General features: G+C 50.1%; 101 protein-coding genes, 1 rRNA gene and 2 pseudogenes (1 of these 104 running past the window's edge). 19 read left to right on the top strand and 85 right to left on the bottom strand.

Features of this window, described 5'->3' with window-relative positions; translation table 11 throughout:
- Together FB479_RS20745 and FB479_RS20740 are read left to right on the top strand one after the other, a co-directional pair.
- Nucleotides 1-635, top strand: partial view of a BMP family ABC transporter substrate-binding protein gene (locus FB479_RS20745; RefSeq protein ID WP_142066558.1) — the 3' portion only. The gene continues 376 nt to the left of window position 1, outside the view; only the last 635 of its 1011 coding nucleotides appear in the window; its start codon lies off the left edge, out of view; the stop codon is at nt 633-635.
- 5 nt (nt 636-640) lie between these two features.
- Nucleotides 641-2461: a sensor histidine kinase gene (locus FB479_RS20740; protein ID WP_142066557.1), complete on the top strand. Its 1821-nt coding sequence runs from the start codon at nt 641-643 to the stop codon at nt 2459-2461.
- Here FB479_RS20740 and FB479_RS20735 read toward each other — a convergent pair.
- Nucleotides 2458-3258 (bottom strand): alpha/beta hydrolase family protein, encoded by an 801-nt coding sequence (locus FB479_RS20735; RefSeq protein WP_142066668.1) that lies wholly within the window; start codon nt 3256-3258, stop codon nt 2458-2460. The two genes, FB479_RS20740 and FB479_RS20735, sit on opposite strands and share 4 nt — an antisense overlap.
- A 5-nt stretch (nt 3259-3263) precedes the next feature.
- Nucleotides 3264-4151: a LysR family transcriptional regulator gene (locus FB479_RS20730; RefSeq protein ID WP_142066556.1), complete on the bottom strand. Its 888-nt coding sequence runs from the start codon at nt 4149-4151 to the stop codon at nt 3264-3266.
- 118 nt (nt 4152-4269) lie between these two features.
- Between FB479_RS20730 and FB479_RS20725 the strand changes: the two genes are divergently transcribed.
- The gene (locus tag FB479_RS20725; protein WP_106656204.1) at nt 4270-4656 is read left to right on the top strand and encodes a rhodanese-like domain-containing protein; all 387 of its coding nucleotides are present in this window, start codon (nt 4270-4272) and stop codon (nt 4654-4656) included.
- Between the two features lie 53 nt (nt 4657-4709).
- Here the strand turns inward: FB479_RS20725 and FB479_RS20720 are convergent, their stop codons facing one another.
- From FB479_RS20720 to FB479_RS20700, 5 genes are all read right to left on the bottom strand, one after another.
- The gene (locus FB479_RS20720) at nt 4710-5123 is read right to left on the bottom strand and encodes a S1 RNA-binding domain-containing protein (protein ID WP_047073233.1); all 414 of its coding nucleotides are present in this window, start codon (nt 5121-5123) and stop codon (nt 4710-4712) included.
- 127 nt (nt 5124-5250) lie between these two features.
- A complete protein-coding gene (locus tag FB479_RS20715; RefSeq protein ID WP_106656301.1) occupies nt 5251-6369 on the bottom strand; it encodes an acetate/propionate family kinase in 1119 nt (372 codons plus the stop codon).
- Nucleotides 6370-6433: 64 nt separating this feature from the next.
- Entirely contained in the window at nt 6434-6937 is a 504-nt protein-coding gene (locus FB479_RS20710; protein ID WP_106656203.1) for a VanZ family protein, read from the bottom strand.
- A gap of 109 nt (nt 6938-7046) precedes the next feature.
- Nucleotides 7047-10295, bottom strand: coding sequence for an efflux RND transporter permease subunit (locus tag FB479_RS20705; protein ID WP_142066555.1), 3249 nt, complete (start codon nt 10293-10295; stop codon nt 7047-7049).
- Complete coding sequence (locus FB479_RS20700) at nt 10288-11538, bottom strand: efflux RND transporter periplasmic adaptor subunit (RefSeq protein ID WP_142066554.1); 1251 nt, start codon at nt 11536-11538, stop codon at nt 10288-10290. Before FB479_RS20700 ends, FB479_RS20705 begins: the two co-directional genes overlap by 8 nt.
- 265 nt (nt 11539-11803) lie before the next feature.
- Between FB479_RS20700 and FB479_RS20695 the strand changes: the two genes are divergently transcribed.
- The 3 genes from FB479_RS20695 to FB479_RS20685 all read left to right on the top strand — a co-directional run bounded on the left by FB479_RS20695 (nt 11804) and on the right by FB479_RS20685 (nt 14064).
- Nucleotides 11804-12496, top strand: coding sequence for a CoA transferase subunit A (locus FB479_RS20695; RefSeq protein ID WP_015893185.1), 693 nt, complete (start codon nt 11804-11806; stop codon nt 12494-12496).
- Between the two features lie 46 nt (nt 12497-12542).
- A complete protein-coding gene (locus FB479_RS20690; protein WP_142066553.1) occupies nt 12543-13199 on the top strand; it encodes a CoA transferase subunit B in 657 nt (218 codons plus the stop codon).
- A gap of 100 nt (nt 13200-13299) precedes the next feature.
- Nucleotides 13300-14064 carry an alpha/beta hydrolase gene (locus tag FB479_RS20685; RefSeq protein ID WP_106656200.1) on the top strand — a complete coding sequence of 255 codons (765 nt, stop codon included), beginning with the start codon at nt 13300-13302 and terminating at the stop codon, nt 14062-14064.
- Here the strand turns inward: FB479_RS20685 and FB479_RS20680 are convergent.
- On the bottom strand, nt 14042-15256 hold the full coding sequence (locus FB479_RS20680) for an MFS transporter (RefSeq protein ID WP_142066552.1): 1215 nt from the start codon (nt 15254-15256) through the stop codon (nt 14042-14044). The genes FB479_RS20685 and FB479_RS20680 overlap by 23 nt on opposite strands.
- 132 nt (nt 15257-15388) lie before the next feature.
- On the opposite strand from FB479_RS20680, the gene FB479_RS20675 reads away from it, so the two are divergent.
- Nucleotides 15389-16282, top strand: coding sequence for a LysR family transcriptional regulator (locus FB479_RS20675; RefSeq protein ID WP_142066551.1), 894 nt, complete (start codon nt 15389-15391; stop codon nt 16280-16282).
- A 77-nt stretch (nt 16283-16359) separates the two neighbouring features.
- Here FB479_RS20675 and purU read toward each other — a convergent pair whose 3' ends face one another.
- From purU to FB479_RS20650, 5 genes are all read right to left on the bottom strand, one after another.
- Nucleotides 16360-17256, bottom strand: coding sequence for a formyltetrahydrofolate deformylase (gene purU, locus FB479_RS20670; protein ID WP_056492164.1), 897 nt, complete (start codon nt 17254-17256; stop codon nt 16360-16362).
- Between the two features lie 111 nt (nt 17257-17367).
- The gene (locus FB479_RS20665) at nt 17368-18048 is read right to left on the bottom strand and encodes a TetR/AcrR family transcriptional regulator (protein ID WP_007728114.1); all 681 of its coding nucleotides are present in this window, start codon (nt 18046-18048) and stop codon (nt 17368-17370) included.
- Between the two features lie 17 nt (nt 18049-18065).
- Nucleotides 18066-19205: an ABC transporter permease gene (locus FB479_RS20660; protein ID WP_142066550.1), complete on the bottom strand. Its 1140-nt coding sequence runs from the start codon at nt 19203-19205 to the stop codon at nt 18066-18068.
- Entirely contained in the window at nt 19202-19960 is a 759-nt protein-coding gene (locus FB479_RS20655) for an ABC transporter ATP-binding protein (protein ID WP_106656196.1), read from the bottom strand. The genes FB479_RS20660 and FB479_RS20655 overlap by 4 nt, the downstream gene beginning before the upstream one ends.
- The gene (locus FB479_RS20650) at nt 19957-21147 is read right to left on the bottom strand and encodes an HlyD family secretion protein (protein WP_142066549.1); all 1191 of its coding nucleotides are present in this window, start codon (nt 21145-21147) and stop codon (nt 19957-19959) included. Before FB479_RS20650 ends, FB479_RS20655 begins: the two co-directional genes overlap by 4 nt.
- 328 nt (nt 21148-21475) lie before the next feature.
- Here FB479_RS20650 and FB479_RS20645 point away from each other — a divergent pair, with 328 nt between their 5' ends.
- On the top strand, nt 21476-21853 hold the full coding sequence (locus FB479_RS20645; protein ID WP_173617000.1) for a VOC family protein: 378 nt from the start codon (nt 21476-21478) through the stop codon (nt 21851-21853).
- A 66-nt stretch (nt 21854-21919) separates the two neighbouring features.
- Here FB479_RS20645 and FB479_RS20640 read toward each other — a convergent pair whose 3' ends face one another.
- Complete coding sequence (locus FB479_RS20640; protein ID WP_142066548.1) at nt 21920-24118, bottom strand: DNA topoisomerase III; 2199 nt, start codon at nt 24116-24118, stop codon at nt 21920-21922.
- 246 nt (nt 24119-24364) lie between these two features.
- Between FB479_RS20640 and FB479_RS20635 the strand changes: the two genes are divergently transcribed.
- The 3 genes from FB479_RS20635 to FB479_RS20625 are packed head-to-tail and all read left to right on the top strand — an operon-like array spanning nt 24365 to nt 26851.
- On the top strand, nt 24365-24874 hold the full coding sequence (locus FB479_RS20635; RefSeq protein WP_142066547.1) for a MerR family transcriptional regulator: 510 nt from the start codon (nt 24365-24367) through the stop codon (nt 24872-24874).
- Entirely contained in the window at nt 24867-25307 is a 441-nt protein-coding gene (locus tag FB479_RS20630) for an SRPBCC family protein (protein ID WP_106656192.1), read from the top strand. Before FB479_RS20635 ends, FB479_RS20630 begins: the two co-directional genes overlap by 8 nt.
- On the top strand, nt 25304-26851 hold the full coding sequence (locus FB479_RS20625; protein WP_142066546.1) for an MFS transporter: 1548 nt from the start codon (nt 25304-25306) through the stop codon (nt 26849-26851). The genes FB479_RS20630 and FB479_RS20625 overlap by 4 nt, the downstream gene beginning before the upstream one ends.
- 86 nt (nt 26852-26937) lie before the next feature.
- Here FB479_RS20625 and pyrH read toward each other — a convergent pair whose 3' ends face one another.
- The 8 genes from pyrH to FB479_RS20585 form a co-directional block, all read right to left on the bottom strand.
- Nucleotides 26938-27672 carry a UMP kinase gene (pyrH, locus tag FB479_RS20620; protein ID WP_106656299.1) on the bottom strand — a complete coding sequence of 245 codons (735 nt, stop codon included), beginning with the start codon at nt 27670-27672 and terminating at the stop codon, nt 26938-26940.
- 172 nt (nt 27673-27844) lie between these two features.
- Complete coding sequence (locus FB479_RS20615; RefSeq protein WP_142066545.1) at nt 27845-28363, bottom strand: ribonuclease FAU-1 family protein; 519 nt, start codon at nt 28361-28363, stop codon at nt 27845-27847.
- Nucleotides 28364-28480: 117 nt separating this feature from the next.
- Nucleotides 28481-29902: a branched-chain amino acid transporter BcaP gene (gene bcaP, locus FB479_RS20610; protein ID WP_142066667.1), complete on the bottom strand. Its 1422-nt coding sequence runs from the start codon at nt 29900-29902 to the stop codon at nt 28481-28483.
- A 117-nt stretch (nt 29903-30019) separates the two neighbouring features.
- A complete protein-coding gene (locus tag FB479_RS20605) occupies nt 30020-30487 on the bottom strand; it encodes a DinB family protein (protein WP_142066544.1) in 468 nt (155 codons plus the stop codon).
- A 551-nt stretch (nt 30488-31038) separates the two neighbouring features.
- Complete coding sequence (gene addA, locus FB479_RS20600; protein ID WP_142066543.1) at nt 31039-34866, bottom strand: helicase-exonuclease AddAB subunit AddA; 3828 nt, start codon at nt 34864-34866, stop codon at nt 31039-31041.
- Nucleotides 34835-38332: a helicase-exonuclease AddAB subunit AddB gene (gene addB, locus FB479_RS20595; RefSeq protein WP_142066542.1), complete on the bottom strand. Its 3498-nt coding sequence runs from the start codon at nt 38330-38332 to the stop codon at nt 34835-34837. The genes addA and addB overlap by 32 nt, the downstream gene beginning before the upstream one ends.
- A 15-nt stretch (nt 38333-38347) precedes the next feature.
- The gene (locus FB479_RS20590; RefSeq protein WP_142066541.1) at nt 38348-41998 is read right to left on the bottom strand and encodes an AAA family ATPase; all 3651 of its coding nucleotides are present in this window, start codon (nt 41996-41998) and stop codon (nt 38348-38350) included.
- Nucleotides 41995-43236: an exonuclease SbcCD subunit D gene (locus FB479_RS20585; RefSeq protein WP_142066540.1), complete on the bottom strand. Its 1242-nt coding sequence runs from the start codon at nt 43234-43236 to the stop codon at nt 41995-41997. Before FB479_RS20585 ends, FB479_RS20590 begins: the two co-directional genes overlap by 4 nt.
- 171 nt (nt 43237-43407) lie before the next feature.
- Between FB479_RS20585 and FB479_RS20580 the strand changes: the two genes are divergently transcribed.
- A complete protein-coding gene (locus FB479_RS20580) occupies nt 43408-44157 on the top strand; it encodes a hypothetical protein (protein ID WP_142066539.1) in 750 nt (249 codons plus the stop codon).
- Nucleotides 44158-44650: 493 nt separating this feature from the next.
- On the opposite strand, the gene FB479_RS20570 is transcribed toward FB479_RS20580, so the two are convergent.
- From FB479_RS20570 to coxB, 35 genes and pseudogenes are all read right to left on the bottom strand, one after another.
- On the bottom strand, nt 44651-45565 hold the full coding sequence (locus tag FB479_RS20570) for a COX15/CtaA family protein (RefSeq protein WP_106656182.1): 915 nt from the start codon (nt 45563-45565) through the stop codon (nt 44651-44653).
- A 122-nt stretch (nt 45566-45687) separates the two neighbouring features.
- Nucleotides 45688-46623: a heme o synthase gene (gene cyoE, locus FB479_RS20565; RefSeq protein WP_106656181.1), complete on the bottom strand. Its 936-nt coding sequence runs from the start codon at nt 46621-46623 to the stop codon at nt 45688-45690.
- A 96-nt stretch (nt 46624-46719) separates the two neighbouring features.
- Entirely contained in the window at nt 46720-47178 is a 459-nt protein-coding gene (locus FB479_RS20560; protein WP_106656180.1) for a DUF420 domain-containing protein, read from the bottom strand.
- Nucleotides 47179-47221: 43 nt separating this feature from the next.
- Nucleotides 47222-48094: a cytochrome c oxidase assembly protein gene (locus FB479_RS20555; protein WP_142066538.1), complete on the bottom strand. Its 873-nt coding sequence runs from the start codon at nt 48092-48094 to the stop codon at nt 47222-47224.
- A gap of 532 nt (nt 48095-48626) precedes the next feature.
- Complete coding sequence (locus FB479_RS20545) at nt 48627-50069, bottom strand: NAD-dependent succinate-semialdehyde dehydrogenase (RefSeq protein WP_142066536.1); 1443 nt, start codon at nt 50067-50069, stop codon at nt 48627-48629.
- Between the two features lie 24 nt (nt 50070-50093).
- Nucleotides 50094-50597, bottom strand: coding sequence for a 1,2-phenylacetyl-CoA epoxidase subunit PaaD (paaD, locus tag FB479_RS20540; protein ID WP_106656177.1), 504 nt, complete (start codon nt 50595-50597; stop codon nt 50094-50096).
- 17 nt (nt 50598-50614) lie between these two features.
- The gene (gene paaC, locus FB479_RS20535; RefSeq protein ID WP_142066535.1) at nt 50615-51448 is read right to left on the bottom strand and encodes a 1,2-phenylacetyl-CoA epoxidase subunit PaaC; all 834 of its coding nucleotides are present in this window, start codon (nt 51446-51448) and stop codon (nt 50615-50617) included.
- Between the two features lie 17 nt (nt 51449-51465).
- On the bottom strand, nt 51466-51798 hold the full coding sequence (gene paaB, locus FB479_RS20530; protein WP_015893218.1) for a 1,2-phenylacetyl-CoA epoxidase subunit PaaB: 333 nt from the start codon (nt 51796-51798) through the stop codon (nt 51466-51468).
- 10 nt (nt 51799-51808) lie between these two features.
- Complete coding sequence (gene paaA / locus FB479_RS20525; RefSeq protein WP_142066534.1) at nt 51809-52777, bottom strand: 1,2-phenylacetyl-CoA epoxidase subunit PaaA; 969 nt, start codon at nt 52775-52777, stop codon at nt 51809-51811.
- 115 nt (nt 52778-52892) lie between these two features.
- Nucleotides 52893-53720 (bottom strand): methyl-accepting chemotaxis protein, encoded by an 828-nt coding sequence (locus FB479_RS20520; protein ID WP_106656174.1) that lies wholly within the window; start codon nt 53718-53720, stop codon nt 52893-52895.
- Between the two features lie 84 nt (nt 53721-53804).
- Entirely contained in the window at nt 53805-54992 is a 1188-nt protein-coding gene (locus tag FB479_RS20515) for an ABC transporter substrate-binding protein (RefSeq protein WP_106656173.1), read from the bottom strand.
- Nucleotides 54993-55043: 51 nt separating this feature from the next.
- On the bottom strand, nt 55044-55787 hold the full coding sequence (locus tag FB479_RS20510; RefSeq protein WP_017251564.1) for an ABC transporter ATP-binding protein: 744 nt from the start codon (nt 55785-55787) through the stop codon (nt 55044-55046).
- Nucleotides 55788-55809: 22 nt separating this feature from the next.
- Nucleotides 55810-56571, bottom strand: a complete 762-nt coding sequence (locus FB479_RS20505; protein WP_142066533.1) for an ABC transporter ATP-binding protein — start codon at nt 56569-56571, stop codon at nt 55810-55812.
- A complete protein-coding gene (locus FB479_RS20500; protein WP_142066666.1) occupies nt 56568-57596 on the bottom strand; it encodes a branched-chain amino acid ABC transporter permease in 1029 nt (342 codons plus the stop codon). The genes FB479_RS20505 and FB479_RS20500 overlap by 4 nt, the downstream gene beginning before the upstream one ends.
- Nucleotides 57596-58474, bottom strand: coding sequence for a branched-chain amino acid ABC transporter permease (locus FB479_RS20495; RefSeq protein WP_007723424.1), 879 nt, complete (start codon nt 58472-58474; stop codon nt 57596-57598). Before FB479_RS20495 ends, FB479_RS20500 begins: the two co-directional genes overlap by 1 nt.
- A 134-nt stretch (nt 58475-58608) precedes the next feature.
- Nucleotides 58609-59436 (bottom strand): phenylacetic acid degradation operon negative regulatory protein PaaX, encoded by an 828-nt coding sequence (paaX, locus tag FB479_RS20490; RefSeq protein WP_016741468.1) that lies wholly within the window; start codon nt 59434-59436, stop codon nt 58609-58611.
- Nucleotides 59437-59605: 169 nt separating this feature from the next.
- A complete protein-coding gene (locus FB479_RS20485) occupies nt 59606-60031 on the bottom strand; it encodes a thioesterase family protein (protein ID WP_142066532.1) in 426 nt (141 codons plus the stop codon).
- Between the two features lie 27 nt (nt 60032-60058).
- On the bottom strand, nt 60059-61258 hold the full coding sequence (locus FB479_RS20480) for a thiolase family protein (protein WP_106656168.1): 1200 nt from the start codon (nt 61256-61258) through the stop codon (nt 60059-60061).
- Between the two features lie 33 nt (nt 61259-61291).
- Entirely contained in the window at nt 61292-62491 is a 1200-nt protein-coding gene (locus FB479_RS20475; protein ID WP_142066531.1) for a thiolase family protein, read from the bottom strand.
- Nucleotides 62488-63243 (bottom strand): 3-hydroxyacyl-CoA dehydrogenase family protein, encoded by a 756-nt coding sequence (locus FB479_RS20470; RefSeq protein ID WP_142066530.1) that lies wholly within the window; start codon nt 63241-63243, stop codon nt 62488-62490. The genes FB479_RS20475 and FB479_RS20470 overlap by 4 nt, the downstream gene beginning before the upstream one ends.
- Entirely contained in the window at nt 63227-64084 is an 858-nt protein-coding gene (locus tag FB479_RS20465; RefSeq protein ID WP_142066529.1) for a 3-hydroxyacyl-CoA dehydrogenase family protein, read from the bottom strand. The genes FB479_RS20470 and FB479_RS20465 overlap by 17 nt, the downstream gene beginning before the upstream one ends.
- A gap of 22 nt (nt 64085-64106) precedes the next feature.
- The gene (locus FB479_RS20460) at nt 64107-64886 is read right to left on the bottom strand and encodes an enoyl-CoA hydratase-related protein (RefSeq protein ID WP_087347614.1); all 780 of its coding nucleotides are present in this window, start codon (nt 64884-64886) and stop codon (nt 64107-64109) included.
- A gap of 9 nt (nt 64887-64895) precedes the next feature.
- On the bottom strand, nt 64896-65669 hold the full coding sequence (locus FB479_RS20455) for an enoyl-CoA hydratase-related protein (RefSeq protein WP_142066528.1): 774 nt from the start codon (nt 65667-65669) through the stop codon (nt 64896-64898).
- A 33-nt stretch (nt 65670-65702) separates the two neighbouring features.
- Nucleotides 65703-67031 carry a phenylacetate--CoA ligase PaaK gene (gene paaK, locus FB479_RS20450; protein WP_142066527.1) on the bottom strand — a complete coding sequence of 443 codons (1329 nt, stop codon included), beginning with the start codon at nt 67029-67031 and terminating at the stop codon, nt 65703-65705.
- Nucleotides 67032-67087: 56 nt separating this feature from the next.
- Nucleotides 67088-67873, bottom strand: coding sequence for an enoyl-CoA hydratase-related protein (locus FB479_RS20445; protein WP_174769457.1), 786 nt, complete (start codon nt 67871-67873; stop codon nt 67088-67090).
- On the bottom strand, nt 67873-68274 hold the full coding sequence (locus tag FB479_RS20440) for a PaaI family thioesterase (RefSeq protein WP_016741459.1): 402 nt from the start codon (nt 68272-68274) through the stop codon (nt 67873-67875). The genes FB479_RS20445 and FB479_RS20440 overlap by 1 nt, the downstream gene beginning before the upstream one ends.
- Before the next feature lie 93 nt (nt 68275-68367).
- The gene (locus FB479_RS20435) at nt 68368-68829 is read right to left on the bottom strand and encodes a PaaI family thioesterase (protein WP_106656161.1); all 462 of its coding nucleotides are present in this window, start codon (nt 68827-68829) and stop codon (nt 68368-68370) included.
- A gap of 2 nt (nt 68830-68831) precedes the next feature.
- Nucleotides 68832-69131 (bottom strand): EthD family reductase, encoded by a 300-nt coding sequence (locus FB479_RS20430; RefSeq protein ID WP_007723387.1) that lies wholly within the window; start codon nt 69129-69131, stop codon nt 68832-68834.
- Nucleotides 69132-69479: 348 nt separating this feature from the next.
- The gene (locus tag FB479_RS20425; RefSeq protein ID WP_142066526.1) at nt 69480-70334 is read right to left on the bottom strand and encodes an NmrA family NAD(P)-binding protein; all 855 of its coding nucleotides are present in this window, start codon (nt 70332-70334) and stop codon (nt 69480-69482) included.
- 22 nt (nt 70335-70356) lie between these two features.
- Nucleotides 70357-70540 (bottom strand): annotated as a pseudogene (locus FB479_RS20420) (nuclear transport factor 2 family protein); the annotation flags it as partial.
- Nucleotides 70533-70754, bottom strand: a complete 222-nt coding sequence (locus tag FB479_RS20415) for a hypothetical protein (RefSeq protein ID WP_142066525.1) — start codon at nt 70752-70754, stop codon at nt 70533-70535. The gene FB479_RS20415 and the pseudogene FB479_RS20420, both read right to left, overlap by 8 nt.
- Before the next feature lie 440 nt (nt 70755-71194).
- Nucleotides 71195-71512 carry a cytochrome C oxidase subunit IV family protein gene (locus FB479_RS20410; RefSeq protein ID WP_106656160.1) on the bottom strand — a complete coding sequence of 106 codons (318 nt, stop codon included), beginning with the start codon at nt 71510-71512 and terminating at the stop codon, nt 71195-71197.
- Between the two features lie 3 nt (nt 71513-71515).
- Nucleotides 71516-72142 carry a cytochrome c oxidase subunit 3 gene (locus FB479_RS20405; RefSeq protein WP_106656159.1) on the bottom strand — a complete coding sequence of 209 codons (627 nt, stop codon included), beginning with the start codon at nt 72140-72142 and terminating at the stop codon, nt 71516-71518.
- Nucleotides 72142-73986, bottom strand: a complete 1845-nt coding sequence (ctaD, locus tag FB479_RS20400; protein ID WP_106656158.1) for a cytochrome c oxidase subunit I — start codon at nt 73984-73986, stop codon at nt 72142-72144. The genes FB479_RS20405 and ctaD overlap by 1 nt, the downstream gene beginning before the upstream one ends.
- A 71-nt stretch (nt 73987-74057) precedes the next feature.
- Nucleotides 74058-75086, bottom strand: coding sequence for a cytochrome c oxidase subunit II (coxB, locus tag FB479_RS20395; RefSeq protein WP_106656157.1), 1029 nt, complete (start codon nt 75084-75086; stop codon nt 74058-74060).
- 336 nt (nt 75087-75422) lie between these two features.
- On the opposite strand from coxB, the pseudogene FB479_RS20390 reads away from it, so the two are divergent.
- Nucleotides 75423-76259 (top strand): annotated as a pseudogene (locus FB479_RS20390) (SDR family oxidoreductase).
- A 52-nt stretch (nt 76260-76311) separates the two neighbouring features.
- Here FB479_RS20390 and FB479_RS20385 read toward each other — a convergent pair.
- The 6 genes from FB479_RS20385 to FB479_RS20360 all read right to left on the bottom strand — a co-directional run bounded on the left by FB479_RS20385 (nt 76312) and on the right by FB479_RS20360 (nt 81005).
- Nucleotides 76312-76662, bottom strand: a complete 351-nt coding sequence (locus FB479_RS20385; RefSeq protein ID WP_017251586.1) for a DUF2512 family protein — start codon at nt 76660-76662, stop codon at nt 76312-76314.
- A gap of 47 nt (nt 76663-76709) precedes the next feature.
- Entirely contained in the window at nt 76710-76937 is a 228-nt protein-coding gene (locus FB479_RS20380; protein WP_142066524.1) for a hypothetical protein, read from the bottom strand.
- Nucleotides 76938-76964: 27 nt separating this feature from the next.
- Nucleotides 76965-78146 carry a Ger(x)C family spore germination protein gene (locus tag FB479_RS20375; protein WP_142066523.1) on the bottom strand — a complete coding sequence of 394 codons (1182 nt, stop codon included), beginning with the start codon at nt 78144-78146 and terminating at the stop codon, nt 76965-76967.
- 35 nt (nt 78147-78181) lie between these two features.
- Nucleotides 78182-79690 carry a spore germination protein gene (locus tag FB479_RS20370; RefSeq protein WP_142066522.1) on the bottom strand — a complete coding sequence of 503 codons (1509 nt, stop codon included), beginning with the start codon at nt 79688-79690 and terminating at the stop codon, nt 78182-78184.
- Nucleotides 79691-79831: 141 nt separating this feature from the next.
- Nucleotides 79832-80476 (bottom strand): SurA N-terminal domain-containing protein, encoded by a 645-nt coding sequence (locus FB479_RS20365; protein WP_106656151.1) that lies wholly within the window; start codon nt 80474-80476, stop codon nt 79832-79834.
- A 109-nt stretch (nt 80477-80585) separates the two neighbouring features.
- A complete protein-coding gene (locus tag FB479_RS20360) occupies nt 80586-81005 on the bottom strand; it encodes a hypothetical protein (protein ID WP_106656150.1) in 420 nt (139 codons plus the stop codon).
- 218 nt (nt 81006-81223) lie between these two features.
- On the opposite strand from FB479_RS20360, the gene FB479_RS20355 reads away from it, so the two are divergent.
- Both FB479_RS20355 and FB479_RS20350 read left to right on the top strand, forming a co-directional pair.
- Nucleotides 81224-81967: an ABC transporter ATP-binding protein gene (locus FB479_RS20355; RefSeq protein ID WP_142066521.1), complete on the top strand. Its 744-nt coding sequence runs from the start codon at nt 81224-81226 to the stop codon at nt 81965-81967.
- Nucleotides 81964-83103, top strand: coding sequence for an ABC transporter permease (locus FB479_RS20350; RefSeq protein ID WP_142066520.1), 1140 nt, complete (start codon nt 81964-81966; stop codon nt 83101-83103). Before FB479_RS20355 ends, FB479_RS20350 begins: the two co-directional genes overlap by 4 nt.
- Nucleotides 83104-83428: 325 nt before the next feature.
- Here the strand turns inward: FB479_RS20350 and FB479_RS20340 are convergent, their stop codons facing one another.
- Both FB479_RS20340 and FB479_RS20335 read right to left on the bottom strand, forming a co-directional pair.
- Complete coding sequence (locus tag FB479_RS20340; RefSeq protein WP_142066519.1) at nt 83429-85153, bottom strand: methyl-accepting chemotaxis protein; 1725 nt, start codon at nt 85151-85153, stop codon at nt 83429-83431.
- Between the two features lie 113 nt (nt 85154-85266).
- Nucleotides 85267-86031, bottom strand: a complete 765-nt coding sequence (locus FB479_RS20335) for a class I SAM-dependent methyltransferase (RefSeq protein ID WP_142066518.1) — start codon at nt 86029-86031, stop codon at nt 85267-85269.
- A 294-nt stretch (nt 86032-86325) separates the two neighbouring features.
- Between FB479_RS20335 and FB479_RS20330 the strand changes: the two genes are divergently transcribed.
- Entirely contained in the window at nt 86326-88449 is a 2124-nt protein-coding gene (locus FB479_RS20330; RefSeq protein WP_142066517.1) for a multicopper oxidase family protein, read from the top strand.
- A 60-nt stretch (nt 88450-88509) separates the two neighbouring features.
- Here FB479_RS20330 and FB479_RS20325 read toward each other — a convergent pair whose 3' ends face one another.
- From FB479_RS20325 to FB479_RS20285, 9 genes are all read right to left on the bottom strand, one after another.
- Nucleotides 88510-91350 carry a VWA domain-containing protein gene (locus tag FB479_RS20325; RefSeq protein ID WP_142066516.1) on the bottom strand — a complete coding sequence of 947 codons (2841 nt, stop codon included), beginning with the start codon at nt 91348-91350 and terminating at the stop codon, nt 88510-88512.
- On the bottom strand, nt 91340-93214 hold the full coding sequence (locus FB479_RS20320) for a vWA domain-containing protein (RefSeq protein WP_142066515.1): 1875 nt from the start codon (nt 93212-93214) through the stop codon (nt 91340-91342). Before FB479_RS20320 ends, FB479_RS20325 begins: the two co-directional genes overlap by 11 nt.
- Nucleotides 93215-93230: 16 nt before the next feature.
- A complete protein-coding gene (locus FB479_RS20315; protein WP_142066514.1) occupies nt 93231-94112 on the bottom strand; it encodes a DUF58 domain-containing protein in 882 nt (293 codons plus the stop codon).
- Complete coding sequence (locus FB479_RS20310) at nt 94109-95092, bottom strand: AAA family ATPase (RefSeq protein WP_142066513.1); 984 nt, start codon at nt 95090-95092, stop codon at nt 94109-94111. Before FB479_RS20310 ends, FB479_RS20315 begins: the two co-directional genes overlap by 4 nt.
- A gap of 30 nt (nt 95093-95122) precedes the next feature.
- Nucleotides 95123-96832, bottom strand: a complete 1710-nt coding sequence (locus FB479_RS20305) for a hypothetical protein (protein ID WP_142066512.1) — start codon at nt 96830-96832, stop codon at nt 95123-95125.
- A gap of 3 nt (nt 96833-96835) precedes the next feature.
- A complete protein-coding gene (locus FB479_RS20300) occupies nt 96836-97696 on the bottom strand; it encodes an ABC transporter permease (protein WP_142066511.1) in 861 nt (286 codons plus the stop codon).
- Nucleotides 97693-98619 (bottom strand): ABC transporter ATP-binding protein, encoded by a 927-nt coding sequence (locus FB479_RS20295; protein ID WP_142066510.1) that lies wholly within the window; start codon nt 98617-98619, stop codon nt 97693-97695. The genes FB479_RS20300 and FB479_RS20295 overlap by 4 nt, the downstream gene beginning before the upstream one ends.
- Entirely contained in the window at nt 98616-100991 is a 2376-nt protein-coding gene (locus FB479_RS20290) for a DUF7408 domain-containing protein (protein WP_255438471.1), read from the bottom strand. Before FB479_RS20290 ends, FB479_RS20295 begins: the two co-directional genes overlap by 4 nt.
- A 183-nt stretch (nt 100992-101174) precedes the next feature.
- Entirely contained in the window at nt 101175-102140 is a 966-nt protein-coding gene (locus FB479_RS20285) for a proline dehydrogenase family protein (RefSeq protein WP_142066508.1), read from the bottom strand.
- A gap of 127 nt (nt 102141-102267) precedes the next feature.
- Here FB479_RS20285 and pdxR (FB479_RS20280) point away from each other — a divergent pair, with 127 nt between their 5' ends.
- Nucleotides 102268-103704, top strand: a complete 1437-nt coding sequence (gene pdxR / locus FB479_RS20280; protein ID WP_142066507.1) for a MocR-like pyridoxine biosynthesis transcription factor PdxR — start codon at nt 102268-102270, stop codon at nt 103702-103704.
- A gap of 83 nt (nt 103705-103787) precedes the next feature.
- Here pdxR (FB479_RS20280) and FB479_RS30560 read toward each other — a convergent pair whose 3' ends face one another.
- The 9 genes from FB479_RS30560 to pdxR (FB479_RS20240) form a co-directional block, all read right to left on the bottom strand.
- Nucleotides 103788-103934 (bottom strand): hypothetical protein, encoded by a 147-nt coding sequence (locus tag FB479_RS30560; RefSeq protein ID WP_164724429.1) that lies wholly within the window; start codon nt 103932-103934, stop codon nt 103788-103790.
- A gap of 304 nt (nt 103935-104238) precedes the next feature.
- A complete protein-coding gene (locus tag FB479_RS20275; RefSeq protein ID WP_106656134.1) occupies nt 104239-104793 on the bottom strand; it encodes a glycerol-3-phosphate responsive antiterminator in 555 nt (184 codons plus the stop codon).
- Between the two features lie 13 nt (nt 104794-104806).
- On the bottom strand, nt 104807-106477 hold the full coding sequence (locus tag FB479_RS20270) for a glycerol-3-phosphate dehydrogenase/oxidase (protein WP_142066665.1): 1671 nt from the start codon (nt 106475-106477) through the stop codon (nt 104807-104809).
- A 147-nt stretch (nt 106478-106624) separates the two neighbouring features.
- Complete coding sequence (glpK, locus tag FB479_RS20265; protein WP_142066506.1) at nt 106625-108124, bottom strand: glycerol kinase GlpK; 1500 nt, start codon at nt 108122-108124, stop codon at nt 106625-106627.
- 52 nt (nt 108125-108176) lie between these two features.
- Complete coding sequence (locus FB479_RS20260) at nt 108177-109007, bottom strand: MIP/aquaporin family protein (protein WP_142066505.1); 831 nt, start codon at nt 109005-109007, stop codon at nt 108177-108179.
- 229 nt (nt 109008-109236) lie between these two features.
- Nucleotides 109237-109659, bottom strand: a complete 423-nt coding sequence (locus FB479_RS20255; RefSeq protein WP_106656131.1) for a YvaD family protein — start codon at nt 109657-109659, stop codon at nt 109237-109239.
- Nucleotides 109656-110018: a DMT family transporter gene (locus FB479_RS20250; RefSeq protein WP_106656130.1), complete on the bottom strand. Its 363-nt coding sequence runs from the start codon at nt 110016-110018 to the stop codon at nt 109656-109658. Before FB479_RS20250 ends, FB479_RS20255 begins: the two co-directional genes overlap by 4 nt.
- A gap of 14 nt (nt 110019-110032) precedes the next feature.
- A complete protein-coding gene (locus tag FB479_RS20245) occupies nt 110033-110602 on the bottom strand; it encodes a TetR/AcrR family transcriptional regulator (protein WP_142066504.1) in 570 nt (189 codons plus the stop codon).
- 90 nt (nt 110603-110692) lie between these two features.
- Entirely contained in the window at nt 110693-112114 is a 1422-nt protein-coding gene (pdxR, locus tag FB479_RS20240; RefSeq protein ID WP_142066503.1) for a MocR-like pyridoxine biosynthesis transcription factor PdxR, read from the bottom strand.
- A 116-nt stretch (nt 112115-112230) separates the two neighbouring features.
- On the opposite strand from pdxR (FB479_RS20240), the gene FB479_RS20235 reads away from it, so the two are divergent.
- Both FB479_RS20235 and FB479_RS20230 read left to right on the top strand, forming a co-directional pair.
- Nucleotides 112231-112806, top strand: coding sequence for a GNAT family N-acetyltransferase (locus FB479_RS20235; RefSeq protein WP_142066502.1), 576 nt, complete (start codon nt 112231-112233; stop codon nt 112804-112806).
- 143 nt (nt 112807-112949) lie between these two features.
- Nucleotides 112950-114227, top strand: coding sequence for an erythromycin esterase family protein (locus tag FB479_RS20230; protein WP_142066501.1), 1278 nt, complete (start codon nt 112950-112952; stop codon nt 114225-114227).
- A 76-nt stretch (nt 114228-114303) separates the two neighbouring features.
- Here FB479_RS20230 and FB479_RS20225 read toward each other — a convergent pair whose 3' ends face one another.
- Complete coding sequence (locus FB479_RS20225) at nt 114304-114966, bottom strand: MBL fold metallo-hydrolase (RefSeq protein ID WP_142066500.1); 663 nt, start codon at nt 114964-114966, stop codon at nt 114304-114306.
- A gap of 293 nt (nt 114967-115259) precedes the next feature.
- A 23S ribosomal RNA gene (locus FB479_RS20220) occupies nt 115260-115343 on the bottom strand; the annotation flags it as partial.

The following is a 115343-nucleotide window of genomic DNA, read 5'->3' as shown; positions in this document are numbered from 1 at the left end:
CGAAATCACACTTTGTTTCCTTTAACGGAGAGGCTCCGCATCCGAATCAGACGACGATTCGTTACGATATGAAGCCTGCTGGCAAGCTCGTCGGTATCCTAGCCGCTAAAATGACGAAATCAGATAAAGTCGGATACATTATGGTAGACAAGCCCACAGAGATCCTTCAAGTAGAAGGCTTTATCGAAGGAGTGAAAAAGGAATCGCCCAAAACCTCTATCGTTGTGGGAAAGGTTCCTGATTTCAATGATATTGAGGGGGCCATTCACACAACTCGCGACATGATTTCACAAGGTGTGGATGTCATCTACACCACAGGCGACAGCTTCAATCTCGAAGTGATTACAGAAGCGCAGCGCGCAGGAGTATTCACCATCGGATATATTGCCGATCAGCGCTACATCGCACCAGACTATGTACTGGCCTCCATGACGCAGGATGTTCGTCAGTGCTACCGCATCATCATGGAACAGTTTATTCAAGGGGATCTCCCCAATGGAAAAGTCATGTACGGACTTGCCGAAGGAGTCAACCAGCTCAGTCAATTTGGACACATGGTGCCAGATGATGTACGTGAAGATTTAGAACGGGAACTGCAAAATCTCATTCCTTCCCGTGGCTCGTATGGAGGTTAATCAGCATGCCCCTTTTCAGCAATCTCGGATTTCAGAAAAAAATCATGCTCAGCTATCTCGTAATGATGCTTCTCATCGGTTGCGTAACGACCTTGTTCAGCTATCAAATGACCAAGGTCACCTCTGATGAAGTGTATTTGACGCAAAACCTCTTACCGCAAACGAGTGCCTTACTGGAAGTCAAAAACCAGATATACACCAAGACCTATGCGTTGAACATGTATACATCGACACGGGACGAATCTTACTTGGATCAGTACTATACAAATCTGATCGATACAGCTCGCTTTTCCTCGCTTCCCAAAACCGAGGCGAACAGTGGCTTGTTTACCATCATTGAATCGATATCAAAACTCGACTTTATTTTTTTGAACAAAATCAATCCGTTGCTGCAAGCAGGGAATGTTCCAGCCGTCAGCTATGTCCTTACCAATGAAGTACAGCCATTGCTCGACCGGTTGGAACGAGATCTGTCTTTTTCACTCAATCAGCTGGAGTATCAGACGAATAAAGAGTTTCAGAATTCGAATGAGAGCATCAAAGTTTCGTTAATCCTGACGTATTCCGTTTCCGTAGCCTCTATCTTGTTTGGGCTATTCTGTACGTTTTACTTCCGCAATGAGCTGTTGCGACCGATCCAGTCTCTGATGCAGCAAGCGCGTGAAGTGTCGAAAGGAACATTCGGCCAGCAAATCGTTTATACCCATCAAGATGAATTCCTTGAGTTGGCGCAGGAGTTCAACAAAATGTCGAGCAGCATCGCCAATCTATTCGCACAAGATGAAAGGCAACGGCAAATTTTGACCGAAGAAAAAAACATTCGGGAGCAAATCTTAAACTCTCTGCCTGTTGGGATTATTACCCGCTCCCATTCGACAGTCGGTCTTCATGTAAACCAGTTGGCGCAGCATTTGGTCAAGCTCGACGATCACGGCTACCCCGTGTCCAAGGATTCCTTTGAAGCACCCACATGCAATGAGCCGACCCCCTGGTTCGTCAATCGCAAAATGACCTTGTACAAAAAAGATGACACACCATTCATTGCCCTGGTCTCCTACATTCCTTTGCACAATCATCACCACGATCAGGAAACCGGGTGGATGGTCGCCTTCTTGGACATTACGGACCAGGAACAAATTCAAGAGTACTTGAATCAATCCGAGAAGCTGGCCATGGTCGGTCAGCTGGCAGCGGGAGCCGCTCATGAAATTCGCAATCCGCTAACGGTCATCTACGGCTTTATTCAGCTATTGGAACAGCGTTTATCGAATCAAGAGCGCGATTTGTATTACTTGCCCTTAATCTTGCAGGAAATTGAACGGGTCAACCGCATCGTGACGGAGTTGTTGATGCTCTCCAAACCGTCCAAGCCCGATTATCGCGAGGTTGCGCTAGCTGGTGTCATTCATTCGATTCTTCCCTTGATGAAGGCCGAGGCCATGCTGCATGGGATTGAAATCGTAGACCGCTGTGATCCGAGCATTCGCATTCACGTCGATGTCGAGCAATTAAAGCAAATCCTGTTAAATTTAATGAAAAACAGCATTGAAGCCATGAAAGACGGCGGCGTTCTCTCAATTGAAAGCCGCCTGGATGATCAAGCTCTCCATATTCATGTCAGAGACACGGGAGAAGGTATTTCCCAAGAGTATCTGGTGCGCATATTCGATCCGTTCTTCTCCTTAAAAGAGGATGGGACAGGACTGGGGCTGCCAATTTCGCGGCGAATGGTCGAAAACCACGGTGGGGAGCTACACGTGAACAGCAAGCTGGGGAAAGGAACGGAAATCATCATCTCACTGCCGCTTACCCCAAAAGAAGATTAGGCTTGCGCATCCAGCCAAGCGAACATCTTGCGCGTATACATCTCTATATCTTCCCCGACAAACAGATGGCTGGCCCCTTGCGCCAGCCATTTTTCATACGGTTTGCCAGCCCGCGTCAGCGCATCTGCCAATTTATGAGCATGCTCCACTCCCACATTTTCATCTTCGGTTCCATGGATGATCAGCACAGGGCAAGAAATCTCGTCTATCCGATACAAAGGCGTCCGATCACGGTAGGCATCCTCCTGCTTACGCGGATGACCGATGATTCTGCGCAGCATCCTTCTCAGATCAACTCGCTCCTCATAGGTCAAAAACATGTCGCTGACGCCACTCCATACGACGCAAGACAGCACGCCCTTGCACTCCATTGCGGTAAACAAGGCCATGACACCACCGCGTGAAAAGCCGTAGACGCTGATTCGCCCCTTGTCCACCTTCTCCATGCTGCGGAGCATTTCAAATGCGGCAAACACATCATGCCTGTCTGCCCCACCGAATTCATCACGGCCCTCTCCGCCTTCGTTGCCACGGTAATGAGGAGCGAGGATCACGTAGCCAAAAGCAGCCATCTGACTGATTCTCTCGGGTCTGACGCGTCCCACTCCTTTTATCCCTCCTCGGCAGTACAGGAGAGCCGGCAGACATGCTTCCTCCTGAAAATAAGCCTCTGGCACAGCCAATGCAGCTTTTACCAGCAAGTCTTGACTGTAGTAGCTGACGGTATAAAGCCGCACTCCCGGATAGACTGTCTCCTCAGGTGTACATGCGACAAATGGTGAAATATCTAGCTGCATCCTGCTCACGATTCCTCTCTCTGTGATCTCGTAATCGTATCCACAAGCGTCACCATCGAAGGTGATAGCCATTTCTTTTTATGATAGACAAGCTGAATGGAAAACGGCGGCTTATCCGACTGAAATGGGATAGCTGTGAGCACCCCTTCTGCGAGCTCTCTCTTGACCGCCATGAGCGGCAGCAAAGCCACCCCCAAGCCACAGCGTACACACTGCTTGATCGCTTCCGGATTGCTGAACTGACAGGCGATTCGCTGAGCCATCCCAGCCTCTCCAAAGGCCTCCAGCAGCATCCCCCGATACGTACAGCCTTCTTCGGTCAATACAAGCGGCTCTCCGCCCAAATCATGGACAGTGAGTGCAGTTGCTGTTGTAAAACGATGTGCGGGTGGCATGACGATCACCAATTCTTCCTCGCGAATGACGTGGGTGACTAACTCAGGGTCTGTACAAGGGCGATCGAAAATGATCCCGAAATCGAGATAACCATCCCTGATCTGTTGCACAATTTCTGCTTCCCCCGCCGTCCGCAATACCAAATCAACCTGAGGGTATTGCTGACAAAAAGCCTGCAAATACGGCGGCAGAAAGAACGCCGCCAGTGTATCGATCGTTCCAATCGCAATCGGACCTGTCGTCTGTTGCTTGATCACTTCTTTAGATTCCCCATACAGACGAATCAATTCCCGAGCGTACGGCAGCAAGGCTTCACCTGCTTGGATCAGTCGCAGCTTGCGTCCGTATCTTTCAAATAGCGGGGCTCCATACGACTGCTCCAGCTTTTGCATTTGGGCCGTTACCGTCGGTTGAGCATAGCCCAGTTCTTCTGCTGCCCGTGTAAAACTCCCATACCGGGCTACTTCGCGAAAAGTATGTAAATAGACCAGCTCCATCCCGCTTCCTCCCATAGAAATCAGTAATGATCCTTATTAAATAGTATAGATAACTGTGATGATTGCTTCAATGCTATGCTTTGTACATCACCATCACACGTAACGAGGAGGATTGGATATGTCCCATGTTTTGCAAACACCCGCCGCGTCACCTGAAGTAGCCCGCACTCATTTTCTCGACAAGCTTTCTCTCGAGACAGATGTCGCTGATGTATGGAATGACATCCAAAACCGTGTGGAAGGCTTCTACATCCTGGATGCTCGCAGCGAGAAAGCGTATCGGGATGGTCACGTTCCCGGTGCTCTGAATCTCCCCCATTCGCTTATTTCCACTGAAACGACGGCTGCTCTGGACCCGACCAAGCTCCTGGTCGTCTACTGCTGGGGGCCGAACTGCAACGGTGCTGCAAAGGCTTGCGCGAAACTAGCTGCTCTCGGCTTTCGAGTGAAAGAAATGCTCGGAGGGATTGAATACTGGGAAAAAGAGGGGAATCCTCTCGAATAGGAAACGCAAAAAAGGACGGGAGCTGATCCCGTCCTTCTTAGTTATCGCAAGGCTTAGTAGCCGCGTTTTGCGTTCTTTTTGTTGATTGTCGCAAGGTTCTCTTCGCTGTGCTTCAACCATTTTTTCATTTTGTCTTCGAAAGAAGCTCCGCTATCTCGTTTTGCATTCCCTCCGCGGTCGCCTCCACGATATCCACCGCCACGGCGCTCTTCACGTTCCGGACGCTCAGGCGCTGGGAGTGCTGCGCGAACCGAAAGCGAGATTTTACCTGCATCATCAATGGAGAGTACTTTTACCTTTACTTGTGCTCCCACGGTAAAGTGATCATTGATATCCTTAACAAAACCGTTTGCTACTTGGGAAATGTGGACCAGCCCCTGCTCCGTTTCGCTGACTGCTACGAACATCCCAAACGGTTTAATCGCTGTCACTTTTCCTTCGATGATGCTTCCCACTTGTACTGCCATCCAGTTTGCACTCCTTTTATTTTTTCAGAAAAATGGTGAGAACCTCAAACCAGAAGCCTCATTCTCTTAGTATAGCAGAGAAATTCCAATACTGAAAAGCCTATTCTTTCTAGGTGCACACTCCAGGCTAGTTATGTCCCAGTTCGAATGCATCCATTGCCATTACAAGTTCTTCATTTGTCGGGATTACCATGACTTTTACCGGAGAGTATTTGGTGCTGATGAATGCCTCACCTTTGCTGGTGCGGTTTACCTCACGATCCAGGTTTACCCCGGCAAATTCCAGACCAGAGCACACCAAATCACGCACGGCAGCACTATTCTCTCCAACACCTGCCGTAAAGATAATGCCGTCGACTCCATTCAGTCGAGCAAGGTACAGTCCCACATGCTTATGCAGAATGGTAGTAAATAATTCCAGGGCAAGTTTGCTGCGGAGATGTCCCTCTTCTGCTTTTTTCATAACGTCGCGCAAATCATTGGATACACCTGATACGCCCATGAGACCGCTCTTGTTATTCAGAATCTTAATAGCGCCAGCCGTATCGGTCTTTTCGATTTCTTCAATATACGGGATGATACCTGGATCAATGTTTCCGCTGCGCGTACCCATGGACAAACCAGCCAACGGTGTCATACCCATCGACGTATCATACGATTCACCATTTCGGATCGCTGTGATACTTACTCCGCTTCCGATGTGGCAGCTGATCAGGCGAAGCTGCTCTTTCGGGCGACCCATCATTTCTGCTGCACGGCCCATTACATAGCGGTGAGACGTTCCATGGAAACCGTATTTGCGAATTCCGTATTGTTCGTAGTATTCATAAGGCAGTGCGTACAAATAAGAGGATGGTGGCATGGTTTGGTGGAATGCTGTATCGAAAACAGCGACGTGATTTAAATCAGGAAACAGACTTTGAGCAACTTCAATCCCGGTCAGGTTAATGGGGTTATGAAGCGGGGCGAAACGGGACAGGCTGCGAATTTCGTCTTTTACTTGGTCATTGATAATAACGGACTGCTTAAATGCTTCCCCTCCGTGGACAACACGATGGGAAACGATATCTATCGAATATTGTTTGAGGGATTCAAACACTCCCCGAATAGTATCTTCATATTGGTCCCGCTGAATTTGCTCCAAATAATCATGCGCGATCAATGTTTTGGAAGGCATTTCATACAGCTTGTACTTCACCGAAGAACTTCCGCAGTTCAGTACAAGGACATTCTTTTTTTCTACCACGATATAATCCACTCTCCAATCATTCAATCACAGCCTTCTCTCCTTCATAGGATGGATAGGCTCCCTACATTTTATAACGATATGCTCTTCGTGAATACAGGTAATTGAGAGCAATTATCAACAACATGGTGACAGATCCAGATGCATCGAGCAAAACATCCTGCACCATTCCAGTTCGATCCGGTGTAAACGTCTGGTGCCATTCATCCAAAACAGCCGTCATCACACTGCAAAAAGCGCTCCAGGGCAGTGCTTGCCCGAATGAGAGATGCTGCGAAAACACGCGATACCAGCTAAAAGCCAAGAGAGCAAAAACAGTAAAGTGTGTCCCTTTCCGTAACAAAAACTCAATAAAACCAGCCGCTCCCTTTTCTTCCAAGCTCACATCCTTGCCTCCATAAGGAATTGATATGTCGCCTATACGGTCCTGCAAGCTCTGTTCATCCACTAGCTTGTCTATCGTCCCTCGCATGTCTTGCTTGGCGTATGGCTGTGAAGAAGAAATGAACAACCCGAGCAGAATGGCAATCAAAAGCAAGTAATCCCATACTTTTCGATATCGACGCACGTGTTTGCTACCCCCTGCTTTCGATTCTCTTTCCTATCTTACCATGACGAATACCTGGTTAGTCGGTTACAGCTACGTGAACGATTGAAACAGAAAAACGCCAACCTGTTTAGCGGTTGGCGTCATGTGTAGAAGAAGAAAGAGGCAGGAAGTCCTCTTGTACAGGCACATACTCCCGGGAATCATGGTTCGCGGCTTCAGCTTGCCCTGTTTTTTGTGAGCGGGCCTGTTCCCGTTTTCTTTCTTTGATATCGCGGCGACGCACTTGGTTGTTTTCCCACCAAATCCGCAAATGACGTGCGAGAATCGGCAAGGACATCTCAGAATGGGCAGCCTGTCTTTGCACAGCTGCATATTGCATGCCAGGAAGAAGTGCCATTGAAGCAAAAGCCCCCATTAGAATGCCAAACAACAATACGCTGGCAAAGGACGCAAACGAGTCATTCCCAGTACCCAAGCCCCCAGCTAACGGAAGGCTGGCTAACGCGAGCGCCAAATACATCCCTGCTTGATTGACCATGGTGCGTTTGGCCCCCAGCTTGATACCGTCCCAAACACGCTCCTGTTCGGCTTGGGCCTTGTACAGCTCATCCACCGCAAGAAGTGCCTGCAAAACGATAACGGCAATGGCAGCAACCATTCCATAGAAGCTCATAACGTTCATGGGTCGATCCAACCACAGCAATCCCAGCGCAAATCCTCCAGACAAGACTGGCAAGAGAATGAGGACAAATAATCCATCGCGTGTTCTGCGTTGCAAAAGCAGGCTCATGATAAGTACGAGGGCAGCCAGACTGCCAATCGTCAAGAACCGGCTGCTCCAATCAACCTTGTTGAGCTTTTTCTCCTCCAATTTCTTCAGCTCATCGTCGTTATATACCGTATAGCCTTCGGGTATCGTCACCTTTTCTTGCATGGAATATGGTATGATGTAAGACCACAACTCAATTCGACTTGGGTCTGAGACGGCACTGCTTACCTTGAAAACATACAGTCCGTCTTCCCGTTGATAAATGGGCGGCTCGCTGCCGATCGACCAATCTACCAGCTCAGATAGTCGCACCGTACCTTGTGAGGTTCGAATCAAAATATTTTTCACTTGATCCGGATAGTCCATCCACCCGTCAGGGAATCGGACGTGGATAGGTACCTGACGCTCATTCCAATAGACACTGCCTGCTGTTTTCTCTCCCAAATAGCTCTCCAGCTGTCTCTTGATCTCCTCTTGCGTAATCCGGTAGCGTGCCAGCATCTCTTGTTTCGGACGAATGTCGATAAAGGTCCCCTCTGCACCCGGACCGATTCGTTCATCTGTTACCAGCTCTCGCCCCTCTTTATCCTTTGCACTCTGTTTTTCCATGAATGCCAGGACTTCATTGGCAATGTTCTGCGTCGTTTGCAACGATGGCCCCATGATCGTCAAGACGAGACGCGTTGCCTTATCTGTATTAATGACCAGCGCAAACGGGTCTGTCTGAGGAATATCTCGCAGCTCTTTGTCCAGTACTTTTTCCAGCTCTGAGACTGATTGTGTCCAATCGTATTTGTCCACGAGCTTTAGTTGAAAGCTCAGATTTTCTTCGGAGGCAATCGTATAGACATCTCGGACTTCGTCAATGGCGAGCAAACGCTCCTCGGCTATTTGTGCTGCCCGCATGGCCTCATCGATGCTGCTTCCCTGCACCATTGGCAATGAAAGCGACTTGTCCCCATAATCAAGCTTGGCGTACGGATCTACAAGAATAAACGACTTGAGCAAAAAGACAAAGACAAGCGAGGCAACCAGTGTGATTCCATAAGGCAAATAGCCTTGTTCCACCAATCTCTCCCAGCGATCTTGAAAATAACTTGTCACTTTATTGGAGGCCCGTGGTGTTTTCTTCTCTACTCGTTCGGAAGCTTCCAGCCACGTTCCTGTCAGTACTGGCGTGATCAATCCATAGATAAGAATAAGAGCTAACGTCCCCAGCAAAAGAACTGGCCAAGCATCGTACAAGACAACCTTGTCTTCTGCCTTGAGGAAATCAGTGAAAACGACACCTGTCCAACAGGCTGCCACTACCACAACCGTGAGCAAAAACGGCTTCATCAAACCCCACGCCACTTGCAAGCAACGAACAAACGAATACGAGGGCAATCGAGAAAACTGATGAAACAACGCAGAGCCCGCTCCTGTGAACAATAGCGAAAACAGCACGAGTGGTCCAAGCGTGGAGAGCGTCAATGGGATTCCCCAAAGCCACATGCCTCCAAGTATACTGCCGACCGCAAGTACGTTTGCCAAAAGCGCGAGTACAGCCCCTGCCCATTGTTTGCGGGTCAGGTACAAAAAGAGCGAACAGATGACAGCGGTTAGAGCAGCCAGTGCTCCAAGCTGTCTCAACGCAGCCGTGATGGTCTGCGCATCGTCACGGAACAAATCGAGGCGGTACTTGCCGCCTGAAGCCTGATTCAACTCTCCAACCGCTTCCTTTACTTGCTTGCTGATTACAGGCAACTGCCCGACATCTGCTGCGTACACCGTGATTCCTAATGCAGGCGAGCCTCGATACATCCCGATCTGTTCGCCTTTGCTCCCGCGTCGATCACGAAGATCAGCCAACGTATTTAGTGGCACGTATCCTTTTTCGGTGGAGATCAAGTGCTTTCCCAGATCTTGCAGCCCTTCCGATTTACTCGTCCATTGAATCATGGTTCGATCCTTATCCGCTCCAACAGAGCCTACCTCTTCCCCAACCACATCTGTCGGCAGTTGTGACAGAACATCAGCAGGTGTGAGCCCGTAGGCGAGTAGCATAGACGGTCGGAAAATGATATCTACCTGCTCCTTCAAGGCTTGCTTGTCCATTTCGATGCGAGCGATTCCTGGCAGATTGATCAGTTTGTCGTAGACGATATTTTGGGCAACGTCAGACAAAGTCTGCAAGTCCGTGCCGTACAGGACATAAAAGCCAATTTTGCTATCTGCCAGATTGCTTTGACTGACGCTCCATTCCTGCACGGGCAGCTGCTTCGTGATTTCTCCCAGCTTCTTTTCCAACCGTTCCTTGTAATCCGAACCGATTTGTTCCGATGTTTTTACAGTAATAACCGCCGACCCCGTCCGAGATTCGGAAGCAATCGTAAGCACACTGCCCAATGAACGTACCGATTCCTCTACTTTTCTCGCGACCGATTCGTCTACTTCCGCAGAGGAGTGTTTGGGTGCTGAGAGACTGATTGTATATTCAGGTACAGACCGATCCGGAAAAGTCTTGATATCCAGCCCGAACCAAGCTCCTGCCGCAAGCAGACAGCAAATGACCACCAGGATGCGGGCGAAGGAGGGGACAATCGATAAAAATGTCTTGTTATTCATCCGCCACCTTCACCGCCTCACCATCCACTACATACGACAAGCCTGCAGCAACAATCTGGTCACCAGGCACGAGACCTTCCACTACCTCATAGAAGGTTCCTTGCAATGCCCCCACTTTGACAAACGTCTTTTCCACTGAATTTTCATTGATTTTCATAACGTAATATTCTTCATCAGAGACACCGATGCTGCTAACAGGAACAAGCGCAACCTTTGACGCTGGCAGCGGGTACTGACAAGTGACAGTCATGCCACCCTTCCATGCTACATTCTTGCCGTCTACGGTCACCTCGACTGGATAAGACCCCAAGCTGGCATCCACAACAGGTGAGACAAACGTCACTTTTCCTTCTGCTTCACTGCCGTCCGGAGCTTTCACCTTTACCACTTTACCTGCCTGCCAATGGGCGATTTGCTCCCTTTCTACCTGCAGCTTGACAAGCCAGGAGCTCGTATCGACCATCCGAATGACCTCTGTCCCTGGTCCAGCTTGCTCCGATTCTGTCTTGGAGATCGCTGCAACCACACCTGTAAACGGAGCTTTGATCACCGCATCAGCCGCTTCCTGCTTCGCCCGGCTCAATTGAACGTTGGCCTGCTGGACACTTGCATTCGCTTCTTCGATATCCAGTGGATCGGCGCCCTTCAGCAGGTTGTTGTACGCCACTTGTTCTTCTTCCAGACTCAGCTCGGTCTGTCGCAGTGCCGATGCGAGCTTGTCTTTTTCATCTTTCGAGATGGCTCCATTCGCATACAGAACCTCCGCTTTGGTGAGCTCATCGCGAGCTTTTTGCATCTGTTCTCTCGCTTTTTCTACCTGCAGCTTCTGGGTCTGTACCTCATGACTCTCCGGTCCCTTGGCGGCCTTTTCCCGCTTGATCGCAGCACTTGCCACCTGTCCTTGGGCTGCATGAATCCCTTGCTGCAAGGCTGTTCCATCTAATGTCGCCAACGTCTGCCCCGCCTTGACAGTGGCTCCTTTTTCAACGAGAATGCCTGAAATTTTGCCCGAGGCGCCAAACGATAAAGCCAGCTCCTGACGCGGTGCCACTACACCTGCCACTTCCATCAGCCGCTCATTCTGGCCATTCTCCACCGTATACGCACTTACTGTTTTCACCTTGATGACAGTATCTTCTTCTTTCGTTCGTTTCAGACCTTCAACACCCTCATTTAGCTTTTCGCACCCGACGAGCAGCAGGACCACAACCGTGAGACTTATCCATTTATTCGTATTTTTCATTCCTGCAACCCCACATTTCTCACTGAATCTTCCTATACTGACAAAGAAACAACAAATATTGACAAAATATATTTTACAGAAAAAAATGGTATAGTTGTACTACTTTTCTGTCATTTTACATTATTTTTTATAATCCAAATGTCTCGTCACTTGTTTGTAACTCGTATCTAGTATGATAGAAGGGCAGGGAAACGGGGCAACTGCATCGCCCCTATTGTTAGCGCTTACACAAATCCTTTATTTTTTCATGCTGGGAGTGATCGTCATGGCCAAAATTTACACTTCTTACACGGACATCGTGGCTGATATTCACGATGGTGCCACTTTATTAGTGGGCGGCTTCGGACTGGTAGGAATTCCGGAGAATCTGATTATCGCCCTGCGGGACAAAGCAGTGAAAAACTTGACAGTCGTCTCAAATAACTGCGGGGTAGATGATTGGGGACTCGGTCTCCTTTTACGTGAAAAGCAAATCAAAAAAATGGTCTCCTCTTATGTGGGAGAAAATAAGGAATTCGAACGTCAATTTTTGTCCGGTGAGCTCGAAGTCGAGTTGACGCCACAAGGGACGCTGGCGGAGAGAATTCGCGCAGGCGGAGCTGGCATTCCGGCATTCTATACCCCAGCTGGAGTCGGCACACCTATCGCTGAAGGACGGGAAACGCGCGATTTCGCAGGGAAAGAGTACCTGCTTGAGTATGGCATTACGGGTGATTTCGCACTGATCAAGGCGTGGAAGGCTGACAAGATGGGCAATCTCGTCTTCCGTAAAACAGCCCAAAACTTCAATCCGATGATGGCAGCAGCCGGAAAAATCACCATCGTCGAGGTGGAAGAAATCGTAGAGACAGGTGAACTGGACCCTGAGCATATTCACACACCAAGTGTCTATGTGCAACGTGTGATACAGGCACCTTCGTTCGAAAAACGCATCGAACGACGCACTGTCCGCTCGTAAGCAGAAAAAGAGAGAACCGGATTACATTCAAGGGAGGAAAACACAGATGTCGCTTACACGTGAGCAAATCGCCACTCGTGCCGCCGGGGAAATAGAAGATGGCTTTTACGTAAACTTGGGGATTGGAATGCCCACGCTCGTCGCCAACTACATCCCGGAAGGAAAAACGGTCGTTCTGCAATCGGAAAACGGCTTGCTCGGAATTGGCCCTTACCCGACGGAGGAAAACCTCGATCCTGATCTGATCAACGCCGGAAAAGAAACCGTTACGGCTATTCCAGGTGCGGCCTATTTCTCCAGTGCTGAATCGTTTGCGATGATTCGCGGCGGCCATATCGACCTCGCTATTTTGGGGGCGATGGAGGTTTCGGCTGCGGGTGATCTCGCAAACTGGATGATTCCTGGCAAAATGGTCAAGGGCATGGGCGGTGCCATGGATCTCGTCCACGGCGCGAAAAAAATCGTCGTCATCATGGATCATGTCAACAAGCATGGTGAGACAAAAATCTTGAATGAATGTGCTCTGCCACTTACCGGCAAGAAGGTTGTCAATCGTATCATTACGGACAGAGCTGTCATGGACGTGACTCCAGACGGGCTCGTCCTCGTCGAAGTAGCAGAAGGCTATACAGCGGAAGATATCCAAGCCTGCACGCAACCTACGCTACTTGTCTCTCCAGAACTGAAAACAATTGGACTGTAACCTATTTTTCAGGTACAGAACCCCGTTAGTGAATAGCCGACTTCATCGCAGCTGCGTGAAGTCGCTTTTTCTTTCCTTTTTTTGCTTGGTGTGGGCACACTTGCGCGGTCGCCTCCTCCTCACCTTTTCGTATATAATATGGATGATCCATCAAATTTCCCAGTATCTGAGAGGAAGAGATTCCATGTCAGGAACAGTCGGTTGCTTACTCATCCATGGATTTGCCGGAGACATCAACGATATACTCCCACTCGCCAAAAAGCTCCGCGAGGCTGGCTATCAAGTGGAATGCCCTACCTTGGAGGGACATGGGACTACTCGTCGTCACATGGCAAAAAGCACCCGCCACGACTGGCTACGCTCGGCAGAAGAAGGCTACAAGCGACTGTCCATGCGCGCTGACACCATCGTGGTAATCGGATTTTCCATGGGGGGACTGCTCGCCTTTCACTTGACGACGAAATACCCCGTCGCCCTGCTGATTACCATCAACACCCCTTATAAATATTGGGATGTCAAAGAGGCGATGCACTATTTGCGTGAAGATTTCTCTACCCACTCCAAACGCTACATACATGGCATCGGCAGAATCCCTTTTAGCAGCATGCTGCAATTTCGCAGGCTGTTGGCAGAAACGAAGCCGCTTTTGCCTCAAATTACGACCCCTTACGTCCTGCTGCAAGCAAGGCGAGACGATACTGTACACGCCGTGAGCGCACAAATACTCGCAACCAGCGTGGACGAAGCTGCCTCCCCGCAAATCACCTGGTACGAGCATTCCAACCATATGCTGCTGCACGGTCCTGACAAGGAGGCAGCCATTGCTCACGTCATGACAACTATTAAGAAGCGCTTTCCATCTTGATCCGCTTTGGTCGCCACAGCCATACAAGACCAACCAGCAGCAAGATCATCGCTATTCCGATGTACATCGGCCCCAGACCTGCGTGTTCATCCAGCCAGAAAGCAAGGAGCGGCCCCAACGCCGCGCCAAGATCACTCATGACTGAATACTGTGTCATTACCACTTGGCTGTTGTCCTGTCTCGCAGCTTCATCTGCCGCAAGGGTATCCAGCACGGTCGTGATAATCGTCGCGGTCAGCTGGATGCCGAATAAAATCGCAAACCATAGCACAAGCGAAGACGTTGTCTGCAACGAGGCAAACAGAACGGAGGCGACTAGCAACGTCCCGATAAATAGATTCGTCCGGCCATGCCTGTCCGACAATTTCCCTACAAACGGGGCAGCCCACGGCTCCCACCCCCAGCGAATGGCTTGGATTACACTAGCAATCACCGCTGCCCCCAGCACGACTCCTCCAATCATGATAAGCGGTTCGCGTACTTCGATCACTCTGCTTAGCGTGGAGGTAAACACCCCCTGGTACACCATCGTGACGAGCAATGCCGTCGCCATCGTCATCAGCACCTGCGCCTGATTCCACAAGCGTTTTCCTGTATCCATGTGCTTCATGTCTGTCGGATGCTGACTGGTAAAGGAAGGGCGTATATAGCGAAAAACAAGAATGAATGCAAACAAGGAAGGCACCGCAAGTACGATGGAGGCAACAGAAAGCCCGTACCAAGAGGCCAGCAGCGCTCCGACCAGCATGCCGCCAAGACTGCCCAATCGATACAGTCCGTTGTACAAGCCCATGAGCTGCCCGCGATTGTGCCCTTCGGAAACGGTCACGATCAAGGAATACGCACCCAGCCTTAAAAATGTCCAAGCCACTCCCCATAAGCATCGCATCATAAGCCACAGCCAAAAGCCTTCCAAGCTGTACGAAAGTGTCGTCAGAAAAGCCAACGCCACTGCCACAATCAAACCCATTCGTCCGCCCGAGCGCTCATACCATTTTCCAACAAGAGGGCCGAGTGGTACACGGATGAAGCGGTTCACTGCAAGCAATACCCCCACTTCCCATAGTGATGTTAATCCCGCCTCCTTCCAGAAAAGAGGAAGCACCACATACAGCATCGAATCTCCTATCATGCATAATGCTGTCACCAGTGCGACTGCCACGACTTGTGTCTTTCCACTGACTTCTCTCATCTCCTGATCCTTCTCTCTACTCGTTTTCTTTCTTTCTTTCTTTCTGAGCTATACCTTACGCGCAATCACTCATCATTTCTAATACATCTTTATCTATCACTCATAAACAAAAGTTATGAATCGAGGTACAGGATGAACTTACATGCACTCCGCATTTTCGTAGAAGTAGCGTCACGAGGCAGTGTCACCGAAGCAGCAATCGCACTCTCGATCAGCCAGCCTGCCGTAAGTGCCCAAATCCGCAAGCTCGAAAATGAATTGGGCATGACCTTGCTCATACCGGATGGTCGCGGCATTTCTCTCACCTACGAAGGGCGCTTTCTTTTTGAAAAAGCACGCCGCATTTACGACTGGGAACGCGAAATCGAATCACAGCTGACAGAAATCAAACAAGGAAAGAAAGGACGGCTAAGGATTGCTTCTACCTATCTCCCCTCCCATTATCTCGTGCCACAGTGGCTGGCTCAGTACAAGCGCGATTATGAAGGAGTCGATGTGGAAATTCGCACGCGTAATTCCATGCAATCCATTGAACTGCTTCTTGGCTGCGAGGTCGATGTGGCCGTCATTATCAAGGAATCGTGGGATGAGCTGCCTATCAAGCGGCTTCATTTGATGGATGTATCCTATTGGTTTATTTTGCCCGCCCATCATCCGCTTGCAGGAAAAGAGATCCGTATGGAGCAGCTCGTAGAGGAACCATTTTTGTTGCGGGAGCAAGGCAGTTCTACCCGCGATTGGCTTTTTGCCCTCTGTCGCGAGCATGGGGTGAAACGTCCACAGGTCGGTATGCAGTATCATGGTCTGGTCGAGTCTATCCACTCCGTCCGGGCGGGATATGGGACGATGCTGGCTCCTGCTCTGGCCGTTAGGGAAATGGTAGAGCGTGGAGAGGTCGGTCGAGTAACCGTGCCAGGGGTCGAGATTAAGCGTCCCTTGTATGTCTGCACGCGTGACGGTGAAACAGAGCAGCGGCCTGTTGTTGCTCAGTTTCTGGAGTTGGTAAAGCGTGAGAGGTCTTCTTGAGTGCAGCCTTCTCCCAGAAAACATGCAAAAAAAGAGGCTTTTCCTCAAAGGAATAGCCTCTTCATAACACGCAATGCTTATGGGAACACAATTGTTTTATTGCCGTACACCAGCACCCGATCCTCCAGATGCCAACGAACTGCACGTGCCAGCACCGTACGCTCTACCTGACGTCCCAGCTGCTTCAATGCCTCGACGTCTTCCTGATGCGATACACGCTGAACGTCTTGCTCGATAATCGGCCCTGCGTCCAGCTCTTCCGTGACGTAGTGCGCAGTCGCTCCGATCAGCTTCACGCCGCGGCGATACGCCTGCTCGTAAGGCTTCGCACCGACAAACGCTGGGAGGAAGGAATGGTGGATATTGATAATCCGCATCGCATAGTCCTCCAAAAAGCGCGGGGACAAAATCTGCATGTAGCGAGCCAGAACGATCAGATCAACGCCCTCTGCTGCTGCAATCTGCTCCTCTTCTGCCTGTGGCTTGTTATCTTTCGTGACGGGAATACACCGATACGGAATACCGAAGGACTCGACAGTCTCCTGCATGTCAGGATGGTTGCTGACGACAACCGCGATATCCGCGAACAGCTCCCCGGACTTCCAGCGCCACAAGAGCTCCAAAAGACAGTGATCTTCTTTGGAAACAAACAACGCGACCTTTTTGCGCTTGTTCGCTTCGACCAACGACCATTCCATGCCAAAGCTCTCGGCTACAGGGCTGAATGCTTGCTTGATCTCTTCACAGCGCTCGTCCAGATTGATGAGATCGAATTCAATGCGCATGAAAAACCGGCCTGTTTCCGGATCGGTCGTGTACTGGTCAGACTGAACGATGTTGGCTCCTTGTTGGAACAAGAAGTTCGACACCGCCGCGACGATACCCGCGCGATCCGGGCAAGAAATCAGCATGCGCGCACGATCTTTGTTTTTCTCTCGGTACGCGAGCCATTCTCTCTCTGATAACAATTGCATGGTATACTCTCCTCCAAAAAACAGCAAAAAGTTGTTTGCAATTATACCATTCCCAGAAGGGATTTCTATACCCAAATAGAGAGAAAAACGTTCACTTATCGATAAAAATTTTTAGATAGAGTGATTTCCAATCCCGTTTAGCAAAATATCTACGGTCAGGGCGATTTGCTCATCGTCGCTAAACTGCGTAAATTCATCGGTATCCAAAACTTGCCGGAACAGAACGAGCCCGATCATCGAGGACAGGATCGCACGAAAGACAGCCTGTGTCGGGAGTGGACGCAGTTCGCCTACCTCTACCTTTGCCTCGATCAGCTTATTTGCCATCTCCTTCACACCCGTAAAAACCGTAGCGATGAGTGCTTCCCTGATTTCGTCATGGAAAAAGGCTTCTTGCAGCAAAATGCGAATATGCTTTTCATTCGCGAGCACCAGGTCGATCCGGTTTCGGTACAGCTCTGTCACGATTTGGGAGAATGTTTTTTTATTCTGCTCTTTGAAGATCTCACGGACATCTTTCAAGATAAACGGCGCCGCGAATTTGACCAATACAGGTGCTACGACGGCAAGTAAAATATCCTTTTTCGATTTGTAGTGGCGAAAAATCGTTCCCTCTGCCACTCCTGCTTCTTTGGCAATTTCAGAGGTGGAGCTGGCATGAAAGCCTTTTTCGGCGAACAGCTTCACTGATGCACGCAAAATATTGCGCTGCTTCTCCGTCATCTCACTCTCGTCTTTCAACTCTTCTACATATTGCAACAGGCCTTCTACAAATGTTGGCGGCTTGTTCATCACCCATTACGCTCCTCTTATTCGATCTTCTTGCGGAATCGCAGGATAGCGACGGTCAGGATCAAGAGACAGAAGCTGCTCATTCCGACGACATCCTTCCAGAGCGCATCGATGTCCACGCCCTTTAAGAAAATTCCCCGCAGGATTTCCAGAAAATAGGTCAACGGGACGAGCCCGCCTAACCATTGTATCACGAGCGGCATCGAATCGCGCGGGAACATAAAGCCGGAGAGAAGCACGCTAGGCAGGATAAAGGCGAATGCCATTTGCATCGCTTGAAGCTGGGTCTTTGCCACTGTAGAAATGAAAATGCCCAAGAGAAGTGTCGTCACCAAAAACAAGACAGACAACGTCACCAGAAGCGAAATGCTGCCTTTGACCGGGACCCCGAACCAATACGTTCCGATCAATAGCACCAGACAAAACGAAAAGAGACCTACGCCTACATATGGGGTAATTTTACCGAGCATCAGCTCCAATGGGCGTATCGGAGTCACGATTAACTGCTCCATCGTTCCCCGCTCCTTTTCACGTACGAGGGAAAACGCCGTCAGAATCATCGTGACGTTTTGCATAATCAAGCCGATCAAGCCGGGAATATTGAAGACAATACTCTCCATATTGGGGTTAAACAGCACGCGTGTATCCAAGCCGAGTGGTTGTTCCAGCTCCCCCAAGCCTTGTTTTTGCAGCTTTATTTCCTGCAACGTGATCGCTTGATGTTGGACGATCAACTGGGCTTGAGAGGTGGCAGTCCGGGCGATATTCGGGTCGGAGCCATTAATCAGCATTTGCACGTCTACCGGCTCGTTGCGATCACGCTTGCGGGTGTAGTCCGGCCCGATAATGAGCGCTACATTTACGGAGCCATCATCCAGCATGGCTTCGATCTCCTCGTAGCCACTTACATGGGCTGCCACCTCGAATACACGCGTATTGACGAACTGATCCACCAGCTCTCGGCTGGCAGCAGAAGGGCTTTGATTCCAGACTGCCATCTGGATGTCATTGACGTCTGTATTGACCGCATATCCGAACAAAAACAACAGCATCAGCGGCATGACCAATGCAATCGCCAGACTGGGACGATCCCGCTTGATTTGGATGACTTCCTTCTTCACGACAGACCAGTAACGCTCCCAGACAAAATGCCTCATCGGACTCCCTCCTCCGCCGCCTGTCTGGCTTCCTCCTGCCTAACCAGATCGATGAAGACATCCTCCAGATTGCCTGCTCCCATACGATCAATCAAAGCTTGTGGAGTGCCTTCCGCCAGCAGATTGCCGAAAAAGATAAAGCCGATCCAATCGCATGTCTGCGCCTCATCCATGTAGTGTGTGGTCACCAGTACCGTGATCCCCTGTTTCGCCAGCTCATGAATCACGTCCCAAAAAATCCGGCGGGAAACAGGATCGACTCCTGCTGTCGGTTCGTCCAAAATCAACAGCTCCGGCTTGTGCAAAAGAGCGCAGGAGAGCGCGAGGCGTTGCTTCCATCCCCCTGACAGCGAACCCGCAAGCTGCTTTTCCCTGCCTGTGAGGCCTGCCATCTCAATCAATTCTGCTTTCCGCTCCTTGCGTTCTGCTGCACCTAATCGATAAACCCCGGCATAAAAATCGAGATTCTCTTCCACCGTCAAATCTTCATACAGGCTGAACTTTTGCGACATATACCCGATCCGTTGCTTAATTTCCTCACTCTGTGTCATGACATCGAAGCCAAGTACCGTCCCCTTCCCCGTCGTCGGGGTCAGCAAACCGCAAAGCATTCGGATTGTCGTCGATTTCCCAGAGCCATTCGGACCCAAAAAACCGTAAATCGAACCTCTCGGAACTGTCAGCGTCAAACTGTTCACGGCTACTCGATCTCCGAAACGCTTCGTCAACTGCTCGCATTGGATAGCAGCGTTCATTGACCTCCCTCCTTGTCTGCCAGCAGCACATCGGCAGGCATACCTGGTTTGATTTTGTCGAGTCCATCTGTGATGTGAATCGTAACAGCGAACACAAGCTTGGTGCGTTCATCCGCCGTCTGTACATTTTTCGGCGTGAACTCTGCTTTTTCCGAGATGCGACTGATCGTTCCCGTAAACGTCTCTTCCGGATAGGCATCCACCTTGATGCCAACCTCCTGCCCTTTTTTCACCCGATTCAATTGTGCTTCCGGGATGTACACGACAAGCTCGAGCTGATCCGTCTTCATCATCGTAAACAAGGTAGCGCCTGTTTTGGCTACTTCCCCCTGTTCGATAGAGGAGCGCAAGAGAGTCCCATCGTCTGTTGCCGTAATCTTGGATTTTTCCAGCTGCAATAAGGCTTGATCCAGTTTCGCTTTCGCCTGCTGCTGGGTGGCGAGCAGTGCTCGAATCGCGTAATCGGTACTTCCTTCCTTCACCTGATCGAGATCCGCCTGCGCTCCGGCTTGCGCGGCTTGTGCTGTACCGATTTGGGCAGCAGCAGCAGCGATGTCTTCTTGTGCAGAACGGTACTGTGCCTGTACCTGTGCTACTTGTGCCGCCCATTGATCTGCCTGCGTTTTTGCCTGGTTCACTGCTTCTTTTTGCGTGTCGAGGTCTTTGGCAGAGATCGCTCCTTTTTCGAAGAGCGCTGTTGCTTCCTCGAGTCTTTTTTGTTGATACAAGAGGGTCTGCTGCGCCCCCTGCCATTGCGATTCTGCCTGTGTCATCTGCTCAGCAGCACGTGCTTTTCCCGCTTCCGCCTGATTTTTTCTCGCTTGTGCCAGTTGGATATTCGCATTGGCCTGCTGGACGTTAGCCATGCTTCTTTGGATCATCGTGTCGCGTGAACCAGCCTTCGCTTCTTCAAGTCTGGCTGTCGCTTGGTCCAGTGCTGCCTGTGCTTCTGCCACAGTTATTTGGTAGCTTCGTTTATCGATTTGGGCCAGCACTTGTCCTTTTTTTACCGCACTTCCCTCTTCTGCCGTAACGTTTGTCACCAATCCGCCTACTTCAGCTACGATTGGCAGCTCGATGGCCTCGATTGTGCCGGACAAAGACGGATGATTTTCGGATGTCCAATTGCACCCCGACAATGCCAGTAACAGTCCCCCGATACAGATGGAGCGAACAACTGGTTTCATAGACGCTTCCCCCTACTTACATAATAGAGTGAGTAATCACTTTCTTTTTATGAGAAAAAAACAAGCCACAGAACCAGGCTCGAGAAAACCTTTTTTGATTAGCGAGTGATTACTCACTTTTAATTGTGAGTATATGCTCCTGTTTCACCAAATGCAATTCCTTTTTCTAAAATGCGCAATCGAAAAGAAATCTTGTCTGATTATTCATGCTATGATGAAGACAAGCTAGACCACGTCCGTTGGCATCGGGTATCCGATACCGTCGGGATGGGAAAGGATTGGGAACGTCGGTTTTTAACTACCATGTAGGGAGTGGAAAATGTCCATGATGATTAGCAAAGTCGGTCAAATCATGTTGTATGTCAATAATCAGGATCAAGCAGTGAACTTTTGGACCGAAAAACTAGGGTTCCGCGTTGTTTCAGAAGAGAAGAACGGTGAAATGAGATGGATTGAAATTGCTCCCGCACAAGGCGCTGAAACAAGCATCGTTCTGCACAATAAGGAATTCGTTGCGAAAATGTCGCCCGGAATGAATCTTGGCACTCCTTCGCTTCTGCTCTTTTCGGAAAATATCGAGGAATTGCGTAACGACCTCATGAATAAAAATGTGAAGGTTGGAGACATTGTTACGATGCCTTCTGGCCGCGTCTTTAACTTCGCAGACGATGAAGAAAATTACTTTGCTGTGCTGGAGAAAAAGTAAATAGAAAGAGGCGGCTGACTTGAATGGTCGGCCGCCTTTTGTTTCACGCTTTTGTTTCATGCCTCTTTAGTCGAACTTTAATTTGGACAGTGCGTCTTTCAACGCTGAGTTGATTCCTTCGTCCTGCTCCTTGTCTTGCCCCTTCAAATACTTGGCTACTTCTTTCTTCGAAACCTTGCTGCCCTTTTCCTTATCGCGACGCTCCTGGAAGGTTTTCAATTTTTCCTTGTGCCCACAAGCACAGACAAAGGTTTGTCCTTCCCCTTCTCCGCGCAGCTCCAATCTTTTGTGGCATTTTGGACATCTGGCATTGGTCTGCTTGGCAATGCTTTTGCGATAGCCGCATTCCCGATCCTGGCACACCTGCATTTTGCCGCGCTTCCCGTTTACCTCCAGCAAAAACTTATTGCACTCCGGGCACCTGCTTCTGGTCAGGTTGTCGTGCCGGAAAGTCTGATCGCTGTTCTTGATCTGTTGGACGACTTCTTTGGCGTACGTTTTCATCTCTTCGATAAACGCTCGCTTGTTCAAGCTTCCCTTGGCGATGGCACCGAGCTTTTGCTCCCATTGGGCGGTCAAGGTCGGCGACTGCATTTCATCTGGGACGAGCTCTAGCAATTGCTTGGCTTTTGCGGTGACAAAAATATGCTTGCCGCGCTTCTCTAGCAAAAAGCTGTTGAACAGCTTCTCGATCACATCCGCGCGGGTTGCTACCGTACCTAGTCCGCCTGTTTCCCCAATCGTTTTGATCAAATCCTTGCTCTCGTTCGCCATGTATTTCGCCGGGTTTTCCATCGCAGACAGCAGACTCGCTTCTGTAAATGGCTCTGGCGGCTTCGTCTCGCCCTTGGTCTGTGATATCGACTGGATTTGCAGGCGATCTCCTTTGGCAAGAGAAGGCAGGATTTGTTCCTTTACGCCGTCCTTCGCATCGTCTTCTTCCACATCGTGGTCATACGCCTCTCTCCAGCCTTGGGAGAGCACGGTTTTTCCTTTTGCCAGGAACGTTTCATTCCCGATTTTCGCCTGGATGGTTGTTTGCTCGTATTCGAAAGCAGGCAGCAAAACGGCCAGGAAGCGCTTCACGATGAGGTCGAAAATCTTGCGTTCCTTATCGCTCAAATCACCGAGAAAAACAGCTTGCTCCGTCGGGATAATCGCATGGTGGTCCGATACTTTGCTGTCATCCACGAACGATTTGCTTGCTTTGATCGGCGCACGCAGGATTCTGGCGGCGAGGGGCGCATATGGCTTCATTTGGACAGCCTTGATTCGATCCGGCAGCGTCTCGACGATATCAGCAGAGAGATAGCGAGAGTCCGTTCGTGGGTACGTCACTGCCTTGTGATGCTCATATAGCCCTTGCATGATGGACAGCGTCTGCTTTGGCGAATAGCCAAACATCCGGTTGGCATCCCGTTGCAGCTCCGTCAAATCGTACAGCTGTGGAGCATACGTCTTTTTGTGTGCACGACTAACCTCAATGATTTCAGCACTTTTCTCCTGTTTGAGAGCGGCTATTAGCTGATCAGCCTTTTCCTTGGAAAATGTTTTGAAATCCTTTGTTTGCTGATCCTGCCATTGGAGCTGAATCGGACCTTGGGCCACCGCAGACAGCCCGTAAAATGGCTTGGGCGTAAAGCGTCGAATCTCCTCTTCTCGCGTTGCCACAATAGCGAGTGTTGGCGTCTGGACACGGCCGCAAGAGAGCTGGGCGTTATGCTTGCACGTCAAGGCGCGGGTGGCATTGATTCCTACGAGCCAGTCTGCTTCTGCACGAGCAGCGGCGGAGGCAAACAAGTTTTCATAGTTTTTGCCGTCCTTCAGATTGCGGAAGCCTTCGCGGATTGCCTTATCTGTCACCGAGGAAATCCACAGGCGCTTAATTGGTTTATTCACGTGAACCAGCTCAAGAATCCACCGGGCAACGAGTTCTCCTTCCCGCCCTGCATCTGTCGCAATGACGATCTGCCCGACATCGTTGCGTCTCATTTGTTGTTTGACGACCTGGAATTGCTTGTTGCTTTCCTTGATCACGACCAAGCGCAACGGGGACGGCATAATCGGCAAATCCTCGATTCGCCACGAGCTGAATTGCTGCCCGTACGCTTCTGGATCAGCGAGAGTGACCAAATGCCCGAGCGCCCATGTCACAATATATTTATCTCCTTCAAAAAAGCCGTTTCCTTTTTTGTGACACTGCAATACTTTGGCAATGTCGCGTCCAACCGAAGGCTTTTCTGCCAGTACAACTGTTTTACTCATGTACGACATCCTTTCAAACCAATTCAACACTCTGTATCCATTGTAAACAAAAAAGCAGGAAGAAGGGGCTTAGAAATATTTCGAGAAAATAAAGTTTTAGACTCTTCGGGTTATGAAACGCTAACGGGCAAGTTCCCTTTTGAATTGGAAAAAACTTCATAAGGCTCCTTGACCATTACGTAACGTAACGGTTTATAGTGAAATTACCGGTGAAACGCTAGCTAGCGATCAAGAAAGGGGCTGATCATGAAACGACATTGGAAAGTCGGAGAACTTGCCAAAATGGCAGGAATTACGATACGAACTTTACGTTTTTACGATCAGATAGGCTTGTTTTCACCATCCGGCTATTCGCCATCCGGTTACAGACTCTACACCGAAAAGGACATTTCACGCCTACAGCAAATTTTGTCCTTAAAGGAGTTGGGGTTATCGCTGGAGCAGATTAAAGCCGGTATGACCGGAGACCAACTCAGCCTGTCAGACATTGTTACCATTCAAATAGACAGCCTGAAAGAAAGTATCCGCATGCAGCAGAAACTCTTGCACGAGCTTGAAAATGTATCGAGTCGGATGCAAAGGAATGAACCGTTTACCGTTGAGCATTTCATGAACATCATACGGACGATGAGAATGAAGCATGAGAAGTTTTTCGCCGAGAGAAAATCGAGTATGGATCGCCACCTCGACCGACTTGGTGAATATTTAGATGAGCATCCGGAAGAACCCGGACAAGGAGGTTTCGACTATGAGTGAAAGATCTGCCAAGCATTCCACATTTGTCATCGAAAGAAACTATAAGCATTCCCCTGCCCGTGTATTCGCTGCATGGGCGGGTCAAGCTGCCAAAGCCAGTTGGTTTCCTAAAGCCGACGAGTTCGACTTCCGCGTCGGCGGCCGCGAATTCAATCGCGGTGGTCCGCCTGGGGGACCCGTTTTCATATTCGATGCCTGCTATCAGGAAATCGTTGAGAATAGGCGAATTGTATACTCCTACACGCTGGATATGGAAGACAAGCGGATGTCTGTATCCGTGACGACGGTGGAATTCGATTCTGTGGATGGCGGCACGCGCTTGATCTATACCGAGCAGGGCGTTTTTCTGGACGGTCTCGATACGCCTGAACAGCGTGAGCACGGAACAAAGGTGATGTTGGATCGACTCGGAGAGGTTCTGGACGGCCAATGAAAGATGCTGCGCTTGCATCGAGTAAACGGGCCGGTTTAAACGAATGGATTGGACTTGCCGTGCTTTCATTGCCTGCACTGCTCGTTTCGATAGACTTGTCCGTCATGATTCTCGCCCTTCCTCACATAAGCGTCTCTATCGGCGCTGACAGTACAGAACAGCTCTGGATCATGGACATATACGGCTTCATGCTCGCGGGGTTTCTGATCACGATGGGCTCGCTCGGAGATCGGATCGGCCGCCGTAAGCTGCTGATGTTCGGCGCAGCGGCATTCGGTTTGGCTTCGGTGTTGGCCGCTTATTCCAGCACCTCTGGAATGCTGATTGCAGCACGGGCACTGCTCGGCATAGCCGGGGCGACGGTATCGCCTTCGTCCCTGGCTTTAATCAGCAATATGTTCCGCGATCATAAGCAGCGTTCCCTTGCCATAGGCATATGGTTCATGTGCTCCATGGGAGGCATGGCGCTTGGCCCAGTGGTCGGCGGGATGATGCTGGAGCATTTTTCATGGGGTTCGATTTTTCTACTCGGCGTTCCAGTCATGGCGCTGCTGTTGTTGACTGCGTCCCATCTTCTGCCCGAATATCGGGATCCCGCACCTGGTCATTTGGATATGACTAGCGTCATGCTGTCGATGTGCACCATTCTACCGGCAATATACGGCCTAAAGGAAATCGCTAAGCAAGGTCTACAGACTTTGCCGCTCATTGCCATCGCGGCTGGAGCTGTTTTCGGGACGTTATTCGTAAGACGGCAGCAACGGTTGGACAGTCCGCTTATGGACTTGCGCCTATTCGCAAACCCCGCCTTCCGCACGGCACTGGGCGGCATGTTCGGCATCACTTTGACAGGCGCTTCCATGCTCTTCATTGCACAGCATCTTCAATTCGTGGAAGGACTATCGCCGCTTGCGGCAGCGATGTGCATGCTCCCGGGAGTGGTTGCGTCGATGGCGGGCATGTTTTTGTCGCCGATCATCGCTCGGCGGGTCCGACCGTCGCTCCTGATCGGAGCAGGTCTTGCCATATCAGCGACTGGTTGTATTCTACTGTCCCAGGTAGAGGCGGGATCCGGGCTCTCTACCCTGATCGTCGGTTATATCTTTTTTAATGTGGGAGCAGCCCCGTTTGCGAGCTTGTCCAGCGATCTAATCATCGGCTCGGCCCCGCCGGCGAAAGCGGGTTCGGCGGCGTCCTTGCTGCAGACGAGCGGTGAATTCGCATTCGCACTTGGTATCGCTGTATTAGGCAGCATCGGAACATACGTGTACCGCACTCAAATTGCCCGCTTCATACCGAGAGATGTTACGACGTTAACATCCGGAGCCGCCCGCGAAAGTCTGGCTGGGGCAGTCTCGGCGGCTAAAGCTTTACCCGAACCTATTGGTTCAACCCTTCTTCATGGCGCCCAGATAGCCTTTACCGACGGCATGCATGCTGTTGTGGCCGTTAGCGGCGGGCTCATGATCACTATCGCCATACTCACCGTGATCAAGCTTCGGAATATCCCCCCCATCGGACAGAAAACGCCAGGTGAGATGTAATGATCCGCGGCAGTCCAGGACTTATTTTCTCGTCCTAGGCTGCCGCTGTCTCGCTTTACAAACGTAAACGCGCCAACCTTTGCCTACTACTTATACAGTGCCGCAAGCTCTGTGCTAATGTACGTACCTACCTGCTCCCCTCGACAAATCCGCGCCATGGCTCCCGGCTGGTCAAAGTTAAACACGTGCAGCGGCAATTGATGGTCTCTGGCCAAAATCATCGCGGCCTGATCCATGACACGCAAATCTCTTCTGACCACCTCGTCAAAAGAAACCTCTACATACTGCTTCGCGGTAGAATCCTTGCGCGGATCGGCCGTGTACACGCCATCTACGCCGTGCTTTGCGACCAAAAGGGCGTCCGTGCCTACCTCGAGCGCCCGCTGAACAGCGGGATAGTCAGTGGTCACATACGGTTGACCATTTCCCCCAGCGAAGATGACCACATGCCCCTTTTCCAAATGATGAACGGCCCGCAGACGAATGTACGGCTCGGCGACTGCATTGATCGGAACGGCAGTCATCACTCTGACTTCCCTGTTTACACGGGCCTTCAAAACTCCGCGCAGCATCAAGCTGTTGATGACGGTAGCCAATGTACCGATGTTGTCCGCCTCCACCCGCTCGATTCCCCATTGATCGGCCATGTTTCCGCGAAAAATATTGCCCCCGCCGATCACGATGGCTACTTCTACGCCCATATCCAGTAGAGCCAGAATCTCCCCCGCGATATGCTCCAGCTGCACAGGATCAAAGCCAAACCCGTTTTCCTTGGCTACCGCTCCACCGCTTAACTTGACCAGGACTCGTTTATACCGCATGGCGCCTCCCCCTACGTTCTATTCTTTGGAATGGATACCGTTCAACAAAAAAAGAACGAAAGCAAACATCGCCTTCGTTCTTCGAAGCAAAAAGAGTAGAATGGGAACTTCCCGCCCTTGTTATCCATTCCCATCCCCTCCTTTTTTTCACTATGGAAAACTCTTCACCATTCTATGCAAAGAAATTGGGAAAGTCAAAGGCATCGCGTTTCCCCGCTAAAATATCCTGTAGCATGCCATCAGCCGTCTTTGTGGCAAACTGGTGATCCTCTTTCGTGATAGCTCCTTTTATCAGTGCCTCGTCGAGTTCATCCTGATCAAGCAGGTATACTTCTCCTGTCGGCAGTACCACGATGTCGAGGTACAAATCGTCATACCAGATATGCCCGTCCTCATCCTTGCCATGTCCCCGGCAAATATCGATATACCATTGCACGGTATTCCCCAGCTCATCCATCATTTTCGTAACGGCATAAGCTTGACCACTGGGAAAATACTGCAAGTAAACATATCCTCGATCACCCACACACAGCGTTTTTTCCCCGACAGGCATGTAGGCAGGCTCACTTACTTCGTCCAGAGTCAGACGGACAGTGTACCCAGAGAAAGATAAAGATTCTACCCATTTTTGCTGGTAGCCCAATCGCTTCACGCGTCTCCAACCAGGTCGATCTGCTCGTTTTCGCTTCATAGCCTGCCCTCCTTCGTCGTTTTAATTGCTTTTACTCTACCACGAATTGGATCGCTTTGTCAGATAGCAAACAAAGACATGCTCAGTAGAACATGCCTAAACGGATTAACCTGCCATTTATGTTTGGGAGGAATCGTCTTTTGTTGCCAATCGACTGTGTTTGCGCCCATAAAGGAAATAGACGATCGCTCCGGCCGACAGCCAACCGAGAAAACCGACCTTTGTCAGCGTAGGCAGGTTGAAAACGAGATATCCGCAAAAGAGGACCGAGAGCAAGGGAACAAGCGGAACAAATGGAACGCGAAAAGCACGCGGTAATTGCGGATGAGTACGGCGCAGTACAACCAGTCCAATCGAGACCAAAATAAATGCAAACAGCGTTCCGATGTTGGTGAGCTGGGCCAAGCTGGAGAGGGGCAATAATCCGCCGAAGGTTGCTACTAAGGCTGCCACGACGAGCGTGCTCTTTTGTGGTACCTGTGTGCGGGGATGTACGTGCGAGAAAAGCTCGGGGAGCAAGCCATCTCGACTCATCGCAAAAAACATCCGGGCTTGTCCATACATCATGACTAACAAAACGGTCGTGATCCCGACAATGGCTCCCAGCGAAATGAAGCCTGCTACCCAGTCCTGATTGACATAGCTGAGCGCAAACGCGACCGGATTTTTGACATTCAACAATTTGTACGGAACAATCCCTGTCAATGTCAGTGAGACAGCAATGTACAAAATCGTGCACACGAGTAAGGAAGAGATGATCCCGATTGGCATGTCGCGCTGGGGATTGCGCACTTCTTCGGCCGCAGAAGACACCGCATCAAATCCGATAAAAGCAAAAAACACCGTTGCGGCACCAGTTGCTACTCCCGCAAAACCAAACGGCATGAATGGACTCCAGTTTTCCGGCTTGACATACATGACGCCAACGACGAGGAACAGGACAACTACCGCTACTTTTATTAACACCATAATGGTATTCAAGCTCGCAGACTCTCTCGTTCCCTTCATCAACAAAGCTGTAATGATGACAATGATGAGGACCGCAGGTAAATCGACGATCGTTCCTTTCGATGCATCAAACGCACTGGTGAGCGCATGCGGCAGGTGGATGTTAAACCCGGCTAGCAATCCTTGGGCATACCCCGACCATCCGCTTGCCACCGCAGCACAAGCCACTCCGTATTCGAGGATCAAGTCCCACCCGATCATCCAGGCGACAAATTCGCCAAATGCCGCATAGCTGTATGTATAAGCGCTTCCCGACACCGGAACAGTCGATGCAAATTCCGCATAGCAGAGTGCGGCAAACACACAGGCAAGTGCCGCAATAACAAAAGACAAAACAAGTGCCGGTCCAGCATGCAAGGCAGCGGCAACTCCTGTTAACACAAAAATCCCTGTTCCCATGATCGCGCCGATGCCCAGCATTGTCAGGTCAAAAGCACCCAATGACTTTTTGAGAGAGCTTTCGTTTCTATCCACCTGCTCCAGCATTTGCGCAACTGACTTTTTCCGCAGCAATTGATTTTTCCATGACATCATGTGCGACCTCCCAAGCGGGTCATTCACTTCCAACCGTGATTGAAAACAGTTGGAGTATGATCCGTTAAGAGGAAAATTATGCACAGGCGCAGCTTGGATCGGATTTTGTCAGGGCTACCTGCGCGCTAATCCGCGCCCAATGACATTGGCGGAAACAGGCGCAATCCCGAGCTCTCTCGCCCAAATGGACAACTGTCCCATGTGATGAATCTCGTGGGCGATGACATGGCGCAGCAACTCTCCCTTCGTGTACACTTCATCATCCCAGGCTACCTTTACTGATTCGTTCTCCATCTCGTCTGACCAATTCTCGATGAAATCTCGCAACTCTACGCGCCAGGCATCTGACATTGCTTTTACCTTTTCCAGAGACTTCTGCGTTTCGTATGCCACCTGAATATCCGGCTTTCCTTGTACGCCCCGAAGCCAGCTATACTCAACATCAGCAATGTGAAACAAAGTATACAAAATCGTGCCAGCCCCACCTGTGCGCTCTCGCAGCAATTCTTCTGGTGTTAACTGCTTACACCATTCCATCCACTCGTCCCGTACCTGCCAGTTATATTGGAAAAACATCTTCATCGAGTTCACTCCTTATCTATTTGAGTAGATGAGTAGGAAAATTCTAACTAATAATAGCACATACGTTCTTATAATGTGAGATTTTTAGTGGTCTTCTAACAGTAGTGGTCGGTGAAGCCCTGCCACATGTTTTCCAGCCGCCTGTATCCTCTCTTCGTTCGGGCGGTCTCCTTCCAAACATGTGACAGTGCTTTCGTATAGCTTTGATCCTCTTCTGGCTCTTAAAACATAATGAGGGACAGTTCAAAGCAGCTTCCTTGAATTCTTTTAACCAAAAGCCGCGTGGGAAGAAGCGTATTTCCAGTCCAAGCGCCTCTGGAGCCCACCTCAGCGCAGGAAAAAATGGCGGGGAATTTCAGCTTCACTTATGAACTACCTCCTCGAAACTTCTACGTTTGAAGCGCTCCCGCCATTTATTCCGGAGCGGACAGTCAATTCCCCCTTGCAGGGCGTAGGCCGAAGCGAAGACTGGAAATGCGCTTCTTCCCCCACCACAGCAGCTCTAATAAACAAAAAGACCGCCAGAGCTATTGCCCTGACGGTCTAACATACTAATCCATACTTTCATCCGAAAACGAAAGAGAGAATCCACCTGAGAGCAAATAAAGATAACTAGACACGTTCCCTTTTGGCTTGATGATCTGCTTGATTGCCCGGACATATAGCCTGATCTGGCCTTCGTATCTTCTTTTCATCTCTTCGATGGCTGCGGCAGTCGCCTCTTTTGCCATCCAATCTGTCTTGAAATCGATCAGGACGAGGCTTCCATCCTGCTCCTCCAACAGGCAATCAATGACCCCTTGGACGACAACCTGCTCGTCGCTCTCTTCACCTAACTCCGCTTCTATTTCATAAGCAGGAATCACGAGGGTAAATGGCAGTTCACGATGCACGACCGCCGCCGACTTCATTCGCTGCCCCAAAGGATCAGCGAAGAATCGGGCGATCTGGGGAACATCTACTGCTTGTACCTGCTCGTCAGTCAAAAAGCGGCGTGCCGCGAGTGCCGCCACCTGCTCCCGAATATCCGCTTCATCCAGCGGACGTTTCAAATCGAGATGCTGGAACACTAAGTGCGTGATGGTTCCTTTTTCTGCTGCTGTCAGTCGATTGGATTTTTGCCCAGACAAAAACTTTGGCTTTTCCGTAATGGACGGCAGCGTGAGTGGCTGTCCGCCTTTGCTGACTTTTGCATGTCGCTTTAGTTCGCTGACGCTCCATTTCGCAGCTACGCGTGGCGCAATTGGATGCGGGTCCTGCCATCCTAATCTCTTGTCGACAATCTCTCGCAAAGTGTCATCAGACGGTCGTTCCGCGATCGCCTCTCGTCTGGTCATTCGCTCCCACAGAGACGCATCGTCGTTGGTTGACTCTCCTTGGGCACGGAGCTCATCTGCCTGATAGAAGTGAAACGACCAAACCGAATCATCCGGCACACTTCTGACTCTCACGATTTCTCCTGAGCCTTGTTGCTCTGGATATGCCCGCAGCAATCCCGCACCAGGATGTCGCAGCATCGCACGCCCCACCCAGTCTAGGTATCCTTTTGCCTGAATCAAGTCTTCGTCACTGAGTCGCTCGCTGTCATCCTGTCTGCCCCAGTCCGTCACACTTTTTGCGAGATCCTTGGATGAACCGACAAGAATGAGCTTCTCGCGTGCACGCGTCAAAGCCACATAAAGCACACGCATTTCCTCTGCCAGCATATCCCGACGCAGCTTTTGCCGGATGCCCAGCGCAGCCAGACTCGGATAGCGCAGTTGCAAGGAGGGCTCAACAGCCATCGGGCCAAAGCCCAAATCTTTATGCAGCAAAAACTGGCTTTTCAAATCCATCGTATTAAACTGCTTGCCCATACCCGCCACAAAAACAACCGGGAACTCGAGCCCCTTACTTTTGTGGATCGTCATGATGCGTACGACATCCTCGTTTTCCCCGATGGTTCTTGCTTCGCCCATATCATTGCCCGCTTCTTGAAGGCGATCGACAAAACGCAAAAAGCGGAACAAACCACGATAGGAGCCAGCTTCGTATTGCCTCGCACGATCATAGAGCGCACGCAAGTTGGCCTGTCGCTGCTGACCGTTTTCCAGAGCCGCCACATAATCGAGATAGCCCGTCTCCCGGTACAGCATCGTCAGCAGCTCCGATAAAGCACCTCTGCGAGCCTCTGTTCGCCATAGATCCAATCGGCCAAAAAACTGTCGCAGCCTTCTCTCCCACGACTCTTGGGCCGGGCGCTCTTCTGCATATTGGAGTACGGCTTGGTGAAACGGCCCTGTCGCGTAGTGAATGCGGATTTGAGCAAGCTGCTCCTCTCGCAAGCCGACGATAGGAGACCGCAATACAGCTGCCAATGGAATGTCTTGGAGCGGGTTGTCGATGACCCGCAGCAAGGAGAGCATCGTTTCTACCTCTGTCGCCGCGAAATAACCCGCAGTCTGCTCGGCATACACGGGAATTCCTGCCGCGTGCAGCTCTTCTTGCATCGTTTGCCCCCAGCCTGAGGTCGCACGAAGCAAAATAACGATATCGCGATAGGCCAGCGGGCGCATTCCCCCAGCCTTTTTATCGAAAACGAGCAGCGGTTCTTCTCCCTCGCCTGGCTCCATCCAGCGACGAATACGGCTGGCAATTAGTCGTGCTTCCAGCTGTGCAACACTTGCTTCCTCTGCGGACTCTCCCTCGGGAATACCTGCTTCGCCCTCATCTGTCCCCTCTGCAACTACCGCCTGTCCTTCTTCTGCTATTGCTGTATTCCGGTCGATCAAATGCATCTCTGCCTGCAAACGGTTCGGCTGTGCTTCTGGATAAGACGCACGGTTGATCAGCTCCGCCGAAGGATCATAACCGATCTCACCTACCCCGTGAGACATGATCTGACGAAACAAAAAGTTGACGGCATCTACGACTTCCCTTCTACTGCGGAAGTTCGCCGCCAGATCGATACGCCGACCGATGCACGTTTCGTCAGCATCCCCATCTTTTTGATAGGTCACATATTTTTCGAGAAACAGCTTCGGCTCTGCCAAGCGGAACCGATAAATACTCTGCTTCACATCCCCTACCATGAAGCGATTCGCTGGCTGACCATTCGTTCCGTCTCGGGAAACCATTTGCAAGATTGTCTCCTGCACGAGGTTGATATCCTGATATTCGTCTACCAGCACTTCAGCGAATTGTTCGCGCAATTGGGCAGATATAGACGAAGGAACAGTCTCCCCGGACTCATTCGTTTCGGTTAGAATGCGCAGAGCCAGATGCTCCAAGTCGCCAAAATCGACTATGCCGCGCGAGCGCTTCTCCAATTGAAAAGCATCCGAAAATGCTGTCACCAGTCTTGCCAATGTCTGCATGTGAGGAGCAATCCGCTGCAAATCTGCGACGTACTGCTCGGCTGTCGTAGAAAAGTATTGCTCGATTTGCTCTGCCAGTTCCTTTTTCACGCTGTTTCGCAGGTCCTGCACCTGTTCCTTCACGAGCGGATCTGTGCCTTTCACTGGAGGCAGCTTGGCAAATACAACCCCCCGAACAGCTTCGACGGTCGCTTCCCAACCATCTCTGCAAGCCGCTCCTGCACGCTGCAGGGCAGCTGCTTCCGCCTCAAGCAAAGGCAAATAGCCAGCAGGCCCTTCCGGTGAGCCCGCCAAAAGAACCGCCCTGCGCATCTTAGCCGTCATTCCACCGAGTGCCAGCTCCACAGAACGCAGCACGCTTCTGGTCCACTCCAGCCCGTCCAAACCGTTTTTATCGTGAACCGCAAACATTCCGGCCGCTTCTCCGAGCCATTGTTCTGGTGCCGGATGACTGCGCGAAAACTCATACAGCCTGAGCAGCAGTAGGGTGAGGGCATGATCGTCCTGACCGTCCAGCATCACATCAGCTAATGCATGAAAATCAGCGTCGTTTTCGTACCAGCTCTCCAGCTGTTCCTCCAAGACATCCTGCCGCAAAAGCTCCCCTTCCATCTGATCGGCTATGCGAAAATCAGGATCGAGTTCAATCAGATAGTAATACTGGCGCAAAATACCCAAGCAAAACGAGTGAAGTGTCGTAATCGTCGCCCGCTGGAGCAGTGCCAGTTGTCTTCGCAGATGAGAAGAGTGCGGGTCATCTTTCAATGCCTTTCGCAATGCATCGCCAATCCGGTGACGCATCTCTGCCGCTGCCGCATTGGTAAAGGTCACCACCAACAGCTGATCGACTCCAACCGGGTCCTTCTCGTCCATGATGCGTCGGATAATCCGCTCAACCAGGACGGAGGTTTTCCCAGAGCCTGCCGCCGCTGCCACCAGGAGATTATTCCCGCGCTGGATAATCGCTTGCCATTGCTCGTCCGTCCATTGTTCAGGCTTGGCCTGCAATTGTTGATCCGCCATCGGTCATTCCTCCTTCTCCTGCCATCTGCTGCTCTGCCAGCATGCTCCATATTTGCTTGTTGTTCCATTTGGCAAGCTGTCGGTGCTCATTCCCGCCTGCATCTCCGTCGAACTTGCATACTGGCCTGTACGAACAGTAATCGCAAGCGGTCATCGTCCCGTTTGTGTATGGTTCGATCTGGATTTCCCCGTTGGTCATGCGCGTACTGATTTGCTTCACAGTATCGCGAACATAGGAAGTCAAGGCTTGGAACTGCTCGGCTGTTGCCACGGATGATCGTGACGAAAGCGTTCCGTCCTTTTTGATTTCAAATGGCACCAGCTCTGACGCCCCTTGCTCTACATAGCCATCCATCATTCGTGCCAGCTCTGGGTCTGCGAGCATCAAGCCTTTCATGCGCAATCGCTTTGCCCGCTCCTTTGCCGCTTCGTCAGCTGTTAGCATGCGTTTTGCCGTCACAAAAGGATCGGCTACCTGATAGTAGAAAACGCCTCCCATTTCGGCTTTTTTCCCCAGCCATTCCTCGGCATTTGCCACGACAACATCGAGATAGACGAGCAGTTGCAAGTTCAGGCCATTCCAAACGTCGGAGAGAGACAGCTGCTTGGGACTGGACTTGTAGTCAATCACGCGCAAATACGGGACCTCACTATCCAGTGATTGGTCAACGCGGTCAATCCGTCCGATTAGCTGAAGCTCCACCCCATTTTCTAGCGTTAAAGCCAATCCCGGCAAATCTGAATTCGGCCCAAACGAAACCTCCAGTCCTACTGGTGCAAAACGGCTGCGCTTCGCATGCTCCCCGAGTACGTAAATCGCGCGGCCAACTGCTCGCTTCAGCTTGCCGGACAAATAACGATACCGGGCTGTCCGAGTCAAAATGCTGCTGCGAGTCGCAGGAACCAGTTCTTCTACAACCACGTTTGCCAGCTGCATGCTATTGTCTTCCGTCAGCTTGCTCCACTCCAGATTGTCTTCGTTCATTTTTTCAACGGCTCGCTTGAGTGAAGCGTGGAAAAGTTCCCCCACATCGAAACGCTCCAGCTTGTACATCGTTCTCTCCGCCAATCTGAGACCGTGGGAAGAGAAATGCGAGAACGGACATGACTGGAATCGCTCGAGACGAGACACGCTCATTTTCAGTTGTTTGCCGTACAAGGTCGTGCTCGTTTCCAAATCCAGCTCCTGCGGTCGATTGAAGTAACGCAAGCCGGACAACAGCCACTGTTCCCGTTTGACATCGGGAGAAGCGCGAATATACCAGTCGTATACCTCCCACCAGAAGTCTGGCAGCTCTCCTGTTTTCTTCATCGATCGCAATAGCGTCAAAAGATGGCGGAACACACGTCTCGGATGTCCGAGCAGGAATGCATCTGTCTCGTGCTGCCCCGTCGGTTCATTGTAAAAAACCTGATGCGGGATATCCGGCAGTACTTCCCGGATGCGGGTAAACACAGAGGAAGGCAACAGGGCCTTGCCCTCTTCATCTGCCAACGCGCAGCTCAGGATCAGCCTCTCCGACGGTCTCGTCATCGCCTGGTACAGCAAGTAAGGCTCAGCCATCAGCCGTTGCTTCGCACTCGGTGCGAGAGACATGCCCATTTCAGCCAGTCGCTCACGCTCTGCCTCATCCAAAATTCCTTCTTCTTTTGGACGCAACGGAATAATGCCCTCGTTTACGCCAAGCAAAAACAGAGCTTTGACATCCGGTTGACGAGAGCGCTCCATGGCCCCGATCAGCACTTGATCCAGCGCCGGGGGAACAAGTCCCAATTCAATCGTCTCCAGACCGCTGTCGAGCACACGGGCAAATGTCGCCAGGTCCATGCTCTCGTCGCCCATGACCTCCACGACCTGATCCATCAGCTCGATCAATCCTGTCCATACTTGTCCGTGCACCTGTGCCGCATCGAGATCACCGTTATTTTCTGCCTTTCGCTGCCAATTCTCCAGCTTGTTAGGCACATCCAACGCGATCAGAAGGTTGTACAGGGCAAGGGTCATCTCCTGTACGTTTTTGCCCGTTGCTTGCTTCATCTCTTGTTCAAAGGCCAAGAGCGGCGCTGCGTATTTGCGTCTCAACTCATCGATTTTCGCGTCTTCCTCAGCGCCTGCTTGCCCACGGAAATGCCAAGCAGATTCTTCTGCCCATTGATAGCCAAAGACACCATGAGCCAGCACGTAGTTTTCCAGTCGGTCGATTTCCTTCCGGGCTGTATGCTCATCGGTGATATCCAGCAGGAGCAGGTCTGTTTTCAAGCAGCGGAAAACAGCGTCGTACCGCCACCTCGTAACAATGACCTCCAATGCCGATCGCACCAGCTCCACCAAGGGATGGTGCATGACGGAGCGCTTCTGGTCCAAGAAGTGCGGGATGCCGTATTCGGTAAACACAGCCGAAATCTCATCAGCGTACGTCCCGATTTCCCGAAGCAAAATCGCCATGTCCTTCCAGCGATACCCCTCTTCTCTCGACAGAAGCAGGAGCTTCAACGCCACAGCCTCTACCTCTGCACGCCTGTTCACTGCGGAGAGCATCGTCACTTCGTCCGCACGTCCGGGCTGATCCGGGATCGGCGGGTCCCCCCATTGGAAATACACTTGTTCGACCTGACGCAGCCACGGACTGCTCTTGAATCGCTGTGCCTCGGTCAATAAAAGCGGCTTGGCGATCGATACACCCGATTCACGCGCCATCAGTGTCAAGGCTTGGTACGTTCGCAGCGTAGGGTGGAATAGCCCCAGTTCATCCACGGAGGCATCACGTTCATTCGGGTCAAGCGTCAGCGCAATCGTCACGTGCTTAGCGTGCTGCATCAACTGCTCGATCAAGCGCAGCTCTTGATTCGTAAACCCGGTAAAGCCATCAATAAATATTTCAGCTTGCTTGATGTACATGGAATCACGCACCATCGTTGCCACTCGGTTCAGGATGTCGTCCGCATCACAATACCCCTCTGACAAGTAAGCCTCGTACGCATTCATAATCAAGCGAAGGTCATGTATTTTTTGATTGAGATTGGCCCCTCCCCACTCCACATTCTCGGAATGGGTGAAGGAAACACCATACGACTTGCACTCGCTAATCAAGCGACCGAGCTGAGAAGCGAACCCAGGCTGTGTGGCCGAACGTCCGAATACATTCAGCTCTTCCTTGTGTCGCTCCAAAAGCATACGCAAAACCATATGTTTACCCAGATCGTCAACAGGCACGGTAGTCAGATCGCCCAGCTCCTGCATGAGCCTGTGAGCCAATCGACCGAAGCTAAGCACTTGTGTCCCCATCACACCGCCTAGCTCTGGCAGTGTGGCGAGCGCATACTCTTCCTGAAAGCTGGCCTGTTCTGGCACGAGCAGAATCATAGGCGAACCCAACGGCTTTTCCCGCAGCCGGGCTTGCATCTGCCGATGAATCGATTCTGTCTTCCCCGTTCCTGCCCGTCCCAGTATAAATTGGACTGCCATGATTTTTCCCCTTCCCTACTCCATTTCCAGATGCAGCATGCTGCCTTTTCCCATCGGTTCTGCAGGTGTCACGACCAGACGACGCGGCATGCGCACACGTATTTCCGGTACGTGGCTAATGACCCCGATGGTGAAATCGTCCATGCGCAGTCGCTCAAGCGCATCCATAACGACTTCCAAAAGCTCCGGATCGAGTGTCCCAAAGCCTTCATCCAGGAAGAAAAACTCCAGGCGCCCGCCACGCATTTGAATCTCCATCGACAGGGCAAGAGCCAGCGACAAGGAGGTCAGGAATGTTTCCCCGCCAGACAATGTGCTTACTGGACGGCGCATTCCTCCAGCTCCCTCATCCCTCAAAACAAATTCGCCCTCGTCGCCGATTTCCAGCCCGTAACGGTTGGCGGTCATCCGCTTCAGGTGATAGGAAGCGTCTCTTGCGATTGATACCAGTTTTTCCTCCGCAATGAACTGGACAAACGCCTTGGCTTCGAACAACTTTTTCAACTCTTCCAAGCGGCTCTGCTCATCCTGCTGCTGTACCATCTCTTTATGAAGCTCTTGCCATTTGTCATGATTTTTTTCCATGCGATCCACGTGCTCTTTGGCGACAGCGACATGCTTTTGCGCCTCCTGGAAGGCTTGCTCCCACTGATCCCACGCCTCTTTTGCAGTGGTGAGCTCTTCTTGCGTAAACGAACGGCCTGCTATTGCTTGCTGCAGCCTTTCTTCCTCGTAACGAAGCTGCCCTGCAATTCGTGTGTAAGCCTCGACTTGCTCCTGTGCCTGTGGCAATTGCTCGCGCTCTGCGTACCGTTCCCGTACATACTCGACCGTACCGAGATCAGTTTCCTGCAAGGCTTGGTACAATGTCTCGTGAGCTTCCGTGCGTTGCCGTGTGAGGATAGTCAGCGTCTCCGAATACTTGACCAGATTGTTTTGCACCGTTTCCCGCGCCTCGGCGGTCTCTTTGCGCTTTGTCTCTGCCAGCGTGACTGCCTGACGCAAATCGTTAAGCGTATTCTCTACCCGCATCAAACACTCCTGCGCAGTAAGTCCTCCCGTGCGTTCCAGCCATTGAGCATGCTTTTGTTCCCACATGCGCTTTCTATCTTCAAGCTTTTCCTTCAGCGCCGCTTCCCGTGATTTGCCCTCTACCTTGCGGGACTTGGCGGCTTCTACCTGCATCATCAGCTTTCCGCGCAGCGCTTCTTTCTCTGATCGTACCTGCTGCAGTTCTGCCAATCGGCGATCTGATTTTCCGATTTCCTCGTACCGCTGTTCGATTTCCTCGATAGGAAGTTCATTGCGCTTCGCGTCCAGCTCTTCTCTGGAATGCTTTTCTTGCATGGATGCAGCGTCCAGGCGAGCTTTATTCTCATCGATTGCCTTCTGCGCCTGCTCGAGCAACAGCGCGCTCCGCTCCATTAAGCGTTTCTTTTCCGCTTCTTCCTCACGCAAGGCCTCCAGCTGCTGCTGCAATTGCTCACGCTCTGCTCTAAGTCGCTCTCTCTCCGCTTGCTTGGCGATCAGTTCTTTTTCCTCGCGCTGATAGACGGCGAGAAGCTCTTCAAAAGAATCCACGATCCAAGGCTGTCCGTACCCTCGGCACTCTGCCTTGATCGCTTCCAAGCGCGCTTCCAGCTGTTCCTGTTCAGCCTTTGCGCTTGCTAGGCGCTCATCAAAAGCAGCAAGTGCCCCCTTTGCTGCCAACCAGGCTTCCTTGGTCTTGCCTGCTTCTTGTTCAGCCGTACGCAATGCCTCTTCTGACTCTTTGATTCGAGCACGCAGGTCATCACCCTCCGTTCCCGCTTCAGACGCTTTTGTATGGTTCTGGTGGCCGTGTGGGTGGTGTTCGGAACCACATACCGGACACTCCTTGCCTTCCTCTAAACGTTCTCGCAAAAATCGCGCCATATTTTCCTGCTGCCAGCGTTCCCATTCCTGGCGCAGCTCATCTCGTTGGGCCAGGTAACTTTTCACAAGTGCTTCGCTTGCCTCTACTGCCCGAGTCAGCTCTTGATTGCGCTCATCCAACTGCTTACGCTCCTGGACGATGTGCTGCGACTTCTCCTGCCATGATGAGAAAGCCTGCAATACTTCCCGCCACTGGCGACCTACCTGCTTCATGTCAGCCAGTACATTTCTTGCTTTCTCCCATTCTGCTTCGCTCATCAAAGCCGAGTCGGCTGGTGCTGTCAGCTCTTCTCTTTTTTGTGCCAATCGATTCGCACACGCTTCCCAGCTGCGCTTGTGCTCATCAGCAGTATGAGTTGTCGACTGGATGTGCTCTTGTGCTGCGAGTTGTTCTTTTTCCAGCTCACGTACCTTGGCATGGTCCCTCTCCCACTGCTGCTTCGCTTCTCTGGCTGCCGCTATTTGGGATCGCCATTCAGGAGAGATCGTGACCTGCTTCATCTGTTCTTGCAGATCCGCCCACGCAAGCTCCCAGTTTTTTAAGTCGGCTTCATCCTTTTCCAGCTGTTGTTCTGTGTTGGTCAAGGCGACTGACACTTCATTCCACTCTCGCTCCAGACCTGTCCACTCTTCCCGGATCGCCTTTAGCTCCTCTTCCCACTCCTGTGCCTGTACCAGCCTGCCTTTTTGCTGAATCAGTAACGGCTCCTGTACAGCCAACTCGGCATGAACCTTCTGATACGCTTGCTCTGCCTCATCTACGGCCAAACGAGCACTCTCCTGTTGTTCGCGGCTGCGTTCCAATGCCGCACCGGTCGCATGCCATTCCTGATCCAAACGCTCATATTGCTGGAGTAATGGCCACAGTCGAATACTCGACTCCCATTTGCGAATCTTCGCGGTTAGAGATGCCATTTCCGCTTCATTTGCTTCCTGCTGCTGTAGTTGTATCTGGACCTGCAATAGCTCCTGATGCCACTGGTTAAGCTGCTCCAGCTCCTTGAGCTTCCCTGCCAGCTCCTGTTTTTGCTGGGTGAATTCCTGTTCTTTTTGCGCTGCTTCCTCCCACGTTTGTCTCGCCAGCTCCAAGGCTTCCGGCCCTGCGTCACCCAAAGCTGCACTCGCCAGTTGCAAACGATGCATCTGTTCCTTGACCTGCTCTAACGCATGCCGTACGCGCTCGCTCAGCTTTTCCCCATAAATATGTAGGCGGAACATCCGTTGCAGCATTTCATTGCGCTCACTGCCCTTCAGCGTCAAGAAGCGGGAAAATTGACCCTGTGGCAAAACGACCGCCCGGGTAAAGTCCTGCAAAGTGAGACCAATCAGTGCCTCAATTGCGGCTGTCGCGGACGTGGCCTTGGACTCCAATACGACATCCGGCTCTCCGGTCAAGGCTCCCGATTGAATCAGCCTCACTTCCGGCTGTCGCTTGTTTCCCTTTTTATCCAGGCCAAATTCCCGTTCCACCGTGTATTGTTTGCGTTCATCGCCAGTCCCCAGCTCAAAGGTAAAGGAAACGAAAACGCGCTGCTCCAGCTGGTTCAGCACTTCTTTCGGGTGGTTTCCCCCGCCCAACCGGACGACCTGCCCGTACAACGCAAGCGTGATCGCGTCCAAGATCGTCGATTTCCCGCTTCCAGTCGGGCCGAATATCCCAAACAGTCCCGCCTGACATAGCATTTCGAAATCGACCTCTTGCATTTCTCGGTAGCTGTGCATCCCTGCCAGCTTCAAACGTATCGGTCTCACTCTTCTTCCCCCTCTCCTCCGGTTTCGGCCAATAGACGCTGGAACAAGGCCACCAGCTGCTCATCCGGCTCTGCTCCCCGTCTTCGTTCATAGAAGCGTTTGAACAATTGATCGGACGAAAGCTCTGTCAGCTCGACCCGCTGTTCCTCTTCCTCCTCACGCTCTTCCCTCACGACAACACGCTGTATTTTCAAGAAATCATCCGAAAGCTTGCGGACACGCTGAAATTCTGCCGGGTCGATCACGCCAGACACATGCAGCTCCAAATCAATCCACGCCCCTGCATCGCGTCCCTCTGCCAACCAGCGCTCTACCTGCTCGATTCCCTCCGTCGCCTTCCAACGTGCCAATGGCCGTGCGCTCGTCAAATAAATGATCTCCTCACGCACTTCTTGCCCTGGCTCTACCTCGACCAGTACGACTGCCTTGCTCTGACCAGCTTCGGAAAAGCTGTACGAAATCGGGGAGCCGCTGTAACGCACCAACGGCTTGTCGCTGAGCTTTTGCAGTCGATGGAGATGGCCGAGCGCCACATAATCAGCGTTCTTCGGAAAAGCCTGCGGCGATACAGTCAACGCTCCCCCAATTTGAATCGGTCGCTCGGAATCTGTTTCCTTGCCGCCCATGACAAACAAGTGACTCGTGACCAGGTTGACCGTATCCTCGCGAAAATGAACAGACAGTTCAGCAAGCAATTGCGCAATGCGCTCGGAAAAAGCAAGTTGCATCTGCTCCTGGGTAAAGCTTTCGCTCAACAGCTCCTTTAATCGCGATTCAGAAGGATAAGGCAATGCCAAAATTACCGCATTCGCGGCGCAGCCAGGAATCTTCATTTCCAGCCAAGAAGGGCCTCCCTGCACAATTTGCACGCGATCAGGCGATGCTTCCTGTGTGAGAAGTGGTGCTTCCTTTGGCAACCCCAGCAAAACGATCCCGTGCTTTGTGGCTAGCGGTGCTGCAGCTCGAACCCGCTCAGGCTGGTCATGGTTCCCCGCGATCACGGCAACACCCCGCCTGCCTTCTGAAGACAAACGCTCTAATGCATCATAAAAAAGCTCTTCCGCCCAAGCAGGCGGATTGACCGAATCATACACGTCCCCAGCAATGAGCACCAAATCCACTTGACGCTCATCCGCTATGTGACAAAGCTCGTCCACAAATGCCGCTTGCTCAATACGGCGGTCCCGCCCTTCCAGCTGCCGACCGAAATGCCAGTCGGCTGTATGTAATATCCGCATAACTACTATCACTCTCCACGATCATGTGTTTGCTTTTCATTGTAACAAAAGACAGCGCTGTTCGCGGTTGAAATTTACTCCACTTCTTCGTAACTTTCGCTCCTGACTGCTCGTCTTCCAACTGAAGGGTCGTGTTTGAACGACCTCATCCCGGAAAGGAGCTCGTTACCGTTGCGTAATTCCCGCCTGTTGCTCACCTTGACCTTGGGGCTCGCCATCCCTTATCTCGTCCACGCTGCCCCCGTCTCCCTTGCATCTAAGAACCCTACCAAAGCCCAAGTCATCGACTGGATTAACAAGCAAGCCAAAGATCCCGTTGTGACCGACTACTTTGATTTTCAGCTCCTCAATCTGGATGATGACCCGGAACTGGAAATTGTCGCCAAGCATAACAGCAGCGTGCATATCGGAAACTTTTACATTTTGGATCAGAAGCCAGATCGTACCTATGCCCTCATTGCGGAAGAGGACTGGAATCCATCGCGCCTGCAATTGGATCATTGGGACTATACGCGTGAAGTGAATCACTCCGAGATCGACAACAACGACGACGCTGAACTGCGTTTGCTCGCAGATAAACGGGTATTTGAAACCGTCCATCATACTGGCGGCACCGGCATTTGTGTCTACGAGTCGAATCTGTGGTATTTGGATAAAGGACGCCTGGTCAAGGCATGGGAGGGATTGTTACGGCAAACAGTTTCCGTGCCGGGTGGTCAACTTTTCCAGACCGTAGGAAGTTATCAAATCCTTCATGACGACAGTGAAAAACCTTTGCTTTACCACTGGCAAACGCAGCAGGAGCTGAACCCGGATACAGGTGAATTACTGCCGGGCAAACCTGAGACGACACTACAGATTTACCATTGGAAAAATGGTGTTTTTGTTCCGATGAATGTTGAAAAACCGTCTGGGCAATAGTCTGACGGTTCATAATTCGTTGTCCTCTATCGGTTGTGATGGGATCGAAGCCCTGCCACATGTTCTCCAGTCGCCTTTTTCCTCTCTACGTTCGGGCGGTCTCCTTCCGAACATGTGACAGGACTTCCCTACAGCTGTCTATGTGCTCCGATACTTTTACACCATTGTGAAAGTATGACAAGGAGCTTTTTGAATTTACTCGCAAGATGTTTAATAAAAAGTCGCGTAGGAAGAAGTGCATTTCCAGTCCAAGCGCCTCTGGAGCCCTACCCAGCTTAGAAATAAATGGCGGGGGTTTTCAGCTTCAACCTCTGCGAATACTTCCTCGATACACTACTTTTGAAGCGCTCCCGCCATTTATTTCTGAGCGGACAGTCAATCTCCCTTGCGGGGCGGAGGCCGAAGCGTAGACTGGAAATGCGCTTCTTCCCCCACCACTACAGCTACATAATAAAAAAGCTGCCCTCCCACGATCAGGAGCGCAGCTTTCCTCTTATCTTCTCAACTTTTCATTTGTCGGTGACTTCAACGTCTGCAAACACATGTAGCAGATGATCCCGAACAAAATCGTAATGATCATCGAGTGAGTCAGCGTCGCGTACAGGTGAAGCTTGTAAATAATTACGAAGCCACCGCTGAACACCTGAGCAATGCAAAGAATAAAGCTCAGGATACTTGCACCGTACAAATCACGCCGTTTTTCCTTGAAATGGCGCATACAGTAAATCATTGTCCCCAACAACAAGAATCCCAACACCAACGCAGCGATTCTGTGGGCAAAATGAATACCGGTCTGTCCGTACAACTCTGGGATGACCTGTCCCTGACACAGCGGCCAGTCACTACATGCCATACTTGAACCCGTATGTCTGACATACGCTCCGAGATAAACGACAGCGTACGTATAAGTAGCGACGAACCACATCCAGTTGCGGAAGCCTTTTGAGACGGTCGTCTTCACCAAGCTTTGCGTTTTTTCCCGCTGGTAAACGAACACACTCAACAAGAACACGCCTGAATAAGCAAGCAAGGAGAATCCGAAGTGCAGAGCCAAAACAGATGAGGACTGTGGCCAAATGACGGCAGAAGCACCGAGAATGGACTCCACTACGATGAAAAATAAACCAAAAATAGCGAGATTGCGAACTTCTTGGTTGCCTTTGTAATAGCGCCAGCAGAGTACAGAGAAAATCACGACAACAATACCGGCAACACCTGTAATCAGGCGGTGAGAATATTCAATAATGGATGCCAATGTGTATTCCGGGACCCATTTACCGTTGCACAGCGGCCAGTCATTCCCACAGCCGAGCGCTGAATCTGTCTTGGTAACAAGCGAACCCGCTACCATCACGATAAACATGATCAAGGTAGCAAGAAAAGCTAACGGCTTCAGCCATTTTTCCATAGTAATTCACCCTGTTTCTTGTGAGGATCAAAAAACACCTCGTTCTATGTCCTCTTTTACGATAATGAAACATCCCCTGCTAAGCAAGGGATGTTCCGTGAACATTTAGTGAGTGTTTCGTGTCAATAATAGTTGACCATGGTACTAATGACGATCGCTGCACAAAACACGGTCAAATAAAGGATGGAATAACCGAACAGTTTGCGTGCCCAAGCAAGTTCATCCTTGGTTTTGAACCCTTGGAAAAGCAGAACCAGGTACACAATCCCCATCACGCCCATGATGAGCAAATACACATAGCCTAGGCTGGCATGGACAAACAGCAGCAAAGAAGCCGGGAACAACACCGAACCCCACAGCACCATTTGTCGTTTCGTCTCGGCAAAGCCTTTTACTACCGGTAGCATCGGCAGATTACCTGCACGGTATTCTTCTGTTTTCAGCATGGCCAACGCCAAAAAATGGGGTGGCTGCCACAAGAACAAGACCAGGAACAACAGCCAAGCAGTCATGTCCATGGTGCCTGTTACCGCTACCCACCCAATCACCGGAGGAGCTGCACCTGAAATACCGCCAATCACCGTATTGAGAGTGGTCACTCGTTTCAGCGGCGTGTAAATCAACACGTAAAAAATGTGACCGATCAATCCCCAAACCGCCGCCAAGGGATTCGCATATACAGCCAACACAGTAACCCCTGCCAACAGCAGGCCGATTCCTAAGAGGATCGCGTTACGTGCAGAAATTCTTCCGGTCGCTACCGCACGATTTTGCGTCCGCTTCATTTTTTTGTCCAGATCACGGTCGTAGAAATTGTTCAAAGCCGCACCCGACATAATGACCAAAGCGGTTCCTAGCATGGTGAAAAAAGCCAGTTTCCAGTTCGGATAACCGTAGGACGCTAACCATAAAGCAGCAAAAGTGGTCATCAAGTTTGACAGGGTAATACCAGGCTTCGTCAGTTGTACGTAATCTCGAAAGGTAGCAGGCCCTACCGGCTGTGTCTGCAAAGAAGCATCGGTATCAAGCGATTCCTGCACGGTCATTTGCTGGTCCACGTTTTGTACCTCCTGTTTCCTTCTATCTGAACATCCGAATCATAACTGGATAAACTAACTACATTGTATCCATTGCCAAAAAAACTACTAAACCGACTACTTACCAAAAATTACATCCAGCACGCCAGACGTCTCGCCACCTGGATAAATCCAGTACAGCAGCAGATAAACCGCAGCTCCTGTAATGGAAGTGACAAACCAAACAATGGACGTCCAAGGACCGATCTTACGATGCGAAGCATAGTTTTTCGTGTAAGCGTATCTGAGTGTAATCAGGCCCATCACACCACCGACTGTTGCCAGAATGATGTGGAAGAACAAGAACGTCTGATAGATTGGCTTGATGCTGTCTGGTCCACCAAAATGCGTGTTTCCGATAAAAGCCGTTCTGGAAACATACGTGATAAAGAAGATCGTGGCACAGATTGCAGCCCATTTCATAATCTTCATATGCTTTTCTACTTGCTTTTTCGCAATGGCGTACCAGCCAATCGCAACGAGTATTCCGCTAATGACGATAAAAGCCGTACTTACCGTAGGCAATAGGAGCCCCATTTTTTCACCTCATTCAACAAACGTTTCTGCTGTTCGCGCGTATTTAAAAAGTCGGCTTTTCCGCACCGAAAGATTGATCCATCGGCATGTCGTCCTGCTTCTCTGCCTTGTACCAATGGTAGAAGACATAGGCCAGCACACAGCCGTAAACAAGCTCCTGTACCAGCTTCATAATGATTCCGCCAAGACGCTGGTCGTTAAACGCGTCGAGGCTCTGGAATAGCTGTGGAGCTGCTATATACGTAGTGTACAGTGGTTCCGACGCAAAAATAATCAGCGCACAGGCTGGCGTAATCAAGACACCATTTGCAAAAACGTACGACAGTTTTTTCAATCCGGCCAGTTGTCGTTTGTTATCAGACAACGGACTCACAATTGGCCACCACATCGCAAATGCTGCAATCACGAGAATGATATGATAAAACGTCATCCATTCATGATTGATCGCGATGGCATCGAAAATAAACGGAACATGGTAGAAGGAAAATAGTGAGTTGAACAACAGCGCTGCTACTAACGGATGTGTCAAAGAGTTAAGGATAAACTTCAGTGCTTTCGGACGGAAAATCTTGGCCAAAAGCCATTCAGGCATTGCCAGAAGCATAAGCGGTGGCAGGGCAAAGTACAAGATCGATTGTTGGAGCATGTGCAAACTAAACATGTAATGATGGCCGTAATAACTGATAGGGCTTCCTTGTGCGGCGTAAAACAACACGATTGCCAATACAAAAAGTAAGCGTTGCTTCGTCGTAGCCGGTGTAGCATTGGCAAAACGTTTATGCATGGGACCTGTTATGAGAAAGTAAGCGGTTGCTACAATCAGCGTCAAAAGCATCACGTCAGGGCTCCACAAGTCCGAAAAGGACGCTGGCCCCATTCCTGATGACATCTCGTGCATTTGATGTGCATTTCCCATGTTTATATCCTCCCTTCCAAATGGAAATTCTTGGACGAAACCACACTCGCTGGGCGTCGTCATATGTACGTTTTGTGTCAATATGAAATACCAATTTTTATCTATTAAATGTTGCCCTTGATCCAATCTCCATTATACCGTTGATTCCCTTTTTCTTTGTAGACAAAAATGAACAAAGTGTTGAACAATACAGTTCACAAAACTTACACAATTGAATCTACATAGTGGAGGAGAAGAAAAAGCACAGTTCTCTTCGACTCTGACACGCCCGCAAGGGGGATTGACTGTCCGTCTCCACTTCCAAAAGGGCACCGTCGAGCCAAAGCCACCCTACGGGCGGAAGTTTCTCAGAGAAGAAGTGTTCGACAAGCGTGGTCCCCTTTTGGAAGTTCCGACTGGGTAGGCGTTGTCAAGGTCTACGAGCCCTGTGCTTTTTCTTCTCACCAGCTTTATTGGTTCATCGGTATCTTTTAAAACCTTTCCAATATAAAAAGAGTCCAGATCTTATCTGAACTCTTCTTCGCTTCTTATCTTACAGCCCAAAGGAAACGAACTTGGTTTCCAAATACTCATCCATTCCGTAGCGGCCACCCTCACGGCCGATACCACTTTCCTTGAAACCGCCAAACGGCGCTTGTGTCTGCGTAGGCGAACCATCATTGATTCCAACAATTCCGTATTCGAGGAGCTCAGCCATACGGAAGCAACGCTGATTATCGCGGGTGTACACATAAGCAGCCAAGCCGTAACGGGTGTCGTTTGCCATCTGTACGACATCCGCTTCCTCTGTAAAACGCACGAGTGGAACGACAGGACCGAACGTTTCCTCATAGGAGATTTTCATATCCGTTGTAACGCCAGCAATCAAGGTCGGTTCGCAATAGAAGCCCTTCGCATAATCACCTTCAACCAAACGATTTCCGCCGTATACCACTTGCCCGCCTTTTTCCTTGGCGTCCTCGATGTGCTCGAGCACCTTGTTCAAGGCACGCTCGTTCACCAGTGGACCGATCTCCGTCTCTTTCTGGCGGCCATCCCCTACCTTTGCACGCTTCAGACGCTCTACCAGCTTTTCTGTGAACGCATCTGCGACATCCTCATGGACGTACAAACGATTCGTGCAAATGCACATTTGACCGGAGTTGCGGAACTTGCTCTCAAACAGACCTTTTACGGCTGCATCCAGATCGGCATCCGGGAATACGATGAACGGCGCGTGACCACCAAGCTCCATGCTGACGCGCTTCACTTGCTTCGCGGCGCCCTCCATCAACAGTTTGCCGACACGAGTGGAGCCTGTAAATCCGATTTTGGAGAGCTTCGGATTATCGATGAACTCCTTCCCAATCGATTCAGGATTTCCAATGACGAGGTTTACGACGCCTTTTGGAAAGCCAGCCTGCTCAATCAGCTCAAACATGCGAATCGCAGACAGCGGCGTGCTTTCTGCTGGCTTTAAAACCACCGTGCAGCCCGCAGCCAAAGCCGGAGCGATCTTACGTGCCACCATGTTCACCGGGAAGTTCCACGGGGTAATCGCCCCTACCACCCCTACAGGCTGACGCAGCACCATGATGCGCTTGTTCGCCACGGAGGATGGGATCGTTTCTCCGTTGACACGCTTGGCTTCTTCTGCGTACCAGACAAAGTTATCAGCGGCACCCAGCACTTCGCCTTTTGCCTCGCCCAAAGGCTTGCCCATTTCAGCAGAAATGATGCCCGCCAGTTCATCCCGATTGTTTTTCACCAGCTCGGACAAGTTGTACAAATATTTGGCGCGCTCGCGAGCAGTCAGTCGAGACCAGCTGGCAAATGCCTGATGAGCAGCGTCGATGGCCTTGTTGGCATCGCGACCATCGCCAAAGGTTACTGTGCCAACTGTTTCACCTGTAGCAGGATTCGTAATCTGAATGGACTCGCCACTCTCGGCAGTCACCCATTCTCCATTCATAAACATTTGTTTGTACTCTCCCATGACATTCGCTCCTCTCAATCTCTCTCAATAGATTGGTTTTAGGGCCTCAAACGGATTTTTGCAATGCCGGCAATACAAAATACTTCGACAAGCAGCAGGGCCAAACAAATTTTCCATTTGTGTATACGGGGAATCACAGTAGGGACAGGCTACTTCCCATGTATCTCCCGGTTTGAAGTCAAGCGGTGGCGGCGCGATGCCAAAGCTTTTCAGCTTATCGCGAGCATCCAAGGCGATACGATCAGATGTCCAGGCTGGATCATAGACAAAAGCTACCTGAACCTGATTGATTCCTTCTGCCTCCACCAGCTTTTCTGTGATGTTCTTCTTCATGATCTCGAGTGCCGGACAGCCGACAAAGGTAGGGAGCACCTCGACGTGTACGACGTCTGCCTCGACGCGCACTTTGTGAATCATCCCCATCTCCACCATGCTGATCACCGGAATTTCGGGATCTGTTACTTGCTGCAGCAGTTCCCAGCATGTCGCTTCAAGCCCTTCATGCAGTTGCAGTTCTTCTTGCGCCATGAGAGAATCACTCCTTTTTACCAGCCTGCAGCCGGATCAATGCGATACACTTCAGACAAGGTAGCCAATGCTTGCACCAGATCAGCAGTATGTTCACCGTGACGGCCACGCTCTTGTGGCACGCCTGGCTCACCCCGCCAATCAAGGCCAGCTTTATCGAAAATGTCTTTGGTCAGTGTCAGCCATTTTTGTTTCAGTTGCTCTTCTTCTGCAATCAGACCAAATTGAACGATATCGACCTGATTTGGTCCAAGATAAGGCAGCTCCCCTGCATCCTTCCAAACTTTTGCGATGGCTGCCTCCAGCCTCTGACGCGCATCAGCCGTACTGTTTGCCAATTGCTTCAACCAGACTTGCCAGTGCATCAGATGATAGCGATGCTCTGTCATCATTTTGCGACTGACCAGCGCGAGTGGTGCGTATGACGACTGTGTAAGAGCCTCCAAGCGAATCTGCTTGTATAAGCCGTACACATAGCTGCGAACAATGGCATAAGCCCAATCGTAATGAGGTTGATCGTTGTATTCGCCGTCACCGTTTTTACGCTCTACCAAGATCGCATTGGAAAACGCCTTCGCCTCGCGCAGCTGTGCGAGATCGTCTGCTTTGCCCACCCCTAGCTGTTCAAGCATTTCATAGAACATCACGGCATGGCCCATCATGTCCTGAGACATCGATGAAAACGCCACATCTTCTTCAATATGCGGAGCCAGCCCCAGCCATTCCGATCCACGATAAGCCAATATAAAATCGTCATCAGCAAGCTGGAACAACAGGTCGGTCAAGGCTTTTGCAAATGCCGGGTTTTGTTTTGCTGCTTCCACTGTTTCTACATGTAAACGGTCGCCCATGATTGTATCCCTCCTGCTTAGCTGCCGTTGCCTGCATGCTTCTGTTTTTCTTCGTACTGCTCACGATGGTGGCGCCATCTCGACTGCAAGTCGCCGTATCCTTTGGTCTCCCGATAGCTCTTGTTGTCGAGTCTCTCCAGGAAAGGACGCTCCTCTGGGGGCAGTCCAAAAATGTCGTCGCGCTTGACTACCCATAAATTAAAACAAGGCTCACGGCGCAGGAAATTCTCCCTCGCCATGCTCAATGCGACTTCTTTATTGGGTGCCAACAAACTGAACTGTTGGACGAACGGAGCATTTACGCTTTTTTGGCTGAATACTTCGTATATGAAAAAGTTCTCGTTGCTCATCCACATTCACCTACCCTACTTGTCGGCCGTACGACATAATCGCGTCGCGCACCCATTTGGTTTCCTCATAAGACATTACCCGAAGATTCAGACGGTGAGCGGAGCGTGGTCCGTTTCCCTTGACGATTTGCTTGAACTCTTCCCAGTCAGGCTGCTGGTAGACCCATTTGTCTGCTGCCTCGTCGAAGTAAATCGTATCGTCTGGAACTGTGAAGCCAAGGTGGAAAATACGCGGCAAATACTTTTTCAGGAATACTTGGCGCAATTCTTCATTGGTCTGTGTACGAATCTTGTAGCGCATGTTGGCTTCCTGATTGCTCGTAATGTTGCCGTTTTCCGGCGGCCCGAAAAACATCAAGAGGGCAGGCCACCAGCGATGGATGGCATCTTGCAGCATTTGGCGCTGTTCATCGGTGCCTTCTGCCAACTCCAACACGATGCTCTCCCCGTGTTGGGCGTGGAACTTTTCTTCCGCACAGATCCGATGCAGAGCGCGGGCGTAAGGTGCATAAGATGTATCGAGGGACATCGATTGCGTAATGATAGCCGCTCCGTCAACCAACCAGCCAATCACACCAGCATCAGCCCAGGTAGGCGCTTCCATGTGAAATACATTGTGAAATTTCAGTCTTTTCGAAAACAAATCATTCATGATATCCTCGCGCGTCTTGCCCAATGGTTCAAGCAAATCTTCTGCGACGCGAAGCAGCAATTGACCATGCCCCATCTCGTCCTGGACCTTCGCCATAATCGCCAGCTTTCTGCGCAGCGTCGGCGCCTTTGGTACCCATTCTTTTTCCGGCAAGGCACCCATGATCTCACTGATGCCATGCATCGAAATCAGCTTGATCAACTGGTTGCGATAGTCGTCTGGCATCCAATCGTCTGCCTCTATTTTTTCCCCGCGGTCGATTCTCGCTAAAAACGCTTCCAACTTTTCGTTTTCAGTCAGATCCGCATGTTCGAGCCTCATTTGCATGGAGAACGTCCTCCTTTTATCAGATATGCATTATGTTAAAATTATAATACGTTTTTATAACGCAATAATAACATAACGTCATACGTTATTGCAATACGCTTACATAGGGACTCATCTATTCTCCGCGCCCAGTTATTTCTGCTGCCTTTTTCAACTGCTCGGCCATGTGCCGCAGCTCTTGCATGACTGCATCCAGCTCCTGTATTCGTGTCGACTGCTTCACACTGTGATTCATCGTCTTCTCCATTTCGCCCGTTACCGTCCCGACGAGTGCATTCATTTCATCTAATAGAAGGAAAATACCCTTCGCTGAACTAGCGGTCGTCTGGGAAAGCTGACGGATTTCCTCTGCGACCACGGAAAAGCCACGACCAGCAGCCCCTGCACGTGCCGCTTCGAGAACGGCATTCAAGCCGAGTACATTGGAGCGCGTCGAGATATTGCGGATCAGTTCGTTAATCTGGGTCGTTTCTGCAATTTTCAGCCCTAATTGACCAGCTGCATCACTCAGCGTGTGGCTCGCTTGTGCCAAATGGTCCGCGTCCTTTGCCAGACTTTCTGTGTGCTGTGCGATATTTTCCAGCGCGTCCGTCAAGTTTTGAGCCAAACCGTGCAAGTGATCCTCCTGATCAGTCGTCACGCCTGTCGCCAAGCAACCGACTACTTGCCCGTTTTCGACAAGCGGATAACCGACTGCGATATAAGGAATGCCATAGAGCTCTTTGGAAATCTTCTTCACTACCCGCTTGCCCTCTTTTACCGCTGTCGCATTGATACTCCCCGGGCGCAATTCGTCTCCTACTCGAATCCCCAGGTTCAAGCCCTGTGCCGGATAATAGGCGAGAAACTTCTCTTTGTCGGTGACTCCTACCATACATTCAGACAAAAATGCTTTTTGTAAAATCGGTGCGACCATTAAGACGCTATTCAGCAATTGAGACATGCATGATCCCCCTACCCTTGTGATGAAAACAACGATTCCCCCCGCATTCTTCATCAGTACGCGGAGGGAATTCACTTCTTTCACTTATTTAACGAGCTGGAATTTTCCTTCCTTCACTTCAACCATGATCATACTGTCTTCTGTCAGACCATTATGATCATCAGCCGTGAACTTGAATTCTCCGGTTACCCCTACGTATTTCACCTTTTCTAATACTTCGCCCAGCTTGGATGTGTCGCCGCCTGCTTGCTTCAAGCCTTCCACGAGCAAATTCAAGCCGTCATATCCGTATCCCGCGAAGCCGTCTGGCTGTGTATTGTAGGCAGCTTGATAGCCATCCACGAATTTTTTGATGATCGCAGATTGCGGATCGTCTGCCGCTACTTGTTCTGGGATGAGCAGTTTTCCAGCTACCATCAGGACACCCTCGCCAGCGTCTCCAATCAGTTCGAGGAATTTGCTGTTCGCAGAGCCATGGCTGCTAATGATCGGAATAGTGAGGTTCAGTTGCTTGGCTTCCTTCACGATCGTAGCGGGTCCAGGATTCGTACCTGCCACAATCAGTGCCTGCGCATCCGTTCCTTTGATCTTGGTCAATTGGGAGCTCATGGACGGATCTTTTGTGCCGTACTTTTCTTCGGCTACAATCGTGATGCCGTATTCAGGCGCATATTTTTGCAACTGCGTCGTCCAGCCACTTCCGTATGGATTGCTGTCATTGAGCGTAGCGATTTTCGTAATGCCTTTTTCCTTCAAATATTTGAAGATGCGCTTCGTTCCGTGCACGTCCGTGTGCGGTGTTTTGTAGATGCCTGCACGAACCGGATTGGTGATTTGGTCTGCGGCTGCCATCGAGATCAACGGGAGCTTTTCTGCTGCGGCATACTCAGCCATCCCGAGAGACGGACCACTGCCTGAGGAGCCGAGTACAGCTACGACCTTTTCTTTCGAAGCGAGCTTTTTGATTGCTTTTACCGCTTCCGTATTGTCAGACTTGTCGTCTTCAAAAATGACTTCCAACGGTCGGCCATCTACTCCGCCTGCGCCGTTGATTTCTTTTACCAACAGCTCTACCGCTTGCTTCTCCGGTACGCCGAGCGGACTGTTCGGACCAGTCAGCGAGAAAATTGCTCCGACCTTGATCGGGTCCTTGCTGGCGCCACCAGTGCCTGACTCTGCTGCTGGTGTAGCGCCGCCTCCACAGGCGCTCAAGAATACGAGCGAAGCGACTGCTGCTGGAAAAAGCCATTTTTTGAATGTTCGTTTTTTCATGGGTGTACCCCCTCATGTATGTGGTTGATCTTGATCAAACTGCTAGTGTTACTAAACTGCTTCGTGGGAGCTTCCCAAATAAGCAGATTGCACACGCGGGTCATTGCTAATCTCGTCTGCCTTCCCTTCCAGCATGACGGTTCCCGTACTGAGTACGTAAGCCCGGTCGGAAATAGCGAGCGCTGCGCGAGCATTTTGCTCGACCAACAGCACCGTGGTGCCCCATTCCGAGCGAATCTCCTGCACAATCGTCAGGATTTCTTTGGCAATCAGTGGAGCCAGTCCTAGCGAAGGCTCGTCCAACAAGAGGAGCTGCGGTCGAGACAAGAGCGCCCTGCCAATGGCGAGCATCTGCTGCTGCCCCCCGGAAAGCGTTCCCCCGAGCTGCCATTTTCGCTCTGCCAAAATGGGAAAACGCTCATACACCGTCTCCATTTCTTTGGCAATTTCCTTTTTGCTCGTCTTGGGCATCCGATGAGAAGCACCCAACCACAAATTGTCCTCCACGGTCAGCGTCGAAAAAATTTGTCTGCGCTCCGGTACATGCGCCATGCCCCGAGGTACCACCAGCTCCGCAGGAACACGCGTAATGTCCGCGTCACGAAACCAAATCTTTCCTTCCTTGTCGCCGTGCAGACCACAGATACAGTTCAAAAGTGTCGTTTTGCCTGCCCCATTTGCGCCTAACAGGGAGACGATTTCTCCCTCGTTCACTTGCAGAGTAATCCCGTGCAGCACTTCCACCGGACCGTAGCGAGCCGTGATGTTGTCTACTGTAAGGACTGCCTTCCCCATGTTTGTCCACCTCTTTCGCGCTTCATTCTGTACCCAGATACGCCGCAATCACGCGCGGGTTCTCCTGAATCTCACGCGGGGTTCCTTCTGCAATTTTTGATCCTTGATCCAATACAACGATGCGGTCCGCAATCGTCATGATCATGTCCATGTCATGCTCCACTAGCAAAATAGCCGTTCCGTTGTCGCGAATCTCGCAAAACATGCGGCTCATCTCCGCGGTCTCGGTATGATTCAGACCTGCGGCAGGCTCATCCAACAAGAGCAGCCGCGGCTGGGCTACCATCGCGCGGGCAATTTCCATCAGCCGCAGCTTCCCGTATGGCAAGCTCCCAGCCAGCGAGGACGCTTCCTCCGCCAGTCCTACATTCGCTATCCACGTCTGCGCCTGCTCCTGCATCAGCTTCTCTTCCTTGCGGGACTTTGCGAGATTCATGCCGCAGGAAAAGAGACTCGCACTTGTCTTGGTATGCATGCCGACCATGACGTTTTCCATGACGGTCATATCGTCAAAGGTCTGGAGGTTTTGAAAGGTTCGCGTGATTCCCAGTCCGGCATATTCATAGCCTTCTACACGTGTCAACGGCTGGCTGCTGAAGCGAATCTCTCCTTCCGAAGGCGGGATCACACCCGACACCATGTTGAGCACGGTGCTTTTCCCAGCGCCATTCGGACCGATTAGCGCGAGAATCTCTCCTTCCCGCACCTGAAAATCTACTTGATTCACTGCCCGTACGCCGCCAAAATCACGAGAGAGCTTTTGCACATCCAAAAGTGTTGTCATGTTGCAGCCTTCCTTTCCACCTGCTGCTTTCGCTGTGCTTCGTCAGCCATGGCCTTCGCCTTTTTCCCCTGCCCTTTTTCGAAAGCAGCCCGGATGCGCGGAACCAATCCTTCCGGCATGAACATGATGAACAGCACGAGAATCGCACCGAATACAATCGTGTCCACATCCCCCTGCAAGCCTGGCACCACTTCGCTCAAGAGGATCAGCCCTTCACTGATAAAGCCAATCAGGATCGTCCCGATCAAAGCGCCCCAGATGCTTGTCATCCCGCCGATGACGACCATCGTCAGAAACTTGATCGACTCGTGCAGTCCGAACGGCTGCGGATCGAGAATTCCCATGTAATGCGCATACAAGCCGCCGGAAATACCAGCGAACATGCCGCTTACCACAAAGGCATTCAGCTTGAACTTGCGGACATCAATTCCCATCGAGGTCGCGGCAATCTCACTTTTGTGAATCGCCCGAAACGCTCTGCCAACGCGTGAATTCAGCAGATTGAGAGAGAAGAGCAGCACACAGGTGACGATTCCCCAAATCAGAAAGTACATGGATAGCTCGCTTCCACCGAAGTAAGTCATCTGCGGAATGCTGATCATTCCGTTTGCTCCCCCTGTGACGGACTCCCATTCCGTGATCCCGATCTGGACGATGTAGCCAAATGCGAGAGTTGCCATGGCGAGGTAGTAACCTTGCAGCCCCGCGATCGCCCGCCCGAGGATAAAGGCGAATAACCCTGGGACAATCGCAGCAGCTATGAGGCCAATAAATGGCGGCAGACCGTACTTCGTCGTCAATACTGCCGACGTATAGGCGCCTATCCCCCAAAACGCTGCTTGTCCCAGCGAAATTTGTCCGGCCAGCCCCATCACGAGGCATAGCCCGATGGTTACGATTGCTTGAAGACCGATAATAATTCCGACAGAACGATAGTATTCATCCGGCATAACAAATGGGAAAAGAATCATGAAAAACAGGTAGATCCCAATGCTTTTGCCCCACTTATCGATGATCTGTTTCATCATAACCCTCCTTTGCCAACGCTGCGTTCTCCAAAGATGCCGGATGGCTTAATCAACAGCATGCCGATCAACACCAGAAAGGCGATCGCGTCCTTCATGCCGGAACTGATGTAACCAGCTCCCAGCGACTCGACGATCCCGAGTAAAAAGGCGGCTACGGCTGCACCCAATGGATTTCCCAATCCGCCAAGAATGGCCGCGGAAAAGCCTTTGATTCCGAGCAGCACGCCAATATCGTAGGACGTCACAGAAAGCGGCGCGATCACGATTCCGGCAATTGCTCCTGTCGCTCCACTGATGGCAAAGGCCAGCATACTCATCTTTGTCGGGCTAATCCCCATCAGGCGAGCGGCCATCGGATTGATCGAACAGGCGTTAATTTTTTTGCCGAGAATCGTCTTGTCCATCAAGTACCAAAGTAGAAAAAGAATGATAAGAACAGCAGCCAAAATCCAGATACTTTGTTGTGCGATCATCACGCCGCCGATCGAGATCGGCTCATTGCTCGTAATCGGTTCGAGTGCAAACGCATCTTTTCCCCAAATAAAGCTGGCAATGCCGCGAATCAGTGTGGAAATGCCTATCGTCAAAATAATCAAACTAATTGGGTTAGCCTTTTTGACGTAAGCGATTACATATTTCTGCATCAAAACCCCAATCAAGGTGACCATGAGGATCGCGAGCAATGCCGCCAACCCATACGGGAGATTCATGCCAATCAAAGCGACTGTGACCATTCCGCCCAGCATCAAAAATTCACCCTGCGCCAGATTAATCACCTTGCTTACGTTGTAAATCGTGATGAAACCAACCGCTACGATCGCGTAAATCCCGCCGCTGACAAGGCCGTTTGCAACGTACTGCAGCAATTCCGTCATATTCGTGCTGTACCCCCTTTGTATCGCGTCCACCAAACTACAGCCAAGTAAAACGCTTACATTTTAAATAATGGAAAAATGATTGATTGAAAAAGACCCTAGACGTGCTAGGGCCTTTCCTTCGCAGCTTTCGCCTATGCGGATGGCGCAGCTTCATACACGGTCTCGAAGAATCGTACTGCCCCTGGATTCAATAACTGGTAGTAATTTTGGAACAACTGATCCGCCTCTTTGCCCAACCACAGCTCTGGCAACAATTCCTGCGGCAAATCAGGATCGATGAACAAGAACTTGCGGTATTGGTGGACCAGCTTTGTCTTTTCCACGAAGCAATGGCTGTCTGGAACCTCTTCCCCATTGCTGAGTTTTGCTGAAAGCTGCTCGTATTCTTCTCGGTACGCATCGATGAAGGCTTTGTATTTTTCATTGATTTCATCGATATCCCAGCATTTCTGTACGAGCTGCTTCGGATTGCTCCAGCCCATATGCTCGGATGTAAAAATCTCGACATACTCTGTAATCTCGTGGGCTTCCGTCAGGTCCTTCACGCGATCACTGAGGTTATTCGGGCTGATCCATGTGCTGGTCGTCAGCATCCCGAAGCCCATCCAGCCCAGCTCCTTGCGCAGTTGATCACGCAGCGCTCGACGCTCCTCTGGGATGTTGTAGCTGGCAATGCACCACTTGCCGTCCCACACATCTGTCTCGACCTTATAAATACGTGCCGCTGCCTCTTCCAGCCGCTTTTTGCCGCGCTCGGATACCGAGTAGAAGCTGCGGTTCCCTACTTTTCGCGATTCCAGCCAGCCTTGGCGAAGCATCCGGGAGATCGCTGCACGAACAGCCGGCTCCGACAGTCCGAATTCCCCCATCAGCTTGGTCAGACTACCAATCCAGATTTCGCTTCCATAATGGCGGACGTATTCACCGTAAATTGTAAAAAGCATGGATTGTGGCTTCACGTTTCTTCTACCCCCAAATCGATTCATACCTATATGCTGTGTGAAATTGTACCATATTCTGTAGGATGTGCGTGAATCGACCGAGAGTATATGACGATAAAATCGTATAACGTAATTTAAACGTAATTATAGTAAAACATTTTAAAAGAGTCAATTTATTCTGTCATATTTATTGATTCCCATTTACTTCCTGGTTGATCTCTGCTTGCAGGGCCTCAAAACGACGCTTGATCTCGTCCTTTTTGAAGATGGCCTGGACGAACGTCCCGAGTCCTACACGATTACGCGTAGTGTCCGCCGTAACCTCGCACACCACGCGTTTTTCGGTAACCTGCACACAGGTCGCCCGGAATGTGACCTCCTGACCAATCACTGCTGGGCCGACATGCTTGATGTCTACAGCAAATCCCGAGCCCTCTTCATCGGCTTCCAGGTATGGTAAAATGACGCGCCTTCCCGCCCATTCCATGTAATAAATCATACTGACTGTCGACATCACGGGATGCACGACTTGTCCTTCAAAAACAGGCAGCATGTCCTTTGTCACTGTCACAGTAAATTCTTCCGTCGTCCCCGGCTGCAGTCTATCTATCAAGAGTACCTGCCTCCCTATTTGCCCAAGCTACACACGCTCAATGATCGTCGCAATCCCCTGTCCAACTCCAATGCACATCGCTGCCAACCCGTAGCGGACATCACGACGCTCCATTTCATACAGCAGAGTAGTAAGGATGCGCGCTCCGCTACACCCGAGCGGATGGCCCAAAGCAATTGCTCCGCCATTTACGTTGACCAGATCAGGGTTGACCCCCAGCTCGCGTACACTCGCCACTGCCTGTGCCGCAAAAGCCTCGTTGAATTCGAACAGATCAATTTGCTCCAATGACAAGCCTGCCTGCTTCAGTACTTTGCGCGTAGCAGGTACTGGCCCAATTCCCATTACGGAAGGATCGACCCCTGCCACTGCGGATGCGACGATCCTTGCACGAGGCTTCAAGCCAGCTGCAAGAGCCGCTTCCTGTTCCATGATGAGCAGAGCGCAGGCTCCATCGTTTAGACCACTGGAGTTGCCTGCTGTGACACTGCCATCTGCTTGGAATGCTGGTTTCAGCTTTTGCAGCTGTTCGATGGTCGTCTCCGGACGTGCATGCTCATCGTGTTCAAACAGCGTAACCTCGCCTTTGCGCCCTTTCAGCTCAACGGGAACGATCTCTGCATCCCACTTTCCTTCTGCCAAGGCACGTGCGTAATTCTGCTGACTGCGCAAAGCAAACTCATCCTGCGCTTCACGGCTAATACCGTATTGCTCCGCTACCTTCTCCGCTGTTTCCCCCAAGCTGATCGGTGGATACATCTCTTTCATTTTTTCGTTGACCAATCGCCAGCCCAACGTCGTATCGACCAGCTGCTGATTGCCGCGCTGAAAAGCAGTGCCAGGCTTCATCATCACCAGCGGAGAGCGTGTCATGCTCTCTGTCCCGCCCGCGATATAGACGTGACCTGCTCCGGCTTTGATTGCATTCGCGCTTTGGTTCACAGCCTCCAGACCTGAGCCGCACAGGCGGTTCACTGTCACTCCCGGCACCTCGACAGGCAGTCCCGCCAACAGAAGTGACATACGCGCGACATTGCGGTTGTCTTCCCCAGCCTGATTGGCACAGCCCATGATGACATCATCTACCGTCTTCGGATCGATAGGATTGCGCTCCAGCAGCTTTTGAATAACCAATGCGCCCAGGTCATCCGGGCGCACATCCTTCAACGCACCACCAATACGGCCGATTGGCGTGCGCACAGCATCTATGATGACAGGTGTACTCATTCTTCCACTCCTTCCATGCACGAGGTTTTTTTTCTATAGCGCTTCTACTAACGTGGCCAATCCTTGACCGCCGCCTATGCACAACGAAACGATTCCGTATTTCTTTTGGCGACGTCTCAGCTCGAAAAGAATCGTACCTGCCAGTCGGGCACCGCTCATTCCGAGTGGATGACCCAACGCGATTGCTCCACCATTTACATTGGTTTTCAAGGCGTCCAGTCCCAGCTCGCGCATGCAGGCGAGTGACTGGGAAGCAAAAGCTTCATTTAACTCAAACAGGTCGATTTGCTCTACGGTCATGTTCGTTTCTGCGAGCAGCTTGCGGATCGCAGCGACCGGACCAATGCCCATAATGCGCGGATCAACACCAGCACTGACGAAATGAACGATGCGTCCTAAAGGAGCGACGCCAGTCTTTTGCAGCATTTCTTCATTCATCAAGAGCAAGGCCGCTGCACCATCGTTGATGCCGGAGGAGTTGCCTGCTGTGACACTGCCATCTTTTCGGAAGGCCGGACGCAGCTTGGACAATGACTCCACACTGGAATCTCTTCTTGGGAATTCATCCGTGTCAAACAGCGTTTCTTCCCCTTTTTTCCCTTTTAACGTGACCGGAATGATCTCATCGCGGAACAGACCTGCATCTATCGCGTTGATAGCACGAGACTGGCTCTCTGCTGCAAAACGATCTTGATCCTCGCGACTGATGCCGAATTGCTCCGCCACGTTTTCCGCTGTATCTCCCATGGTCAGATCGCCATAAAGCGAGACAGGAGCAGAACGTGGTCCGCCAAAAGACTCGATCAGCGTCTGTCCGCCACGTTGATACGGCTGCTCGAATTTTTCCATGATGTACGGTGAACGAGTCAAATTCTCTACACCGCCAGCCAGCATAACCTGACTATGTCCTGCCTGGATGGACTGCGCAGCCAAATTGACTGCTTCTAGCCCGGATGCACACACCCGATTCACAGTCAGTCCAGGTATGGTGTCAGGAAGTCCTGCTTTCAACAAACCAACGCGTGCAATGTTAATAAACGGTCCGGCCGATATGACGTTTCCCATGATGACCCCATCCACAATCTCACCGGATTGTCCTGCCTTTGCAAGCGCTCCATTCAAGACAATCGCTGTCAGGTCGTCGATGGGGGTGTTCTTCAGACTTCCGCCCAGCTTGCCGATTGGTGTACGTACTGCTGCCGCTACGTACACCTCCTTGTTAGTCAAGCTCATGCCTCTACACCCACTTTTTCTTCGTACGTGTAGAAGCCTTGCCCACTGCGTACGCCGACACGCCCTGCCAGCACCAGCTTTCGTAATAGCGGCGCTGTACGATAACGCTCCTCGGCCAGATCGCGCTGCAAGCCTCTCGATATCGCAAAAATCTCATCCAAGCCGATGCGATCGGCCCATTCGAGAGGCCCGTATGGGTAGTTGGTGCCCTTTTTCATCGCGATATCGATATCGGTAGCGGTTGCTGCTTTTTCCATCAGGGTAAAGGCAGCCTCATTGATAATGAGTGTTAAAATGCGCGGGAACACGAGACCTACCTCGTCGTTTACGTTTTCCGTCTCTTTCCCGAGCGATTGAAAGAAGCCTTCCGTTGCTCGAATTGTATCCAGCTCCGTTTGCAGGGCAGGGGCAATCTCGATCAGCTCCCGTTCAACCAAGGGCACGAGCGTTCCAAATCCGCAAACGCGTTCAGGATGCTGTGTCCAGGACGCTACTTCTGTCGCTGTAACCGCGAGCGAAGTCGTGATGATCGGTACGTTTGGTGGCAACAGGTCATCCAGCTCGCGTACCTGCCTCTTTTTCGCCTGCATATCGACGCTATTTACTTCCACAGCCAATTCGACCAGCTCCGGTTCCGCCATCGCTTCTGCAAGCGTAAGCACCTGGTAGCCTCTTTCCACCATCAGCTGATTCAACTCTGCGTACAGCGGGCTTGTGCCCACGAGCAATACAGCCTTATTTGTTGTAATCATAGAAGCCTTCCCCCGTCTTTCTGCCCAAGCTGCCGGATTGAACCATTTGTTGCTGAATCCGGCTAGGCTTAAATCGTCCTTCGTGGAAGAAGTCGGTATAGACCGATTTAGTTGTGGCAAAATTGATGTCGATGCCAATCATGTCTTGCAGCTCAAACGGACCCATTTTGAATCCGCCAGCCAGCTTCATGATGCGGTCAATCTGCTCCACATCTGCCACATGATCGCCTAGGATGCGCAATGCTTCGTTATAGTAAGGACGTGCGATTCGATTGACGATAAAGCCAGGGGTGTCCGTCACCAGAACAGGCACCTTGCCCAACTCTTGCGCAAATCGATACGCCACTTCCACATTTTCCTCGCTCGATTTTTTCCCGCGAATCACCTCAACCAAGGGCATGACGGGTGCCGGATTGAAAAAATGAAATCCGAGAATGCGCTCGGGATGCGATAGCCCTCCTGCAATCTCTGTAATCGAGATGGAGGAAGTATTCGTTAGTAAAAGGGCATCCTCTCTGCAAATCCCGCAAAGCTGGCTGAAAATGCTTTTTTTCAAATCTAGACGCTCTGGCACCGCTTCGATAACGATATCGCAGTCTGCCAACTGCTCTATTTCCGAAACGAGATGGACCAGCTCTAGCGTTTCTGTCATTTCTTGCTCGCTGATTTTGTTTTTCTCTACGTCTTTTGTCAGGATCGATTGCAAATAGACAAGCGCTTTATCCAAAACCGCCTGATTCGCATCCAACAGCATGACCTGATGTCCTTTGCGAGCACAGACGAGAGCAATTCCCGCTCCCATTGTTCCCGCCCCGATGACGCCTACTGTTTTCGTACTCACTTGGGCTTGCCTCCCTTCGCCTCTAACGGCCTGTAAAACGAGGCGCACGTTTTTCCATGAAAGCGGTGACCCCTTCTTTGTGATCCTCTGTGCTGCCAGCCGCTTCTTGTGCAAAAGCTTCATATTCCAAGGTCTCTTCCAACCCCATCTCAAGACCTTTGTACATCGTGCGCTTGATCAAACCAATCCCCTTCGTCGGCAGTGACGCCAGCTTGCGGGCATACGCCAACGCATCCTCCATGAAGCTCTCGGCAGGGTACACCTGATTGACCAGTCCTATCCGCAGCGCTTCCTCAGCGGATACCTTTTCCCCCGTCATCGCCAGCTCCAACGCCTTGCCGATCCCGACGATGCGCGGCAAGAAGTAGCAGCCTCCTGAATCAGGAACGAGCCCGATGTTGACAAAAGCATTGACGAAGGATGCCTTTTCCGATGCCAGGCGAATATCGCACGCCAGCGCAACACTCATACCTGCACCTGCTGCTACACCGTTTACCGCTGCGATGATCGGTTTCTCTGTTTTTTGAAACTGGAGGATCATTGGATTATAACGATCCCGCAAGAAACCACCGTAATCCACATCTCCTCCCCCAGAAACGTCACTGAGATCCTGACCCGCATTGAACGCGCGCCCTGCTCCGGTGAGAACGATGCAGCGCACATCCGCATCCTTCTGCGCTTGCTTCAACGCATCGGTGATTTCCTTGTTCATGACAGCTGTAAACGCATTGAATTTGTCCGGACGGTTCAAGGTCACCACTGCTACGCCTTCTGACACCTCATAGAGAATCGTTTCGTACATGGCCGCCTCCTAATTTCCCGTAAAACGGGGTTTGCGCTTCTCCAGAAAAGCTTGCATGCCTTCTTTTCGATCTTCGCTTGCCAAAAGAAGATAAAAGCTGTTTCGCTCGTAATCCATTCCCTCTTGCAGGGGGAGATCACCAGCTTTGTACACGGCTTTTTTGATTACCTGTACCGCGAGCGGCGGCTGCTGGGCGATTTGCTTCGCCAGCTTGAGCGCTTCTTGATAGTACGCCTCCACTGGCACTACCCGATTGACCAGTCCGTATTTCAACGCTTCCTTGGCCGAAATCGGTTCACCTGTGAGCAGCATCTCCAGTGCTTTTCGCTCACCTACCACACGCGTCAGACGCTGTGTACCACCAGCCCCAGGCATGACTCCCAGCTTGATTTCCGGTTGACCAATGACGGCTGTCTCCGAAGCGATCACGATATCGCAGTTCATCATTAATTCACAGCCACCACCAAGCACAAAACCGCTGACGGCACCAATAATCGGCTTGGAGATGAGTGAGATGCGATCCCAAACCGCGAACTGATTGCGCTTCATGATCTCGATGGCTGATGCTTCCGCCATTTCATTAATGTCGGCACCCGCTGCGAACGCCCTCGCGTTGCCAGTCAGGATGATCACCCGAATATCCGGGTCGTGGTCCATTTGCTCCAGCTGGTCAACCAATTCGTCGACGAGCTGCAAATTCAACGCATTTAGAATCTTCGGTCGATTCAACGTAATGATACCGACACCATCTTCACTGGCTACGCTAATATATTCATAGGCCATGAACTGTCACACCCTTTTTTTACAGGAGCTGGTTTACATAGCTGCCTGTGATTTGTTTCGGTTATCCACGACTCGAATCGCTTTGCCTTCGCTGCGCGTCAAGGAATTTGGCGGTTGCACCCGCAGCACCACGGACACGCCCAACGTATTTTTGATGTGATGGCAGATTTCTTTCACCAATGGCGAGAGAGCAGAGCTGTCATTTCCACTGATCTCATTTGCATATGCTGGTGTCAGCTCGCAGTGCACCTCAAAACGGTCGAGGGCACCGTCGCGTTCAATGACGACCTGGTAGTGTGGAGCCAATTGGTTAAACGTAAGCAGAACGGACTCGATCTCTGTCGGGAACACATTGACCCCGCGAATAATGAGCATGTCATCTACACGCCCTTTGATGCGCGACATCCGCATGGTTGTCCGTCCACACTTACAGGGCTCAGGATTGAGGGAAGCGATATCACCCGTGCGATAGCGCACAACCGGGAATGCTTCTTTCGTCAGCGACGTGAATACGAGCTCGCCCTCTTGTCCGTATGGGAGCACTTCTCCGGTATTCGGATCGATAATTTCTGCGTAGAAATGGTCTTCTGCGATATGCAGACCATCCTGCACCTCATGGCATTCAATGGAAACACCTGGCCCCATCACTTCGCTCAACCCGTAAATGTCCACCGCTTTAATGTCGAGCTCATGCTCCAGCTGTACGCGCATTTCTTCCGACCACGGCTCTGCACCAAAAATCCCGTATTTGACACTCGTCTCACGTGGATCGATTCCTTGCTTTTTCATCTCTTCCACGATGTTGAGGACATAGGATGGCGTTGCTGCAATGCCACGTGGCTTGAAGTCCTCGATCAACGTAATTTGACGGGAGGTATTGCCGCCGGATACCGGCACTGCGACTGCCCCCATGTGCTCGATGCCGTTGTGCAATCCCAAACCGCCTGTAAAAAGGCCGTAGCCATACGCGTTATGGAAAATGTCTCCTGGCTCTCCACCCGCACAGCAAATGGCGCGTGCCACGATCTCCGCCCAATTCTCTAGGTCTTTTTTGGTGTAGCCGACCACAGTCGGTTTTCCTTTTGTCCCGGAAGAACCATGAATACGTGCCACTTCCTTCATTTCGACTGCAAACAGATTGAAGGGATAATTTTCCCGCAAGTCTGTCTTTTTCATAAATGGGAGCTTCTGTATGTCTTCGATCGATTGAATATCTTCTGGTTTTACACCGGCCTCATTGAATGCTTTTGTATGGAAAGGAACGCGCTCGTATACGCGTTTGACCGTTTCTTTCAAGCGTGCCAGTTGCAGTTCCGTCATTTTCTCTCTTGGTAGCGTTTCCATTTCTGTATTAAAGATCATGTCGCTTCCCTCATTCCCTTGCGTGATGACTCGGTAGGAGTACTTATTTGAAAATGTTACTCGCCCTTAAAAACTGGTTTTCGCTTTTCGCGAAAGGCTTCCAATGCTTCCAGACGATCTGTCGTGGGAATAATCACTTCATAGCACATTGTTTCGATATCAAGACCTGTCTGCAAATCGACACTGCTTCCGCGATCAATCGCTGATTTTGCCTGATAAACCGCCAACGGAGCATTTGCCAAAATCTCGTTCGCCAGCCCCATTGCCAGCTCACGCAGCTCTTCTATATCTTTTGCAACTGCATTTACAAAACCGATTTGCTGCGCTTCCTCCGCTTGGATGCGCCTGGCAGTCAGGATCAGCTCTTTTGCCTTGGAAGGTCCGATCAAGCGAGACAACCGCTGCGTACCACCCGCCCCAGGAATGATGCCCAAACTCACCTCTGTCAGACCCATTTTGGCATCTGCGACGGCATAGCGGAAATCACAGGCCAGCGCCAGCTCAAAACCCCCGCCAAAAGCAAATCCGTTGATCATGGCAATGGTCGGCTGCGGAAGCCTCTCCAACGCAGTAAATACATCGCGGATTTTGCGGACATTGCGGCGTACCTGCTGTTCCGTTAGTGTACGACGCTCCTTCAAATCTGCCCCTGCGCTAAATGCTCGCCCTTCTGCCTTCACGATGACCACACGAATCTCTTTTGCATCCAACCGCACCTGCTCAATCAAGTTTCCCAGGCGCTCCAATGTATTGTAGTTCAGCGCATTCAGTTCATCTGGACGATTCAGCGTAATCAGTCCTATATGTCCTTCACGTTCAAAGCGAACGCTCTCTTCCATCATCAACGTCCTCCTTGTGCAGGCGGGTTAACACGTGCATACGTACCGGTAGCAAAAGCCACAAGCTTGCCATCACAAGTCACGCGTGCTTCCATCACGATCAAGCTTTTTCCTTGTTTCAATACATGGGATTGTGCCTCTAGTACCTCACCACGTGCAGGGTGCAGGTATTGAATCTTGCTCTCCACCGTCACACATTGCTGTACGCCATCCACATGAGGTGCTGCCCCATGCCCCATTGCCACATCGGCTAGTGTCGCCGTAACGCCTCCGTGTACGACACCTTCGATGCTATTGAACAGCTCGGGGCGAATTTTCAGTGCTACCTTACAGCCCTGTTCATCTCGATGCACGACTTCTATGCCCAGGTAGTGGTTGAATCGATTACGGATCTCCACTGACATCTTTGCCCCCTTTCTCGTATCGTCTTGAAACAGTGAAAGGAGCCTAAGCACGTGGCTTTTGGCATCCTTTCCCCGTTTTATTTTCGCTGTCAGTTATTCGTTTTCGTCGATTTTGACGAAGTAATCACTTTTCCGGTAAGCCAGTGCATCCAGGGTCGCTACCAAGCCATGCTCCGTTTCTACGCGGATACGGTACCAGGCTGTTCGATTGTTTTTCTTCTCTTCGGTCGCGGTTGCCACCAAGCGATTCCCTTTCATGGCAGCAGCCAAAAATCCGATATTCATCGAAAGTGCTACAGATGTTTTTCCATAGGAATTACAGGCCGCTGCAAAAACAAAGTCTGCCAGGGAGAAGATGATTGCGCCATGTGCAGTGCCGTGCGCATTCAGCATATGCTCGGCAACTGTGACTTCCGCAGTCGCCGTTCCTTCTCCCAGCTCAATCAGCTTGATGCCCAAAAACTGTGCAAATGGATCTTGCTTTAGCTTCTCACAAATCTCTGCGTAATGCTTCTGATGGAGCGCTTGTTCGTCTATCAACCTTTTCGTGGTCATGATTAAACGACTTCTGCAAAATGCATGGACACAATTGGTCCGGCGAAGCCACGGAGGTCTTTTCCTGCTGCGCGACCTTCAGGAGATGACAACGCTTCCATCAAAGCTTCTTTCGATTCAAAGTACATTTCTGCCATCAGATGCAGGTCGGATTCTCCCATTGGCGTTCCGTAGATTTTGCTCACTTCCATTTTGATTAAGCCAGGCATTTTTTCTGCCAATGGGCCATGTACCTCGAAATAATGCTTGTCAAAAGCATCAATATCTTCGGGCTTGCGATAAATTGCTACCAATTTCACCATCATGATCCCTGCTTTCCTCAGATTATAGTTGCAATGTGTGACGACTAATTCATATAACGTTATTTTAACGCATGTTAATATTTTTATTATATAAAGCCTTTGTGACAGGTGCAAGTATTTTTCAAAAAGCAAGAAAACTCTGTCGGATTGTATCCTCCCTTCTCTCCATGTTTATGACTGGGAAAAGGCTGACAGAATAGGCTTCGATAGGGTGATTTCGACTTCAGTAATCGGGAAAAGCCCCAACTCGCAGGAGTATCCGCTCCATGAGAAAAGCCCCGTTGAATCCAACGAGGCTCTCGGAATCAATTATTGACCATTCAGTCCGGAATGGGTACGAAAAATGGCTTAGTCTCGCTTCCAATGATGGGAATGGCTCGAGATGAAGTCCGCCATGGATCGTGGCTTTCTTCCTGTAACCCGTTCTACCGTATCGGTTACGCTGTTTTCGGCACCATTGCGAATATGTTCGTCCAAATCTGCCATGAAATCGGCATATTCCATCGCCAAGCCTGCTGTGGCCAGCTTATCCTGCAATGCTTCCTTGCTAATATGTTCATGCTTGATGGTACGTCCAATTGCCGCTTCAATCATCGCAGCTACTTCTGCGTAGCTCAGCGCCTCTGGTCCCGTAATAAAATGATGGGTGTTATGTGGAATCTCGTCAATGAGCGCATGGACTCCAACTTCGGCGATATCATCAGCGTCTACGAATCCGAGCCTTCCGTCACCCGTGGCCGTAACAATCTTGCCCTCCTCCTTGATTGAGTGTCCATGTTGTGCATGAATAAAATTTTGCATGAAATAAGAAGGCTTCAATATTGCCCATTCCGGAGCATGTTTGCTAACTGCTTCATGCAGCCTTCCAAACACAGGACCGTCCTCGGGAATAATTAAAGCGCTAAGCATGACAATGCGTTGCACGCCTGATTTGAAAGCCCGATCCAGAAATGGAAGTACGATCGGAGATGGGTCATACACACCCACTGGTGCTACCAGGTATAGCTTTTTCACATCTTTCAATGAGTCCTCGAAGGTTGCTACTTCATTCCAATCAAAATGTACATGCTCGATGTCGGCGAGAGATGGTTTTGTACGGCTCGCTATACGGGGATGGTAGCCTAGTTCCGTTAGCTTTTTGGCAATACGGCTTCCTGTTGTACCCGTTCCACCTGTGATCAGTATCTTATCCTTACGTTCCATATGATCAGCTCCTTATCCAATCTCAGTTCCCAAACTGATGATCTCTGTTCAAAAACGATTGCATACTGCCACCGAAAGCCTCTATCGCCACCAATGGATTCCAATAATCCTTGTAATGCATAATTTTCTTGTCTTTGATTTGGATAACACTCACGTATTTTTGATTGTACGGCAGTCCTGTAGCCAATCACTTGACCTTCACATTCGTGCCATATCGGCATTAAAAAACGCTGCCATTTCCGTATCATGTGGTACTTGATCAATGGCACTGAGCAGAATGAAGCATTCCTTGCAGCGACTCTCATCCTTGAGTACCGTTACGATTTCACGGAAAATCTCCGCAATGCTTTCCTTCACCGAACCCGGTCGCTCCAAATACGAAATGACGGCAGTCGTCTTCTCTCTCGCGTAATGCTTCACGGCTAAAAGAAAGAGATCTCTTTCTTGCTTCTTCCCATGCTATGAATACTCCCTTCTGTGTTTAGATTATCTTTTTCGGACTGTTTAGTCAAGAATTTTTCAGATCGTTTAGTCAATAATTATTTTTGAAGTATGCCTTAAGCAATAGCCACGTGGGAAGAAGCGAATTTCCAGTCCAAGCGCCTCTGGAGCCCGCCCCAGCGTAGGGGTGAATGGCGGGAGTGATTTTAGCTTCAACCTCTGCGAATTCTTCCTCGAAACTCTACTTTTGAAGCGCTCCCGACATTCATTCCGAAGCGGACAGTCCATTCCCTCAGCGGGGCGTAGGCCGAAGCGTAGACTGGAAATTCGCTTCTTCCCCTCCACTACAGCTACTTACCAAACCAAAACAAAAAAAAGAGGACAGACCCAAAGTCTGTCCTCCCACATCGCTCTATTTCCTAGATCCATACCCAGAAAATAAAGACGAAGATCGCCAACATAATTACAAACAATCCTGCGAAAATACTGATCCGTGCAAACTCATGACCTTTTTGATCCATGTGCATCCAGACATACAGCTGGAAGAACGCTTGAACAAAGGCCAATGCTACGATGAATGGTACGGTAAAACCTGATGGAATTGCTTCATACGCCACCGCAATGAATGCCAGTGCGGTCAATACGAGAGATCCGATGAAAGCAACAATGTGTCTTTTCGGACCATCGTGTTTGACTTTCGGCTTGCGTACCTCTTCATTATGAGCTTGTGCTCCCATAGATTATCCCACCTTTCCACCGATCATACCCATGAGATATACCACGGTAAAGATGAATACCCATACAACGTCGATAAAGTGCCAGTACAGACATGCCAGATAGAACTTCGGTGCAGTTACTACCGTCAGGCCCTTTTTCGTCGCAGATACTTGCAAAAGAATGATCCAGCAAATCCCGAACGCTACGTGAGCTCCGTGGAATCCAACCAATGTGTAGAAGGCAGACGAGAATGCACTCGTTGACATTTTCAATCCTTCATTCACATAGTGTACGAACTCGTAAATCTCCAAAGCAAGGAAGCCGAGACCGAGCAATACAGTGATGGTCAGCCATAGCTGAATCTTCTTCAGGTCTTTCTTGTGCAGAGCCAGCGTAGCCATAACACTTGTCATCGAGCTGGTAAGCAAGAGAAGTGTTGCCACAGCAACGAGATTCATGTCAAACAACGATTGGGACGTTGGTCCACCATTTGCCTGATCACGAAGAGCGATAAATGTTGCAAACAAGGAACCGAAGAGAACTGTCTCCCCACCAAGGAAGAGCCAGAAGCCAAGAACCTTATTCTTGCCTTCAAGGGTGGCTTTTTCCGGTTCGTCAGGCAATACTGCATGTGCGTGATTAGTAGCCATTAAGCCTTTACCCCTTTCTCTTCGAGTTCATCTTCATGAATGTGATAACCTGGATCGTCTTTCACAGAACGGGTAAACATGCAGCCGAGTGTAAAGAGCATTCCAATGACTACGACCACATAGTTGTGGTAGATAAAGCCATAGCCTGCTACGAACAATCCGAGAGACATCAGGAATGGCAAGAACGATGGCGATGGCATGTGAATGTCGCCAATCGGCTCCGCAGGCGTCATGCCTTTGTTACCAGCCATTTTCTCCACCCACAACGCATCCAAACCGCGAACGAGAGGCGTTTGAACGAAGTTGTACTCTGGCGGCGGCGAAGGAATCGCCCATTCGAGTGAACGTCCATCCCATGGATCTGCAGGAGCGCGTTTGGAGCTTTTCGCTGCAACGACTACGTTGATCAAGAATAGGATGGTACCGATTGTCATACCAAATGCACCGATCGTACTGATAAAGTTACCCATATCCAGGTTCTGATCTTTGAGGTATGTAAAGACGCGGCGCGGCATCCCCATCAGACCCAGGAAGTGTTGCGGGAAGAAGGTAAGGTGGAAACCAATGAAGAACGTCCAGAAGTTCCATTTACCGATTGTTTCGTTCAGCATTTTACCGAACATTTTCGGCCACCAGTAGTACAGACCTGCAAAGAGACCGAATACGAGACCCCCTACGATAACGTAGTGGAAGTGAGCAACTACGAAATAACTGTCATGATATTGGTAGTCAGCCGGCGGAACCGCAAGCATAACCCCTGTCATACCACCGATTGTAAATGTTGGGATAAATCCTACTGCAAACAGGTTTGCGGTAGGGAAGCGGATTTGACCGCCCCACATGGTCAACAGCCAGTTAAAGATTTTGATACCTGTAGGAACAGCAATCAACATGGTTGCAAGTCCAAACAGTGTGTTGGCAATTGCGCCCAAACCTGTTGTGAACATGTGGTGAGCCCACACCATGAAGCCCAAGAAACCGATCAGCGCAGTTGCAAATACCATGGAGCTGTAACCGAACAGACGCTTTCTTGAGAATGTAGAAACCACTTCAGAAATGATACCGAATGCTGGGAGAATCAAAATGTATACTTCGGGGTGACCGAAGATCCAGAACAAGTGCTCCCAGATAACAACGTTACCACCTGCGTCAGGGTTGAAAAAGTTTCCGCCGAACAAACGGTCAAACATCAACAGAACCAGACCAACGGTAATCGCAGGGAATGCGAAGAGGATCAAACCGGATGTAATAAAGGACGACCAGGTGAACATTGGCATACGCATGAATGTCATACCTGGAGCACGCATGTTGATGATGGTAACCAGGAAGTTAATACCACCAATCAGCGTTCCGAGACCGGCAATTTGCAAACCGAGTACGTAGAAGTCTACGCCGATTCCACTGTATTGATTCAAAGCCAAAGTGGTATATGATGTCCAACCAGCATCAGGTGCGCCACCCAAGAACCAGCTTGTGTTCAGTAGCACTCCCCCGAAGAAGAATAGCCAGAATCCGAGTGCGTTAACAAACGGGAATGCTACGTCGCGTGCACCGATTTGAAGGGGAACAATCGCGTTCATCAAAGCGAAAATGATCGGCATAACCGCCAAGAAAATCATCGTGGTGCCGTGCATCGTAATTAATTCGTTAAAAGTCTTGGCACCAACCAATTGAAGTTCTGGGTACATCAACTGCAAACGAATCAGCAGGGCTTCCAAACCACCGGCCAAGAAGAAAATCCCACCAGCAATCAGATACAGGATCGCAATCTTCTTATGGTCCACTGTCGTAAGATAATCCCACAGCCCCGAGCGATTTGGTGCATGAGAAGCATGTGCAGACACGGGTTTACCTCCTTTTTAAGCGTCACTGCCTATGACGATTGTCAATGCAATAAGTTTTATGAGGTTTTACTTTACTTTTTTTCGCTTACGCTCAATGTCTCCATGTACTCTACAAGCGCTTTCACTTGTGTGTCATCGAGGTTGAGGTTAGGCATTTTGTTGCCCGGCTTCATTTTTTGCGGATCTTTCAGCCACTCTGCAATGTTTTGAGGCGTATGAGCTTTGATACCTGCTACACGTTCGCGATCTGCAAAGTTAGTCAGGTTTGGACCCATCTTGCCGCCTTTACCTGCCACAGCGTGACATCCCAAACAGCTCTTATCGAAGATTTGTTGACCTTCTGCAGCCAGTGGAGAAGTTGCCGTTACAGGTTCTTTTGCCTGAACGCCCTTCATGTTAGCTACCCAAGTGTCAAAATCTGCTTGTTCCATTACTTCTACCTTGAAGTCCATCAAGGCATGGGACGCTCCACAGAGCTCCGCACACTTACCGTAGTAAATGCCTGTTTTGTCTGCTTGCAACCACATTTTGTTTTCTTGCCCTGGGTTCGTATCGATTTTACCGCCCAATGCAGGAATCCAGAATGCGTGCTTAACATCAGATGCGCTTAATACGAATTGAACCTTTTTGCCAACTGGCAATACCAAGTCTTGTGCAGTTGCTACTCCAAGATCAGGATACTCGAATTCCCACCAGAATTGGTGAGCAGTAACCTTGACTTGAACTGCTTCCTCTTTTGGATACTCCTTGTGCAGTGCGAAACCGGTAGTAACAGTTGGAATCGCCATGATGATAAGGAGCAAGAAAGGAATTACCGTCCAAAGAATTTCAAGTGCATGATTTCCTTCGACCTGCTTAGGAATGCCTTGCTGTCCGGGACGCTTACGATAACGAATAAGGACGTACGTAAAGATCGTCATAACGACAATGAAGACGCCGATCATGATAGCGGAGGACAGCTTCATCAGGTCAAACTGCATCGCAGCTACCGGACCAGAGGGCTTGAGCGCTGAGAGCTCATCTCTGCCACACCCGGTTAACACTAGCGCCAGCAAACCAAATAGGGAAAGCTGACGCCAATACTGTTGCCAACCCTTCATACCTATGAACCCCTCTTTCTTCGTGTTGGTAACGTTCTATCCACGCCTATAACTAGAAGTTTTCGTACTTTTCAATTTGTATTAAGAAATCGCATTCAATACTTTCCACAACTATAATGCCCAAACAAGAAAAGTATTAGCAGCCATTCCAAAAACAAACAGGAAAGTAAGGGGCAGTATTGCACACTTCTACCCAAGCGTGGTAACCATTTAAGTATACATAAATTTTCCTTAATACAAAGGCTATTTGTTATGATTTTGTTAACAAATTTATGAACAAATTTGTGAACTTTGCAGTTAAATGCTACCATGCAACCCAAATAAAAGGAGAATTTCATGCAAAAAAGACCAATTGCACTAGTCACTGGTACCTCAAGTGGCTTTGGTAAACACGCATCTGTCGCTTTAGTCAAGGCTGGTTTTCAGGTAATTGCTGCTATGCGTGATCTAGCAAAAAGAGACCCTCTTGACAAATTGGCGAGCTTACATATAGATCCTGAGCACCTGGAAGTTATTTCCCTTGATGTTACGCATCCGGAACAAATTCAAGATGCGATCTCCTCTATCATCGCACGGCATGGGCGCATAGATCTGTTACTGAACAATGCCGGCTACGCGTTGGGTGGCTTTGCCGAGGAAGTCTCTTCTGAGGAATGGCGCAAGCAGTTTGATGTAAATGTGTTCGGACTGATCGACGTCACTCGGGCAGTCTTGCCTTATATGCGCCAGCAACAATCTGGACGAATTATTAACGTAAGCAGCATCAGTGGGCGATTTGGTTTCCCTGGTCTCTCGCCGTATGCCGCATCCAAGCATGCAGTCGAAGGCTTCAGCGAATCGCTTCGCCTTGAAATGCTACCCTTTCAGGTTCAAGTCGTCCTTGTTGAGCCCGGCTCCTTTCGTACAGCAATCTGGGAAAAAGGAATGCAAGACCAACAGCTTGATGAAGCCTCTCCTTACGTCTCCCAAATGAAACAACTGATGCGTCACGTAGAAGGGATCATAGAAAAGGCACCTGCACCCGACGCAGTCATCTCGACGATTGTCCATGCGGCCACCACTCCCAAGCCGCGATTCCGCTACCCGGTTGGCTGAGGCGTGGCGCTTACAATCGCCGCAAAAAATTGGCTTCCGTGGTCATGGATTGAGCGAATCGTGACAAAGCGATCGTAACGTTTTTCCACAAAAGAACACACCCCCAAGGAGTGTGTTTGCACGTTGAACACTATACACTTTCCGTTCGTCCTGTGCGTATCAGCCAAACATGCTGGATATATTCAGCGACGCCAAAAAATATCGCAACAAAACCGGCCCCGATTGCAGCGATTTGAGCCGTCGGCAAAAACACAATGCTTCCATAAACGATCAAAAAGCCGATAATCAAGTCAAACATGGTCGTCAGCCAAAGACTCCCTGATGTAAGAATCGCCCTATCCAAAAAATATCCGGCGACTGCCAAGACAAATCCGACTCCGACAGACTGATATAGATTTGCGAAATTCACTTCTGGAAAGAGAGCATCTGCCAAAACAACTAACACCGGACTAACGAGCAGCTTCATCAAAAGACCGTCCACGTCTATTTACTCTCCTTTACTGGGGGTGTACTCAGTATGCCCCTCGTTTACTTCAGCCATGTCATGACGCCGTCGTATACCGGCTTGTAAACCATTTCCATCCAATAAACAGGATTGGGGACAACCCCTTTTTCTGCTCCTGCGTACAAGCCAACACTGATGACAAGCAACCCGAGAAAGACAGCGATCTCTTTGCGCTGCCGCTTCCGAATCAATCGGGGCAGCTCGTATGCACAAACCAATATGGACACAACGATGACAGCAAATGTCGACATACAAACTCCCCCTGCCCTATTACACAGTCACTTTTCTTCAAAGGCATTATTGATGGTTCCTAAACGTCTGATTTTCACATCGGCTATGACATGTACAGGCAGCTTGGTAAATTCTTTTTCCCAATTGCTCCCTATCTTTTTCCATACTTTCGGGTATTTCCGATGGATCGCTTCGCCGAATCCATAGATGTCTACTCCATTTTTCTTGGCATTGGCAATTGCTTTTGTCGCCAATGCTTCCAATGATTTTTCCGCCTCTTTTTCCAGTTCCTTGATCGTATCCTTCTCTGTCAGATCTAGCTTGCATTGCACTTCCCCAATATCATTTTCCAAATCGATGTGAACGATGACCTCAGGCGTGCCATTTTTCATCGTTGCCTCTATTCTGGCGTCGGAGCGCATGACTTCCAGCGTCAAGAGTCCTCCCCCCTTGCAGGCCATGCTTCCTACCGTGCTTTTTACTTTGCCTGTAATGTAACTATACGCTTTGCTGTCCGCTTCACTCAGCCAGTTGATCATCTTGTCTCCGCGGAAAGTAGCCAATGTCGTATATTGAAGAAGCACGGGCGTATCTATTTGCTCGACATTTTTTCGCTGGTCTCCCTCCCTTACAGGTCCGGTTAGTCGCACGCCTGTCAAAACAGCTTGTTTCCCTTTGCTGGTAAAGTCAGTAATCAATTGATCCATCGTAACTGCTGCGGTAGGCGCCCATACTTGGGAGGATGTCTCCAAAGAAGCAAACATTTCTGTAGAAGGAATTTGCTCAAGCGGCGTGATCACTCGCAGGATGTTGCGTGCCGTTGTTCCTCTAGCGATGGCAATATAAAAGTCAGTCCGAAACTCATGGTCACGCGAGACAAAATCGACGACAGGAGCGATCCCTTCTCTCGCGACCTCCTCGCCAAATATGAGCATCCGGGTGTGCGCCATATAAATTTTCCGTGGAGAGATCGTGGTCATTTTCCGCACAGCCTCAAAAATCGTCGGAGCGTTCATCGTAAAGAGAGTAACCGGCGAGCGTCCAGGCTTCCCCTTGTTGGCCGCGACCTCTGCAGGGTCTACTACTTGAACCGAAACTTGATAGCCTCCTTGCACTTTATCAATACCGATCCCGACAGCAATCGCCAAATCGTTCAGTTCTTTTCGATCCCAACAACCAGCTAGGATAATAACGAGCACGATGCAGAGTAGAACTTTTATCCCTTTCACTGGTGCCCACTCCTTTACATGCTGTGGAAAGCCTCTTACTTCTGCGGTGGTAATGGCTTTATCCCTTTGGATTGGCGGCGCAAATTGTTTTTGGTAATCGATTCAGGCCGTTTGTCCAAAGCCCAGCGAGGCAAGCGAAAGATCGTGTCTCTTTGCTCTTTCAAGGAAAACGGAGCAAACGATTCCATATACGGTACGCCAAACGAGCGTAGACTGCATAAATGCAGCACTAACGCAAGTATCCCTACAATGATTCCGTATATGCCAAAAGAAGCAGCCAGTACCATCAGGGGAAAACGAAGAATTCTCACGGTAATCGACATGTTGCTCGCTGGGAAAATAAAGCTGGATATTGCCGTAATCGAAACCACAATGACCATCGCTGCCGAAACAATCCCCGCTTCTACCGCTGCTTGTCCGATGACCAGTGTTCCCACGATAGAAATGGCTTGACCTACTGCACGCGGCATGCGGATTCCAGCCTCTCGCAATATCTCAAAAGCCACTTCCATCATGATCGCCTCAACAAAGGCTGGAAATGGCACTCCTTCTCGCTGTGCCGCCAAACTGATCAGCAGCTGTGTCGGGAGCATCTCTTGGTGGAAGGTCGTAATGGCGATATAGAGAGAGGGAGCAAGCAACGCGATTAAAAAACAGGCGAATCGCAGCATGCGAATCAACGTACTAAAATCAAAGCGCTGATAGTAGTCTTCCGCTGAATGGAAAAACTCAACAAAGAGAGAGGGCACGGTCAAAACAAAAGGAGTCCCGTCTACAAGAATCGCTACGCGCCCCTCTAATAGATTCGCGGCCACTACATCCGGGCGCTCCGAGTTAGAGATGGTGGGGAAAGGCGTGTAGGCTTCGTCCTGAATCAGCTCCTCAATCATTCCGCTTTCCATGATGCCATCGATGCTGATTCGATCCAGTCTATTGCGTACTTCTTCTACAACATCTTCTTCTACAATCCCTTTCATATACACAACTGCGACTTCTGTCTTGGTTTCCTTGCCGATTCTGTTGATTTCAATCCACAGCTTTTCACTGGAGATCCGTCTCCGCAGCAGCGTAATATTCGTGCGAAGTGTCTCCGTGAAGCTTTCCCGCGGACCACGAATGACTGTTTGCGATGACGGCTCGGTGACTCCTCGATCCTTCCACTCCTGCAAACCGATATGAATTCCTTGCGAGCAGCCATCCACGAGAATGATGACACAGCCGGACAGCAACGCTGTAAACAATGTAGGAAAGTCGAATACATCCCCCATATCCCCTACGGTCAGGACGGATTCTTTTAAAAAGGGAACGAACTCGTCTTCGTGTATCCCTTCCCATTCCTTCAAGCGCATTTTGTATAAAAGGCTATCGATTAATACGGCTTGTACCAGATACGAATCGACCATGCCATCCGTATACAAGACAGCTCCCCTAACAGGTTTTAGGCTATTTAGGATTACCTCACGAATCACTATGTCATTGCTGTATCCGAGCGATTCTTTTATATAGTGAACGTTGTCATCTAAGCTGCAACCAATCTGAGCCATTCGGATTGCTCCTCACATCGGCAATTATGACCACAGTTTCTCCGATTGCTCCCATTACTAAACAAAACGGTCATGATCGTTTTCACAGAAAAAGACCTCGCACTCATTTAAGAGGACAAGGTCTTTAGAATAAGTTCTACACTATGGAGCAGGTGTTTGTGCATCACCTGGCAATGGTGCATCGTCAAAGGACGGGTCGTGCCATTCTACTTTGTGTTTTTCCTGAAGCGTATTTAACCAGGTACCGTAGTTCTGACTGCGATTTTGGTCAGTCAGCATCATCTTGATCTGATCTTTCACTTTATCAAACTCAGGTGCCGGTGACCCCAGCTGTTCTTTATTTGTATCATAATAGGTTTTGATTTGCTCCTCGGTAACCGGGAATGCTTTATCCAACAACTTATCCCGTGTCATGAGCACGTGCAACTTATCCCGCAGCTGGGCCTCGGTCATTCCCATACTTTTCAAGTAGTTTTGGAATGCCTCAGGTGAACCTACCTGTTGTTTCATCGAATCAATCTCTTTATCCATATCTTCTTGCGACACCGCGAGGTTTTGCGCCTTGGCTTCCTGCTTGATTAAGGCTTCCGCAACAAGTTCATGTATCATTGGTTTTCCGTACATTTTCTTCATTTCACTGTAAAGCTGATTTTGTGTAATGGAGGTATCGCCAGCCGTTACCAATACAGGGTCATTGCCTTTTGCCCATGATTGATAAAAACCTAAAACAGCTAACCCTGTTAATAATATGGCAACCGAAAGCATGGAAATATCAAACTTCTTCACTTGGATATCCTCTCTTTCTATAATCTGCCCTCCAAGTATAGAAAGAAGTTACGGTAGAAAAATGGAAAGCGTATTACACAACTTTTCCACATTCTAAACATATTATGCGCTACATAAAAAATCGGGTAAAAAAAGAGGAGAGAACGGAGGCGATGACAGGACCTAAAACTGCCCAAACCTGTAAAAAGCGTTCTTGTTTCCTGTCTTTTTCTACTTCCATAAACTGAGCGAGTGCTTCCTTGTCCCGATTATCGTTAGACAGTAACTGCAAGATAATATCTTTGTCTTTTTCCGTCTTCTCTACTTTCGTTTCTAACTCAGTCTGCAGCTTGTTCAAAACTTGCAGTACATCATAACGCACATCCTCCATGCGTCCCAATCGATGTTCAATTCGTTCCAACCACTTCGTGACTACTATCATTTGTCCCTCAAGATGATCGATTCGTTCTTCGAATTTGTCTAATTTCAAATAGATGCGCTGTATATGCTGATCCATATCTTTCTGATTTTCATATGGTCCTGCTGTCATAGATTACACCTCCCCCGTCCGTCCTTTATACTACTTGTTTATGTAGCGGAGAGGAGCATTGCTTGTACGGTTATCCCTCTTTGTTCAGTCTCGTGTAAAAAAAGGCGGCAAACAAATGTATTTCCAAATCCTGAATTCAGCTAAAATAGATGGAAGACTATCTAGCATTTCTCTCAAATAAATGGGGACATGACCGTTTATTCACAAAGGAGGATACCATGACAACCTTGTTGGAGGTAAAAGGGGTAACGGGTGGGTACTCTTACAACCACGCTGTAATTAAAGACGTCTCCTTTCACATACGCGAAAAAGAAATTGTGGCGCTAATCGGGCTGAATGGCGCAGGCAAAAGCACGACAATCAAGCATATTTTAGGACTCTTGGAACCAATCGCAGGTGAAATCAGCATTGCGGGGAAGACTTTTCAATCAGACCCCGAAAACTATCGCTTGTCTTACGGGTATATTCCCGAGTCTCCCATTTATTATGAAGAGCTTACGTTGTGGGAGCATATCGAGTTAATGGCCATGAGCCATGGACTAGACCAGGAAGCTTTTTATGAACGAGCACGTCCTCTCTTAAAGGAATTCCGCATGGAAGAAATGAAAGACCGATTTCCCCAGCAGTTTTCCAAAGGGATGAGACAAAAGCTCATGATCATGATGGCATTGCTCGTACAACCGCCTCTGTACATCGTGGATGAACCGATCCTGGGTCTGGACCCTCTGGGGATTCGTTCTCTTCTCACGTGGTTGAACCATTGCAAGGAGCAAGGGGCTGGCATTTTGATGTCCACACATATTTTAGCGACTGCCGAGAAGCATTGTGACCGATTCATCATTTTGCACAAAGGCGAGATTAGAGCACAAGGAACGCTAGAGGAGCTTCGTCGTATTACAGGGCTCCCAGATAGCTCCTTGGACGACATATACTTGCATATCGTAGAGGATGACGGCCAGTGAAAATAGACGTCGATCAATTATTTCGCAAACGGTTCCATGCCTTTTCAGTAGAATTCATTCGGTATGCCCAGTACATGGCGAATGGCGGTTTGGCGTTCGTCGGGATCTTTTTGATGGGGTTGCTCGCCTTCTACTACCGCAGCATCATCGCGATGATTCCACCCTGGTTCCCTTTGCCGTATGCCATGGCCCTCGTGATTGCTTTTGTCGTGGTGAGAACCCCCCTGCGCACGTTTTTGCTGGAAGCGGATTTGCTTTTTTTGACTCCGCATGAAGTAAGACTGGATCGCTATTTCCGCAAGGCGCTCGTTTACAATTTTGCCATTCAGAGCATGGTGGTGTTTATCGTCCTGCTCCTGCTCATGCCTATGTATACAGGGGTCGTAGGCGCTCGAGGCGTGCAGCTGTGGTTTTACTGGGGCGTTCCCCTGCTCTTGAAGGGCTGGAATATTTACAGCAGTTGGACGTTCTTACGTTTGCCAGATCAGAAGAAGATCGGATTCTATACACTCGCTCGATTTCTCTTTTCGTATATCCTCCTCGCTTGGGTCTTGAGTGAAGGACAATTCTTGCGCATGGGTCCTATCCCCTTTGGTGTACTAATCTGCGCTGCGCTCTTGATTTGGCTCCATTCACGAATGTTGACCTATAAGAAAAAACATTCCGTACAATGGTATCGCCTGCTGGCCATCGAAAGCGGCTTGCGTCACCGCTTTTATCAGTTCGTGAACAACTTTAGGGATGTCCCGGCCATGCAGCACCAAGTGAAGTCACGCTCGTGGCTCATTGCCCTGACGAAATGGCTGCCTTACCGTCAATCAACAGCAGGACGTCATTTGTTTGCCAAAAAATTTATTCGATCCGGTGACTTTGCGGGTATGTACTTCAGACTCATTCTGCTTTCAGGCTTCGTGGTCCTGATTTTGCCAGGCCCATATGCAAAAATCATTGCCGGCCTGCTTTTTCTGTTCATGACGGCTAGCCAGATCGGCAGCCTCTGGCGGCATCAGCAAAAGCGCAACGGGTATTCGATCTTTCCGATTCGGGATAGTCAGTTGAAACAGTCATTTGGCTGGCTGCGCATGGTACTATTAGGTGTGCACAGTGTAGTTCTTGTGATCATTGGGATTTTGTAGTGTAAGCTTGACGTTATATGAAAAGCCGCGTGGAAGAAGCGCATTTCCAGTCCAAGCGCCTCTGGAGCCCGACAAAGCGGAGGGCTGAATGGCGGGAGTGGTTTTAGCTTCAACTCTGCTAATACCTCATCGAAACCTCTACTTTTGAAGCGCCTCCCGCCATTTAGCTCGGAGCGGACAGTCCCCACCCCTTGCGGGGCGGAGGCCGAAGCGTAGACTGGAAATGCGCTTCTTCCCTCCACTACAGCCACAAAAAAACAGCTCTTCTCGGCATCATCCTGCCAGTAGAAGAGCTGTTTTTTCATTTATAGATAAAGTAATTTGTCTACAATCGGAACGTATCCACCTTGCTACGCAGCTCCTGAATGCTGTCTGTCACCTGCTCCGTTTCAGACACGAACTGATCAACGTTTCCACTGACCTCATGCATTGTAGCAGATACTTCTTCCGTAGCTGCTGCTGTTTGCTCCGAGATGGCAGTAACCGTCAACACGGATTCATTCACCTTGTTCTGACCTTGCTTCATCGTCTCTACACTTGCCATGACATTCGCAAGCGACGTCTTCAAGGTATGCGTCATGTCAGACAGGGCTGTAATGCCTTGTGTGACGGAATCCAAACGCTCTGTACCCGCATTGTAGCGATCCAGCGTTGCATTTGTCTTTTCCGTTGCTTGTCTTACCTGATCTTGAATGTCTTTGATGCTCTCCTGAATGACGTGGGTTGCCGCACCTGTCTGTTCAGCCAGCTTGCGAACTTCTCCCGCTACCACAGCAAAGCCTCTGCCCGCTTCGCCAGCACGCGCACTCTCGATGGCAGCATTCAACGCCAACAGATTGGTTTGTCCGGCGATTTGCTGAATCGTTTCAATCACGTCGTTAATTCGGCTCGATTTTTCTTCGAGAATCGCCATTGTATTTTGTACTTCATGAAATTGTTTGTTCGTCTCTGTTCCATCTGCCAAAAACTCTTGCAATACTTTGTAGCTGCTCTCTCCGATATCGGACACCCGGTTGGATACTGCATCCATCTCGTCAATCGCCGTATTCAATTCAGACAGCTCGCTCAAGAATTCTTGAACCGTTTGCACCGTCATCTCCATCGCAGTTGCTGTCTGCTCATTCCCTTGCGCAATCTCCTCGCTGGTAACCACGATATTTTTGTTTTGCTCGCGGACAGAGTTGGCCCCTTCCCGAATGGAATTCGCCATGCTGTCAATATGCTCGGTCGTCTCTTTTACTCCGCCAATGATTTGACGCAGCTGTGTCGTCATCTCACCAAAAGCAACGACAATTCGGCCAATCTCGTCTTTTTTGTTGGAAACTGAAATCTCTGTAGACGTAAGATCGCCAGAAGCAATGCGCATAGACGCCTCTTGTACAACTTGCAGTGGACGCAGCATCTTTTTGATCAAGAAGAATACAGCAACCAAAGCAATAATCGTTACGACAATCATAGCGAGAATGATGCGTGGCATGGTTTCATCCAAAACCTGATCATTAATTAGTTCCACTTTGTCGGCCGCAGTATCCACACCAAGCACCGCAATCACTTGACCAGATGGATCTTCAATCGGTGCGAATGCACTAAGGTAGTCCCCGTATACAGGGTCTTTGACGATTGGCGTACTGTTCGATCCGCCTGCCAGAACAGGAGCAATATCAGCCATACCGGTAGAGGTCGTCTCTTGACCGATTGCAGATGCTCCCTCTGCTCCTTTCTCCGTTCCATCCACCATAATCTTTACTTTTTCATCGTCTGTATGAAGAATATAAACATAAAGGGCACCTGTTTTTTCGGTGTACTCAAGCAGCGTATTTCGGATAGACCAATAGTCGTCAGATTCTTGTGGCTGAGATATAAATTTCGCAATCTTCTCTGAATCAAGCCCTTGGGAGATATGCAATGCTGTATTGATGCTTGAGCGCGAGAGTGTCTTTTCAACAGTGGCTACGCTGTTTTCGTAAATCATGATAATATTGATTGCCATCATGACGGCAATGATCACCGCTACAAGAGCAACGACCCGTGTTGCCAAGCTCTTACTCATCCTGTTTCACTTCTCCTTCGCCGGTTACGATATGTGTATAAAAAAAGCACCCAAAAAGGGTGCTTTTCCTAAACACTCCCTACCAGTCTTATCGACAATCGGTAGTGATTTAATTAGGACTTTTGTCGGGCAATCATGAGAAATCGATGGGTAGGAATATCGATGTACCCAACCGCTTCAATTTTGTGGTGCAGATCGAGCAAGGCATCGGCGTACTTTTCTACAGTAAAGTCGCGAATCTGCCATTCGATAGCCTTCAAGTAGTAAACAATAGCACCTATGTCGTAAAAACGTGAAAAGCTCATTTCCTCTCTTTGCTCCACAATCGTAAGACCAGCTTCCTCCAGTTCGTTCACTGCATAGTCCAGGTTCCAGTGCAAGTAATCTGGCGGAATCGGAGCGCCCAGCAATCGATTCAGGTCGAGATTGTCTTGACCGCCTACTTGCTGCGTAACAAATGTGCCCCCTGGCTTCAACAGGCGCTTCATTTCAGATGGCAAATAGGCTTCATGTCGATTGATAATCAAGTCGAGTGACTGATCCTCAAAAGGCAATATCTCTTCCCCATCTACCGGAAATACACGAACACCCAAGGGCTCCAGATTGGCTTTCGCCACCGCTACATTCGGCTTATAGCCTTCTGTCGCATATGTCTCCACAGGGAACGGCGCAAGCGTAGAAAACAGTTCTCCACCACCTGTTCCCATTTCCAGCATAGAGCGAATCCCGAGCATGTTCTTTTTCACGATATTTACGTAGTTCCAGCCAAGTGGTGCATCCTGCATCCTGCCTGTCGCAGTCAATCTGGCAAAATCCCACCCAGCGAATGGTGCCTCCACTTCCTCTTGAAAGCTTTTGATCCAATCCTTATTTTCCATGTCTGCTTCTCCTCTCGTTTTTACCAGTCTGTTCACTTTCAAACCAGACGAAGCAGGAGGAGCTCGAGCGCGTTGTTATGTTTGTACAAAATCAAAGGACATAAAAAAAGTCGTCCCCTTCCCAATATTCTGATAAACCGAAAATGAATACCAAAATGGTAACGTATATCCTTTATGTAGATCAAGTGCACTTCTCCGACTTAAGGCGGAGTGAAAATACTGCCTCGGTACGTTTGGTCCTCAGCCGTTTCTCTATATCATTAGTATCGAACTGGTAAACAGGAGGAACTGATCATGGCTGATTTTGAAGTGCTTGCCGGGATTCATCAAGGATTGTTTCTGGTCCTTCTCATCGTCATGCTGCTCCCGACAATCATGGCAAACCAGCTCGTTTTCCGTCCGACGAAACGGGCTTTCATAAGCAGTGCTCGCATCACTCTATGTTTTTTATGGTCGGCCCTTTTTGTATTTGGGGGGCATTTGGTGATGACGTGGGTTTTGTTCGAATCCTTTGGTTGGCTTTACATAAAGGATAAGCTGCTTGGCTTTTTACCTTTTATTTTTGTTCCATTGCTTTGTTGCCTGCTCTCTACTTTTCCACGACTGTGGGAGTTGGCCGGGAAAGGCAGCAAGGATTCAAGACAGTCACAAGTAGATACGGAATATACCCGAATTTTGTTACAAGAGAAAAATGTTAGGCCAGCAAAAGCAAACTCGCCGGATCGGGACGACGCATTAGATGCGGAATGGCGAGGAGACGCATCTTGCCCCGAATTGCTCGTTCCGCTGCAAGCTAGCGTCTTAGGCTGTCTGATTGCCCTCTTCCTTCAAGTCTTTTTTCCTGCTGTTACGTTGGAACCGTCCATTTTGTTTCTCGCTTGGGGCGTATTATTAGCCGGAGTGTCCCTGCTCTGGATTCGGCAATCGTGGAAGCATCAATACCACTCCACTGCAGAAAACTGGGTAAAACCACGCCGTCTGCTCCGCTTTATCCGTTTTGCCGCGTTTCTCCTGATGACTGCTTTTATTGCGACGATCTGGGGAAATCAAGCGATGATAGCGAGTCGCCTTCCCGATCAACCACCTTTGGAAGGTCAGAATCAAGACGATCACGCTCTCCCCGATTTCGCTTTCCCTGTAAAGGCAAGTGCCCATTCGATGCCCTCCACAGGGAAACTTAGAAGTGTCGATGCACCAACAGAACTAAAACAAGGAAACCCTGATCGAACGTTTTCGCTGAACGCACAGAAAACAACCATCCATCAAGCATCAGGCAAAACCGTAGAAGCATGGACCCTGAATGGACAATATCCCGGACCTGAGCTGCGTATAAAGCAAGGGGAGCTCGTCGAGATCACCCTTCTGAACAAGGATATTTCCGAAGGGATAGACATCCACTGGCATGGCATGCAGACTCCCGCTAGCTATAATCGCCTTGCAAAAGGAGAAAAATCGGTTTATCGTTTTCGCGCAGAACAAACCGGAACGTATTGGTATCATTCTCATCAGCAAATTCCTGAGCAAGTAGTGAACGGGCTGTTCGGTGCCCTTGTGATCGAGCCAGCCGAGGCGACGACTACAGGCGCAGCCATCCGCGACATCGCCATGATTCATCACAAGGACGAAAAGGCAGGCGCGACATTAAACGGCTCACATACGCGAAAAATCGAAACGATTGCTCCTGGCACAACGGTTCGCCTTCGCTTTATAAACGCTGAAAATGCTCCTGTCACTTATTTGCTGCAAGGAACTCCTTTTCAAGTAGTAGCGATTGACGGAACCGAAGTAAACGAACCGAATTTGATTGCCAACCAAGCCTTGCAGCCGGGGGCAGGCGGTCGATACGACATTCAGTTTACGATGCCTAATCGTCCCGTACTATTTGCTCCAGCTGCAAACCAGCAAGACAAAGGGCTGCTCTTAAGTCCAGACGGGTCTGAAGATGCTGTGCCCTTCTTAGATGCAGAGGTTTCTGTCTTTGACCCTGCACGTTACGGCAGTCCAATTGCCCTTCCTTTTGATCTCTCTTCCCATTTTGATCGGGAATATCAACTACTCATTGATGGTCAGTATGGGTTTTATGACGGTCAATTCAAGCGCTTGTCGACCGTAAATGGCGACTTGCTTCCTGAGACACCACTAATGATTGAAGAGGGCGATCTCATAAAGCTGACCTTCGTCAACCGCAGCTTCCAGAATCAATCGATGTATCTCCACGGTCATCACATGCTCATCTTGAGTCGGGACGGCAAAAAGGTTACAGGAAGTCCATGGTGGACGGACACTCTCCAGGTAGCGCCAGGTGAAACCTATGAAGTTGCTTTCCGCGCGAATAATCCTGGTGCATCTATGGAAGGGAATCTGCCTAAAGGTGAGACTGCTTTTGGTATAGCAATCCCGCTCGTGTATGAAGAGTAGCCCAAAAAAGAAAACAGCAGTCCGTAGCGATTTTCGCCAGGCTGCTGTTTTTGTCTGTGACTAAGACTTTTTCCGGTTCTTGGCCGCCAATAGTCTGTTTAGCGTTTCGTCAGGCTGGGTTTGCTTCTCCTGTTTCTCTTTTGCCTGCTCGTTCTTGACTGTTGCTGGCTTCACCCGAGTTCCAGCCGTCCCTACCGGATGAATAAGGGGAGCAGATACGACTTTCTGGTCATCTGTCCGCTCTTCGCGTATCCGTCTTGTCGCAGAGCGCTTCTCGCCGAGGCGAGACAATACTGCCTGTTGTTCAGAATCGGCAGACGTGGACCTGCGCAATCTCCATAGACCAGATAGCCTTGCCCACCATTGATCCGGCAACTGCAGGCGGCGAACGGCGATATCAATCGGCAGCAGCAAAGCCGCCAACATCAGCAACCACTCACTGATTGACTGTGTGTCCCATTTATCAGGAAGCGTGCCACCAAAAGCCTCTTCTGGTTTGGTGATCTGATTCCCTCCACCAGTACTTAGCCACTCTTGAAGTTCTTTCTCTCCATCGGCATGTATTCCGTATTCCGGTGAATAGGAAACGGTCAAGCCTGTCGTTTGGCTCGCCATGACACGGCCTTGATTTTTTTGTGAGATCTGAATCATGTAAGTGCCCGGATCAGCCGTCTCGAATTCACCCTCCATGACGCCTGGGGCAACCGGTTTAAGCTTGATGACCTCGCGCTTCATCTCTTGATTGAGAACAACTGCCTCCATCTCTTGAGGCATGCTTCCACCAGCTGGCATCGTCACCCTCACATTGCCTTTTGCGCTGTTCACGCTCGTAGTCGTCTTCCAAGTGCCTTCTGTAATTTGCGGGAAAGTCCATGCCACGATTTCGTTCCACAGACGGCTGTTTCCTCCCCAAGCCACCCAGTCCGGTGACCACTTCCCTTCCAGATCACTCGTCCAGGCGACAGAACGTCCCAGACCGTACTGCCAACGGGTGAGAATCGGATCATCGTCAGCACTCATCAACGATGATTCGGCTGTTTGCTTCGGTGTCGTTGCTATATACGCACGCACCGGAGGTAATGTCTGCTTCAGCGCAGGCCAAGCTCCCACCCCTGTATAGCCTGGTACTTGAGGCTTCTCCACAATAAACGTACGGCTGGCTAAGGCTGTTTCTTTACTGAAGATTTTCGGGATGGATTCGGCATCGTTTGCAAAGTAATATCTGCCTTTTCCTAACTCGGCAATCATCTCCAGCAGCGACCTATCCGAATCATCACCCAATGCCACTGTTGAAACGGTAATATTTTCAGCCGTCATTTGCTGCAGCAGGCCCTCGTAATCATCGTTGAGCGCAGACTGCCCATCGGTGAGCAAGATCACGTGCTTACGCTGCGTGTTCATCGCTTTTACACGTTCGTAGCCCAGCTGTAAGGCAGGGAAAATATCTGTCCCGCCATCCGCTTGGATTCTGCTGATCTGCTGTTGGATTTCGTCCAGCTTCGTGACGGACTGTGGAGCTACGACATCCCATGGCGTATCATCAAAGGCGATCACTCCGATGTGGTCTTGTGCATTCATCATGGTTGTCGCTCGAATCGCAGCTTCCCTGGCCAGTGCCATCTTATCCGCCCCTCTGGCATCTGCGCTCATACTGCCCGACTTGTCGATGACCAGCTGAAGTCCGAGTGAAGGGAGCTGTTCCTTCCCTTTTAAATCCATGTGAACAGGTAATGCCTCTTCGATTGGTGTCTGGAACCAGCCACCCATGCCGAAGCTATCTTTACCGCCTGTCATGATCAAACCAATGCCCAAATCACGTACAGCGGTCCGCATGCGTTCCATATCCGCATCCGTCATGCTGGTAGCGGGCACATCTGCCAGTACAATGGAGGCAAATTGCTTGTAGCCCTCAAGCTCCTTTGGCAGCAGTGCGAGATCGCGCAGCTCTACCTTGATATTGCCCGCTTCCAGCGCTTGAACGAGGTTACTTGCGGCACCTGGATGCCCTTCGGCTACGAGTACGACTGGTGCCCCGGCTACCTGCGTATAGGCTGTAGCCTGATTGTTCGCCGCTACGGTATCTTGTCGCGGCTCGATTTCCACGCGATAGCGATGGAAACCCTGCTGCATCGCTTTTTGCGAAAAAACGAAGCGGTTGTTGCCCTTGCCGATCTGTACCGTTTGCTGGCCCGCCTCGCGATTGCCTTCATACAGGCGAAGGGTTGCCTCGGTCGCTATCGTACTCTCCACATCAACGGTGATGCCGTATTCCTCTCCCGCATACAGTCTTTGCGGTACCTGTACAGATGTAAGAACGACCTCATCTCCGTGAGGCTGCTGCAAGGAAACAGCCTCTACAGCGATTCCTCGCTCCCTCGCCAGTCTCGTCTGCCTTGCCGCATCTCCGTTTGTTTCCAGACCATCTGTCAGCAAGACGACTTTACCTCTGGCATTGGTAGGGATCATGGCAGACGCCAATCGGATTCCTTCTGCCAAATTGGTTGCATTCCGGTTGACATCCACGCCCAAGGGCTGTACCTCTTGGCGTGTCGTCAACGGTTGATCGACTGCCGCCTCCGCACCTACTGCAATGACAGCATACTTATCCGCTGCCTGCTTTTGCCCGATCGCCTCCCGTAAAAAGGAGAGAACACGCGGATCGTCCTTCATGGAAGCCGATCGATCTACAACAAACACAATCGTTTTCGCCTGAACAGGTGTCAGCAGCTGTGTCCCTGCCAATGCCAAAACCAGAAGGAGGAACAAGAGCGAGCGAATGGCTGCAATTGTCCACTTTCTGCCGATTGGCATTTGCTTTTGATGTCGCCACCAGCTGATGATGACGTACGCAACGAGAAGCAATAGCAACAGGAATAGCGGCTGTATAAAGTTAATACCCACGCTGATACACCCTCCATTCCACCAATAACACCAAGAGAGCAAACGCTGCCAACCAATAGGTCAACTCCTTCGTTCCCAGTGCTCCTGTTGTGTCAGTCGCTGTTGCTTCCTCACTCTCCTTTTGTTCTTCTGCATTCTTCCTGGCTACGCTTACAGACTTTGGTGTAATATTCGATTCTTCCTCATTCATTTGGACAGTAAAGTACGTGCTTTTGGTCCCTGTATCTACCCCTTCGTCAAGGCGATACAACCCTGTCAGCTCCGGTAGCTGCATCGTTTTGGAAGTGGCGTCCTCCGCAAGAGACTGCTGGTGTCCATTCGGATACGTCAAGGTACGTGTTGTCGCTCCTGGTGAGAGGGGGATGGTCAAGACCTCTCCCGGATGTGCCGTGGGAATTGGGGCTGTTTGACCAGGAGACAGCCAGTTGACGACATTTTGCATGAAAATCGGAAAAGCAGGACGAAGCGGAAAGTCCGATGCATGCAAATCAAATCCGATGATGACCACTCGTCGACCGTCTATGATCCCCGCTCTGACCAGATCGACATCGCCTGCGCGTACCAATGGCTTCATACCAGGCATCTCGTCCAATACGTATCCTTTGGCGACGTGCACATCCTGCCAATCGACGTGCTTGAGCAGCGGGTCATCCGGGGAAACTGGCCTTGGCTGTTGATCCAGTTCTTTTTCTCCAGCAAGCGGCAACCACTCTGTTTTCTTGTTCGGAGCAATCAACAAAATGTTTCCTTTTGGCAGCTGGTCTGGTACAACTCCGTCAAAAACCCACAAGTCACGCGCTGCCGCCGCAGCATCCGGTGCCTGCTGAATGGTTTCTACCTCAAGACTTCCGACTGTCTGCAATACTTGATGGAGGAAGCGGTTCCCCTCTGGCGAATACAACGCTGCTTTTCCTTTCCCGGCAGCGAATGGCACACTCCACATGACATTATCCTGGGAAAGGCCGTCCTGCTCCGGTTCGATGACTGCACGATAAACGCTAGATACCGCCAGCTTCTGAAATGAAAATGTCTGGGAGCTGCCTGCTCCAATCGCAAAAGAATCGGTATCCAGCAGCTTGTCTTGCTCATCAAAAACAGTGACTTTTCCTTTCGCAGGCATACTGCCATGATTGTCCACCCGCAGCAGTCCCTCTACCCCTTTTTCCGTAGGCTGGGTTGCAAAAACACCGATTGACGTATTCTCGCGGGTGCTCCCCATCTGCATGAACTGAAAGCTCCCGGAAAAAGCAGGGACTGAGCCTCCATCCAGCTTGCGTTCCCCGCTTCCGTCCCCCATCCAAACCACTCCACTGCCTGGTTCATTCTCTGCAATGGCTCCCGCTAATGACAACGCAGCGATTTGATCGGATGTCCCGGAAAAAGGCACAAGCTTTTCGATGGCGTGCAAGAGCGGCTCTTTGTCTGCACTTTTGGAAACCAAAACATTCGGCTCACGCCCTGCCTCGATGAGGGTCATCGTCTGGCCGCTTCCCAGCTTCTCTACGAGTGCTTTTGCCTGTGACACTGCTCGTTCCAGCCGCGTCTCGTTCCCTTCCTTCACCATCATGCTCCCTGATGTATCCACGACCAAAATCGTATGGTCGGATGTGATTCCCTCAGTGGGAACGGCCGGTCGTATCAAAGCCAGCACGAGCAAGCAGGCAGCGAGCAGTTGCAGCAGCAACAACAAGCTTCGCCGCAGTCTTTCCCACGGTTTCACCGCTTCCCAGTTTTGCATCGTGCGCTGCCACAGGAGTGTACTTGGTATGACACGATCCTCTACTTTTCGCTTGAGCAGGTAAAGGACGATGATGGCCGGGATAATCAGCGCAAACCACAAGTTGCCCAAACCCATCCACTGCATGTTGTCTCTCTCCTCTCTAGCGAATCAAGCCGGCCTGACGAAAGACATGGAAGACAATCGATTCCAGCGATTGTTCCGCCTCTACAGACACGCAGGCGATCCCTCTTCCATAAGCAAACGCGGACAGTTCTTGTTGATAATCTCGCAAGCTCTTGTGGTATTCTTCCATCAAAAGGCTCGTCAGGGATACTTCTTTTGCTTGCCCAGTTTCTGAATCTATCAACCGCAGCTCTCCTGCATACTCGGGCGCAAGCTCTTCTTTGGAAAGCACCTGGACCAGCGTGACCTCTTGTCTAGCCGCCTGCAAATACGCGATGCCTTCCATATAGCCTGACTCGAACAAAAAGTCCGACAGCACGATGGAAGTTCCAGCTTTGCCGCTGACAGCCCCGGGCTGGCGCATTGCCGTTTGAATATCCCCTGCTCCCCCTTCTTGCAGGGAAGATAAGAAGTTGAGCAAGCGATGCGCCTGGCTCTTTCCTTGCAGCCCGGTAAGTGCTGCCGTCATTCGGCTGTCAAATGCATAGACCGACACATGATCGAGATGGCACAGAGACAAATAGCCAAGAGCCGCAGCAATCTCCACAGCACGGACCAATTTGTTCGGTTGCCCGTAGCTCATCGAACGACTGCAATCGATATACAAGTTCACATGAAGCTCTGTTTCATCCAAGTACTTTTTCAAAAACAGCTTGCCTGAACGGGCATACGCATTCCAATCGAGCTGCCGCAAATCATCGCCGGGAACATACGCCCGAAAGTCTGCGAACTCCATGGAGCTGCCCAGCTGTCTCGCCCTTCGCTTTCCTGCCTGGCTGCCGCTGACCGCTTTGCGACTAGCCATCTGCATTCGCTCCAGTCTGGCGAGCCATGACGGATCAAGCAGGTGTTGATTCATACCTTCTGCGTCCCCAGTTCGTCCAAAATATCCATAATGACGCGGTCTGGTCGGATGCCGTTCGCCTCTCCTTCAAAATTGAGGAAAATGCGGTGGCGCAACGCTGGCAGAGCAACTGCTGTCACGTCCTCGTACGCCAGATTGTATCGGCCAGCCAATAATGCACGTACCTTTGCCAAGGAGACAATTGCCTGCACGCCACGCGGCCCCGCACCGTTTCGCACATATTTGTTCACCGAAGCAATCGCCTGTTCCCCCGGATGCGTCGCTAAAAGCAGCTTCACCGCGTAATCCAGTACCGCATCGGCAACCAACACTTCACGCGCTGCCTGCTGAATCTCAGCAATTTGCTCGGCTGAAGCCACTTTTTCCACGGTGATCACTTGGCTCGTGGTCGTTTGCCGCACGATCATTTTCAGTTCTTCTTCCGTCGGATACGGGACATCGATCTTCAATAAAAAGCGGTCCATTTGCGCTTCTGGCAACGGATATGTCCCTTCCTGCTCCAGCGGGTTCTGTGTCGCGAGAACGAAGAACGGCTCTGGCAACAGACGAGTCACTCCCCCAGCTGAAACCGTTCGCTCTTGCATGGCCTCCAACAGGGCGCTTTGCGTCTTTGGCGTCGCCCGGTTGATTTCGTCAGCCAGCACGACATGAGCGAAGATCGGACCATGTTGAAACTGGAAGGACTGCTGTCCCTTCTCGTCGACCAACAGGATGCTCGTTCCAGTAATGTCTGTCGGCATCAGGTCAGGTGTGAACTGAATCCGCTGAAACGACAGCTCGAAGGCTTGGGACAGTGTCCGAACAAGCAGCGTTTTGCCCAAGCCGGGTACGCCTTCCAAGAGCGCATGCCCACCTGCAAACACGGCCCACAGAAGTTGCTCGACCACATCTTTTTGTCCTACCAATACCTTTCCAATTTCCTGCCTGACAAGCTCTACTCGCTGCAAGCAATCCTCTAGCGTTTGCTGCGCCATCGCCGTGTCCCCTTCCTGTTGTTGAATGATCTAAGGCTCTATTTTGCTGAAATAATCCTTCACGATTTGTTGATAATCGCCGGGAATACTGCCTTTTTCCATACTCTCGCGGGCAAATTGCTCATATTGGCCGTACACTTCCTCGTACGGCAGCGTTCCACCCGAGGAAACTTGTGTGTTTCCGCTTTGCTGCGACTGGGAAGGTCCTGACCCGAGTGGACCTCCGACTGTATCAACAGGTCCGTTTTCTCCACCTATGCGCTCTGCCGGGACGGTAACGAGCTCGTGTTTGCCTTTTCCTAACCCGGCCCCGCCGCCTTGACCGCTTCCTTGACCACCAGAGCCATTTCCATTTCCATTGCCGTTGCCGTTTCCGTTGCCATTCCCCTGCCCCGAGCCATTGTTTCCGTTCCCAGGCTGGTTTGCCGGGTTCGCCCCTTGATTGGGATTCGCACCTGCTCCCGGTGTTGCCGCAGTTGGCTGATTCCCGGGTGTCCCCGATGCTGGAGTCGCCTGGCCTGTTGCTGCCGTTCCTGCCCCTGCTCCACTCGCTCCAGCATTTCCTGCTTGTGCGCCTGCACTGGCAAGCGTCATTTGCGACTGATTGAGCGAAGCAGCGGCATGTATAGCTGCGAGCATGGCTTGCTGAGATTGCTGGATGCCCGTCATAGCTTGCATCAAGCTGTTCTCGAGCGCAGTCATCGCTTGAGGCACTTGTCCTTGGGCTGTTTGCTGGGCTGCCTCCGCCAGTTGTTTGGCGATATCCTCCAGCTCCTTCGAGTCGGCAGACTCTGCCTCTTTTTTCAATTGCTCTGCTGCACTTGCGAGTTCGCGAGCGATCTCTTCCTGCTCTTTTTGCGGCATGCTTTCCATGGCTTTTGCCATTTGTGCCAAGGCCTCGGTCATCGCTTGTCGATCTTTCGCTTCCATCGCGCCAGCCAAAGCTTTTGTCCCTTCTTGATTACCCAAGCTGCGCTGGAGTGCTTGCAGCGCTTTTTCTTTGCGCTGCTCTGCATCTCTGACCTTCTCCAATTGTTTTTCCGCAGCGCGCAATGCATTTTGACGTTCTGCCGGATGGTCTGCTTTCGCCAGAGCCTTTTTTGCCTGCTCCAGCATTTCCTCCAGCTGCTTTTTCTGCGCGTCGGTTAAGCCTGTATTCTTTTTCACTTCCTGCTCGATTGCCTCTACTTCTTCCTCAACCTGCGCGACTGCTTTCTTTTCCTCTGCCATCTGGGCCAGCCGCAAGTCTTGAGGATTCGGCCAAAGAAACAGCACCAGGCATACCAATAGCAAGCTGCTTGTGACATAAACCTTTCTTTGGACCAGCGACCAGATGTGGACGCTCTCTACGATTTGCGGCAAATTTTTACGCAGATGCTGCAGGGCATCTTCCCTCTGCATACCCGCTACCATCGACTGATTCTCTTGATTCTCCCATGCTGTGACGACTCGCTGGGCCAAACCATTACCGTCTGCCACTTGCGCACATTGGAGCCAGGTAGGGCGCTTCCAAAGCCCACGCACCAGACCTGTGAGGACAACAAGCACTGGCAGCACAACCGCGATCCATTGGTAAAACGGAATCGGCCAGACGCGGGCAAGGAGGAGGAGCACCAGACTCGCCCCCATTCCCCACAAACCATAGACCGTTAGCTGCTGTATCCATACACGCAAGCCCATTTGCTTTCGAATGGGTGCAAGCAGTGACTTCAGCTCGTCGTTCGCTTTAGCGGTAAACATGGCTTATTGCTCCTCTTTTGCTTTGCGAAATCTCGGTTTCACTGGCTGAATGAGATAGATGGAGAGTAAAAGGCAGAACAGTGTAATGATCCCGAAAAACAGGCAGTAAACCGCGTACGGGTCCACATTCCCAATCCTGATCTGCGGCCCTTCTTCAAAAATGTTCAACATCGCAAACAATGGGTTGAAATTATGCAGGAGATCTGGCCAGTCCGGCATGGTCGCGGATGACATGGCGCCCGACCGGCGCTGGTACCGAATGAACTCTTTGATAATTTCCGCCAGTATGCTCGAGCCGATCGCATATCCGAACACCACGGCATAAGTGACGACCGTAGCGATACCAGTCCGTTTGATCAGCGTGGACATGAGCACACCAATGCTGCCGATGCCGAACATCGTAATGACGTAAAAGCCAAACACCTTGATCACTTGTGCAGGTGAAATTCCTCCATACAAAAAGACGATGGCATAGAGAGGGATGGTCGCAATGACCAGAAAGGTCATGAAGCTGAGCGATGCCAGCCATTTGCCTAAAATCAATCGTGTGGCGCTGACATTCGTGGTCAACAGCACACTCAACGTCTGACGTTCGCGCTCACCTGAAATCACCCCTGCCGTCAGTCCCGGCACGACGAAGCAGATCATCCCGAGCTGAAACACAGACAGCATCATGAACAGCTCGCGTGTATCATTCGGGTTGTAATAGCTGCCGCCGTTTGTCATAAAGAAAATCAGCGTGAGCGTCATTGCACCCAAAACGAGCAAATAGAGCAGGATGATCCACGGTGACCGATTGGTCCGCATCCGCATTTTCCATTCATTGAACAAGACAGGGTTGCGAAATCGTCTCAAGTCGCTCATGAGCCCACCCCTTTCGTAATTTCCAGGAAGATTTCTTCCAAATCACCAACTGCCTCATTAAACGCGGCAACAGGGTAGCCTGACACCGCAAGCTCCCGCAGCAGCTCAACCTGTTCTTCGTCATTTCCTGAAAAGCCTGCAACGACCCAGTTCCCTTCGCGTGTCACCCTAGTAATGACAGGCATCTCACGCAAGCGCGTCATTGCTTCATCAACCCGATCCAACAGGCGAATACGCAATACCCGCTGTTCTTGCATTTTCGAGTAAATCTCATCGACTCGTCCAAAGGCAACCAGATTGCCTTCCTCTACAATCCCGATGACGTCGCACATCTCCGCTAGCTCAGGCAATATGTGCGAGCTAATGATAATCGTCTTGCCCATGTCCCGCAGTTCCTTCAAAATCTCCCGCAGCTCGATGCGAGCACGAGGGTCCAAACCAGAAGCTGGTTCGTCCAGAATGAGCACTTCCGGATTGTGAACCAGCGAGCGGGCCAGTCCAAGGCGCTGCTTCATCCCTCGCGACAACGAGTCGACGTAGGCATCCCGCTTGTGCGTGAGATTCACCAGCTCTAATAACTGGGGAATGATTTGTTTTCGCTCTGCTGCCGGAATATCGTAGTTCGCCGCGTAAAAATCAAGGTACTCTTCTGCTGTCAAATTGTCGTAGACACCAAAAAAGTCTGGCATGTAGCCGATCAGCTTGCGCACTTCCTTTGGATGCTTGGTCACTTCGTAGCCGCCTACGTATGCTTTCCCACTGGTCGGCTCCAATAAAGTCGCCAAAATGGACATCGTCGTCGATTTTCCTGCCCCGTTCGGACCGACGAAACCAAAAACGGTACCCTTGTCAATTTCGAGCGAAAGTCCTTTTAGCGCTTCCATTTTGCCGTAGCGCTTGCGCAAATTTTGGATCTGGATCACTTCTTGCTCACCTTCCCTTCCACACTGACACTTGGAACCCCAATGTGGCGTTCATCCTCAAACTGGTGGGCAAATTTGATGCGGACAATGCCGTCGCCCGAAACATAAGTAGTGGTCTTGTCGCTTGTCATCACGTTGTTCATGAATGCTTTTTCAAATGGTTCGAAAGCTTTTGTCTTCCAGTTGTAAACCTCTTTTTGAAATGTCGTATTGTCCTCTGACCAGGTATACAGGTACAAATTGCTGATGGCAAGATCCTGTCCTTCCTGATTCAGATTGATGTCAAAGGTAATATCCCCGGCAGGAAGTCTAAAGCCATCGCCGAAATCATCTACCGGAACTGAGCTGCCCGACATCGTCACATCAAACGACCCCGTTGGATAATAAATGTGTCCGTCCTTGGATGGATTCACTTGCAGCGTCGAAGTGACCATCGCAATGCTGCTGTTCTCCGTATTTTCGTTTTCTACGACAGCCTCTACAACTTGCTCTTCGGTCCAGCCCACGAGTTTTACCACTTCAGACTGACCACCACGTCTGTCCATCATGTCCAGCATTTCCACAATGAGTTGCTCACGGGTTTCTCTTTCATAGCCATTCGATTGCATGTGCTGCGGCAGCGCATGCCCCATATTCATCCGATGTTGGTTCCGTCTTGCTTGTTGTTGAGGGGCAAACGGCAAGTTCACTTCGATACTGCTGCCAGCCGCCAACTGTGAAAACTCTTGTACCTGCATACCGGTAGAGATCGTCACGTCTCTTAGCGAGTACTTCGTATGGTTCGTCACGGTTCCTTTCAGTGCACCGTTCTCATACGACAGGTTCGATTCTATTTTTCCTACGTCCGATAAGGATTGCTCCGTCGCAACCTTACGCATCGACCAGAATTCTACATCTCGGAAATCAATATGGGTCTGATCTGGCTGTATGGAAATCCACGTTTTCGGAATTTGATCGATATAATCTCTTTCAGTGACAGGTTGGGTCATACCCTCCCCCTTTATAGTCAAACGATAGTCGTCATTACTCGGTACGAATAATGCGGTTACGCTCAATGCATTTGCCTGTCCGTTGTTTTGCAGCTCAATATAGCCCACCTGGTGCAGCTTTACACCCACCCCCCGCTGGATGGCACCAATCGAGAAGATTCCGATTCCCGCCAACACCGAAAGGGCAGGGACGATTACCCACATGTAGCTTTGCTTGCGGCCTCTCCGCAAAATATAGAAAAGAACTGGCCCTGCAACCAGGGCATAAATTCCGAAAAATACGGCGAACCAGCCAACCTCCGGAATTTTCAAGGATGGGACTCGATCAGCAGCATCCTGAAGCGGCCATACGTTGTCAATCATGCTTCTATTTGAAGCGTTGATGGAAGAACCAAAAGCCTTTACTAGTGTATCCGCCCAAAAGCGGCTGTTTCCTGCCCAGCTGGCTACTGGTTCCGCCGCCAAATCATAGGCGACGTACAATACTTTTCCGGCTCCCACGTTATGGACAGCCATCAGCGGAATATTTCCTTCGCTGTACAGAACTTTCCCTGCCTTCACAGTCCCATTGCTTACCGTAAAGGGGGATGTCAGTGCAATTGGATTGGTCTTATCCGCTTTAAAACTGGAAAGTGTCTGTACGCTCGTCACTCCAGTCACTTCTACTGGCGACAAGTCAGCCAAAACGCCTCCAGCTTTCTTGTACTGCGCTCCTCCGGCTAAAATCAGCATCCCGCCAGAATTCGTCCAATCCCGAACCGCTTTAATCTGTTGTTCATTCAATGCATCCAAAGCAAAATTATTGATAACGAGCATATTGAGCATCTGTAGCTGAGTACCTGTCACTGGCATATTGTCTGCCTTCATCGTCAAGAGCTGGACCGGGTTATGAATAGAGCCTTTCGGCAGTACACCCAGGAAGTTAGCTGTGTCAGGATTTTCTGCCAGCACGCCGATCATCAGCGTATCTTCGCTGTATGAAACGCCGGTTACCGGAGTTTGTGCGATCATCTTGTTATTTTGCATCAAGGCCACAAAAGAATTGCCATGCAGCTCTGATCCAGGAACGATAATGGTTACCTGCTTGGTCACTCCGCTTGCAATCGAAACCGGCTGATAATTGGCAACTTCGAAGCGACTGTCTCCCCGTTCTCCCGTGGCGACAAAAAGCTCGCCTTCGATATCTGCCCCTCCATTTCTCACCGTGACCACAACGGGTACCATCCCCGTGTCCCTGTACTTTCCTTCAATTCCGACTGTTACTCCTAGCTGAATGTTTCCCTCTGCCAAGGCTGTCCCCGTCAATCCTAAAGGAACACCTGCTACCAACAGGAGGAACGCACAGAAGGCCAGGAGCCACCGCTTGCACTGCGCCGTTTTCATTCGTTCAAAACCTCCACGGTCCATTCTTTTTTTCTGCCTATCTTTTCTTCTCATACAATTATTGACGTTATTTCCAGACAAATAGCTACATTTTTTTCAAAATGAAATCAATTGGTCACCAAGTGCGAGAGTGAAAAATAGAAAAAACGTCAGGATTATGCTCTGACGTTTTTCGCAATCCTTCTATGACATGCCATACCCTACATCCTGAAGTCTCGCCGGATCAAACATATCGGCTATCGCCTGATGCACATGAGGCGGGTGCTCCGCCAATCGATGACACAAGTACAAGTACCACTCTGTCCCATATGTGAGGTACAAGCGCACCTGAACTCCTTTTTCTCGCAAAGCATGAGCCAGTTCTGGGCGAACCCCGTATAACAGCTCGACCTCTACATTCGGCCGATGCAAATAGTCCTGGCGGGCTAGCTCGTCTACAATCGCTTGGTCATGGGTAGCGAGTGAGCATTCACGTCCAGATTGCACACATATGTCAGCCAGCTCCAGGTACCGTTCGTTCAACTCCACTGAACGCGCCAATGCGATTTCCTGGGGTTCCTTAAATGCACCTTTGACCAAGCGAATTTTCCCCGGGAGTTCGAGTACCCGTTTCACATCATCCAGCGAGCGGTGCAAATGCGCTTGAATCGTAATGCCCACATTTTCATGTCGATGTGCCAAGCGCTCATACATGCTTATGATCGCCTCTGTTTTCGTCGATTCCTCCATGCTGATCATCAAATACTGGCCGCTATGTCTCGCCCGTTCCGCCAGCTCTTCTACGTGAGCAAAAGCCAGTTCTTGATCCAGCAACAAGCCGAGATGGGACAGATCAAAGGAGATTCCGACTGGTGTATGTAGTTGGAAGCAATCCGCAATGAGCGCCAAAAATTCCTGCTGCGCTTCATGTACAACCTGCAAGTCCAGCATATTTTCACCAATGTGCTCAACGGATAGACGATAGCCCATTTTTATCAAGCGTTGGGCTACTATCATTGCATCCGCACGCGTTTCGCCTGTCACATAACGTTTCGCAGCAGTCAAAAGCAACGGATATAACAAGGGCGATGTTCTGACTGCTTCCTTGATTCGTTCATCACGGGCGATTGTACGCAAAATCTCGGCGGTTCTTCTCTCTTCTGGCGTCATCCTTCTCTCTCCTTTGGCAGTGGCATACCTCTTCTCTTCCTTCACCCTACCATGGTACGCTTGTGTAGATTAGGTCCAGTTTCCGACTTTTTCGAGAGGACCAGTTACATAAGGAGGCTCACACGCCTTGCTTTGGATGACCATTGACCGAGAGAAACCCATTCCGTTAATCAGACAAATCTATTCTGAATTGCGCACGAAAATTTTGAGCGGAGAACTGCCAGCCGGATTCAAGCTTCCTTCAACCCGAAAAGTAGCCAGTGAACTGCACCTCTCTCGCAACGTGGTGTTAGAGGCGTACGAGCAGCTACTAGCCGAGGGCTACATTGAGAGCAGACGTGGCTCTGGGCATTTCATTGCTTCTGGCATTTATTTGGAACAGCACGCACGGGTGACAGAGGCTGGGTTCCCCAAAGTGGATCAGTACTTCAACGAAGCCGAGAGCACGCTGATCGATTTTCGCTCCGGTGTGCCTGCTCTGGAGCACTTTCCTCGCAGCCTCTGGGGCAAAACCGTCCAGCGTGTCTGTCTGGAAGCGCCGCTGTCAGCCTTTGGCTATAATCGCCCCGAGGGGCGTACGGAGCTGCGCACGATTTTGTGCCGCTATTTGTATCGAACGCGGGGCGTGCAATGCGAACCCGAGCAAATCATTATGACATCCGGCGCTACTCAGGCGCTCACCCTAATTGCCAACGTGCTTCTGCGTCCTGATAGTCAAGTAGTCATCGAGGACCCGATCACGCACGATATCCAGAGTATTTTCACGAGGACAGGCGCTTGCTTACTGCCTGTTCCGACAGATACCTACGGGATGGATATGGAACAGCTGCCGTCATTAACTGCCCATCGCCCCCGCTTCGTATTTGTCACACCCTCTCATCAGTTCCCGCTCGGCGGCACCATGCCCATCCAACGCAGACTTCAACTCATTCGTTATGCACGGGAAGCGGACTGCTACATTGTCGAGGATGATTACGACAGCGAATTTCGCTACGAGACTGCTCCCATCAGCTCCATCCAGGGACTCGCCTCGGAGCGTGTCATCTACATCGGTTCCTTTAGCAAAATCCTTTCTCCCGGACTACGCCAGGGATACCTCGTCCTGCCAAAAGCATTGGTAGCTTCCTATCAGCAAGCAAAATGGCTCTCCGATTTGCACGCCCCTTCCATTGATCAGCTTGCACTAGGGGTTTTTATCGAGGAGGGGCATCTAGAGAAATACGTGAATCGCGTAAAAAAGCTGTACAAAAAACGCCGACAATGCTTGATTGATGCTCTTCAACTTGCTTTTGGTAATGGTGTGCGCATTTGGGGGGAGGCTGCTGGTCTGCACATCGTCGCTGCTTTTCCAACGGTTCGCTTCACACCTGACGTCCTGACTGCACTGGAGCAAGCCGGAGTGCGTGTCTACCCGGTTGAGGAACACACCATTGTCAAAGACAAGCATACGGATAAAATCATTCTCGGATACGGCAATACCAATGAGGAACAGATCAAAAAAGGGGTCGAGAGGATCAAGGCTGTTTTAACGAATATTGCGCTGGCGAGAACAAAACGAGCATAGTCAAATCTTTAAAGCGAGAATGCCTGGTTTCACAAAAAAAAGAGCCAAATCTCGAATGCTCCACAAGATTTGGCTCAAGACTATTACACTTCCGTTTTTATCTTCTGAAAAAATAGAGGATGATTAACGCCAGCGACCACAGCATCTAGGATGGCAATGCCGACAGAAATCTGGACATCTGCGTCGACGATCTCGATCCCAATCTCGTCCTCGATCCCAGTCTCGACCACGACCCCAATCATCTCTTTGCCATGGATAATAGGAAGACTGCCCAGACCGACTGGAATACGATGATGGCCAATGTCCGCTTGGATAATTCACGCAACCGCCTTCTTTCCTCTTATTTTTTGTTGACTATATGTGTATATGCACGGTGACGTTCATCCGCATAGACTAATGACCTCCATACCGAATAAAAGGGTATCTACCTATGTCCTCTATCACCGCCATCTACCTATTTTCTTTACGGACACACACCAAAAAACCGGTATTCCTACGAGCAGGAATGACCGGCTTTTGACAACTCTGATGCCTTTATGATTTCGTCCACAGTTCTCTGCGAGACGTTGTTACAGAAGTTGCACCCGCTTGAATGGCGCGATCTACATCTTCCATCGTGCGAATAAATCCTCCCGCGATGACCGGAATCTTGGTTCGTACAGTGATTTCTTCGATCAGGTGGGGAATGATTCCTGGCAAAACCTCGACGTAATCCGGTTTGGTTCTCTCCAGCTGGGTAAGGCTGCTATCTAATGCCATCGTATCAATGAGAAAAAGTCGTTGGATGGAAATGAGCCCTTTTTTCTTGGCGGCAAGAATGGCACTGTTCCGTGTGGTGATGATTCCTTCGGGCTGTGCTTCTTGCGCAAGAAACTCCATCGCATATTCATCAGACTTCAAGCCGTCAATGAGATCGGCATGGATCAGCAGTTTTTTCCCGAACGCTCTGGCCCGTTTTCCCAGGGGCTTTACTTGCGCTACATGGGCATTCAGCAAAATAATGCGCTCGTAGCTGCTTTCCATGAGTTCATCAAATTCTTTTAATGTCCGAGCTGCAGGAAGTATGACTTGATTGATCTGGTTTGCCAATCACGAATCACCCCTATTGAAATGTTTTCGCAAGATGATATTCCTCTTCAAACGCTTTTATTTCATGTTCTTTCCTCTCATCTGACCATTGCAGCTCATGGGCGAGCTCTTCTCCCACCATTCGATACACAGGCTCCAATGTATCTCTCTCGAAGAATAGTCTTCCACTGCGACGAATCAGAAAATCACTCATGGTCATGACCATTTCTTCCTCTACAGCGTAGCGTAGTTCTGCTTTCAGCAGTGCTTCGATTGGAGACACATTTTGAGCATTTTGTGTCAAAAGCTCCAGGCACATCGTTACGATTTGCTCACTGTTGCTGCCATATTTCCCAACCAGAACGCGGATTTGTTCCTCGGTGATTCCCCATTGGCGAAGCCGTTCTGCCTGTGCTTTCACAAATACAGGAATCTTGGCTGCGGAATCAAATTTTCCGCCAGCGAGGACGATTTTGTCTGTCTGACAAGCTCCAAATGCCCTGCCCTCTTCTTCGGTCAACTGCTTGACCACCACATCGACAATGCGCTCGGCCATCTTGCGGAAGCCCGTCAATTTTCCACCTGCGATCGTAATCAGCCCGCTTTTGGAGTAAAAAATCTCGTCCTTGCGTGACAATTCGGATGGGGACTTGCCATCTTCATGGATCAGCGGTCTGAGTCCTGCCCAGCTGGAGCTGACATCCTGTTCCGTCAGCTTCACAGAAGGGAACATCTCGTTCGCGGCATTCAATACATACTCCATGTCTTCTCTCGTCACCGTTGGACGCTCCAGCACACCTTTGTAGTTCGTGTCAGTGGTACCGATATACGTACTGTTATTGCGCGGAATGGCAAACAGCATGCGCCCATCGGATACATCGAAATAAACGGCCTGCTTCAACGGCAGTCTGTTATATGGCACGACCAGATGGACACCTTTTGTCAGGTGGAGGCGTTTGCCGTACAGGGAGTGGTCTTTTTCTCGAAGCTGATCCACCCATGGACCTGCTGCGTTGACGATTTTTTTGGCATGAAGGGAGTACTCCGTGCCCGTAAGCAAATCCTTCGCGCGAATACCGATGACCTTACTGTTTTCATAAATAAAGCCAGTGGCTTCGGTATAGTTCACGCAGAGCGCTCCATGCGAGCTTGCTGTTTTCATGACCTCAATCGTAAGCCTAGCATCATCTGTCCGATATTCAAAATAGAGCCCGCCGCCCTTGAGAATATCGCGGCGCAAAAGCGGTTCTGCCTCCACGGTTTTCTGCTTGTTCAGCATGATGCGTCGTTCTTTTCGTTCGACTCCAGCCAACACATCGTAAACATACAACCCAACGGAGGTTGCCAGCTTGCCATAGGTACCATTTTTCACGATTGGCAAAATCATTTTTTCAGGGATGACGATATGTGGCGCATTGCGATACAAAATAGCTCGCTCCCTGCCTACTTCCCGCACCAGCTGCACATCGCCCTGCTTCAAATAGCGCAATCCTCCATGAACGAGCTTGGTAGAGCGACTGCTGGTTCCCGCAGCGAAGTCCTGTTTTTCCACGAGTCCAACGCTTAGACCTCTCGCGGCTGCGTCGAGGGCAATACCTGCTCCCGTCACCCCACCGCCAATTACCAAAAGATCGAGTTGTTTATTTGCCATTTTATCCAGACAAGCCTGGCGTTGACTTGATGACAATGCATGTTGATCCTTCATCATTCTTCTCATCCTTTCTAAAAGAAAAAGACAGCCAATATCCAAAAGAAGCAATGCAATGTCATTGCTCTTCTGATACTGGCTGTCTCCGTAGTCTCCACAGCATGATTAACTTATCTCTAACTTTAGACCTCTTTTACGCAAAAATCAATGCCTAATCTTGTAACCCATCGTTGCCGTAACCGCTTGCTTCCAGCCTGCGTACAGCTCCTGGCGCACTTCCTCCGCCATATCCGGTGAGAAGGAGCGCTCCACCACTTTGTTATTTACAATATTTTCCTTGCTTCCCCAATATCCGACGGCAAGCCCTGCCAGGTAAGCTGCTCCCAGCGCGGTCGTTTCATTGACACGCGGACGCTCTACCTCTGTATTCAGGATGTCGGACTGGAACTGCATCAAAAAGTTGTTCGCCACGGCTCCACCGTCTACCGCCAGCTTTTGCAGCCGGATGCCGGAATCAGCCTCCATCGCTTCAAGCACATCCCGCGTCTGATAAGCCAGAGACTCCAGCGCTGCCCGAATCAAATGATCTTCCGTCGTTCCACGGGTCAAACCGAAAATCGCGCCTCTAGCTTCCATATCCCAATAGGGAGCTCCCAAGCCAACAAAGGCTGGAACCATATAGACACCATCTGTGCTGTCAACAGCGAGTGCGTGCTTTTCCGAATCCGATGATTTTTCGATCAGCTTGAGGCCGTCACGCAGCCATTGAATCGCCGCACCAGCCACAAAAATACTGCCTTCCAGGGCGTACTCTACCTTGCCATCCACTCCCCAGGCAATGGTCGTCAACAACCCGTTTTTGGATGCAACTGCCTTTTCTCCGGTATTCATCAGCATGAAGCAACCTGTTCCGTATGTGTTTTTGGCCTGCCCTTCCGCAAAGCATGCCTGCCCAAACAAAGCGGCCTGCTGGTCTCCGGCAATCCCGGCAATCGGAATCTGGAATTCGAAGAGCTTCTCGTCTGTGTAGCCGTACAATTCGCTGGAAGGACGGACAGCTGGGAGCATGGCTTTCGGGACTTGCAGCATGTTCAACAGCTCGTCGTCCCACTCCAGAGAATGAATATTAAACATCAACGTGCGCGAAGCATTGGAATAGTCGGTCACATGCACAAGGCCATTGGTCAGCTTCCAAATCAGCCACGTATCGATGGTGCCAAACAAGAGGTCGCCTTTCTCGGCTCTTTCCCTTGCTCCCTCCACATGATCGAGCAGCCATTTTACCTTTGTACCGGAAAAGTAGGCGTCAATCAACAGTCCTGTCTTTTCCCGAACCGTCTGCTCATGGCCTTGCTCTTTCAACTGGTTGCAAATATCGATGGACTGTCTGCTTTGCCATACAATCGCATTGTGGATGGGCTTACCCGTGTGCTTATCCCATACCACGGTTGTTTCCCGCTGATTGGTAATCCCGATTCCAGCGATTTCTTCCGGTTTCACATGATTCTCCAGTAAAACCGCTTTCAAAACCTCCAGCTGCGATTCCCAGATTTCCTCGGCATTGTGCTCCACCCAACCCGGCTTCGGATAGATTTGCGTGAATTCCTTCTGGGCAACACCGATAATGGCACCTGATTTATCGAATAAAATAGCGCGAGAGCTCGTGGTTCCCTGATCGAGGGAAAGCATATATTTATTGTCCATGACAACTTCCTCCTTCACTCATATGGAATCGCCTTCATTTTTACCTTTATGTCTAGGAACGCGCGCTTTCGGATGCGAGTCGCTCCTTGCTGCCAATTGATTTTTTGGTTGTCATTCCGACCACGATGGCAATCACCATGAAAGCCGCTAATGCTATTACACCTGTCAGCGAATGATCTGTAAACGTCCATTTGTAAAAAAATGCTCCACTTACTGCTCCCATGATAGGTCCAACAACAGGAATCCATGCATAGCGCCAGTTGGACTTTCCTTTGCCGTGGATAGGCAAGAGAGCATGAGCGAGACGAGGTCCCAGGTCCCGGGCTGGATTGATCGCATAGCCGGTAGTCCCGCCCAGAGATAAACCAATTGCGACAATCAGGAAGCCAACGATAAATGGATTCAGTCCTTCTGCAAATTTATTCGCTCCGATCGCCAGTAGACCGAGCACTAAGAAAAACGTACCTAAAATTTCGCTGAAGAGATTTGCGACTGTATTCGGAATCGCGGGACCCGTTGCAAATACCCCTAATTTGGCTCCGGCATCATCCGTCTCACGCCAATGCGGGTAATAAAAGATCCAGACGAACGTCGCCCCCATAAATGCCCCAATCAGTTGAGCCGCCACGTAGCCCGGCACATGCTCCCACGGGAATTGACCGATGCTGGCCAGTGCAATCGTAAGAGCCGGATTCAAATGCGCTCCGCTAATGCTTCCTACTGCATACGCTCCGCACGCAACTGCCAGCCCCCAGCCCAGCGTAATCACAATCCAACCGCCGTTTTGGGAATACGCCTTTTTCAAGTTCTGCCCGGCGCAAACACCTGCCCCCAAGATAATCAAGATCATCGTTCCGATCAGTTCTCCTACATAAATAGACATGCCCCACCCTCCCCCTTTTTGGAAAAACGCATTTGGAAAAAACGCAAACCGATTCCCGTAAAGCGCTTACATTCCGCCAACTCCTTTGTGGTTTGTCTAGAGGGAAATAAAAAAGCTAATACTCGCAAACCAAGAGCGAATGCCCTCATTTTGCAAATATTAGCTGATCTCCCAATCTCCACAGCACTATTAACTTAAGACCTACTATATAGCTACTGCACAAAATTTGTCAAGAATCCCTTTCCTTCACTTTTGCCAGTTCTCGCATCAAGCCCGGCAAAAAGAATAACGGGTAAATCAGCAGGTACAGGTTCGGAATCCACCAGGACCAATCGTAATCTGCCTTGAACGCCCAAAATGCAATTGCCTGCAAACCCGAACAGGACGTCAAAACGAGCGACAGCATGGCGAGCGGCTTCCAGATATGCCGTCCTCTGCGATAGGCGTACAGACTGGCAAAGCCCGTGATGGAAATGAAGATATCCAATGGAAAAAAGGACAGGTTCCAGGCGAGCAAATTGGGGTCGTAGTAATCCTGATACAGGTATTCCACAGGGAGAAGCTCCAAAAATGTAATGAACCAGTATACGACAAAAGCCACATCGGTGACCCAGAAGAACACTAGCATTGCTTTCACATTTTTCTCACTCATTTCGCCTCAGCTACTCCTGTATCTTTCGAAGATTGCGCGTGAGAAGTGTCCCCCAGATTCAACAGTACACAGCCCACGATGATCAGTCCGACAGCAATCAGTTTTTTGACAGTGAAGGCATCCTTGAAGACCACCACACCAATGACCGCGATGATCGCCGTGCCAAGACCCGACCAGATGGCATAGGCAGTCCCAACCTCCATTTCCTTGAGGGCCAGGCTCAGCGACGAGAAGCACAAAATATAAAAGATAAACATCATCACACTGGGAACAGGCTTGCTCAGCCCGTCAGATAGCTTCATCGATGTTGTTCCAGCCACCTCTAGTAAAATGGCCATTAATAGATAGACCCAACTCATTATGTTCCTCCTACTTACTTGTTTGAAGACGAAGTATCTACGATGCCGCCTAGTAAAATATCGATGACCGCATCCAGCGCATCGCCAATCGTCAAATGGTGCTGGTTCGCCAACTGCTGATCAATCAGCTGGTTGAGCGTTCCGGTATACATCTGGACCAAGATTGGAAGCTGGATACGACGAAACACGCCCTCCTCTACCCCTTGCTCCAAAATGATTCGGACATGCTCCCACTCCTGTTGATTGAACTCGTCGATCAGCTTCCATTGCTCGGGATAGTAGCGCTTAAGCTCGTACCACACACGAAGGTCGGTTCGTGAGAAGTTGTTCGGAACGAGTGCCAGGAGCTGTCGCATCTTCTCTACCAAATCGAGATCAGGATCATGCAAAATCTGATCTTCCGCTTTACGCAAGTCCTCGATGTTTTCTTCAATGACTTTGGTGATCAAGGCCTCTTTCGATGGAAAGCTCGCATACAACGTCTTGGTGCTAACGCCTGCGCGCCGAGCTAAATCGGACATGGTGAAACGGACGCCCTTGGTCTCAATCTCATGATAGGCGCATTGTAGGATTCGCTCCTGCATGTTCTTGCCCCCTCTCGAAAACAAGGAAAATATTTTGTTTTTCATATTTTCCAAAACGTACTCTTAGCATAACGGCCTGCACATTTATTGTCAACAATCGCCAAACCACGCTTGGCTCAGTGTTTTGATACCGGGGTCGATTTTTTCCAATGAAATGCCCGCGAAGCCGAGGAAAAACTCTTTTGGCACAGGATTAGGCGGCACCAGCCATGTAAACGATGCAGACGAAGCTCTCACGCCTGCCTGAATCGCCAGCTTTCTCAACTCTTCTTCGCTTCGTTCGCTGTTTACCCGCAGCAGAACGTGAAAACCCGCATCGGCTCCGATGACTGTCGCTCTTTCGCCAAAGTGCTTGTGCACAGCCAGCAGCAGCGCATCATGCTTTTTGCGGTACAGCTTGCGCATTTTGCGGACATGCTTTTCGAAATATCCTTTTTCCATAAAGGCTTCCATCGTCCGCTGATGCAGTCGGGATGAGGATGGTTCCAGCAGTGTCTCGCGCAGCAGGTTGTAGTACGTATCCAGCAAAGATTCTGGCAAGACCATGTACCAAATGCCTAGTGCAGGCGCCAATACCTGCGCAAAGCTCCCCATATAAATGACATTCGCCTGCGGGAGCAAGCCTTGCATAGACGGAATCGGTCTGCCATGGTAACGAAACTCTCCGTCGTAATCGTCTTCGATGATGTACCCTCCCACACATTTGGCCCATTCGAGCAATTCCAGTCGCTTGAATATGGGCATGATCATCCCGCGCGGGTATTGATGAGCCGAAGAAACGGCAGCCAACCCAACCTCTGACTCATAAAGCTCACTGACGCTAATTCCATCCTCTGTCAGTGAGATCGGCACCACGTCGTAGCCGTGCTGGCGAAACGTATTGGCAAACAGCAAATACCCCGGATTTTCTACGCCAATGCGTTGGAACTGCGGTTTTACCATCAAACAGATCAGGGACAGCAAGCCAAACTGGTCCGCCCCAATCACCACTTGATTCGGTGAACAAGCGACACCCCTGTACCTGCGCAAGTAGTCAGCGATTTGGCTCCTGAGTCCAGCCTCCCCTTGCGGATCTCCATAAAAAAGATTCTCCTGCTGCTCGATGTGAAGCGTCTCATTGTACAACCGACGCCAAATCATGGTTGGAAATAACGAAAAATCATTGCGGGAGAGATGAAAGTCATAGACGTATTCCCGCTCGTCACGCAGCATGGGACGCTGGATGGTTTTTGCGCTCGTACCAGCACCCGGCTTCACCTCTGGATCAGGCAATTTCTCCACATAGTACCCACTGCGCGGTTTGCTTTGGATAAAACCTTCTGCCAGAAGCTGTTGGTATGCCATCTCCACGGGTGTTGTGCTTAAGCCCAGCAAGTCAGCCAGCTTGCGAACGGATGGCAGCTTGCTATTCACCGCCAAGCGTCCTGCGACGATTTCCTTTTTCAAATAAGCATAAAGCTGTACGTATTGCGGCTCGTTGTCGTTTTCCTGCCAGTTTGGGGTCAAGAGCATCTCGATTTTCCCCTCCATCTGTCCTTTTCATTTTTACAAAACTGCATATTTCCAAGTATACACTTGCTCGTTATCCTAAGAAAAAGAAGTTTTGAACGAACAGGAGGACAACGACTATGTCTATGACACAGCAGAATACAAGTGCAGCGGTTCGCTTTTTGGAAGGAGAACGTGTCTTTTTGCGACCGATCGGCACAGAAGATACCGAATTATACTTCAGCTCCTTGTTCAACAAGGAAACGCGCAGACTGACTGGTACACAAAAGCATTTCACGCGTGAGCAAATCCACCAGTACATCGCAAACAAAGCCCAGGACTCTTCCAGTGTCCTCTTATTGATCTGCCTTTGTGAAAATGATCAGGTGATTGGCGACGTCCAGATCGGGGATATCGATCGGAATAATCGCAACGCCTTTATCCGAATTTCGATTGACCAAAATGCCCATCAAGGCAAAGGCTACGGAAGCGAAGCACTCCTGCTGATGCTCGATTATGGTTTTGGCATCCTCAATCTGCATCGCATCGAGCTAAACGTATTCTCCTTTAACGAACGTGCCATCCACACGTATGAAAAGCTCGGCTTCCAGCGTGAAGGCGTACAGCGACAAGCGCTTTATTACAACCATGCCTATCACGATTCCATTCTCATGTCCATGCTGGCAGATGAGTATCGCGCAAAATATGTAAAGTAACAAAGAGAAAATGCACCCGGGAATTCTCAAACCCAGGTGCGTTTTTTAGTCTAGGTAAACGACTTCATAAAGGAGTATAATAGGGGAAATGGTAGGAAAATCCACTCCCGAACAAAAGATCAACGCAAGAAAGAGAGAGTGACATGAAGAGAAAACTCCTATTCACTATCAGCTTGTTCATCATCCTGAGTGTATTGACAGGGTTCCACCCCGCATCAGCCAACACCTTGCAGCAGTCATTGCAAGCAAACCTTGTCCCTGTTTCAAAAATAGAGCTTCCTGCCAAAACCATCATCGGGTTTGGAGAAGCTACGCATGGCAACAAGCAATTCACTACGCTGAAGTTAGATATTTTTAAGCATCTGGTAGAAAAACAAGGTTATCGCGTATTTGCCATTGAAGGCGATTTTGGCGGTGGACAAAAGGTCAATGAATACATTTTAGGCGGAAGCGGAACTGCGCAGGATGCCGCAAAAGCCATCGGATTTACGATTTACCATACAGAAGAAATGGCCGCGCTTCTCTCTTGGATGCGCGCCTTTAATGAGCAGCGAGATGCCAAAGATCAAATTCATTTCTATGGCTTTGACATGCAACGCTATGACCATAACAAAACCGGGCTATTCTCCTATTTGAAAAAGGTTGATCCGATACTCGCAACCAAGTATGAGCAGCTGCTTACGAATCTGAATGATAAAACGGTGTATGATCAAAAGGTCGCCCTCGTACAGGAAGCACTCTCCCACATAAAAAGCTTGATGGAGCAGATGAAACAAAACCAATCCGTTTACATCGCGAAAAGCTCTGAGAAAGAATATGAGTTGGCTACTGCCTTCGCAGAAGCGATCAAGCAAAACGCTACACTGCGCGGAACAAACGCGAACTATAGCAACACCCGTGATCGCTATATGGCGGACAAAGTAATGTGGATTTTATCCTTTGAAAAGAAACATTACGGTCGCAACAACATGTTCATCGTCGGACATAATGGACATATTGAAAAGACCTCCACTTCCGCAGGAATGACAACCTGCATGGGGGCGCATCTCGCCAAAGCCTTGGGGGACCAATATTACGCAATCGGAAGTGAATTCTACGAGAGCACCTTCCTTGCGAAGGACGCCACTACCAATGAGCGCAAAGCGTTTACGGTAAAAAATAGTGGCAATAACCGGCTAGCTGTCCTATTTGCACAGACAGGGATGGCGGATGGATTCCTTGATTTTGCCAAGGCAAAGCATCATCAGGATTTTTACACTTATCTAAATAAAGCGCAGTCAATCAGTGCAATCGGTGATGTTTTTAGTGGATGGTATGGAAAAATGGAGAAGCTGTATACGTTGCAGATGGTTCCAGCAAAAGCTTTTGATGCGATCCTCTTCGTACGAACTGCTACTCCTTCGGTTATGATTAAGGATTAACGGGTTAGATCATTTTCCTTGCATAAGAAAACGGCAGCCGATTAAACAGGCTGCCATTTTTTGTGAGTATGGAGTATCATTCCTGACTAAGTTCTACGATCTGATCCTTCACATTTCCGTTACTGAATCCCCCGTGATAACAAACCACAGCTGAAATGTCGAGGTCTACATACTTTTTTAAAGAGAGACGAGCTGCTTTCATATCCGGTGTGGTCGGGGCATGAATGCCCCCGAGAATCCCGTTTACACTGTACATCGAATCCCCTGCAATGAGAGTCTTGCTTTGCGTTAAATACAGGCTGATATGACCGGGAGTATGCCCAGGAGTATGGATGACGCGAATCCCGCCGCAAAATGGCAGTTCCTGACCGTCACGCAAGGTATGGTCTACTCTGCCTTTCGGGGGATTCTCTAGGTGCGCGTCTTTTAAAAGCGGTATCTCCCCCTGAATATACGGTTTATCCAGTTCGTGTGCATAAACGTGAACATGATCCCCGTACTCCTGCAAAATCTCAGGAAGACTGCCGATATGATCCATATCCTGATGCGTCAAAATCACAGCTTTTAGCTTGTCGAATGATACTCCTACCTTTTCCATGGCCATGCGTAAATCTTCCATTTGTCCTGGGAATCCGGTGTCAATTAAAACAGCCATTTCCGGGTCCCACAAAAGAACGGGGTGAATGATACTCCCATGAAAATCTAGTTGAAGCATTTCTACTCCGTTTGAAATTTCCATCAATCAGACCTCCGTAAAATCCGTTTTTTACGTAAGGTTATATTATTATGTTAGATTCGTTATTGTCAACATTTGTAAAAATTTTCTTTATAGTCCCTCGAGATAACAATCCAGAAAAAACGAACTTCGGTCGGGTTAGATAAAAATAAATCGCATTGAATCTAACGCTTTAGTCTATATTTCAGTGGATACGGGGAACATGTTTGCCTATCATAAAAAAAAGCCATTCCTTAAAGGAATGGCTTCTTCATTATTCATTCAAAACTGGATCTGCATGATCAGTTGCTAAGTGTGTGGATAAGTCCTCGACCGATTAGTATTCGTCAGCTCCACGCGTTACCGCGCTTCCACACCGAACCTATCAACCTCATCGTCTA

The sequence above is a fragment of the Brevibacillus sp. AG162 genome, assembly GCF_006715575.1.
GTDB lineage: Bacteria > Bacillota > Bacilli > Brevibacillales > Brevibacillaceae > Brevibacillus > Brevibacillus brevis.
The sequence above is the reverse complement of the archived record's forward strand: the minus strand, read 5'-3'. Positions and strand labels throughout refer to the sequence as shown.

Coding starts and splice junctions, on each gene's coding strand:
- FB479_RS20355 (WP_142066521.1), top strand. CDS start 81,224: ATGACAACCTTGTTGGAGGTAAAAGGGGTAACGGGTGGGTACTCTTAC.
- FB479_RS20225 (WP_142066500.1), bottom strand. CDS start 114,966: ATGGAAATTTCAAACGGAGTAGAAATGCTTCAACTAGATTTTCATGGG.
- FB479_RS20495 (WP_007723424.1), bottom strand. CDS start 58,474: ATGACGGAATTGCTGCAGTACGTTGCAAACGGCCTTGTCAGCGGCGGG.
- FB479_RS20640 (WP_142066548.1), bottom strand. CDS start 24,118: ATGAGTAAAACAGTTGTACTGGCAGAAAAGCCTTCGGTTGGACGCGAC.
- bcaP (WP_142066667.1), bottom strand. CDS start 29,902: ATGTCATGGAAAAATCAATTGCTGCGGAAAAAGTCAGTTGCGCAAATG.
- FB479_RS20380 (WP_142066524.1), bottom strand. CDS start 76,937: ATGTCGACATTTGCTGTCATCGTTGTGTCCATATTGGTTTGTGCATAC.
- FB479_RS20260 (WP_142066505.1), bottom strand. CDS start 109,007: ATGTCTATTTATGTAGGAGAACTGATCGGAACGATGATCTTGATTATC.
- FB479_RS20250 (WP_106656130.1), bottom strand. CDS start 110,018: ATGAGTTGGGTCTATCTATTAATGGCCATTTTACTAGAGGTGGCTGGA.
- FB479_RS20470 (WP_142066530.1), bottom strand. CDS start 63,243: ATGATTACAACAAATAAGGCTGTATTGCTCGTGGGCACAAGCCCGCTG.
- FB479_RS20305 (WP_142066512.1), bottom strand. CDS start 96,832: ATGTTTACCGCTAAAGCGAACGACGAGCTGAAGTCACTGCTTGCACCC.
- glpK (WP_142066506.1), bottom strand. CDS start 108,124: ATGGACAATAAATATATGCTTTCCCTCGATCAGGGAACCACGAGCTCT.
- pyrH (WP_106656299.1), bottom strand. CDS start 27,672: ATGCGGTATAAACGAGTCCTGGTCAAGTTAAGCGGTGGAGCGGTAGCC.
- FB479_RS20615 (WP_142066545.1), bottom strand. CDS start 28,363: ATGAAGCGAAAACGAGCAGATCGACCTGGTTGGAGACGCGTGAAGCGA.
- FB479_RS20455 (WP_142066528.1), bottom strand. CDS start 65,669: ATGGCCTATGAATATATTAGCGTAGCCAGTGAAGATGGTGTCGGTATC.
- FB479_RS20680 (WP_142066552.1), bottom strand. CDS start 15,256: ATGAGAGAAGTCAGTGGAAAGACACAAGTCGTGGCAGTCGCACTGGTG.
- FB479_RS20520 (WP_106656174.1), bottom strand. CDS start 53,720: ATGTCTCAATTGCTGAATAGCGTCTTAATGGTCGCACCGATTTTACAA.
- FB479_RS20480 (WP_106656168.1), bottom strand. CDS start 61,258: ATGAGTACACCTGTCATCATAGATGCTGTGCGCACGCCAATCGGCCGT.
- FB479_RS20730 (WP_142066556.1), bottom strand. CDS start 4,151: ATGGAGCTGGTCTATTTACATACTTTTCGCGAAGTAGCCCGGTATGGG.
- FB479_RS20445 (WP_174769457.1), bottom strand. CDS start 67,873: ATGATGGAAGAGAGCGTTCGCTTTGAACGTGAAGGACATATAGGACTG.
- FB479_RS20440 (WP_016741459.1), bottom strand. CDS start 68,274: ATGTCAGTGGAGATCCGTAATCGATTCAACCACTACCTGGGCATAGAA.
- FB479_RS20695 (WP_015893185.1), top strand. CDS start 11,804: ATGGCCAAAATTTACACTTCTTACACGGACATCGTGGCTGATATTCAC.
- FB479_RS20320 (WP_142066515.1), bottom strand. CDS start 93,214: ATGCAGTGGATGGGTTTGGGCAACTTGTGGTTTGCGCTGATTATCCCG.
- FB479_RS20230 (WP_142066501.1), top strand. CDS start 112,950: ATGAAGAGAAAACTCCTATTCACTATCAGCTTGTTCATCATCCTGAGT.
- FB479_RS20255 (WP_106656131.1), bottom strand. CDS start 109,659: ATGAGTGAGAAAAATGTGAAAGCAATGCTAGTGTTCTTCTGGGTCACC.
- FB479_RS20625 (WP_142066546.1), top strand. CDS start 25,304: ATGAAAGATGCTGCGCTTGCATCGAGTAAACGGGCCGGTTTAAACGAA.
- FB479_RS20690 (WP_142066553.1), top strand. CDS start 12,543: ATGTCGCTTACACGTGAGCAAATCGCCACTCGTGCCGCCGGGGAAATA.
- FB479_RS20475 (WP_142066531.1), bottom strand. CDS start 62,491: ATGAGCTTGACTAACAAGGAGGTGTACGTAGCGGCAGCAGTACGTACA.
- FB479_RS20650 (WP_142066549.1), bottom strand. CDS start 21,147: ATGAAACCAGTTGTTCGCTCCATCTGTATCGGGGGACTGTTACTGGCA.
- FB479_RS20310 (WP_142066513.1), bottom strand. CDS start 95,092: ATGGCGCAGCAAACGCTAGAGGATTGCTTGCAGCGAGTAGAGCTTGTC.
- FB479_RS20545 (WP_142066536.1), bottom strand. CDS start 50,069: ATGGGAGAGTACAAACAAATGTTTATGAATGGAGAATGGGTGACTGCC.
- FB479_RS20300 (WP_142066511.1), bottom strand. CDS start 97,696: ATGAGCGACTTGAGACGATTTCGCAACCCTGTCTTGTTCAATGAATGG.
- FB479_RS20430 (WP_007723387.1), bottom strand. CDS start 69,131: ATGGTGAAATTGGTAGCAATTTATCGCAAGCCCGAAGATATTGATGCT.
- FB479_RS20555 (WP_142066538.1), bottom strand. CDS start 48,094: ATGGGAAATGCACATCAAATGCACGAGATGTCATCAGGAATGGGGCCA.
- FB479_RS20405 (WP_106656159.1), bottom strand. CDS start 72,142: ATGGCTACTAATCACGCACATGCAGTATTGCCTGACGAACCGGAAAAA.
- FB479_RS20235 (WP_142066502.1), top strand. CDS start 112,231: ATGTCTATGACACAGCAGAATACAAGTGCAGCGGTTCGCTTTTTGGAA.
- FB479_RS20285 (WP_142066508.1), bottom strand. CDS start 102,140: ATGACGCCAGAAGAGAGAAGAACCGCCGAGATTTTGCGTACAATCGCC.
- FB479_RS20505 (WP_142066533.1), bottom strand. CDS start 56,571: ATGACAACACTTTTGGATGTGCAAAAGCTCTCTCGTGATTTTGGCGGC.
- FB479_RS20630 (WP_106656192.1), top strand. CDS start 24,867: ATGAGTGAAAGATCTGCCAAGCATTCCACATTTGTCATCGAAAGAAAC.
- FB479_RS20435 (WP_106656161.1), bottom strand. CDS start 68,829: ATGACCACGAAAAGGTTGATAGACGAACAAGCGCTCCATCAGAAGCAT.
- FB479_RS20675 (WP_142066551.1), top strand. CDS start 15,389: ATGAACTTACATGCACTCCGCATTTTCGTAGAAGTAGCGTCACGAGGC.
- FB479_RS20335 (WP_142066518.1), bottom strand. CDS start 86,031: ATGGAAAATAAGGATTGGATCAAAAGCTTTCAAGAGGAAGTGGAGGCA.
- FB479_RS20315 (WP_142066514.1), bottom strand. CDS start 94,112: ATGAATCAACACCTGCTTGATCCGTCATGGCTCGCCAGACTGGAGCGA.
- FB479_RS20425 (WP_142066526.1), bottom strand. CDS start 70,334: ATGGAACGTAAGGATAAGATACTGATCACAGGTGGAACGGGTACAACA.
- FB479_RS20245 (WP_142066504.1), bottom strand. CDS start 110,602: ATGCAGGAGCGAATCCTACAATGCGCCTATCATGAGATTGAGACCAAG.
- FB479_RS20500 (WP_142066666.1), bottom strand. CDS start 57,596: ATGAAACAGATCATCGATAAGTGGGGCAAAAGCATTGGGATCTACCTG.
- coxB (WP_106656157.1), bottom strand. CDS start 75,086: ATGAAGGGTTGGCAACAGTATTGGCGTCAGCTTTCCCTATTTGGTTTG.
- FB479_RS20660 (WP_142066550.1), bottom strand. CDS start 19,205: ATGAGGCATTTTGTCTGGGAGCGTTACTGGTCTGTCGTGAAGAAGGAA.
- FB479_RS20700 (WP_142066554.1), bottom strand. CDS start 11,538: ATGAAAAATACGAATAAATGGATAAGTCTCACGGTTGTGGTCCTGCTG.
- pdxR (WP_142066503.1), bottom strand. CDS start 112,114: ATGCTCTTGACCCCAAACTGGCAGGAAAACGACAACGAGCCGCAATAC.
- FB479_RS20725 (WP_106656204.1), top strand. CDS start 4,270: ATGTCCCATGTTTTGCAAACACCCGCCGCGTCACCTGAAGTAGCCCGC.
- addA (WP_142066543.1), bottom strand. CDS start 34,866: ATGGCGGATCAACAATTGCAGGCCAAGCCTGAACAATGGACGGACGAG.
- paaC (WP_142066535.1), bottom strand. CDS start 51,448: ATGGGCGACCGTTTACATGTAGAAACAGTGGAAGCAGCAAAACAAAAC.
- FB479_RS20290 (WP_255438471.1), bottom strand. CDS start 100,991: ATGAAAACGGCGCAGTGCAAGCGGTGGCTCCTGGCCTTCTGTGCGTTC.
- FB479_RS20560 (WP_106656180.1), bottom strand. CDS start 47,178: ATGGGGCTCCTATTGCCTACGGTAAGTACGGCTTTTATCGTCATTAGC.
- FB479_RS20460 (WP_087347614.1), bottom strand. CDS start 64,886: ATGTACGAAACGATTCTCTATGAGGTGTCAGAAGGCGTAGCAGTGGTG.
- FB479_RS20735 (WP_142066668.1), bottom strand. CDS start 3,258: ATGCAGCTAGATATTTCACCATTTGTCGCATGTACACCTGAGGAGACA.
- FB479_RS20665 (WP_007728114.1), bottom strand. CDS start 18,048: ATGAACAAGCCGCCAACATTTGTAGAAGGCCTGTTGCAATATGTAGAA.
- FB479_RS20330 (WP_142066517.1), top strand. CDS start 86,326: ATGGCTGATTTTGAAGTGCTTGCCGGGATTCATCAAGGATTGTTTCTG.
- FB479_RS20605 (WP_142066544.1), bottom strand. CDS start 30,487: ATGAAGATGTTTTTCCAATATAACTGGCAGGTACGGGACGAGTGGATG.
- FB479_RS20585 (WP_142066540.1), bottom strand. CDS start 43,236: ATGCGGATATTACATACAGCCGACTGGCATTTCGGTCGGCAGCTGGAA.
- FB479_RS20360 (WP_106656150.1), bottom strand. CDS start 81,005: ATGACAGCAGGACCATATGAAAATCAGAAAGATATGGATCAGCATATA.
- FB479_RS20655 (WP_106656196.1), bottom strand. CDS start 19,960: ATGAACGCTGCTATCCAATGCGAGCAGTTGACGAAGCGTTTCGGAGAT.
- paaB (WP_015893218.1), bottom strand. CDS start 51,798: ATGAGCAACGAGAACTTTTTCATATACGAAGTATTCAGCCAAAAAAGC.
- FB479_RS20410 (WP_106656160.1), bottom strand. CDS start 71,512: ATGGGAGCACAAGCTCATAATGAAGAGGTACGCAAGCCGAAAGTCAAA.
- FB479_RS20370 (WP_142066522.1), bottom strand. CDS start 79,690: ATGGCTCAGATTGGTTGCAGCTTAGATGACAACGTTCACTATATAAAA.
- purU (WP_056492164.1), bottom strand. CDS start 17,256: ATGCAATTGTTATCAGAGAGAGAATGGCTCGCGTACCGAGAGAAAAAC.
- FB479_RS20515 (WP_106656173.1), bottom strand. CDS start 54,992: ATGAAAAAACGAACATTCAAAAAATGGCTTTTTCCAGCAGCAGTCGCT.
- FB479_RS20570 (WP_106656182.1), bottom strand. CDS start 45,565: ATGGAAAAATGGCTGAAGCCGTTAGCTTTTCTTGCTACCTTGATCATG.
- FB479_RS20705 (WP_142066555.1), bottom strand. CDS start 10,295: ATGAATAACAAGACATTTTTATCGATTGTCCCCTCCTTCGCCCGCATC.
- FB479_RS20510 (WP_017251564.1), bottom strand. CDS start 55,787: ATGGGGAAGGCAGTCCTTACAGTAGACAACATCACGGCTCGCTACGGT.
- FB479_RS20635 (WP_142066547.1), top strand. CDS start 24,365: ATGAAACGACATTGGAAAGTCGGAGAACTTGCCAAAATGGCAGGAATT.
- paaD (WP_106656177.1), bottom strand. CDS start 50,597: ATGGCGCAAGAAGAACTGCAACTGCATGAAGGGCTTGAAGCGACATGC.
- FB479_RS20340 (WP_142066519.1), bottom strand. CDS start 85,153: ATGAGTAAGAGCTTGGCAACACGGGTCGTTGCTCTTGTAGCGGTGATC.
- FB479_RS20720 (WP_047073233.1), bottom strand. CDS start 5,123: ATGGCAGTACAAGTGGGAAGCATCATCGAAGGAAAAGTGACAGCGATT.
- paaK (WP_142066527.1), bottom strand. CDS start 67,031: ATGATCTTTAATACAGAAATGGAAACGCTACCAAGAGAGAAAATGACG.
- paaA (WP_142066534.1), bottom strand. CDS start 52,777: ATGCAAATGAGGCTCGAACATGCGGATCTGACTGAAAACGAAAAGTTG.
- FB479_RS20270 (WP_142066665.1), bottom strand. CDS start 106,477: ATGAAGGATCAACATGCATTGTCATCAAGTCAACGCCAGGCTTGTCTG.
- addB (WP_142066542.1), bottom strand. CDS start 38,332: ATGGCAGTCCAATTTATACTGGGACGGGCAGGAACGGGGAAGACAGAA.
- FB479_RS20740 (WP_142066557.1), top strand. CDS start 641: ATGCCCCTTTTCAGCAATCTCGGATTTCAGAAAAAAATCATGCTCAGC.
- FB479_RS20645 (WP_173617000.1), top strand. CDS start 21,476: ATGATTAGCAAAGTCGGTCAAATCATGTTGTATGTCAATAATCAGGAT.